Genomic DNA, 115,343 nt, shown 5'->3' on the forward strand with positions numbered 1-115,343 from the left:
GAACTCGGCGGCCTGCCGGTTGCCGAGGGTGATGGTGCCGGTCTTGTCCAGCAGCAGCGTCGTCACGTCGCCTGCCGCCTCCACCGCCCGGCCGGACATGGCCAGCACGTTGCGCTGCACCAGCCGGTCCATGCCGGCGATGCCGATCGCCGACAGCAGAGCCCCGATGGTCGTCGGGATCAGCGCCACCACCAGCGCGGCCAGCACCACGATGGACTGCTCGGCGCCGGCGTAGATCGCGAACGGCTGGAGGGTGACCACCGCCAGCAGGAACACGATGGTCAGCGAGGCCAGCAGGATGTTCAGCGCGATCTCGTTCGGCGTGCGCTGCCGGGACGCGCCCTCCACCAGGGCGATCATCCGGTCGATGAACGTCTCGCCGGGCTTCGAGGTGATCTTGACGACGATCCGGTCGGAGAGCACCTTCGTGCCGCCGGTGACCGCGGACCGGTCGCCGCCGGACTCGCGGATGACCGGGGCCGACTCGCCGGTGATCGCCGACTCGTCGACGCTCGCCACGCCCTCCACCACGTCGCCGTCACCGGGGATGACCTGCCCGGCCTCCACGACGACGTGGTCGCCCAGCCGCAGCTCCGCGGCCGGCGCCTCCTCCTCACGCGGCGCCACGGCGCCGTGCCGCCAGTCGACCAGCCGCCGCGCCACCGTGTCGGTGCGGGTCCGGCGCAGCGTCTCGGCCTGCGCCTTGCCGCGGCCCTCGGCGACGGCCTCGGACAGGTTGGCGAAGACCACGGTCAGCCACAGCCAGGCGGTGATCACCCAGGCGAAGACGCTGGGGTCGCGTATCGCCTCCAGGGTGGTGAGCACCGACCCGACCTCGACCACGAACATCACCGGGTTGCGGACCATGATCCGCGGGTCCAGCTTCCGGCACGCGTCGGGCAGCGAGACGAGCATCTGCTTCGGGTCGAGCAGGCCGCCGGCGACCCGGTTCTGCCGCTCCTGCGGTGGGGTGTCCCCCGGCTGTACCGGGGGTTCGAGGGTGGTCAGGGACGACATCAGTGCAGACCTTCCGCGAGCGGACCCAGCGCGAGCGCCGGGAAGTAGGTGAGCCCGACCACGATGACGATCACCGCGGTCAGCAGGCCGACGAACTGCGGCCGGTGGGTGGGCAGGGTGCCGGCCGTGGCGGGCACCGGCTGCTGGCGGGCCAGCGAGCCGGCCAGCGCCAGCACGAAGACCATCGGCAGGAAGCGGCCCAGGATCATGGCCAGGCCCAGCGCGGTGTTGTACCAGTTCGTGTTCACCGACAGGCCGCCGAAGGCCGAGCCGTTGTTGTTGGCCGCGGAGGTGAAGGCGTACAGCACCTCGGAGAAGCCGTGCGGGCCGGAGTTGAGCATCCCGGCGCGCTCCCCGGGCAGCGCCATGGCCAGGCCGGCGCCGACCAGCACCACCGTCGGGGTGGTGAGGATGTACAGGGAGGCGAACTTCATCTCCCGGCCGCCGAGCTTCTTGCCCAGGTACTCGGGGGTCCGGCCGACCATCAGACCGGCCACGAAGACCGCGATGATCGCCAGCACGAGGATGCCGTACAGGCCCGAACCGGTGCCGCCGGGCGCGATCTCACCCAGCATCATGTTGAAGATCGTCATACCGCCGCCGATGGGCGAGTACGAGTCGTGGAAGGAGTTGACCGCGCCCGTCGAGGTCAGCGTGGTGGAGGTGGCGAAGAGCGCCGACCCCCAGACGCCGATCCGCTGCTCCTTGCCCTCCAGCATGCCGCCGGCCGCGTGTCCGGCCTGGCTGCTGACGCTGTGCAGCTCGTTGACGGTGATCACCGCGACCGAGGCCGCCCAGATCAGGCCCATGACGGCCAGGATCGCGTAGCCCTGGCGCTTGTCGCCGACCATGCTGCCGAAGGTGCGCGGCAGGCAGACCGCCACCACCAGCAGCAGGTAGACCTCCAGCACGTTGGTGAACGCGTTGGGGTTCTCGAACGGGTGCGCGGAGTTGGCGTTGTAGAAGCCGCCGCCGTTGGTGCCCAGGAGCTTGATGACCTCCTGCGAGGCCACCGGGCCGCCCGTCATGCTCTGGCTGCCGCCGGTGATGCTGTGGATCGCCTCCACACCGTGGAAGTTCTGCACCGTGCCGGCCGCGATCAGGACGATCGCGAAGACCACCGAGATCGGCAGCAGCACCCGCAGCGTGATCCGGGTCAGGTCCACCCAGAAGTTGCCCACGCGGTCGGTGCGCTTGCGGGTGAAGCCGCGGATCAGCGCGGCCACCACGGCGACGCCGACGGCCGCGGAGACGAAGTTCTGCACCGCCAGGCCGGCCATCTGCACCAGGTGGCCCATCGTCGTCTCACCCGAGTACGACTGCCAGTTGGTGTTGGCGACGAAGGAGGCGGCGGTGTTGAACGCCACCCCCGCCGGCACGTTCTTCATGCCCACGGACAGCAGCAGGTGGCTCTGGAACCGCTGGAGGGCGTAGAGGAACAGCATCGACAGCAGCGAGAACGCCAGCACGCTGCGCAGGTAGACCGGCCAGCGCTGGTCGGCGTCGCCGTCCACGCCGCCGATCCGGTACAGCACGCGCTCCACCCGCAGGTGCTTGGCGGAGGTCAGCACGCGGGCCATGTAGTCGCCCAGCGGCCGGTAGGACAGGGCCAGCACGGCCAGCAGAGCGAGGATCTGCAGCCAGCCGGCGAGGGTCTCGTTCACTAGAACTTCTCCGGGTGGATCAGCGCCAGCACCAGGTAACCGATCAGGGCCACGGCACAGACGAGTCCGACGATGTTCTGGGCGCTCACAGCCGCTCCACCCCCTTGGCCACCAGGCCGATGACGGCGAAGACGGCGAGTGTGAGAAGGACGAAGATCAGGTCAGCCATGCGGGGTACCCCGGGCACTCGTTCGGTGGACGGAACCGCCTGCCGTGCCGTCGACGCACTCCGTTCCGGCAAGGCGGTGCCGGCCTCTGGGGGCCGGCCCACCCACTACATCTCGGCCACGGCCCGGCAGCCCTCGGCGTTAGCGCCTTCCTGACGCGCCCCGAACGCCCTTGACACGGCCTTGACGCGCCCGTCCGCGCGGCCTGGGGCGGCTACGGTGCGTAGGCTGGCCGGCGAAGGACCCGCCACGCCCCCGCGCGGCGGCCGGAAACCGCTCTCGGAACCGTCCCTCCGCCGTCCCCCGGCAGCCGCCGGAGGCGTGTGGTAGTGGTTCGGCCCGGGACGGGTAGGCGCCCCCGCCGGAGCCGGAACGGGAGCGATCTTGACGCGACGGTGACCGAGTGCGCCTGAGTACAACCGACAGTGACCAAGACTGCGACCGACCGAGACCGACTCAGACCGTGAGGAGAAGGCGCCGATGACCGCCGACGCCGCCGAACCCCACCGCCTGCGCGCCTGGCTGCTGGAGGGGCTGACCGACATGGGCCGCCAGCCCGTCGGCCCGCCCCCGGCCAAGGCCGAGGTACCCGCCCACGAGGGCCAGCGCTGGTGGCGGGTGATGTGCCTCACCGGCGTCGACTACTTCTCCACCCTCGGCTACCAGCCCGGCATCGCCGCCCTGGCCGCCGGGCTGCTGTCGCCCATCGCCACCCTGGTGCTGGTCCTCGTCACCCTGGCCGGGGCGCTGCCGGTCTACCGGCGGGTGGCCGTGGAGAGCCCGCACGGCGAGGGCTCCATCGCCATGCTGGAGCGGCTGCTGTCCTTCTGGAAGGGCAAGCTCTTCGTGCTGGCGCTGCTCGGCTTCGCCGCCACCGACTTCCTCATCACCATGACCCTGTCGGCCGCCGACGCCTCCACCCACCTGGTGGAGAACCCGCACTTCAACGCCGCCCTGCACAGCCACCAGATGCTCATCACGCTGCTGCTGCTGGCGCTGCTCGGCGCGGTCTTCCTCAAGGGCTTCCTGGAGGCCATCGGGGTGGCCTTCGTCCTCGTCGGCATCTACCTGGTGCTCAACGTGGTCGTCGTCGTGGACGGCCTCTACCACGTGGTCTCCGCGCCGCAGCTGGTCACCGACTGGCGGCACGGCCTGACCACCGAACGGGGCAGCGTCGCCACCATGATCGGCGTGTCCCTGCTGATCTTCCCCAAGCTGGCCCTGGGCATGTCCGGCTTCGAGACCGGCGTCGCGGTGATGCCGCACGTCAAGGGCGACCTCGGGGACACCGAGGCGCACCCGAAGGGCCGCATCCGCGACACCCGCAAGCTGCTCACCACCGCCGCGCTCATCATGAGCTGCTTCCTCATCACCACCAGCTTCATCACCACGGTGCTGATCCCGAAGCCCGAGTTCCAGGCCGGCGGCAAGGCCAACGGCCGCGCCCTGGCCTACCTCGCGCACACCTACCTCGGCTCCGCCTTCGGCACCGTCTACGACTTCTCCACCATCGCCATCCTGTGGTTCGCCGGCGCCTCCGCGATGGCCGGCCTGCTCAGCCTCATGCCGCGCTACCTGCCCCGCTACGGCATGGCCCCGCACTGGGCGCGCGCGGTGCGGCCCATGGTGCTGGTCTTCATCCTGGTCGCGTTCCTGGTCACCTGGATCTTCGACGCCAGCGTGGACAAGCAGGGCGGCGCCTACGCCACCGGCGTCCTGGTCCTGATGAGCTCCGCCGCCATCGCGGTGACGATCTCCTCCCGGCGGTCCGGCCGGCGCCGCTGGGCGATCGGCTTCGGCGTCATCGCGGTGGTCTTCGTCTACACCACCGTGGACAACATCGTGGAGCGGCCCGACGGCGTCAAGATCGGCGCCTGCTTCATCGCCGGCATCGTCCTGGTGTCGCTGCTGTCCCGGCTGGCCCGCAGCTTCGAGCTGCGCGTCACCAGCGTGGAGCTCGACCCGATGGCGGAACGGTTCGTCCGCGACGTGGCCAGCCGCCGGGTGCGGCTCATCGCCAACGAGCCGGACCGCCGCGACGAGGCCGAGTACCGCGACAAGGCCCGCCAGATGCGTGCCGACAACGACATCCCGGCCGAGGACGACCTGGTCTTCGTCGAGGTGACGGTCGGCGACCCGTCCGAGTTCGAGTCCGCGCTGACCGTCCGCGGCGAGGTGCTGCACGGGCGCTTCCGGGTGCTGGTGCTGGAGAGCGCCACGGTGCCCAACGCGCTGGCCGCGCTGCTGCTGCACATCCGCGACACCACCGGCAGCTCGCCGCACATCTACTTCGAGTGGACCGAGGGCAACCCGCTGGCCAACCTGACCCGGTTCTTCCTCTTCGGGCACGGCGAGGTCGCCCCCGTCACCCGCGAGGTGCTGCGCGAGGCCGAGCCGGACCGGTCCCGCCGCCCGCACGTGCACGCGGGCTGAGGCGGTGCGGGCGGGCCGGGATCGGGTCCGGGATCGGGACCAGGTCGCGGATCGGAATCGGGTCCCGGATCGGGATCGGGATCGCCGTCACGGCAGGAAGCGGTAGCCCAGGCCCGGCTCGGTGACCAGGTGGCGCGGCGCCGACGGTTCCGGCTCCAGCTTCCGGCGCAGGCCCGCCATGTAGATCCGCAGGTAGTTGGTGCGCTTGACGTACTGCCCGCCCCACACCTCCGTCAGCAGGTCCCGCCCGGTGACCAGCCGTTCCGGGTTGCGCAGCAGCATCGCCAGCAGCCGCCACTCGGTCGGTGTCAGGTGCACCGCCGGCTCCTGCGGGTCACCGCCCGCCCGGGTCACCCGGTAGGCCCGCAGGTCCACCGTGAAGGCGCCGACGTCCACCCGGTCCGGCGTGTCCGTGCCGGCCGGCCGGCGCAGCACCGCGCGCAGCCGGGCGGCCAGCTCCTCCACCGCGAACGGCTTGACGAGGTAGTCGTCGGCGCCCGCGTCCAGCGCCGCCACCCGGGAGTCCACGCCCGTCCGGCCGGACATCACCAGCACCGGCACGCTGCTCCACGCCCGCAGCGACTGGAGCACCTCCAGGCCGTCCAGGTCCGGCAGGCCCAGGTCGAGCAGCACCGCGTCCGGACGGCGGCCGGCCGCCAGCCGCAGGGCGGTGCCGGCGTCCGAGGCGGTCACCACCGCGAAGGAGCGGCGTGCCAGGGTCGTACGCAGCACCCGCAGCATGGTGGCGTCGTCGTCGACGACCAGGACGGACGTCATCAGGACTCCTCGGCGGCGGGCCCCGTCCCGGGCCGCTCCGGCGCATCCGGCGGCGGAACGGCGGCGGGGCGCTCGGCCGCGGCGGGCGAGGCAGGGGCGGTGGACGTGGCCGGCACGGCGCCGGGGCGCCCAGGCCGGGGAGCGCGGCCTCCGGGCAGTCCGGGTCGTCCGGGTCGTCCGGGTCGTCCGGGCGGACGTCTCCGGGGTCGGTGTGCCGGGCGGCACGCTGTAGCGCGCCCTGGCCCTGCGCGGGGAGCGGCGGCGGGGGCGCGGCCGGCAGCGAGAGCACCATCGTCAGGCCCCCGCCGGGCGTGTCCTCGGGCGTCAGCGTGCCGTGCATCGCCTCCGTCAGCCCGCGCGACAACGCCAGGCCCAGCCCCAGGCCGGTGCTGTTGTCGTTGTCGCCCATCCGCTGGAACGGCTCGAAGGCCCGCTCCCGGCCGGCCGCCGGCAGCCCCGGCCCCCGGTCCACCACCCGCAGTTCCACCCGGTCGCCCAGCGCGCTGGCGGTGAGCACCACCGGCCGGCCGGGCGGGGCGTGCCGGACGGCGTTGCTCAGCAGGTTCGCGATCACCCGCTCCAGCAGCGGCGGGTCGGCCAGCACCGCGGGCGCCTCCTCCAGCCCGTGCGTGTCGACCTCCTCCGCGTCCGAGGGCAGCGCCTCCAGCGCGGCCGGCAGCACCTCCTCCAGCGCCGTGGCCCGCAGCCGCAGTTGGAGCGCCCCCGCCTGGAGCCGGCTCATGTCCAGCAGGTTGTCCACCAGCCGGCTCAGCCGGGCCAGCGACTCCTCGGCCGTGGCCAGCAGCTCCTCGCGGTCCTCGGCGGAGAAGTCCACGTCCTGGCTGCGCAGCGAGCTGACCGCCGCCCAGCCCACCGCGAGCGGCGTCCGCAGGTCATGGCTGACCGCGGCCAGCAGCGCGGTGCGCATCCGGTCGGCCGCCTTCACCGGCTCGACCTCGGCGACCGCCTCCGCCAGCCGGGCCCGCTCGGCCGCCGCCGCCACGTGCGCGGCGAACGCGGCCAGCACCCGCTGGTCCGAGGAGGACAGGGTGCGGCCGCGCAGCACCAGCTCCAGGCCGGAGCCGGCGGCCACCCGCACCACCGCGGCGCCGTCCGCCTCCGGGAGGTCGCCGCCGGGCTCCACCAGTTCGGCGCTCTCCATGCCGAACGCCTCCCGGGCCCGCTCCAGCAGCGAGGGCAGCACGTCGCCGCCGCGGACGATGCTGCCGGCCAGCGAGGAGAGCGTCTCGGCCTCCGCGGTGGCCCGCGCGGCCCGCCGCGACAGCCGCAGCGAACGGTCCACCACCGCCGCGACCGTCCCCGCCACCACCGCGAACACCACCAGGGCCAGGATGTTGTTGGGCTCGGCGATGGTGAACCGGCCCACCGGCGTGATGAAGTAGTAGTTGAGCAGCAGCGACGCCGTCACCGACGCCACCACCGCCGACACCACCCCGCCGAAGCACGCCACGCCCACCACGGCCAGCAGGTAGAGCAGCGCCTCGCTCGTCAGGTTGAGGCTGCCGCGGTCGCTGGCCAGCGCCATGGTGAGCACCACCGGCAGCACCAGCCCGGTCGCGGGACCGGCGAACAGCCGCCACGAGGTCAGCGTGCGGCGCCGCGAGGGCAGCAGTCTCCCGTGGTTGGCCCGCTCGTGGGTCACCATGTGCACGTCGATCTCGGCGGAGCGGCCGACGGTCGTCTCGCCGATGCCGCGGCCGACCAGCCGCTCCCACCGGCGGCGGCTCGACGTGCCCAGTACCAGCTGGGTGGCGCCGGCCGCCTTGGCGAACTCCAGCAGCGCGGAGGGCACGTCGTCCCCGACCACCGAGTGGTAGCTGCCGCCCAGGCTCTCCACCAGCTGCCGCTGCCGGGCCAGCGCGGCGGGGGAGGAGCCGACGGCCAGGCCGTCGCTGCGGGCCACGTGCACGGCCAGCAGGTCGCCGCCGGCCGAGCGGTCGGCGATCCGGGCCGCCCGGCGGATCAGCGTGCCGCCCTCGGGGCCGCCGGTCAGCGCGACCACCACCCGTTCCTTGGTCTCCCACACCCGCCCTATGCCGTGCTCGCTGCGGTACCGGTGCAGCGCCTCGTCCACCCGTCCGGCCACCCACAGCAGCGCCAGCTCCCGCAGGGCGGTCAGGTTGCCGATCCGGAAGTAGTTGGCGAGGGCCGCGTCGACCTTCTCGGCGGAGTAGACGTTGCCGTGCGCCAGCCGCCGGCGCAGCGCCTCGGCCGGCATGTCCACCAGCTCGATCTGCTCCGCCCGCCGCACCACCTCGTCCGGCACGGTCTCCCGCTGCGGCACCTCGGTGATCTTCTCGACGACGTCGTTGACCGACTCCAGGTGCTGGATGTTGACCGTCGTCACCACGTCGATGCCGGCCGCCAGCAGCGTCTCCACGTCCTGCCAGCGCTTGGCGTTGCGGCCGCCCGGCGGGTTGGAGTGCGGCAGCTCGTCCACCAGCGCGATCTCCGGCCGGCGTTCGAGCACCGCGTCGAGGTCCATCTCGGTGACGGTGGTGCCGCGGTACTCGCGGACCGCCCGCGGGACCACCTCAAGGCCCTCCAGCATCGCCAGGGTGCGCTCGCGCTTGTGGCACTCCACGAACGCCACCACCACGTCGGTGCCGCGGGCGATCCGGCGGTGTCCCTCGTCCAGCATCCGGTACGTCTTGCCGACGCCCGGCGCCGCGCCCAGGAACACCTTCAGCCGGCCGCGCCGGGACCGCTGCGGGACGGGCGTGAGCAGCTCGGACACCCTCCGGGCCTGCTCCAGCGCCTGTTCGTGCGCCTGCTCGTACGACTGGCCGGCCGACCGGTTCAGCGGCTGTGCCGGAGCGGCTCCGGCCGTGCGGGGCGTGCCCGTGCCGGGGGCCGACTCGTCGGGGCGGTCAGGGCCCGAGGGGCCCGAGGGGCCCGAGGGGCCCGAGGGAGCGGAGGAGGCGGAAGCGGCGGCCATGGAGGGGCCTCCCGGGGCGGGGCCTGTGCGGACGATCATCACGTCCAAGCAACCCCGCGCCGGCCCCGCGCGACCAGAGTGTTGACGCTTTCCTGCCGCCTCGCCCCGGCACCTTGACGCTCTCTTGACGTGGCGTCGGCTCGCGTGCCCGGAGGGCCTTGCCCCGGCGGTCCTGCGGGGCGGTCGCGGGTGGCCGAGGGGTACGCCGCCCGGCCGTCGTCCCGGCGGGGCAGCCGGACCGGGCGGACCCACGCGCGGACGTACGGGAAGCGTGCGGGACGGCGTACAGGGCCGGCGAACGGGCCGGCGAACGGGGTGGCGGACGGGTGGCGCGGGCGGCCGCGAAAAGGAGCGGAGCCACCAACCGTGATGATCATAGGATCGGCGGATGGACGTCGTCTCGCTCGGGTACCGGACGGATCTGATGCTGCGGCGGATGGCCGGCGCCGCCGTCACCGACCAGGGCTCGTACCTGGCCGTGCGCACACCGGCCAACCCGGGCTTCTGGTGGGGGAACTTCCTCCTCCACCCCGAGCCGCCGCTCCCGGGCGACGCGCGCCGGTGGGCGGAGCGGTTCGCCGCCGAGTTCCCCGGCGCCGCCCACCTCGCCATCGGCGTGGACGGCACACGGGGCGCGACGGGCGACCCCGCCGAGCTCGAACGGCTCGGCGTGACGGTCGAGACGCTGACCGTCCTGACGGCGGACCGGCTGGCGCCGCCGGCCCGCCCGGCCCCCGGCGCCGTCCTCCGCCCACTGGCCGGCGACGACGACTGGGCGCAGGCCGTTGAGCTGAACCTCGCCTGTGCCGAGGGCCCGACGGGACCCTCGGCACAGGCGAACCACCGGCTCTTCGCCGAACGGCGGACGGCCGAGGCCCGCGCGCTGTGCGAGGCCGGGCACGGAGCCTGGTTCGGCGCCTTCGCCGACGGCCGGCTGCTCGCCGGGGCGGGGCTGTTCGGCGACGGCGGCGGGCTCGCGCGCTTCCAGAACGTCGAGACCCACCCGGACGTCCGGCGCCGCGGGCTGGCCACGCACCTCGTGCACCATGCCGGCGGCTGGGGGCTCGGGGCGTTCGGCGCCCGCGCCACCCTGGTGATCGTCGCCGACCCCGACCCCGACCACCACGCCATCGGCGTCTACCGCGCCCTCGGCTTCGCCGACGCCGAGCAGCAGGTGCAGCTGACCCGCCCACCCGCGCCCGCCGTCTCCACCGAGCCTGCCGTCTCCGCCGCGTCCGAGCGGCCCTGAGCGCGGCGGCCGGCCGGCGTCGTCAACCTCCCATCCCGGCCGCGCCCTCTCCTCCGCGTAACCGACTTGCGCCGAGGCCGGGTTACGTGGTCAATAGCCTCACCAAACCCATCGGAAACCGCCCGCGAACCGCTCGACCTCAGGGGGATTCATGGCAACGACGGAACCTCCGGGGCACTTCGACGTGCCTCCGCCGCCGACCGCGCCGCCGGCCGCACCGCCCGTGTTCGCGCCCAGCGTCGACCTGATGGTCAGCAAGCGGCTGCTCTGGGTCGGGGGTGCCTGCTACCCGCTGGAGAACGTCGCGCGAGTGCACACCCTCACCATCCATCCCCGGCGCAAGGAGGCGGTGGTCCTCTTCCTCAGGAGAAGCGTGATCATCGCGGCCGTGACCATCGCCCTCACCATCATCGGCGGCCTGACCTTCCTGGGGAGCCGGGACGCGGGCAGCGGACTGCTCACCCTCGTCTACCTCGGGGCGGCGGCCGCCGGGGTCTACTCCCTCGTGGAGATGATCCAGGTCCTCACCGCCCAGCCGCACTTCGTGCTGGCCGTCGAGACCGCCGGTCCGTCCCAGGCGGTGGTGACCAGCCGGAACCCGCAGCTGCTGAACCAGCTCGTCCGGCAGATCGCCGACGCCATCGAGAACCCCGAGGCCCAGTTCCAGGTGACGGTGGAGAGCATCTCGTTCAGCCCGAAGCACTACTACTTCGGGGACAACGTCAACATGTACGGGGGCAGCGGCAACGTGGGAATGGCGGGGGCATGAGCACCAACCACTACTACGGCGACAACGTGAACATGTACGGCGGGCAGAACAACGTCGGCATGATCAAGAACCAGACGGTGCCCGCGGCGCCCGAGTCGGCCGAACTCCGGGCGGTGGTCCAGGAGCTGCTGCACCTGGTCCGGGAACTGCGCGCCCAGGTACCGCCGTTCAGTGTGCGGACCATCGACGAGGCGCTTCCGGTCATCACCGCCGACGCCACCGTGCCGGCCCAGGAGCGGCACCGCGCCCTGATGGCCGTAGCGGGCATCGCCGCGACGGTCGGGGCGGTGGGCCTGCCGGTCGTCGACGCCGTCAACAGGATCCTGGAACTGCTGTAGCCGAGGGGGCGGGACGCGGCCGGCCGGCGAGCGCTCCCGCCCCCTCCGAGGGCGGTACATGAGATGGCCTCCGTACGGCCATGCCGACGCGGGTGGGTGGGCCGGGGGCCCGTCGCGCGGTCCGGCCCGGGGCGGCGAAGCCAACCGCGTCCGGAACGTCGTGCGTTGGTGATCATCCGGGCCGAGGGCCGGTCACACGACGCGATGAGGCTGAAGCGCATGCGCCCCGGAGGACCGGGGCGGGACGGCGGGACCGCACTCGGTCCCGCCATGGTCTGGTGGAGAGCGACGACGGCGACTCCGGCGACTTCGCCGCGGCGGAGAACACCGCGGCCGGGCTCGGCGCGACCGAGATCTCCAACAGCTACGGCGGGCCGGAATCGGGCTCCCCGGCGACGTACGCCTCGGCCGGCTCCCGCCCGGGCGTGGCGATCACCGTCGCCGGCGGGGACTACGGCTACGGCCTGCCGAGCTTCCCCGCCGACCTGACCTCCGCGGTCTCCGTCGGCGGCACGAAGCCGACCCCGGCCGACGACGCGCGCGGCTGGGGTGAGACGGTGCGGAACCCCTGGAAGGGGGCCGCGAGCAGCGGGTGTTCGGCGCGGGTCGACAAGCCGGCCGGGCAGCAGGACACCAACTGCCCCGGCCGCGTGGTCGCGGACGTGGCCGCGGTCGCCGCCCGGACACCCCTGTCGCCGTCTACGACAGCCAGGACGGTTGGAGGCGGCCACCAGTGCGCCGGCCAGCCGGGCTATGACGGACCTACGGGGCCGGCACGCCTGCCGGCCTCGCGGCGTTCCGACCGGGCCGACACGGTGTGCGACGTGTGCGGCGGGCCACCGGCCCGCCGCACACGGACAGCTCGACGCGGGTCCACCGCGGCACGGCCGTGCCGCCCGCGGTGGCCGGCTCAGGCCAGCGCGGTGATCGTGGACCAGTCCAGGCCGGTGCCGGAGATCGGCTGCGCCTCGCCGAAGCGGCCGTCCGCCTCGCCGGGTATGAAGTTCAGGGTCCCTTGGGCCGTCACGCCGTACATGTCGGGGAAACCGTCGCCGTCGGCATCGCCGGCCACCGTCAGCATCGGGTACGCGGCCTTGGTGAAGCCCGTTCCGACCGTCGTCCAGTCGGACTCCGGCAGCACGGTGCCGTCGGCGGCCCGCGGTGCGATCCGCAGCCCGCCCGTGCTGTCGTCGCGGATCAGCAGGTCGGACACCCCGTCACCGGTGACGTCTCCCGGGGTGAGCACGGTCAGATCGGCGTATCCCGCGCCGAGGTCGGTGGGGCCACCGAAGATGTGGGCCATGTTCGTGGGCCACAGCAGCAGGTGGCCGTTCTCCACCGACATCAGGCCGCCCCACGAGGTGCCGTCGCCCGCCCCCGGCTGCACCAGCTGGGTGGTCTCCGACCAGTCGGAGCCGTCCGGCCGTGTCACGAGGACCACCCGGCCGAAGTCGCCGAGACCGTTGTTGGTGGCCTCCTCCAGCCCGTGGTTCGGCGTGATCCACAGCAGGTCCTGGTAGCCGTCGCCGTTCCCGTCTCCGTTCTGCGCGATCAGCCCGGTACCGAAGGTGGTCGGGGAGTCGGCGTGGGTGACCGCCGGCCGGAGCGTGCCGTCCCCGTTGCCGAGCAGGGTGTACAGCGTGCCGTCCGCGCCGGTGGCGATCAGGTCCGCCGAGCCGTCGCCGTCGAGGTCGCCGTGCGCGTCCGACGCGGGGTCGGACACGACGTAGAAGGAGTAGTTCACCTCCTGCGACCTGTTCCCAGCGCGGTCCACGGTCTGGACCGTCAGCGTGTGGTAGCCCCAGGACGTCGGCGTGATCGTGATGTCCGCGGTGCTGTCGGCGCCGACCGGCACCGAGGGACCGCCCAGGACGGAGATGGCCGTGTCGAGCGCGTAGCGCGCCGCGACGACGTCCGATGCGCCCGGACCGCTCACGGCGAGGTGCACCGTGCCGGTCGTGCGGGCCACCGGTGCCGGCAGCCCCGAGGCGGACGACGGGAAGTCGGTCGAGGTGAGGACCGGCACCGGCGGAGGAGTGTGGTCGGTGACGAAGTGGCAGGGCGCGGACCAGTCGGAGGCGGCGCCGCTGTCCGTGAGTGCCCGGGCCTGCCAGGTGTACGTCACGCCGTCCGTGAAGTCGTCGCTCGGCAGGGTGACACCGGTCTGGGTGCCGCTGGCCAGGTCGCCGCTGGTGTAGTCGTACCCCGGAGAACCGTCGCCCGGCGTCACGGAGAACTCGGTCCGCACCAGCGAGCCGCCCGTCGTCGTGGAGGTCGCGTCGAAGGTGACGCTGCCCAGGCCGATGGAGCCGTAGGGCTCGTCGGCACCGCAGCCGTCATCCGACGCGCCGCCTGTCGGTGCGGGACTGGTGCGCAGCGAGGTCGGCACGGGCGGCGCGGAGTCAGCGTGTGCGGCCGTCTGGACGGCACCCGCTCCCACGACCGCGCACACCGCGGCCAGCACCAGCCCGCGGCCGGTCAACCGCCTTGTGAACATGAGCAATCGAACCCCCCAAGGTGATGGGACCGCCGCACGTCCGGGACGTGCGGCCGTGTCCACCACGAACTTAGGGCCTGGCACCGACAACCCGGCCCTCCAGGCGCACCAGGAGCCGGAACCTCACCGCCAGCGGGTGCACGACGGCCGCCCGCGCCGGGTTGGCCACGAAGCCCCAACTCAACGCGATCCGGCCGGGCCCGCTGTCGCGGTCGCCTGCCGCGGCGCCGGGCGCGGCCGACCGGCCGCGGACGTCCCGGCCGGTCGGCGGGACGTCCGGGCCGTGACGGCGCCCGCCACCGTCACAGGGTGTGGTAAATGCCGTCGTGGTAGAGCAGGGGGCTCTGCGGCGCTCCGGCGTGCACGTGGGTGACGCGGCAGACGGCGATGTGGTGGTCGCCCGCCGGGACGAGGGACTCGATGGCGACGAGGAGCCAGGTCGCGACGCCGTCCAGCACGGGTTCACCGCCCGGCAGGGTGGCGAACCGGGTGGGCGGCGCGAAGCGGTCGATGCCGCTGGTGGCGAAGCGCCGGGCGATGTCCTCCTGGCCGGCGCCCAGGAAGTGCACCACCGCCGTGGCGCTGTCGCGCAGGTGCGGCCAGCTGGAGGCGGTGCCGGAGATGCCGAAGGAGACCAGCGGCGGGTCGAGGGAGAGCGAGGCCACCGAGGTCGCGGTGAACCCCGCCGGCCGGGACGCGCCCGGCACGGTGATGACGGCGACACCCGCGGGGTGCCGCCGGAAGGCCGTCCGGAACAGTCCGGGTATCGCGGCCCGTGAGGCGGCCTCGGCGGCCTCGGTGCCGGGGGCCTCGGGCGTGCCGTGCGGCGGGTGCGGGCCGTCCGGGACGGCAGGGCCGTCCGTCCGTTCGGGGCGCGGCGGTGGGTCACGGCGGTCATGCTGGTCCTCCCAGGTCGCGGCTGGTCCGGGCCGCCCACGTCGTGGGTCCGGCGGGGTCGGGGGTCGGGCAGGCGGGTCACAGCGTGGTGGCGGGGTTGACGACCGACTTGGTGACGGCGGTGTCGGGCACGCCCCACTTGGCGAAGATCCGCGCGTAGTCGCCGCTCGCGATGAGCTTGTTGACGGCGTCGCTGAGCGCCTTGGCCAGTGCCGAGCCCTTGGCGGTGACGAACCCGACGGGCGTGCTGCTGATCTGGCCCAGGTACTTCGTGCCGGCGAGGTGCTCCGCCTCGTACTTCAGGCTGAGCGTGGGGCCGAAGAAGACGTCCACCTTGCCGTTGGCCAGCCCCAGGAAGATCGGGCCCGTGTCGGAGAAGTACTGCACCTTGTACGGCTTCTTCCCGGCCGCGGCGCACTTGGCGGCGCCGTCGGTGAGGATCTGCTGGAAGGTCGAGCCGGGGCTGGTGGCGATCGTGTAGCCGCACAGGTCGTCCAGGGTGGAGACGTGGTCGGTCGGGATGTCCTTCGCGCCGAGGAAGGACTGCCCGTCGTTGAGGTAGGTCGAGAAGTCGACGACCTTCTCCCGGGCGGCCGTGGCGCCGAAGTTCCCGAACCCGACGTCGTACTTCGCGTTCTGGACGCCCGGGATGAGGGTCGGGAACGTGCCGTACTCGACGTCGAGGCGGACGCCGAGCACCTTGGCCACCGCGTCGCGCAGGTCGGCGTCGAGGCCGACCTCCTTGCCGCTCGCGTCCTGGCCGGCGTGCGGCAGCCCGGACGTGCCGACCGCCTTGGTCGTGCCCAGGACGAGGGTGCCCCGGCCGCGGACGGCGGCGGGCAGCTCCGCCTTCAGCGCCGGGTCGGTCCGCACGGCCGAGACGACGTCCTCCGTGGGGATGGCCGAGGAGGAGCTCGCGGCGGGCGCGCCGCCGGCCGCCTTCCCCGCCCCGGACGACGCGGTGGAACCGGAGCCGGAGCCGCAGGCGGCGAGCAGGGCGAGGGCCGCTGCGGCGGCCAGCGCCAGAGCCGTCCTCGGGGCGCGGCGGGCGGGGCGTGCGGTGGTCATCGGAATTCCCTTCGAGGGGCCTGGATCGAACGGGGCTCGGGTGGAACGCGTCTGACGGTTCGTCAGCACATGTCTGGGCGCGTCGGGTGCGTCGAGGTGCCCACTGCGCCGGCCGGCGGCCGTCGTGGGGCGCGGGGACCGGAGAGGAGGAGGCCGGGGGAGCGGCAGTGGTCCCCGGTGGCGTCAGGAGGTCGCGTCAGGAAGTCGCGTCAGAGGGTCGCGTCAGAGGGTCGCGTCGGAATCGGGCCCGGAGGGCCGGAGGACGGGCTCGGGGGTCGGGTCGCAAGGCCGGGGCGCGCAAGGCCGCGGCAGGGGCCGGGGTCAGAGGACCGCGGCGAGGAAGGCCCGGGTCCGCTCGTGGGACGGGCGGGTGAGGACGGCCTCGGGCGTCCCGGACTCGACGATCCGGCCGCCGTCGAGGAAGACCACCTTGTCGGCGACCTCCCGGGCGAAGCCGATCTCGTGGGTGACCACGATCATCGTCATCCCGCTGTCGGCGAGGTCCTTGATCACCGCGAGCACCTCGCCGACCAGCTCGGGGTCCAGCGCACTGGTGGGCTCGTCGAACAGCAGCAGCTCCGGGTCCATCGCCAGCGCCCGGGCGATCGCCACGCGCTGCTGCTGGCCGCCGGAGAGCTGTACCGGGTAGGAGCCCTCCCGCCCGGCCAGGCCGACCCGGTCCAGCAGCTCCCGGGCCCGCTCCGCGGCCTGCCGACGCGGTACGCGGCGGACGGCGGCCGGCGCCTCCACGAGGTTCTCCAGCACGGTCAGGTGCGGGAAGAGGTTGAACTGCTGGAAGACCATGCCGATCCGGGCCCGCTGCCGGGCGACCGTCCGGCGGCCGACCTCGTGCAGCCGGGCGTCGCGGTAGCGGTACCCCATGACCTCGCCGCCGACCTCGACGAAACCGGCGTCGGGCCGCTCCAGGTGGTTCACGCAGCGCAGCAGGGTGGACTTGCCGCCGCCCGAGGGCCCGAGCAGCACCGCGACCTCGCCGCGGCGCACGTCCAGGTCGACGCCGTCCAGGACCGGGCGCCCGCCGAAGCTGCGGCGCAGCCCCCGCACCCGCACCAGCGGCTCGGCAGCGGCGCTCATGACAGCCCCGCCAGGGCCGAAGTCCGCCCGAAGAGCGGGATGTTGCCGCGGACGATCCGCCAGAAGCCGCCGCCTCCGCCTCCGCCGCGTTCGCTGCCGCGGGCGTAGTAGCGCTCCACCGCGTACTGGCCGATCGCCAGCACGGTGGTGAGGGCCACGTACCAGAGGGTGGCGACCAGCAGCAGCGGGATCACCAGGTAGTTCTGGTTGTAGATCAACTGCGCCGAGTACAGCACGTCCTGAACGGCGATCACGCTCACGATCGAGGTCGCCTTGAGCGTGCCGATCAGCAGGTTGCCGGAGGCCGGCACGATCGCCGGCATCGCCTGCGGGAGGACGATCCGGCGGAAGATCCGCGGACCGCCCAGGCCCAGGGCCTGTGCCGCCTCGGTCTGACCGTGGTCGACGGACAGGATGCCGCCCCGGACGATCTCCGAGGCGAAGGCCGCCACGTCCAGGCTCAGGGCCACGTACGCGGCCAGCACGCCGCTGAACAGGTGGGCGGTGCGCACCGTCGCGAACTCGTGGCCGAACGGCACTCCGAACGACAACCGCGGGTAGAGGGAGGCGAGTTCGTACCAGAAGAGCAGCTGGACCAGTGGCGGCACCGAGCGGACCAGCCAGACGAAGCCGAAGCTCAGCGAGGTCAGCACCCGGTTGCGGGACAGGCGCATCGCGGCCACCCCGATGCCCAGCGCGTAACCGGTGGCCACCACCGCCCCGGTGAGCCAGAGGGTCAGCTCCAGGCCGCGCGTGATCGAGCCGTCGAAGAGGAAGTCGCCCACGGCGCCCCACTGGAAGCGGGGGTTGCGGACCAGGGTGTGCGCGAGCATCGCGAGGAGCACCAGCAGCACCAGCGCGGAGACCCACTGGCCGGGGCGGCGCAGCGGGACGATCCTGGCGTCGAGCAACTGCTGGTCGGTGGGCTGGAGTCGGGCGGTGGCGCCGCTACCGCCGGTTTGCCGCTGCGCCGTTCCTGGCGACGGTGCCGCGGTCGGTGCGGAGGCGGGCGGGGGCGAGGGGTCCGGCGCGGTGAACGGGCGCGCCGTGGTGTCGGATTCGCTCATGGCCGTGGAGGTCCATCCCGTCGAGCACGCCACGCGGACGCCCCGGGCGGGGCGGCGGCGCGGCGCGCGGGGTACGAGGGTGCGCCCGGAAACGGGCGGGGGAGGTGTACGGCGCCAACGGGGCGCGGGGCACGGTCGGGCAGGCGCCCGAGGGCGCGGGGCGCGGTCAGCGGACCGCGGCGGCTCCCGGACACTGCGCGCTGCTCACCCTGAGCAGGTCGACATGGCGCCGGGCGACCCGGAGCCGGGAGAACCCGTAGGGACGGGAGGCGACCGCCAGGGCGGAGCGTCGTGCCCGCAGGGGAATCACCTCGCCGTCCTCCGTTCCGGGTTCGCGCGCCGGCGGTCGGGACCGCCGCGCGGTGGTGTTCGGTCGGCCGGGCACCCCCGTGGAGGGGGCCCCTCGGGTGGGCCGGACGCAACGCGCCGCAGGTCCACCGCACTTCACGCTAGACGCTCGACCCGGTCCTGACAATGGCCGAGGTGTGTGGCGCACGCCGCCTCCGCCGGCGCCGCACCGCCCGGCGGCCCCCGCGCGGGCTGCGGGCCGGACCTCGTGCGGGCCGTACCCGGGAGGCGGGCCGGACCTCGTGCGGGCCGCGCGCCGGACCTCGTGCGGGCCGGGTGTGACCTGCGGCCGGGAACGGCTCCCGGCAGAGCGGGGATTGTGTTCGGCGCTCGACCGGAGCTAGCGTGTCGGGGAGTGCGGGGGGCGGCGGCGACGCCCCGGCCGAGCGCGGCCGGCAATCCCCCGACCACCGCGGGCCCCGGTGACGGCCCGCGACGCTGTGCCGGTGGACGCCGGCACACGAGACGCGGCTGGAGGGGACTGACGTGCGCGGAGCCATCGGTACCTACTCGCGACGCCACATCGATCTGCAGCGGATCTCCAGCGCGCTCTGTCCGGCGGCCCCGCTGTCCTGACCCGCGGCGTGCCGGCCTCGAAGAGGCCCCCGGCCCCCTGGCGACCGGCCACGGCCGTACCCGCGACATCCCGTAGAGGTCCGCCCGCCCGTTCCGCGGGCGGCGGGACCCTCGCCGTCAGTCCTCACCCGTCCTCACCCGTGCCGCCGTGCCGCCCCCCCCGGGCGCGGACGATCCGGCACGCCCGGCCGCGCCCGCCCCCAGCCGTACCGCCGGCGCCCACCCGCGTCCGGCGACACCCCGTCCGACCCCCGTCCGACCCCCGGTTGGCCTCCCGTCCGGCCCCGGCCGCGCCGGTCCGCCCGGGTGCGGCCGGCCCGCGCCTTCGCCCGCAGCAGGAAGAGAGTCCCGTGTCCCAACCGCCCCCCGCCCTGCACCTGTCCGTCGCCCTGGACGGCGCCGGCTGGCACCCCGCCGCCTGGCGCGAGCCGGACGCCGAACCCCGCGAGCTGTTCTCCGCCGGGTACTGGGCCGGCCTCGTCGCCGAAGCCGAGCGCGGCCTGCTCGACTTCGTCACCATCGAGGACTCCCTCGGCCTCCAGTCCGACGCCCCCCTCCGCCCCGACCAGCGCACCGACCAGGTCCGGGGACGGCTCGACGCGGTGCAGATCGCGGCCCGCGTCGCGCCGCTGACCAGGAACATCGGCCTCGTCCCCACCGCGGTGACCACCCACACCGAGCCCTTCCACCTCTCCAAGGCGATCGCCACCCTCGACTACGTCAGCAGTGGCCGCAGCGGCGTCCGGGTGCGGGTCTCCGGAACGCCCGACGAGGCCGCCCTGTTCGGCCGGCGCGTCATCCCGGACATCCTGCCGGCCGATCTCGACCGTCCCGAGGTCCAGCGGCTCGTGGCCGACCTCTTCGACGAGGCCGCGGACTACGTCGAGGTGCTGCGCCGGCTGTGGGACAGCTGGGAGGACGACGCGGTGATCCGCGACGTGGCGACCGGCCGGTTCGTCGACCGCGCCAAGCTGCACTACATCGACTTCGAGGGGCGCCGGTTCAGCGTCAAGGGGCCGTCCATCACGCCCCGGCCGCCGCAGGGCCAGCCGGTCGTCGTCGCGCTGGGCCACGGCACCGTGCCGTACCAGCTGATCGGCGGCTCCGCCGACGTCGGCTTCGTCACCCCGGGCAGCGCCGCCGCGGCGGAGGCGACCATCGCCGAGATCCGGGCCGCCCAGGCCGCCGCGGGCCGGGCCGAGGAGACGGTGCACGTCTTCGCCGACCTCGTCGTCGTCCTGGACGAGGACGGCGGGAGGGCCGTGGAGCGGCTGGCCCGGCTGGACGAGCGGGCCGGGGCCGCGTTCACCAGCGACGCGCACGTCTTCGCCGGCACCCCCGCCGCGCTGGCCGACCTGCTGGCGGAGTGGCAGGCGGCGGGCCTGGCCGGATACCGGCTGCGGCCGGCCGCGATCCCGCACGACCTGCGGCAGGTCACCCGGCACCTGGTGCCCGAACTCCAGCGGCGCGGCCTGTTCCGCACCGCCTACGAGGCCGAAACCCTGCGCGGCCTGCTGGGACTTCCCCGGCCCGCCAACCGCTACGCCGCCCCCGCGGGCGTCTGACCCCCGCCCGCGTCCGCCCCTGCCGCTCCGCCCTGCCGCCCGCCCCGCCGAGACCACGAGGACACCGCCCACATGAGCAAGCCCGTCAAACAGATCCACCTGGCCGCCCACTTCCCCGGCGTCAACAACACCACCGTGTGGAGCGACCCCGCCTCCGGCTCCCAGATCGACTTCAGCTCCTTCACCCGCCTCGCCCAGACCGCGGAACGGGCCAAGTTCGACTTCCTCTTCCTCGCCGAGGGCCTGCGGCTGCGCGAGCAGGGCGGCGAGATCTACGACCTGGACGTGGTCGGCCGGCCCGACACGTTCACCGTGCTGGCCGCGCTCGCCGCCGTCACCGACCGGCTCGGGCTGGCCGGCACGATCAACTCCACCTTCAACGAGCCCTACGAGGTGGCGCGGCAGTTCGCCACCCTGGACCACCTGTCCGCCGGCCGCGCCGCCTGGAACGTCGTCACCTCATGGGACGCCTTCACCGGCGAGAACTTCCGGCGCGGCGGCTACCTCCCGCAGTCCGCCCGCTACGAGCGGGCCCGGCAGTTCCTCGACACCGCCAAGGTGCTCTTCGACACCTGGCGGGGCGACGAGATCGCCGCCGACAAGGAGGCCGGCGTCTTCCTGAGCGACCCCGACGCCGGCCGGTTCGACCACCACACCGACCAGTTCGACATCACCGGCCGGTTCAACGTCCCGCGCAGCCCGCAGGGCGGACCGGTGATCTTCCAGGCCGGCGACTCCGAGGAGGGCCGGGAGTTCGCGGCGGCCGGAGCCGACGCCATCTTCACCCGGCACGGCACCCTCGACGCCGGCCGGGAGTTCTACGCCGACGTCAAACGGCGCCTGGCCGCCTACGGCCGCTCCCCCGACGACCTGAAGATTCTGCCCGGCGTCACCTACGTCCTCGGCGACACCCACGCCGAAGCCGAGGAGCGGTCCCGGGTGATCCGCCGCCAGCAGGTCAGCGGGCAGACCGCGATCAAGTTCCTGGAGCAGCTCTGGAACCGCGACCTCAGCGACCACGACCCCGACGGCCCGCTGCCCGAGATCGACCCGCTGCCGGGCGAGAACACGGTGTCCCGCGGCCGGGCGAGCGTCCGCATGAACCGCGACCCGCTCGCCGTCGCCGCCGAGTGGCGCGCCCTCGCCGAGGAGAAGAAGCTCTCCACCCGGGAGGTCGTCATCGAGGTGACCGGCCGCCAGTCCTTCATCGGCACCCCTGCCGAAGTGGCCGACGCGCTCGACGAGTTCGTGCAGACCGACGCCGCCGACGGCTTCATCCTGGTGCCCCACATCACCCCCGGCGGCCTCGACGAGTTCGTCGACACCGTCGTCCCGATCCTCCAGGAGCGCGGCGTCTTCCGCACCGAGTACGAGGGCACCACCCTGCGCGAGCACCTCGGACTGCGCACCCCCGCCGCCCGCACCGCCGGGGCGGCGTCGTGAGGTTCATCGCCGTCACCCTGGTCGTCCAGGGCCCCGACCCGGTCACCGGGCGGCAGCCGTCCACCCACGAGCGCCTCCGCCAGGTGGTCGACAGCGCCGTGCTGGCCGAGGAGCTCGGCTTCGACGGCTGGGGCGTCGGAGAGCGGCACGAACGGCCCTTCCTGTCCTCCGCGCCGACCGTGCTCCTCGCCCACGCCGCCGCCCGCACCCGGCGCATCCGGCTCTTCACCGCCGTCACCACCCTCAGCCTGCTCGACCCGGTGCGCGCGTACGAGGACTACGCCACCCTCGACCACCTCAGCGAGGGCCGGCTCGACCTCATCATCGGCAAGGGCAACGGTTCGGCCCAGCGCGAGCTCTTCCACGTCACCCCCGAGGACCAGTGGGAGCGCAACGCCGAGTCGTACGAGATCTTCCGCACCCTGTGGCGGCAGGGCGCCGTCACCGCCACCCCGAAGTTCCGGCCCGCCCTGGCCGACGCCGAGGTGTGGCCGCGCCCCTACCAGCGGCCGGTCCGGGTCTGGCACGGCAGCGCCACCAGCCGCGCCTCGGCGGACCTCGCGGCCCGCTACGGCGACCCGCTCTTCTCCGCCAACGTCACCAACCCCGTCGAGCCCTACGCCGAGCTGGTCGCGCACTACCGCGAACGCTGGGCCCACTACGGCCACGACCCGGCCCTGGCGGCCGTCGGCGCCGGCACCGCCGCGCTCTACGCAGCCCCCACCTCGCAGCAGGCGCTGGCGGACTACCGGCCGGTCTTCGAGGCCCGCCTCGCCACCCAGCGCGCGGCCGGGTTCGACATCGTCTTCCCGACGCTGGAGGACTTCGTCGAGCGCAGTTCGGCGCTGATCGGCAGCCCGCAGCAGATCACCGACAAGATCCACCGCTACCACAAGCAGTTGGGCCACTCCGTCCTCCACGTCCAGGCCGAGCCCAACGGGCTCAGCCCCGCGCGGCACCGTGCGTCCCTGGAGCTCTTCCAGGAGCGGGTGGCCCCCGAACTGCGCGACGCCCTCCCGGACCCGCCGTGGCCGTGGGCCCCGGTGAACCCCGACGAGCAGCCGTCCGCCGTTCCGGCCCAGGGAGCCTGACATGACCGCAACCCCTCTCGCCGTCCTCGACCTGGTGCCCGTCAGCTCCGGCTCGACCGCCCCGCAGGCGCTGCGCAACAGCATCGACCTCGCCCAGCAGACCGAACGGTTCGGGTACGCCCGCTACTGGTTCGCCGAGCACCACCTCAACCCGGGCGTGGCCGGCACCTCGCCCGCCGTCGTCCTCGCGCTGACCGCCGCGGCCACCTCCACGATCCGGCTCGGCGCCGGCGCGGTGCAGCTCGGCCACCGCACCGCGCTGGCCACCGTGGAGGAGTTCGGGCTGCTCGACGCCCTCCACCCCGGCCGCTTCGACCTCGGCCTCGGCCGCTCCGGCGGCAAGCCCTCCGGCCTGAGCCGGGCGGCGCACGCGCCGCTCCCGGACAGCACCCCGATCGTCGACGGCCGCACGCCGAACGGGCTGCGCATACCCGCCCGGTTCGACGTCTCCACGCTGCTGAAGTCGCCCCGGGTGGTACTGCACCAGCGGCTGCTGCGGCAGCCGAACGCCGAACCGCAGGAGTACGGCGAGCAGGTCGACGACATCCTCGCGCTGCTCGCGGGCACGTACAGCGCCGACGGTGTCGAGGCGCACGTGGTGCCCGGCGAGGGGGCCGACCTCCAGGTGTGGATCCTCGGCAGCAGCGGCGGCGTCAGCGCCGAGGTGGCAGGCGCCAACGGGCTGCGGTTCGCGGCGAACTACCACGTCAGCCCGGCCACCGTGGTCGAGGCCGCCGAGGGCTACCGGGCCGCCTTCGTCCCCTCCGCCGAACTGGACCGGCCGCACCTGTGCGTCTCCGCCGACGTCGTCGTCGCCGAGGACGAGGAGGCCGCGCGGGAACTCGCCACCGGCTACGGCCTGTGGGTGCGCAGCATCCGCAGCGGGGAGGGCGCGATCGCCTTCCCCACCCCGGACGAGGCGCGCGCCCACGTCTGGACGGACGAGGACCGGGCGCTGGTCGAGGACCGGGTGGAGACGCAATTCGTGGGCACACCGGCGCAGGTCGCGGACCAGCTGGAGGTGCTCCGGGACGCCACCGGCGCCGACGAGATCGCCGTGACCACCATCACCCACGGCCACGCCGACCGGGTCGCCTCCTACCGGCTGCTGGCCGAGGAGTGGTTCCGCCGGGGCTGAACACCGGTGCGGAGGCCCCTGGTCTCCGGCCGCCGCACCCGGCCGGCTCCGCGCCGCCGTCTCGTACGGCCGGCCTCCGCCCGCGGGCCTCGTACCGCGGGCCTGCGCGCCGCCGGCCCACCGCCGCCGGGCGGGCATCCGGGTTCCCCCCGATGCCTGCCCGGCAGCGTGCCCGGGGCCCGGACGGGCGCCGGACGGGCGTGCTGAGGGAGGGGGCGGGCGCGTCCTCCCGGGCCGGCTCCTGGTGCCGTGACCGGCAGGGTGTGCCCCGCTTGCCGCCCTGGCATGGCCGTCCGCCGCGTTGCCGTACCGGCCGAGCAGGCCCAGTACGAGGCCGGTTCGGCGCCTTGCGGCTGACCGCACCAGGACACCTCGCTACCGGGCGAACCGTGCCGGTCGCGGCACTAGCGGGCGGCGGCGAACGCCGGCTCCGCGCCCAGCCGTTCCCACCACGCCGCCAGGTGCGGCCGGCCGGCCAGCGGGTCGCCGTCGCCGCCCCGGTGGGCCGGGGGCCGGGCCAGCGCGGCCCACACGTCGACGTCCGCGGCCGTCAGCGCCGCCCCCAGCACGTGGCGCCGGTTCGCCAGCCGGCAGTCCAGCAGGTCCAGCAGCAGCGGCTCCACGGTGCCGTCCTCGACGAGTTCGCGCAGCGCGTCGATGTCCGCGGCCAGGGCGGCGGGCCGCAGCTGGGGCCTGGCCGGGTCGGCGGGGTCGCTGAAGCGCAGGGCCAGGTCGTCCAGGATGTGCGGGGTGTGGTTGCTGACCACCCGCCCGCTCCACCGGTCGCACAGCGCCGGGACCGTCAACGGGCTGTCGTAGTGGTGCCGGGCGGCCTCGTAGGCGGCGCGCAGCCCGGGCGAGGCGGACGGGTCGGCGGCGCCGCCCAGCAGCGTGGTGCCCACGCAGTCGTCCAGGCCGAGCAGGCCGAGGGTCACGGCCACCCGCAGCGAACGGGGACAACACGGCGCGAGGTACAGGTGGTAGCGGCCCGGCGCCGGGTAGAAGCCGCGGTCGGGATCGGCGCTGATCCGGCCCTGGAAGACGGCGGCGGGCGCTGGGGGAGTGCGGTGCTCGGTGGGGGTCGTCGGCAGGGAAGTTCGGGCGAGGGTGTCGGCCATGGTGTTCTCCACGCGGGTGACGAAGCCCCGAACGGTGCCGTGGGCGCCGTGGGCCGTGAGCAGGGGAAGCGCCGGGGCGTCGCGAGGAGGCGCGGTCCGCGTCCACGAGGGGAGCGGCGGCGCACGTCGACGCCCGGGCCGGGAGACCTGGGTGCGGGACCGGGGTGCGGGACCGGGGTGCGAACCCTTCCGGGTCAGCCGCCCGGGGCGCAGGCGCGGCGCAGCCGCAGCAGGTCGATGTGGCGTCGTCTGGTCAGGAGCACCACGGCCGCCCGGGAGGTCCGCGGGGCCGTCCGGCCGCCGCTCCACGCCGCCGCTGTGCTCATTCGCGCAGATCCCTCCGCCGGGTCCCGCGGGGTCGCGGGACCGCACTTGTCCCGCCGTACGGCAGGACCGGGTCGTCACCCGGGGCACCCCGTCGCGGTGGAAGGGTTGCCTGTCAGCGAGCCGGGGCCGATGACCCACCCGGCGGAACCCGCCCGGTGAGCGCTGACCATCGTGACCGTCCTCCAGCAGTCTGAACCGGGGGTGGCGGCCCGTCAAGAAGCTGTCCACGGCTTGGTTGCGGGCCCGAGGGCGGCGCCCGCCGGGGCCCGTCACGGGACCCCGGCGGGCGGTTCGACCACGGTGGCCGACGCGGCTGCCGCCGTCTTCGGTCGGGCCCGACCCGGGTGCGGCCACGGCCGGAGCGCACCCGGGCGGCGGGGCTCACGCCCCGACGAGGTCGCCCGGCTCGGCGGTGGCGGCGGCGGTCGCGGCGGTGTTCGCGTGCGCGGCGGCGCGGCGGCGGGCGAGCCGCCCCGATATCAGGTAGCCGGCGACCATCACGGCGATGACGGCGACCGTCTCGGCGGTGCCCCACACCCAGGTGGACGCGCTGACCTCCTTCGCGGCCAGCCTCGGGAGGTTGTCGGGGTCCAGGGCCGAGTGCTCGGCGAGGTGGGCCTGGTAGGCCTGGTTGCGGGCCGAACCGTGCAGGAACGGCGCGACGAACAGCAGCGCGAGCCCGAGCACGCTCTCGGCCGCGACGACGCCGGGGAAGGTCCGGACGAGGAGCACGCGCAGGGGGCGCCGGTCGCCGGCGGCGCGCAGCGCGTCCACCCGCGGGTGCAGCCAGAACTGGTTGAAGGCGCCGAGCAGCATCAGGGTGCCGAAGATGAGGATCTTCACGCCCAGCACCCGCCCGTACATCGTGGAGACCAGCTGCGAGAGGCCGTCGACGTGCTCCCAGTACAGGAACAGCCCCGACAGCGCGATGACGGCGACGCACGCCATGGCGGCGGCGGAGAAGCGGCGGATCGCCGGAGCCCAGAACGCGCCCCGGTCGGCGGGCGCGACCGCGCCGGGCAGGGCGAGCAGGAGCAGGCCCACCAGGCCGCCGAGCCACACGGCCCCGCCGACCAGGTGCAGCATCCACATGAGCGTCTCGAAGACGGTCCGGCCCCAGTCGTCGGGGGCCGCGTCCGGGAACTTGGTGGTGCCGAGCGCCACGGTCCCCGCGCCCAGCCCCGCGGCCAGCAGCCAACGCCCCGCCGGGCCGGCCGCGACCGTGCGGACGGTGAGCGGGGCGAGCAGCACCGCTCCGGCGAGCACGAGGGTCACCTCCAGCCCGGACAGCCGGCCGGCGTTGCTCCCGTCGTAGAGCGCGTTCCAGGCGGCCGTGTAGTCGTAGCCGCCGCTCGGCGAGGCCCCGTGGGCGAGGTCGGTCAGCACCGCCGGCACGGCCAGCACCCCCAGGACGACCGCCGCCCGGGAGAGCCGCGCGGTGACGGCGGCGAGCGCGGCCGGGCCGATCCGCCGCGCCGCCGGTCCGGCGGCCACCGACGCCAGGGCGGCCAGGCCGACGAAGCCCATCAGCGTCGTCCAGGCGGCCCACGCCACGGCGCTGTCCTCGAACGGGCCCAGTGGTGTGGACGGCGCGGCTGCCGCGGCGTACGGCAGCGCGTCGGACAGCGGGACGGAAACGGGCATGGCGAATGACCCCTTGGTCGCAACGGAAGGAAGAGTTGACTTAGGTTAGGCTTCCCTAAGCCGCCTGGTCAATGTGGTCGATCCGGCCCGCCCGCGACGGACGGAACCCCTCTGAGCTGCGTATACGTTCCGTGCCAGGGGGAGACGCGGCGACCCGCCGGGTCCGCCCGCGCCGGGCTCGCCGGTGGCCGCTGCCGGTGCCGGGTGCGGGCTGAAGGGGGTTCAGGAGCGGTTCGCCCGGGGCTCCGCCGCGCGACTCACCCGCTCGGGTTACGTACCCGCCACCGCGCCCTGATCCAGGGCAGGATGGGCACGCCGACGCCCGAACCGGCGGCACACCGACGGCCCGAGGAGCCTCCATGACGATCTACCCCGGCGAGCTGCGCTACACCAGGGAGCACGAGTGGGTGCGGGTGGACGGCGACACCGCCCGGGTCGGTATCACCGAGTTCGCCCAGAAGGAGTTGGGCGACGTCGTCTACGTGGAGCTGCCCAAGGTGGGCGACCGCCTCGACCACGGCCAGGAGTTCGGCACCGTCGAGTCCGTCAAGGCGGTCTCGGAGCTGTACACGCCGCTGTCCGGAGAGGTCGTCACGATCAACGAGTCGCTGAACGACGACCCGGAGCAGCTCAACGACGACCCGCACGGGGACGGGTGGATGGTCGAGATCAGGTTCTCCGCCAAGGCCGAGCTGGACGGCCTCATGACCGCCGACGCGTACGAGGCGTACATCGCGAGCGGGGAGGAGTGACCGGGGGCGCCGGCCCCCGGTCCTGGGCCCCGCTCGTCGGCGATCGGCCCGCCGCCCCCGGTTCGCGGCCCCCGCTCCGCGCTCCTCAGCTCGTGGCCTTCCGGTGGCAGGGGTCGCCGGAGGGCGGGGCGCCGGTCGCCGAGGACAGCCCGGAGAACGTGGGCTTGCCCTGCGCGTCCATCCGGACGATCGGGATCACCTTGTCGATCGGGTCGTGGGCGCTGTCGAAGCACAGGTAGCCGCTGGCGCCGTTCACCGACAGCCCGTAGAGCTGGTTGGCCACCGCCCCCGGTTCCGGCACGCGGCCGTTCCACTGGGACACCACCGACTGCACCGCGGTCTCGAACGCGTCGTGGTACATGATCGCCCAGGCGTCGTCGAGGGCGTTGGACGGCTCGTCGGGGAAGACCTTGGCGAACCCCGGGTAGTCGGTGAAGTCCGCCACGGCCGGCGCGGCGCCCTGCGGGTGCGGTCCGCTCCACATGCCCGGGTGGGCCAGGGCGGTGTAGTAGACCTCCATGTCGGTGCCCTTGGCGGCCCACAGGTTCTGCTGGTTGACCAGCTGCGTGGCGTCGCTGCCGGTGATCACCAGCAGCTTGCGCTGTGCCGCGCAGTAACGGTTCGCCACCCCGCGCAGCAGCCCGGGCAGGTCCACCCCGCGGCCGGCGAAGTACACCACGTCGGTGCCCGCGTCGCAGACCGACGAGCCGACCTGCCCGAGCGCCGACTGCGGGTCGCCGAGCGCCGAGTCGTAGACGGTGCCCCGGCCCACGAAGCGCAGCCGCTTGGAGGTGCGCATCGCCCGCTGGAAGGAGGTGGCCAGCGAACGGGCGTAGTCGTCCTTGCTGTTCTGGTCCTGCACCAGCCAGACGTTCACCTTCCCCTTGGAGCCCGCGCCGCCCTCGGCATGGGAGTCGAGGAACCCGACCGCCGCGGCGGCCTGGTCGGAGTTGGTCGGCGCGACCCGCACGAATCCGGGGGCGCCGTCCAACTTGTCGCCGCTGACGACGGCGCCGACCATCCCGATCCCGGCCCTGCCGAGGTCGGCGACGGCCTTGTCCGTGGCGGCGACGCTGATGCCGAGCCCGGTCACCGCCACCAGGTGGTCGGGCGCGCCCGTCATCTTCTCCAGCTTCGCCACCGCCTGCGGCGCTGTCTTCTCCAGACTGCCCTCGTCGGCCAGCACCAGCTTGACCAGCGGGGTGCCGAGCCGCCCGGTCGGGCCGTTGGGGTGGTTGGTGCGGTACTGGTCGAGGTAGGCGCCCTCCAGCGCGTGCCGGGTGCGGTTGGGGTCGAGCGGTTCGGCCTTCGGGTCGGGCGTCATCGTCTCCATCACCGCGATGGTCACGTACTTCCCGCCCGACGCCGTGACGAGGGCGTTCTCCGCGCGGATCTTCTTCTCGACCCCGGCGATGTTGCTGTTGAAGACGTGCGAGCCGTCCGTGACGTAGACGGGCGCGTGCTGGCGGGTGACGTACACCGCGGCGGCGGCGACCACCCCGAGGACCACCGCGAGCGCGGTCCAGAAGACCGCCGGATACGCGACGCGGAACGGCTCCCGGGGCCGGATGGGCACGGGACGGGACATCTCTCTCCTTCGGATCGACGCGTGGCTCGCTCAGTAGTCCCGCAAGTGCCGGTAGTACTCGCCCTCCTGGGAGTAGCGGGTGCTGTCGCGTGTCGCAAGGCGGTGCAACTCCGTGAAGCCGTCCGCGAGTTGCACGTTCAGCTTCTGGTGCGGGTCGAGCAGCGGATCGCTGCGTATCCACCGCGCCGCCACCAGGTGGGTGAGCACCGTGCGCAGCGGGTCCGGTGCGGCGTCCGGATCGGCCGGTCCCGCGACGGGGGCCGGGTCCGCGAGCGCCGCCGACTCCAGCAGCGCGTCCAGGTGGAGGTAGGCGGTGGGCGCGGACCGCTCCGGCTCGCCGTCCCGGTCCCGGACGGCGGGCCGCAGGGCGAGCCGGTTGGGCGCCGAGGTGATGTCGTCGAACGCCCGTATCCACCGCTCGGCACCGTCGGTGCGGAACCGCGACACGAGGTGGTCCACCGCCGGACGCAGGTTCCCGTTGGCGAGCGCGTGATAGCAGGCCCGCTCCCCCTCCCCGCGGCCGAGGAACCACTCCTCGAACCGGCGGTGCACCGCAGCCCAGTTGAGCGGGTGGCTGTCCGGTCTGGCCGCCAGCGAACGCAGCAGCAGCCGCCGCAGCAGCGGGTGCAGCTCCGGTTCGGTGGAGAACGGCGAGCCGGACGGCACCTGCCACAGCCACTGGGAGACCGCGTCGGCGATGTCCCGGCGGGCCGGCTGGCCCGGCCGCAGCCCGATCCGCGCGCCCAGCGCCGACTTGGGGTCGCGCACCGCCGACCAGGTCACCAACTCGCTCCGCCATGGGGCGAGTTCGTCGCTCAGCAGCCGTTCCAGCAGCTCGTCGCCCAGCGTGCCGGAACCGCTGACCCGGGCGTCCAGCACCGCTGTCAGCTCCGCCTCGCCCGGCGTGCTCGGCCGGGTGGCCAGGTACTCCAGTACCCGTGCGGTCCCCCCGGGATGGCCGAACGTCGACCGGTGGACGAACGAGGTGAGCCGGCTCAGCTCCCTCGGCCGGGCACGGGACGCCATGGTCCGCACCCGGTCCTCGTCGAAGTCGTCCAGCGCCACCGCGTAGTACCAGTGGTCCGTCCCGGTCGGCGGGCGCCGCCGCTCCCAGTCGCGGTAGCCGGCGCTGCCGGCGTCGCCGATCAGCCGGTGCCGGCCGGTGGCGTCCGCGTCCCCCTCGGGCCGCCACGACCACAGCGCGTCCAGCCGCCGGCCGCTGGTGCTGAAGACGACCAGCGGGTCGCAGCTCCCGCTGGCCGCCTTCGCGGTGTGCCGGGCGCCGGCCAGCGCCTCCAGGAAGGCGGTGCCGGCGCTCTCGTCGACGTTGTCGATCAGCGCCAGCGTGTTGCGCGGGTCGCGCTGCGAGCCGTAGGCGGCGGCGATGTCGGCCAGGAACGCCTGGCACAGCAGCCGGTCCACCTCGTCGTGGCCGGCGTCGCCCTGCCGGTGCTCCAGGGTGCTGAGGTCGGCCAGCGCGCCGAACCCGTCGCCGGGCTGGCCGTGGCCGCGGTTGCCATACCAGTCGGTGCCCGTCTGGAAGAGCAGCCGCACCGCCCGCCGCGAGGTGAACGCCGCCGACACCAGCGGATCGGCCACCGAGGCCAGCGGCGGCAGCACGAACGTCAGCAACTGCCGCAGCAGGTCGGTCACCACCTGCTGCGCCCCGTCCAACGACCTCTGGCCGCGCAGCAGTTGCTCCACATCCGCCCTGGCGCGGCTGGGGTCGTTGAGGCCGATGGCGTCCTGCTGGATCACCAGCGCGCCCAGGGTGAGGCGGGGGAACCCCATCGACCCGAACCGCTTCCACCGCGTGGCGCCCAGCGACCCCGCCAGATGGGCCGCCACCTGCCACGCCCGGGTGTAGGGCTTGCCCGCCAGGTCCAGCCAGGCGTACGGCGCCGCCACCGAATCGGTGAAGCGGTCCCGCACGTCCTCCAACAACCGTGTCTTGCCGCTGCCGCGCGGCCCGGAGAAGACCACGAGCGGCACGTCCCGCCCCACTTTGCCGCCCGACCGGTCGAGGCACTCGTCGACCAGGTCGGAGGTGATCTCCCGGCGCAGATCTCCGCTGTTCGCCACCGCCCCCGCCATTCCTACCGACCTACCGTCATGCGAGAACGATGCGCCGTCCGCGCGGCTTTGCGGCGGTGGTTGGCGGGATCGTTACGTGACTCCTCGCGATCCGGGGTCCGGCCGCGGCCCGAAGCCGCCGTCGACGCCGGGGCCGCCGGCCCGCGGCGAACGCGCCGCGGGCCGGGGCGGGCGAGGCCGACAGCCTTCGGCACCGGGCCGACCCCGCCGGTCGCGGCGCCGGACGACGGTCAGTGGCCGGTCAGCCGTCGGTCAGGTGCCGGTCGTGCCGTCGAGCATCTCGCGCAGGATGTCCAAGTGGCCGTTGTGGCGGGCCGTCTCCTCGATGAGGTGGTGCAGGATCCAGCGCAGGTCGACGTGCAGGCCGTTGCGGACGGCTCGGCGGGCCCGCGTGTCGAGGTCGTGCCCGGCGACCAGCTCGCGGTAGCGGGCGCTCTGGCCGGCGTACTCGTCGAGCAACCGCGCGAGCGGGAAGTCGACGGCGACACGCATCTCACGGTCGGGGTCCTCCTCGGTCCAGGGACCCCGGTCCTCCCCGCCGAGGAAGACCACGTGGAACCAGTGGTACTCGACCCAGCGGAGGTGGTTGACCACTCCGCTCATGGTCATCAGAGGCGAGCCGGGCAGGAGCGCCTTGCGTGCGTTCTCCTCGGAGACTCCGTCGCACTTGGCGCGCGCGGCGTCGCGTGTGTAGTCGAGAAACGTGGTGAGCTGGGTGCGCTCGTCCCACGCGGGCGGCGTGTCGTCGATTCTGGTCATCGCGCCGAGTCTCCCCGAACATCGCGACCGATGGCGAGGCGATTATCGACGGACCGGTCTGCCCGGCGCGGCGCCGGTACCGCGGTGGCGCCGCCGCCCCAGGCCGTGTGACGGTCCGAACGGGCCGCAACGATGCGGGGGCGGGTGCCCGCGGCCTGCGCCGGGACCTCCGCCCCTCAGCCCCCGCCTCTCAGGGCCCGCCACTCAGCGCCTGTTCGGACCGGCCGTGCGCGGTCCGCCGGCTGCTACTCCTCGCGCTCGAACTCCGCGATGGCCCGCTGGGCGTCCAGGTCCTTCTGGGCCGTCTCGTACACCTCGTGCACCAGTTCCCGGACCTCGGTCTCCCCGGAGTCGTCGTCGAGCTTCTTGATGCGCTCTACCCAGATCTCGGTGGTTTCCGCCATGACAGCTCCCAATCACGGACAGTGAGGCCGTCGACGGGATGGTCCCGCGCCGTAGCGGCCGCCCGTACCGGCACCCCCGCTCCTTCCAGGCTACGCCGCGGCGGCCCGGGGCACCGGCCGAGCCGAACGCGCACGGGTGCGCGGGGCCGGGGTGGGGCGGCTCGACAGGCCGGGGTGCGGGGCCCGGGGCCGGTACGGCGTGTCTCCGGGGCGCGGGGTACCCGTCCGGCAGGGTCCGACAGGCGTACCCGGAGGAGGCGGACATGGCACGCGCGGAGCACCGGGGGCAGGTGGACGGCCGGCGCGGCGACAGCACGGAAGACGGGCGCGCCGACAGAGCGGGGGACGGGCGCGCCGGCAGAGCGGGGGACGGGCTCGGCGAGTACCGGCGGCGCCGGGACTTCGGCCGGACCCGCGAGCCGCGCGGGGCCGGCCGCGGCGGCGGTCCGGAGTTCGGCTTCGTGGTGCAGATCCACGACGCGAGTACCACGCACTTCGACTTCCGCCTGGAGGTGGACGGCGTGCTGAAGTCCTGGGCGGTGCCCAAAGGCCCGTCCACCGACCCGCACGACAAGCGGCTCGCGATGCCCACCGAGGACCACCCGCTGGAGTACCGCGACTTCGAGGGCGTGATCGCGGAGGGCGAGTACGGCGCCGGAGCCGTGATCGTCTGGGACGAGGGCCGATACCGCAGCCTGGCCACCGACCGGCACGGACACGAGGTGCCCTTCGCCCAGGCGCTCCGCGACGGCCACGCCTCCTTCCGGCTCGACGGCGGCAAGCTGCGCGGCGGCTACGCCCTGACCCGCTTCCGGAGCGGAGGCGACGACGGCCGGGGCGAGGCGTGGCTGCTCGTCAAGCACCACGACGGCCAGGCCGCCCCCCACAGTCGCGGCACCCCCGACCCGCACCGCGCCCGGTCGGTCCGCTCCGGCCGCACGCTGCACCAGGTGGCCGCGGGCGTCCGTCGGTAGGACGCCCTCCCGGCGGACGCGGTGCCGGAACGTCCTTCCGCACCCGTGGCGCGGCCCGGTTCTCCGACGCCCTGGACGGTCAGGCCGTGTACCACTGCTGGTTCGCGCTGCCGTCGCAGTCCCGCAGCTCCACCCGCGTGCCGTCGGTGCTGTCTGTGCTGTCGGTGCTCTCGGTGCTGTCGGTGGCGGACGGGTCCGGGGCGGCCGCCAGGCAGCGGCCGGAGGCGGGGTTGCGGAGGCCGCCGTCGTAGGGCCGCCACTGCTGGCCGGGGCCGCCGTCGCACTCCTGGACCGCCACCCTCGTGCCGTCGGCGGGCGCCGGCGCGGCGGCGTCCAGGCACCTTCCGGCGGTCCGCAGGGTGCCGGCGGCCGAGGAGGTCCACTGCTGGGCGGTGGTGCCGTCGCAGTCCCGGAGCCGCGCGCCGGCGCCTTCGTCCGCCGGACTTCCGTCGAGAGCAAGGCACTTGCCCGCGACCCCGGAGCGCACCGGGCCGGTCACCGCGGTCGGCGGCCTCAGCCAGCCCGCGGCAGCGGCGGCCTGGACGCCCCCGTTCCAGGCGTCGGCCATCTTCCGGTAGCCGCCGTCGTTCGGGTGCAGCGAGTCGGAGAGGTCGGCGCTGGTCAGCGCGCCCATGTCGACGTAGCCGACGTGCCTGCCCGCGTCCCGCTCCTGGCGCGCGATGTCGGACACGGCCGCGTTGTAGGCCGGTTCGGCCTGCACGACGGGTGCCGAGGTGGAGGTGATCAGGTCCGCCAGCAGAACCGTCGCGGCGGGGTCGGCGGCGGTGATCCGGTCGACCAGCGCGTGCAGCCGGTCCGGCGCGGTGGGCACCTGGTCGTTCTTGGCCAGGTCGTTGGTGCCGATCATCAGGGTGACGACGTTCGGCTGGTACGTCGCGAGCGAGGCGTCGGCGATGCCGGCGATCTGGTCGATCCGCCACCCGGAGTGGCCCTCGTTGTCCGGGTCCGGCATGGTGCCGCCCCGGCCCGATCCGACGAAGTCCAGGGTGTAGCCCTCGCCCGTCAACTCCTCGCCCAGCGGGCCCCGGTAGCCGTTGCCGTTGCTGCTGCCGACGCCCCAGGTGATGGAGTCGCCCAGCGGCTCGACGCGCAGGGCCACGCGGCGGGTCGCGGCCTGCGCGGGCCGGGGGCGCGACAGCGCGGAGGGGGCGGGCGCCGCCGCCTGGTGGCCGTGGAAGGAGTGCGGGCCGTCCCTCTCCGCCCGTTGCGGCGACGCGGCCCCGGTCTGCCGCGCGGAGGCGGGGGAGGCGCCGGCCAGCGCGAGCGAGCCCAGGGTCAGGGGCAGTACCGCTGCGAGCGCCGGGGCGATCAGGCCGGCGAACGGCCTGCGGGCGGCGGCGGCGCGGGTGGGGGGCATCTGCGACTCCTTCGGAAGAGGGGCGGGCCGTGCGAAGTCGGTGCGGAGCGCGGGGAAGCCCGTGAAGGCGGGATCGGCGTCGCCGTCGCGGTGCGGCGGCCGCCGCTCGGCGTCGCCGCCGCTCGGCGGCGGTCGGCCCGGCGGGACGGGGAGGCGGCGGGACGGGGGAGGTGGCGCGGCGCCGGCCGGGGAGGTGCGCCGGGCCCGGCCCGCAGGGGCGCGGTGAGCCGTCTCGCGTGGTTGTCTCATACGGCTTTGCGATGGTCTGTACCGTGGTGAGTTTCTCCGTGCCGATGGCCGGCGTCAAGGATCACCGAGGGTGTTTCGAGTGCGTGTTGACGTATCGTCAATCTGACGAGTGATCAACTACGGCGGTGGTGCGGCAGGAATGACCCCCGCGCCTACCGGTGGCACGGACCCGGCCGCGCGGCGACGCGGCCGAAGCGGCGCTCACCGGGGGCGCCCGCGCCTACCGTGGCAGGGTGAGTGCTTACCTCTACGCGGCGACCCGCACCCCCTTCGGCAGGTTCGGCGGCGCGCTGGCCGGCGTGCGCCCCGACGACCTGGCCGCCACCGCGATCACCGGACTGCTCGCCCGGACCCCCGGCCTCGAACCGGCGGCGGTCGACGAGGTGGTCTGGGGCAACGCCAACGGCGCGGGGGAGGAGAACCGCAACGTCGGCCGGATGGCCGCCCTGCTGGCAGGGCTTCCCGCCGGCGTCCCGGGCACCACCGTCAACCGGCTGTGCGGCTCCTCGCTCGACGCGGCGATCACCGGCTCGCGCGCGATCGAGACCGGCGACGCCGACATCGTCCTCGTCGGCGGCGTCGAGTCGATGACCCGGGCGCCCTGGGTGCTCCCGAAGCCGGACAGGGGCTTCCCGGCGGGCGACGCCGCCGCCGTGTCGACCACCCTCGGCTGGCGGCTGGTGAACCCGCGGATGCCGAAGGAGTGGACGATCCCGCTGGGGGAGTGCAACGAACTGCTCCAGCAGCGGTACGGAGTGAGCCGCGAGCGCCAGGACGCGTTCGCCGCGCGCTCGCACCGGCTCGCCCACCAGGCATGGGAGAGCGGCTTCTACGACGACCTCGTCACGCCCGTGGAGACCGGCGCAGCGGTGGCCGGCGGCGGGCTGACCGGCGGTGGGGCGCGGGCCGGCGGGGCACTGACCCGGGACGAGGGCATCCGGCCCGCGTCGACGGTCGAGGTGCTCGCCGGGCTCAAGCCGTCCTTCCGCCCCGACGGCACGATCACCGCGGGGAACGCTTCGCCGCTGTCGGACGGCGCCTCGGCGGTGCTGCTCGGCGGCGAGGGTGCCGCCACCGCGATCGGCGGCGACCCGCTCGCCCGGATCGCCGGCCGGGGCGTGACGGCACTGGACCCGCGCGACTTCGGCTACGCACCGGTCGAGGCCGCCGCCCGGGCGCTGCGCCGGGCGGGGGTCGGCTGGGACCGGGTCGGCGCGGTGGAACTCAACGAGGCGTTCGCCGTGCAGTCGCTGGTCTGCGTCGACGCCTGGCTCGGGGAGGGGCTGCGCGACCCGGAGCTGGTCAACCAGAAGGGCGGCGCGATCGCCCTCGGGCACCCGCTGGGCGCCTCGGGCGGGCGGGTCCTCGGCACGCTGGCCGCGGTCCTGCGGGAGCGGAGGGAGCGGTACGGCGTCGCGGCGGTCTGCGTCGGCGTGGGCCAGGGGCTGGCGGTCGTCCTGGAGAACCTGGACGCCGGCGCGTGAGCGGTACCGGCGGCCGGCCGCCGCCGGTCCCCGGGCCCGGTGCCGGTGCCGGTCAGGCGGGCGGCCGGATGAGGCCGGTGCGGTAGGCGAGGGCGACGAGCTGGGCGCGGTCGCGGGAGCCGGTCTTGGTGAGGGCGCGCTGGACGTGGGTGCGGACGGTGAGCGGGCTGAGGGTGAGGCGGGTGGCGATCTCGTCGTTGGTGAGCCCCTCGGCCACCAGCGTCGTGATCTCGCTCTCGCGGGGCGTGAGGTCGGCGACGGCCCGCCCGGCGGCCGCCGAGGGCAGGACCGGGCCTTCGAGGAAGGTGGCGATGAGGTGGCGGGTGGCGGTGGGCGACAGGAGGGCGTCGCCGGCGGCGACGGTGCGGATGCCGTCGAGGAGGGTGTCCGGGCCGGCGTCCTTGCCGAGGAAGCCGCTGGCCCCGGCGCGCAGGGCGCGGGCCACGTACTCGTCGGTCTCGAAGGTGGTGAGGATCAGCACCCTCGTCCGGGCGAGGTCGGGGTCGGAGCAGATCGCCTCGGTGGCGGCCAGGCCGTCGGTACCGGGCATCCGGATGTCCATGAGCACGACGTCGGGGCGGTGGACGCGCGCCTCGGTGGCGGCCTCGGCACCGTTGGCGGCCTCGGCGACCACGGTGAGGTCGGCGGCGGAGTCGATGAGCAGCCGGAAGGTGGCGCGCAGGAGTGCCTGGTCGTCGGCGAGCAGCACAGTGGTGGTCACGTGGGGGACTCCGGTCCGTGGGGCGGGATGGGGTCTGCGGAGAGCAGCGGGAGTTCCGCCGTGACGGAGAAGCCTCCCGTGCCGCGGGGGCCCGCGGAGACGTGGCCGCCGACCAGTTGGGCGCGTTCGGCCATGCCGATGAGGCCGTAGCCGGACGGTCCGGTGGAGCCGCGGCGGCCGGGGCGCGGCGGCGGGCCGTCGTTGGTGACGGTGAGGGTGAGGCGGTCGGCGCCGAAGGCGAGGGCGACGTGGGCGGTGCCGGTGTCGGCGTGCTTCGCGACGTTGGTGAGGGCCTCCTGCGCGATGCGGTAGGCGGTCAGACCGACGGCGGAGGAGACCGGGACCGGGGTGCCGGTGGTGGAGAGCGACACCGTCAGGCCGATGCTGGCGAACGAGCCGGCGAGGTCGTCCAGCTGGTCCAGCCCGGGTGCGGGGTGCAGGGGCGACTCGTCGTCGTCGCGCAGGACGCCGACGGTGGCCTTCAGCTCGCGCAGCGCCTCGGAGGTCGTGCCCGCGAGCTCTTCGAGGATCGTGCGGACGCGGTCGTCGGGGTGCGCGCGGGCGAGGTAGGCGGCGGTGCCGGCCTGGGCGTTGGCCAGGGCGAGGTGGTGGGCGACGACGTCGTGGAGCTCGCGGGCGATGCGGATGCGCTCCTCCGCGACGCGGTGCCGGGCCTCCTCCTCCCGAGTGCGTTCGGCGTACACGGCGCGGGCCTCCGCCGCGTCGACGTACGCGCGCCGCAGCTGGAGGTTGCCGCCGACCAGGGGCATGAGCAGCAGCCACGCGCCCGGGTTGAGCGTCTTCAGGACGACGGACTCGTTGCCGGGGCTGGTCAGCAGCGCCAGGGGCACCAGGACGACGGTGATGCCGACCGCCCAGCGGAAGGCCGCCCGCCGGTCGTGGTCGAGCGCCATCCAGTACAGGGCGAGCATCAGCGGCCCGAGGGTCAGGGGGGTGAGCAGCAGCCCGAGCGGGGCGGCGGCCGCACCGCAGAGGGCCGTGACGACGACCACGGCGGTGGGGTGGTGCCGGCGGCCCGGCAGGGCCAGGCAGCCGGCCGCCGCCAGGAGCGTGCCCCACAGCCACTGGGGGCCGCTCTGCACCCGGGAGCTGATCCAGGCGCCGCTCGGTCCGATGACGACGAACAGCGCGGTGGCGAGGATCGCGTCGGAGGCGAGCGGCCGGCGCCGGGCGTACTGACGCCAGCGCACGGTCACCGGCCCGGTGGTGTGCATCGTGCCCTCCGCTCGGACTTCCCAGGGGTACATCGTGGTCGCCGGCCGGGAGCACGGACGCCGGGCCCGCCCGTGTCGGATGACACGGGCGGGCCCGATGCCCCGGTCGGCGCAGCGCTCAGACGCGGCCGGCGGCGGCGCGCTCCCGCTCCGGCGGGGGAGCGGGCAGCGGTTCGAGGTGCTCGCTGAGGGCCTCGCCCTCGACGTCGACCCTCGGCAGGACGCGGGCCAGCGGGCGGGGCAGCCACCAGGCCCACCTCCCCAGCAGGGCGAGAACGGCCGGCACGAACGCCATCCTGACCACGATCGCGTCGAAGAGTACCGCGGCGGCGAGGCCGAACCCGATGGTCTTGATCATGGAGTCCTGGGCGGTGACGAAGCCCGCGAAGACCGAGATCATGATCAGCGCGGCGGCCACGACCACCCGGGCGCTGGCACGGAACCCGCTGACCACGGCCGTCCGCGCGTCCTCGCCGTGGACGTGCGCCTCCCGGATGCGGGAGACCAGGAAGACCTCGTAGTCCATGGCCAGCCCGAAGACGATGCCCACCAGGAAGATCGGCATCATGCTCATGATCGGGCCGGACTGCTGGACGCCGATCAGGCTCGCACCCCAGCCCCACTGGAAGACCGCGACGACCACGCCGAGGGCGGCGAGGACCGAGAGCAGGAACCCGAGGGCCGCCTTGAGCGGTACCAGGACGGAGCGGAAGACGATCGCCAGCAGGACGACCGCGAGCCCGACGACCAGGACCAGGTACGGCACCAGGGCGTTCTGGACCTTCTGCGCGACGTCGATGTTCAGCGCGGTGGTGCCGGTGACCTCGAAGGTCGCGCCGGTGCCGGCCTCGGTCTCCGCGCGGTGGTCGCGGATGGAGTGCACCAGGTCGACGGTGGCGTCGTCGGTCGGGCTGGTGGAGGGGACCACCGACAGGACGGCGGTGTCGCCCGCGGTGTTGAAGCGGGCCGGGGAGACGGACACCACACCCTTCGTGGACTCCAGCCGGTCCGAGACCTGTGTGACGGCGCGGTGCGGGTCCCCGGCGCCGTGGGCGTCCACGACGACGGTCAGCGGGCCGTTGAAGCCGGGGCCGAAGCCCTTGGCGAGGTCGTCGTAGGCCCGGCGCTCGGTGGACGAGGTCGGCTTCGACTCCGCGCCCGGCATGCCGAGGTGGAGTCCGAGCACCGGCACCGCGAGGACGCCGAGGCCCACCACGGACAGCAGCAGCACCGGCAGCGGACGGCGGGTGACGAACCCGGCCCAGCGGCTGCCGCCGTTGGACGGCTTCGCCGCGCCGACGCCGCTCACCGCCGCGTGGGCGACGGCCCGGTCGGACGCCTCCCGGCCGGCCCGGCGGCGCGCACGGCGCCCGCCCGTCGCGGCCGTGGCGTCCTTCGCGCCCGTCACGGCCTGACGCCTCGCCCGCCTGGCGACGCGCCGCAGCTTCTTCGGCAGCACCGCGTCGGGCCAGAAGCCGAGCATCGCGGGCACCAGGGTGAGCGCGACGAGGACGCTGACGCCGACCGCGCCGGCGGCCGCGAAGCCCATCTTCGTCAGCGTCGGGATGTCGACGACGAACAGCCCGGCCAGGGCGATCACCACGGTCAGGCCGGCGAAGACCACGGCCGAACCCGCGGTGCCGACGGCCGTGCCGGTCGCCTCACGCGCGGTGCGGCCCTTGCCGCGCTCCTCGCGGTAGCGGGAGACGATGAACAGGGCGTAGTCGATACCGACCGCGAGGCCCAGCATCGAGGCCAGCGCGCTGGTCGAGGAGGAGAACCCGAAGGTGCTCGCCAGCGCCCCGACGGCGAGCACGGAGGTGCCGACGCCCATCAGCGCGGACAGCAGCGGCAGCCCGGCGGCGACCATCGACCCGAAGGTGACGACCAGCACGACGGCCGCGACGGCGATGCCGATCCCCTCGGCCGGACCGCCCGCCGACACCGGGTCGGCGAGCGCGTCGCCGCCGACCTCCACGGTCAGCCCGGCGGTGCGGGCCTGGTCGATCGCGTTCTCGACCGGCGTCTTGTCCGCGTCCGTCAGGTCCGCGGACGCCTCCTTGAAGGAGACGGTGCTGTAGGCCGTGGTGCCGTCCTTGCTGACGGCGCCGGAGCTGAACGGATCGGCCGCGGAGGCGACGGCGGGCGCGTGGCCGGCCTGGTCGACGGTCTTCTCGACCGCGGCCTTGTTGCCGGCCGCGGTGACCTTCCCGCCATCCGGGGCGACGAACACGATCCGCGCCGTGGCGCCGTCGGAGGCGACGTGGGGGAACCGCTGGTCCATGAGGTCGTACGCACGCTGGGACTCGATACCCGGCATGGTCGTCGTCTCGTTCTGGGCCTTGGGCGCGGCCTGCGAGCCCACTGCCACGCCGACGAGGACCACCCCCCACAGGAGGGTGACCAGCCATCGGGCGCGGAACGCGTTCCGGCCCAGACGGTATAGGAGAGTAGCCACAGTGCTCGTACCCTCAGCTTCCTGTTCTCGGGGACCCCTCAACCCTCCCCTGAACAGGCCGTTCGCCGCGTCGTGCGGTTGCTGTCACTTCGGTGTACTGCACAGGCAGTACCCGCGGCGGCCGTGGCCGTCCGCACGGCGTACCCGGCCTGGGGCCGCGGGGTGGAGCGGGTGGACCCCTGCCGCCCCCACCCTCACCGCCGCCTCCCAGGGCGAGGACCGTCCGGGCCGGTGCGGCCCCGCGCACCGCAGCGTGTGCGACGGCGAACGGCTACGGTTCGGCAACCGTCGGTAGCCGTGAGGCAGGAGGGGAGCGGGCGTGCGGGAGCTCGGTGCGGCTGAGGTGAGGCCGCTCCGCGTGTGGGCGCGGGGCGTGGCGGGCGACCGGCGCGCGAGGTCGGTGACCGAGGTCATGGAGCGGTGCCCGCCGGTGCGGGCTCCGGACGTGCGGGAGGCGGCGCTGGGGCTCAGGGCGCGCGGCTCAGGACTGGCCGAGGCGGACCTGCGGCTGGCGCTCGGCGCCGTGCGGAGGGTGGCTGGCTTCGCGCGGGCCACGCGGTACCTGGTCCCGGCCCCGGACGCGGGCCGGCGCCGTGAACTGCTCGCCCCGCGGCTGCTGCGCCGCGGCGAGCGCCCGTACCGCGAGCTGGGGCTCAGGCCGGACGAGCTGGCGCTGGGGGAGCGGGTGGTCGCCGAGGCCCTCGCGGACGGGCGGGCCTGAACGCCTCCGGACAGGTCCCGTTCCACCTCGTCCGCTCGTCCGCGCTGCTCGGTAGGGCCTGCTTCGGCCCGGTCCGGGAGGACGGCTCCGCCACCTACGTGCTCGCGAGGGTCTGGGCGGGCGGCGGGCGGATCAGCCCCACCGTGGTGGTGGACGGGCTGGTCGGAGGGGTGTGGCGCCGCGACCGGAGACGTGCTCTCGCCCTGGAGCTGTTCGCCGGTGCTCCGGACGGCGCAGGCGCTCCGGACGGCGCCGACGATGCGGCCCTGGCGGCTGCCGCCGCGCACGCTTACGTCGCGGGGAACCTCGATGCCGAGGTCCGCGACGTCGTCCGCTTCAGCGCCGGACGGCCTCCGGAGAGGAAGCGGACGGCCTCAGGAGGTCTTGCCGGCCCCGACCGGCCGCCCCTTCGGGGCCGACCCGGTCGCGACACCGGACGCGGGGGCCTTCTCCTGGGCCGCCGAGGGAACCGACTCCGTCCCCCGCGCGGCGGCGGGGGACGGCACGCTCACCGTGGGTCCGTCGTCGACCAGCTGCGCGGCCACCACCTCGGCGGTCACTTCGGCGGCGAGGTCGTGCAGCCCCTCATTGGCCTCGTGTGCGACCCGCTTCACCTCCAGGGCCAGCCCGACCGAGGTCTTGAGCAGCCCCTTCGCCAGAGGACGGACGAGCCTCTTGGCGAGCGGGCCGACGATGAGGCCGATGAGAAACGGCGGGACGACAGGGGGCATGGTTTCCCTTTCTCGGGTTCTGGGCTGCCGCGTGGCGCGCGCGGAGATCGCGTGCGGCCGAGGCGGCAGCGGGAAGCGCGTGAACCGCCGGGGCACGGGCGGCCCGCGCCGAGCCGCACGCCCGGTTTCCCGGACCGCCGACAGCCGAGGTCGAACGATGGAGGAGGCCGGCTGAGCAGAGGCCGCCTGAGTTCTGGAATCCCCTCGGGCGCCCCACGGAAAGGAGATCGCGGGGGCAAAGCGAGCAGGGCGGTGAAGCAAAGGGAGGGAGCGGAGGAAGCGGAGGGAGGGGAGAGATCGGATACGGAGCGGGCGGTGTGATCGGCGCGGAGTTCTGAGCGGATTCCTGAGCGCTGTTCTGAAAGGACGGGGTGGTGGTCTGCGGCGGTGATTCCGGCTCCCGTTGCCGGGCGGCGGCCTCGGGGTCGATTCCAGCACCGGAAAAAGCCTAGCCGAGGTGATCCGGGCGCGGCCAAGCCGCTTGGCGACCGTTCACTCGGACGAGTAAAGGGCAGCCGTACCGAGGGCGTGATTCCAGCCCGCGGCGGTGGGTTCGGTGCCGCGCCCGTCGGGCAGGAACGGCCCGGACACCGCCTCCGGCCTACCTTCCCCAGGAATTGACCGAACGGGTCGGCCTATTCCGGTCATTCACCGCCGTCCTCCCGATCGACCTCCTGTTCGGTCACCCGGGAGGGCGACTTTCGGGATCGGTTCCCGCCGTACCGGGAAGGCGGTTTCCGGAGGGCGAACGCGTGGTCCGCGGCGCCGGTGCTGGGCAGAGCGCCCCCGAACCCGGCCCGGCGGTCCGCCCGGCCACACGTTCCGGACCGGTTCGACTCCGCTCGCACCCGCGAACGTCGCGGCATCATGGGCCGGTGCTCCGCAGACGCCTGACCGTCCTTCAGCGCACCGCCGCCGCCGTGACCGCCGCCGCCTGCGCCCTCTCCGGATGCGCGGCCGTGCCCGGCGCCGGCCGGGCCGCGCCCGGAACCGTCCGCGTGGCCGTGCCGTCGGACATCACGAGCTTCCACCCGTACTCCACGTCGGGCACCGCGGCCGCGCCGTACGCCTACGACTCCCTCGTCCACCTCTCCCGGGCCGGGCAGGTGGAGTCCGGGCTCGCGACCCGCTGGCGGGCAGATGCCACCTCGGCCACGTTCACCCTGCGCGCGGGCGTGACGTGTTCCGACGGAACGGAGCTCAAGGCGTCGCACGTGGCGCGCTCCCTGAGGTACGCCGCCGACCCGGGGAACCACCTCGCCGCCGCTCAGCAGGCGCTGCCGGGCACGCCGCTGGCCGTCCGGGCCGACGACCGGCGCCGGGAGGTGACGGTGTCGACGACGTCCCCTTACGGCTTCCTCGTCCGCACCGTCGGCCTGCTCCCCGTCATCTGCCCCGCCGGACTGGACGATCCGCGCTCTCTGGACCGGGCGACACACGGAACCGGCCCCTACGTCCTGCGCGCCTCCAGGGCGGGCGGCCCCTACGTCTTCGCGCGGCGCCGCGGGTACGCCTGGGGCCGGGCGGCACCCGCCCGGACGCCGCCCGCACGCCGACCCGGATCGTGCTCTCGGTGGTTCCCGAGGAGTCGACGGCGGCGAACCTGCTGCTCACCGGCGGCCTCGACATCGCCGAGGTCGCCGGCCCCGACCGGGCCCGGCTGTCCGGACGGGGGCTGTACGAGGCCGCGGTCCCCACGGTGGTGGGGCTCAGCTTCTTCAACGAGGCGCCCGGGCGTCCGCTCGGCGACCAGGTGGTGCGCGAGGCGCTGGTGGGCGTCCTGGACCGGGCCGGCCTGGCCGACGTCGCCGTCGGCGGCGACGGCACACCGGCCGGGCACCTCACGGCACGCGGCACCGTCTGCCACTCGGACCTGAGGCTCCCCCGCCTGACCCGCGCCGCGGCCCTGGCCCGGCTGCGGAAGGCCGGCTGGCGGCGGGCGGCGGACGGCCGTCTCCGGCGGGCCGGCGACGGCCGCCAACTGCGGCTGCGCGTCCTGAGCAGCCCCGCGAGCGGATCGACCCTGCCGGCCGTGGCCGAGCTCATGGCCGTCACCTGGCAGGCACTCGGCGTGCGGACCGACCTCGTCAGCGAGAGCCTCCCGGCCCTGGTGCGGGCCATGTACGAGGACGGCGACTTCGACGTCGTCATGGGAAGCGCGCCGGGCCCCCCGGTTCCGGCCCAGCTGGTCCCCTTCTTCTCCGGCCCGCCGCCGCCGGCCGGGCTGAACTTCGCCCACATCCGCGACCCCCGCTACGCCGACCTGGCCCGGCAGGCGGTGCGCCGCCCCGACACCGCCGGCTGCCCGCTGTGGAACCGGGCGGCCCAGGCAGTGCTGCGCCACGCCGACGCCCTGCCCGTCGCGGACGGCAGCGAGGTCCTGTACGGACACGCGGTGCGGTTCGACGTGGGGGACGGGGGCCGCCTCATGCCCGCCAGCATCCGGACGACAGCCCGCCGGAGCGCGGCACGGTGAGTCACGGGCGCACCGCACGCTCCAGGAGGAACCGCGTATGACCGACGTGCCCGCGGGCCGCGGGCGGTGCCGTCGGTGGACGGCCTTCCTCGCGCGCCGCCTGACCCGATGCGCCCTGTCGCTCCTGCTGGTGGCGGCCGGGGCGTTCGCGATGGTCCGCCTCGTCCCCGGCGACCCGGTGCGGGCCGCCCTGGGCGTGGACGCGCCCCCCGCCCTGGTCGCGGCCCGGCGCCACGAACTCGGCCTCGACCAGCCCTTCGCCGCGCAGTGCCGGCAGTACCTCCGCGCTGTCCTCCACGGCGACCTGGGCACCTCCCTGGTGACGGGCCAACCGGTGACCGAACTGGTCGTCACACGGCTGCCCGCCACGCTGGGGCTCGCCGGGCTGGCGTTCGCCGTGGTGCTGGCGGTCGCGGTGCCCGCGGGGCTGCTCGCGGCCGTCCGGACGCGCGACGGCCGCCGGCCGCGCGCCGACCTGGCGTTCACCACCACGGCCTCGGTCCTGGCCGGCGTGCCCGACTTCGTCCTGGCGGCCGGGCTGACGGCCGCGCTGGCGGTCGGCCTGCCGCTGTTCCCCGTCGCGGGCGGCACGGGCGCCACGGCGTACGTGCTGCCGGTGACCGCGCTCGCGCTCACGCCGTGCGCGATGCTGACCCGGGTCGTGCGCGTGGAGGCGCTCAAGGTCCTGTCCGAGGACTACATGCGCACCGCACGGGCGAAGCGGCTCCCCGCCCTCACCCTGTACACCCGCCACGCGCTGCCGAACATGCTCACCGCCTCCCTCGCCGTGGCGGGGAACCTGCTGCCGGCGCTCATCGCCGGAACGGCCCTGGTGGAGAAGGTCTTCGCGTGGCCGGGGCTGGGCTCGGCGATCGCCCAGTCCGTGGTCGCGCAGGACTACCCGGTGGTGCAGGCGACGGTCCTCGTCCTGGGCACGGCCGTGCTCGCGGCCAACCTCCTGGTGGACGTCGCCCTGGCCGCGCTCGATCCGCGCTCGACGCTCGGGGAGGGCTGAACCGTGTCCGTGCCGTCGTCCGCACCATCCCGCCGGCCGGGGACGCCCGGCCGGCTCCGCGCCCGGTGGGCCCGCGCCGCGACACCGACGGACCTCGTCGCCGCGGCCATGGTCGGCGTGCTCGTCGCCCTCGCGGTCCTCGGCCCCGTCCTCTGGGGCACGGAGGCGGCGCGCCCGCACCCCGCGCAGGTGCTGCGCGGACCCTCCGCCGCCCATCCGTTCGGCACCGACCACCTCGGGCGCGACCTGCTCGCCCGGGTCCTGGCCGGTACGCGGATCTCGCTCCTGCTGGCACTGGCGGCCACCGCCCTGGGCGGCACGGCCGGAGTGGCGCTCGGCGCGGCCACCGCGGTCGTGGGCGCCCGTGCGCGCCGGGCCCTGGCCTTCGTGATCCAGCTCCTGCTGGCCTTTCCGGCGATCCTGGTCTCGGTCTTCTGCTCCGTCGTCCTGGGGGCGGGAGCACGCGGCGCGACGCTCGCGCTCGCCGTGGCCATGGTCCCGGGGTTCGCGCGGGTCGCGCAGACCCTCGCCGCGGGCGTCGCGGAGAGGGACTTCCTGCACGCCGCCCGCCTCCTCGGCCTGCGGCGCCACCGGCTGCTGCTGCGGCACGTGCTGCCCAACACCGCCGAACCCCTCGTCCTCCAGACCACCGTGTCGGCGGGGGCCGCGCTGGTGGCGCTCTCCGGGCTCAGCTTCCTCGGGCTGGGCGTGCAGCCACCGTCCTACGACTGGGGCGTGCTGCTCAGCCAGGGCCTCGACCGCGTCTACACCGATCCGCTGCCCGCCCTGGCCCCGGCGCTGGCGATCCTGTGGGCGGGACTCGCGTTCCAGCTTCTCGGAGAGTCGGTGGCCGGCCGGCTCGCCCGGCGGCACGGGCCACGTCCTGCACCGCCGTCGGTACCGCGCCCGGCACCGGTACCGCGTCCCGCACCGTCTTCGGTACCGCACCCGGTACCGCACCCGGTACCGCGCCCGGCAGCGCCGTCGGCTCGGCGTTCCGACGGCACGCGCGCCTCGACCGGCACGGGGGCGGCGGAGGAACCCGTGCTGTCCGTGACGGACCTCACCGTTCGCGTCCCCGGGGCGCACGGCACGGCGGCCTGCCCGGTCCAGGCGGTCACCCTCTCGGTCCGGGTGGGAGAACTCGTCGGACTCGTCGGCGAGTCCGGCTCCGGCAAGTCCCTCACCGCCCTCGCCCTGGCGGACCTCCTGCCGCCGCGCCTCCAGGTGAGCAGCGGCGGCCACCGCTTCCTCGGCCACGACCTGGACGCCCTCACCGCCAGGGAGCGCGACCGGCTCCTCGCGACCGGCATGGCGACGGTCTTCCAGAACCCCGCCTCCGCGCTCAACCCGGCCCTGTCCGTGGGCACCCAGCTGACCGAGGCGGCCCGTGCGCACCTGGGCCTGAGCCGCGCGGAGGCCACGGCCCGCGCGCTGGCCGCCATGCGGCAGGTGGCGCTGCCCGACCCCGTCCGCCTGCTGCGGGTCCGTCCCCACCAGCTCTCCGGCGGCCAGCGGCAGCGCGTCCTGATCGCCGCGGCGCTGATGACCGGTCCGCGGCTCCTCGTCGCCGACGAGCCGACCACCGCGCTCGACACCACCGTCCAGCGCCAGGTCGTCGACCTGCTGGCCGGGCTGCGCCGGGACACCGGCATGGCCGTCCTGTTCATCAGCCACGACCTGGCCCTGGTGGCCCAGCTCTGCGACCGGGTGCTGGTCATGTACGCGGGCACGGTGATCGAGAGCGTGCCCGCGGCCCGCCTCGCCTCGGACGCCCGCCATCCGTACACCCGGGAACTGGTCACGGCGCTCACCGCTCCGCTGCCGCCGCACCCGGCGCCGGTCCCGGTCCCGGTCCTGGCACTGACCGGGGCGGGGTGTCCGTACCAGGCACGCTGCGCGCACCGCGGCGAGCGGTGCGCCAGCGAGAGGCCGCCGCTCGAACCGGCCGCAACCGGCCACGAGGTCGCCTGCTGGCACCCCCTGGAAGCCCCGCTCCCGCGCGACCCGAGAGAGGTGTCCTACCCATGACAGCGCCGGCGCTCCATGCCCAGGACCTGACCGTCCGCCACCACGGGCCGCGCGGCCCGGTCACCGCGGTGCGCCGCGTCAGCCTGGAGCTGCCCGCGGGCCGCACCACCGGCCTGGTGGGGGAGTCCGGCTCGGGCAAGTCGACGCTGGCCCGCGCGCTGGTCGGCCTGTGCCCGCCGCACGGCGGCCGGGTCCTGGTCGACGGACGGCCGGTACGCGTGCGGACGGTCGGCGAGCGCAGATGGCTGGCCGGGCGCGTGCAGATGGTGTTCCAGGACCCGGACACGTCGCTCGACCCGCGGATGACGGTGCGGCACCAGCTGACCGAGGCGGTGACCGCCGTGCGGCGGCCGGACCGGGACGCGCGGCAGCTCCGGGTCGCGGAGCTGCTGGAACTCGTCGGCCTCGACGCGGACGTCGCCCCCGGCTGCCGCGGGAGCTCTCCGGCGGCCAGCGCCAGCGGGTGGCCCTCGCCCGCGCGCTCGCCGTGGAGCCCCGGGTGCTGATCGCGGACGAGATGACCTCGGCCCTGGACGCCCCGACGCAGGCGGCCGTGCTGGGCACCCTGCGCGGCCTCCAGCGCCGTCTCGGCCTGACCGTCCTGTTCATCAGCCACAGCCTCAGCGCGGTCCGGAGGATGTCGGACCTGGTCGCCGTCATGTACCTCGGCCGGATCGTGGAGCACGCCGAGGCCGAGGAGCTGTTCCGCTCACCCCGGCACCCGTACACGCGGATGCTCCTGGACGCGGAGCCGACCCTGGCCGTACGGACGCTGCCCTCCCCCCGGTTGCCCGGCCCGCCGCGCCTGGACGACGAGGCACCCGACCCGGCGGCGCCCCGCGGGGCTGCCCCTTCCACCCTCGGTGCCCGGCCGGTCCGCGCCACCGTCCGGACCGCGTGAGCTGCGGTGAACGGGACCCGCAGCCGCAGGCGCCCGGCCGCCCGCACCGCGCGGCGTGCCACTTCCCGCTGACCCTGGGCCGCGACCTGTGAGGCGAGGGCGGTGCCCGCCCGGCCCCGGAGGCCGGCCGAACACCGCCCTCCGGGCGGGAACGGACCCCGCCGGCCGGGCGGGGTGCCGGGAACGCCTCCCGGCACCCCGCTCCTGTCAGGACGGCTCGGTGCCGTAGACGAGGGTGCCGTTGACGTACACGGTGATCTTGGGCGCGTCCGCGTACGAGGTGTTGGTGCCGTAGCTGTAGTCGTTGGCCTCGTTGAAGTTCGACCAGTCCGTCTTGTTCAGCCGGGTCTGGATGTCGCCGGTGTTCTTGCCGGCGGCGAGGCTTCCGGCGCCGCTGGTGAAGCCGACCTCCAGGTAGTGGTCCGCGCCCGTCCTGGCCGTGGTGGAGGCGACCTTCGTGGTGACGTTCGAGGAGCCGAGCGCGGCGTAGTCGATGTAGGTGCTGTAGGTGGAGGCTCCGGTGTCCCCGGTGAACCAGTACCTGACGGTCACGGTGGACAGGCTCACGGCGGAGGTGCCGGTGTTGGCCAGTTGCAGGCCGGGCTTGATCTGGTTGTCGCCGGGCGCCGTGTCGTTGTTCTTGTACTGCACCTTCAGCGTCCCGGTGCTGCCGGTGCCGCTGCCGGCCTGGGTGGTGGCGGTGGCCGCGGTGGAGGCGGCGGAGACGTTCCCGGCGGCGTCCTTGGCCTTGACGGTGTAGGTGTAGGCGGTGGCGGCGGTCAGGCCGGAGTCGGTGAACGAGGTCGAGGTCGAGCTGCCCGCGAGCGTGGAGCCCCGGTAGACGTCGTACCCGGTCACGCCCACGTTGTCGGTGGCCGCGGTCCAGGTCAGGGACACGCTGCTGCTCGTCGTCCCCGACACCGCGAGGTTCGTCGGAGCCGAGGGAGGCGTGGTGTCGCCGGTGCCGCTGCCGGCCTGGGTGGTGGCGGTGGCCGCGGTGGAGGCGGCGGAGACGTTCCCGGCGGCGTCCTTGGCCTTGACGGTGTAGGTGTAGGCGGTGGAGGGGGTGAGACCGGAGTCGGTGAAGGTCGTGGTGGTGGTGCTGCCCGCCAGTGTCGAGCCGCGGTAGACGTCGTACCCGGTCACGCCGACGGCGTCCGTGGCGGGAGACCACGACAGGGACACGCTGCTGCTCGTCGTCCCCGACACCGTCAGACCGCTCGGCGCGGACGGAGGAGTCGTGTCCCCGCTCTGGCCGGCCGCGAGGTCGTTGTAGACGGCGGTGTAGTCGGGCTTGGTCTGCAGGTTGTCGTCGTACAGGCAGGCGGCGCCCTCGCCGGAGAAGGTGTCCGGCACCCAGGAGTACTTGTCGGTGGGCTCCCAGGTGGTGATGCCGACGCACCGCGAGACCGCCAGGCAGGCGTTGGTGACGTTGCTGTAGTACGTCGCCTGCGTGGCGTCCTTGGAGGAGTCGCGCGGCAGCGTCAGGCGGACGTCCAGCTCGGTGACCGCGACGTCCAGCCCCAGGTTGGCGAACCGCTGCATGTTCTGCTGCATGCTGGTCGGGAAGCCGTACTGGATGTCGAGGTGGGTTTCGAACCCGACGCCGTCGATCGGCACGCCCTGCGACTTGAGCGAGCTGACCAGGTTGTACATGGCGTCGGCCTTGGCGCCGGTGCCCTCGATGTTGTAGTCGTTCAGGTACAGCTTGGCGTTGGGGTCGGCCGCGTGGGCGGTCTTCAGCGCGTCGGCGATGTAGCCGCTGCCCATGGCGTTGTAGAAGGCGTCGGTGCGGTAGGTGCCGTCGTCGTTGAAGGGCTCGTTGACGACGTCCCAGGCGTAGACCTCGCCCTTGTAGTGGGTGGCTTCCTTGGTGATGTGGTTCTCCATCGCCGCCTGCACCTGCGAGGTCGGCAGGTTGGACACCCAGCTCGGCAACTGGCTGTGCCAGACGAGGTTGTGGCCGCGGACGATCTCGTTGTGCTGCTGGGCGAAGCTGACGATCGCGTCGCCCGAGGAGAAGTTGAACTGGCCCTGCGACGGTTCGATCGTGTCCCACTTCATCGAGTTCTCGGGGGTGATCGCGTTGAACTCGCTGCCGACGAGCGACGTGTAGGAGCTGTCGGACAGGTGGTTGTTGTCGAGTGCCGTGCCGAAGTACCTGCCGTGGCCGGCGGCGAGCTGGCCCAGGGTGGAGGTCGCCGCGGAGGCGGTGGGGGCCGCCACGAACGCGGCCAGCCCCACGGCACCTGCCGTGAGGGCGGCGAGCACGCCGCCGAGCCGCTTTCCGCGCGAGGGGTGTGTCGGCCGCGACGTGCGGAGGCGGGAGAGCCCGTGGGGGGAGAAGGGCACGACTGACTCCTTCGAGGAGGTCGGGTTGGTGGTGGGCGGTGGGTCGTGTGGGGGGCGGGGCCACCGCCCCCCACACGCGAGGGGCGAGCCGGATCTCTACGGCTCGGTGCCGTAGGCGAGGGTGCCGTTGACGTACACGGTGATCTTGGGCGCGTCCGCGTACGAGGTGTTGGTGCCGTAGCTGTAGTCGTTGGCCTCGTTGAAGTTCGACCAGTCCGTCTTGTTCAGCCGGGTCTGGATGTCGCCGGTGTTCTTGCCGGCGGCGAGGCTTCCGGCGCCGCTGGTGAAGCCGATCTCCAGGTAGTGGTCCGCGCCGGTCCTGGCCGTGGTGGACACCACCTTCGTGGTGACGTTCGACGACCCGAGCGCCGCGTAGTCGATGTAGGTGCTGTAGGTGGAGGCCCCCGACTCGCCGGTGAACCAGTACCTGACGGTCACCGTCGACAGGGTCAGCGCGCTGGTGCCGGTGTTGACCAGCTGCAGGCCCGGCTTGATCTGGTTGTCGCTCGGGGAGCTGTCGTTGTTCTTGTACTGCACCTTCACCGAGCCGCCGCCGGTCGAGCCGGACAGCGTGGTCGCCGTCACCGCGCCGGAGGCCGCCGAGACGTTCCCGGCCGCGTCCTTCGCCTTGACCGTGTAGGAGTACTGCGTGGCCGCGGTCAGGCCGGAGTCGGTGAACGAGGTCGTGGTCGAGCTGCCCGCGAGGGTGGAGCCGCGGTAGACGTCGTAGCCGGTCACGCCCACGTTGTCGGTGGCGGCGGTCCACGTCAGCGACACGCCGGTGGCCGTGGTGCCCGACACCGCGAGGTTCGTCGGAGCCGAGGGAGGCGTGGTGTCCCCGCTGCCGGCCGTCGTGGTGGCCGTCACGGCGCTGGAGGCCGCCGACAGGTTCCCGGCCGCGTCGAACGCCTTGACCGTGTACGAGTACTGCGCGGACCCCGCCAGCCCCGTGTCGGTGAACGAGGTCGTCGTCGAGCTGCCGGCGAGCGTGCTGCCCCGGTACACGTTGTAGCCGGTGACGGCCACGTTGTCGGTGGCGGCGGTCCACGTCAGCGACACCGTGCTGCTCGTCGTCCCCGACACCTTCAGGCCGGTCGGCGCGCTGGGAGCGGTCGTGTCCCCGCTGCTGGTGCCGCCGACGATGAGCTCGCCGTACACGGCGAAGGCCATCGCGATGTCGGCCTGGGCCCAGAAGCGGTGGTAGGTGAACGAGGGCACCGCGCCGCCGTTGAGGTACGCCTGGACCTTCGGGAAGTCCGGGTCGCTCTTGTACCAGGACCGGATGTCCAGGAACGTGACGCCGGGCTTGATCGCGTCCCCGTTGGGCATCTTGCCCGACCAGCCGGACGGCACGTACACCGTGTCGCCGAACCGGTTGTAGTCCTTGCGGGTCTCCGGCACCGAGATGCCCTTGGAGTCGGCCATCGTCGCCATCGCGTCGAGCAGGCTCTTGGCGAGGCCCGCGGACGCGGTGTCGCCGGACTTGGCGGCGTAGTACGTCAGCGTCTTGACGTACGCGGCGCAGACGCCGACGTCGTTGCCGTAGTCGGTCACCGAGACGTGCAGCCCGGCGTTGCTTCCGGGGCTGGTCGAGCTCCAGGTGTCGGGCTGCCCGGTCCAGCTCAGGTCGGACGGGATCTGGAAACCGGTGGCCGTGACCGTGGTGACGGAGGAGGCCCACTTCACCCACTTGTCCAGCAGGGTCTTGGCGGTGGCGTCGCCGGTCACGTAGTAGTACTCCGCGACGCGCTCCATCGACCAGGCCTGCATGCCGAACCAGTTGTTGCTCGGCGGGTCGTGGTAGACCGGCTCCCAGTCGTAGGCCATGCCGTAGAAGGTGGGGGTGCCCGCCGGCGGGGTGCCGTAGGCGCCGTTCCAGCTGTTGGTGCAGCCGCCCGCGATGGCGCCCTCGGCGGACTGCAGCCACCGGTAGAACTCCAGCTGCCGGGTCAGGCTCTTGGACCAGTCGCTCTGCGCGGTGGGCGAGGTGGGCGTCAGCGAGGCCACGGTGGACATGGCGTAGGCGGCCAGCGGGTTCTGGTACCCCTGGTGCGAGGCGCCGTCGCCGATCCGCCAGGCCCAGCCGCCGCCGGGCTCCGCCCCGCCCCAGGCGTAGTACCAGGCCAGCAGGTAGTGCTCGGAGCTGCGGCCGGAGCCGGGGGAGCACCCGGTGGGGCTGGTGCAGCTGCCGATCTGCTTGAAGTACTTGTCGAACAGCGCGTACCGCAGGAAGTCGCCCATCTTGGCCGCCTTCTGCACCGAGGGGGCGACCTGGCCCTGCGCGCCCTGCGCGGTGGCCCAGCGCAGTGCCCAGTACGCGGCCTGGACGGCGCGGGAGTCGGCGTCCGGGGCGTTGGTGTACTTCCACTGCTTCGCGTAGGCGTCGCTCTGCTTGACGAACAGGTCGAGATACCCGTTCGTCCCGCCGTACTTCATCAGGTCGGTGCACGGCTGCGGGATCGTCTCCCACACCGACTCCTGGGCGCCCCGCTGGTAGCTGTTGATGTACGACGGGCCGGCTCCGGGGCCGTTCTCCGCGCCGGTGCCCGGCGTGTTGCCGTAGCCGTACACGTTGTCGACGTCCATCAGCCAGTGCATGCCGTAGATGTCCGACGTGCCGTACGTCGACGTCAGCTCGCCGGCCAGCGGGTCCTGCCCGACCGAGACGGACGAGTCGAGCGGGCTGGGGTAGGAGCTGGGGTCGGGCCACTCCGGGGCGTAGGTCGCCGGCGAGGAGGCGTTGTACGAGCTGTTGGACGGCTGGTCGACGTGCTGCGGGATGATGTAGTGCTCGGCCGTGGTCCAGGCGTTGTTGAACGCCGTCCAGTCGCCGCTCACCCGGCCGTAGGTGGCCTCCAGCCAGAACCAGAAGCTGAACGCCTCGGACGTCGTCTGGTGCCCGTGGTCCGGCGCCTCGACGATCAGCGTCTCCACGCAGTGGTACGGAATCCCGTCCTTGCTGAAGTAGCCGTTCGCCGGGTCCTTGATCTTGTTGTACTGGGTCAGGAACTGCTGCGTGTACGCGTCCGTCGCGGCGGCGGCCGGTGCGGCGTTGCCGTCGGTGGGGGCGGAGGCGGATCTCGCCACGGTGGGCGCGGCGGCAGCGGCTATCAGCGCGCCGCCGACGGCGGTGGCGAACCGCCTCCGGGATACGGGTTTGGCCATGACGCCTTGTTCTCCTTGCCGCTGTGGGGGGATGACCGGTCCCTGGTCCTGCCGTGGGGGCGTGGGCCAGGGTCCGTGCTTGCTGCGAGGTGGCGCTGCTGCTGACCGGGCGTCGGCTGCGACCGGGCGTCGGCTGCGACCGGGGTTCGGCTGCGGCCGGGTTCGGCTGCGACCGGTGACGGCCGGCGCCCGAGCCGGATGCGGCTCAGGACCGGTGCCGGGTCGGGTGTTCAGCTGTTCAGCTGTTCAGCTGTTCAGGTGATCGGGTGTCACGTGCCCGCTGCCGGATCTGGGGTGGGGGCGGGCGACGCGCCCCGTCGAGCTTTTCTGGAAGCCGGTGCACTTCGGTTCGGTGCTGTCCTGCGCGGAGCGGTCGGGCGACCCGCTGCCCGTCGTGATCAGGCGTCAACTGACCCTGTGTACACGGCAGTCGGGCAGCCCGGGATGCCGTCCACCACTGCTTCCGGTGAGCGTCGGCAGTCGGGGACGGCAGGTGTGGGAGCGCTCCCACAACGCGAAGCTAACAGGCCGTCAACGCCTTGGGAAGTGGTCCGCCGCAACCTTTGGGTGCGGGACTCCCGCCCCCGCGGCCCGCCGAGGGCGGATTCCGGACAGTTCCCCGGGACCCCGCGCCCTCACCGCGGGTGCCCACCCCGCCGGGTGCGCCCGCACCGACCGGACGCCGAGCGCCGGTCCTGCCCGGTCGCCGGTCGCCGGTCGGCCGCGGGCTTCCGCGGGCAACCGGGCAACCGGGCAACCGGGCGGCCGGGCAGGAGAGGGGGAGCGGGCGGTCAGCGGAGCAGGGCGAGGACCTCGTCGCGCAGGGCTTCCATGGCCTGCTGGTCCGGGGCTTCGACGTTGAGCCGCAGCAGCGGTTCGGTGTTGGAGGGACGGAGGTTGAACCAGCGTCCGCCGCCGAGGCCGACGGTCAGACCGTCGAGCCGGTCGAGGGTCGCCCCGTCGCGCCCCAGGTAGGCGGCCTCCACCCGGTCCAGCGTCGCGGGCACGTCGGCGACCTCGGAGTTGATCTCGCCGGAGGCGGTGTAGCGGGAGTAGTCGGCGACCAGTCGCGACAGCGGCCGGTCCGCTTCGCCGAGGGCGGCCAGGACGTGCAGGGCGGTGAGCATGCCGGTGTCGGCGCGCCAGAACTCGCGGAAGTAGTAGTGCCCGGAGTGCTCGCCGCCGAAGGCCGCGTTGTGCTCGGCCATCAGGGCCTTCATGAAGGAGTGGCCCACGCGCGAGCGGACGGGGGTGCCGCCGTGCTCGCGGATGATCTCGACGGCGGCGGCCGAGGTGATGACGTTGTGGACGATCGCCGATCCCGGGTCCTTGGCCAGTTCGCGGGCGGCGACCAGCCCGACGATCGCCGACGGCGGGACGGCCCGGCCGGTCTCGTCGACGAAGAAGCACCGGTCGGCGTCCCCGTCGAAGGCGAGCCCGATGTCGGCGCCGGTGCGGCGGACCTCGGCCTGGAGGTCGACCAGGTTCTTCGGCTCCAGCGGGTTGGCCTCGTGGTGGGGGAAGGTGCCGTCCAGGTCGAAGTACATCGGCACCAGGTCGATCGGCAGGTTGGCGAAGACCGCGGGGACGGTGTGTCCGGCCATGCCGTTGGCGGCGTCCGCGACGACCTTGAGGCGGCGGATGCCGCGCAGGTCGACCAGCGAGTTCAGGTGGGCCGTGTACTGCGGCAGCAGGTCCTGACGGCTGACGGAACCGCGCGCCGCCGCCGGTTCGGGGACGTCGCCGGTCTCCAGCCAGGTGCGGACCAGGGCGAGGCCGGTGTCCTCACCGATGGGGGCGGCCCCGGCCCGGCAGAGCTTGATGCCGTTGTACTGGGCGGGGTTGTGGCTGGCGGTGATCATCGCGCCGGGCAGGTCCAGGCTGCCGGAGGCGAAGTACAGGTAGTCGGTCGAGCCGAGTCCGGCGTCGACGACGTCGGCCCCGGCGCCGGTGGCCCCCTCGATGAACGCCTCGGCCAGGGCGGGGGAGGTGGCGCGCATGTCCCGGGCGATGACGATCCGGTCCGCGCCGGTGAGGCGGATGAACAGCGCGCCGAGATCGGCGGCGATGCCGGTGTTCAACTGCGACGGCACTTCACCGCGGATGTCGTAGGCCTTCACGAGGCGGGAGTAGTCGGGCATGGCCTGCCTTACGGGTTGCTGGTGCGGGGAGTCGGCGGGAGGCGGCCGGCGGTGGCCGGTCGGCCACCCGCGTGGTCGTGTGAGGTCCGGGCTGCGCGGCCGCTTCGGGGTCCGGACGTCGCGGCCGGCTCGGCCGGTGGCCGGCCGTCCGGCCGCGCCGTCCGACGGAGGCCGTCGGGTGGCGTCCGGCACGGAGGCGCCGTGCGGCCACCGGCCGAGCCTGCCGCGGGCCGGCGGCGTCGGGCCGCGCTGGTGGTGTGCGCGCGGGTCCTTCATGGCGCGTTCGCGCCGGAGGGAGGGTGGGCGGGTGCGGGTCCCCGGGCGGTGGCCGGGATCCCACGGGTGAGGTGGGGCGCCGTGAGGGGTCCTGTCGCCGTCATGCTGCCAGAGGGACGGTGGCGCGGAAGACGGCGGCCCCGTCTCCGGTGGTCACCGTACCCCTGGCGGTCGCGAGGGCAAGCGGACGGTCCGCGCGGGAGGGGCGTCCGGGCGGGCGCCCGTCCGCGGTCCGGCCTGCGGCTCGCCCGCGGGTCCGGTCCGAGCGGGGCGGGCGCGGCGGTGGCCGGCCCCCTGCCGTGGCGGCGGGCGGTGCTGGCGAGGAGGTCCATGCGGATGGTGCTCCTTTCGGTGTCGCGCCGGGCGGGTGACGTGGGGGCCGGCCGCCTCTGATCGGGGAAGTCGGGGCGGGCCGGCGGTCGGTGGGCGCGGAGCGGGTGCTGTCCAGGTGCTGTCGTCCGGGGCCGTCCGGAGGCTGTCCGGGGGACCGGTCGCCTCGCGGGCTCGGGGCCGGCTCGGGGCCGTCTCGGCCGAGACGGCTGCCGGTGGCGCGCCACCCACTCCGGCGTGGTGGCGGCCGTGCCTGCCGGCCCCGCGTCGACGCGGAGTTCGGCTGCCCTGACCTGGGCAGACCGAACTCGGCCCAGGAGGCGTGGGGATCGGTCCGCCGACTGGGGACCTGGCTCCGCGCACATGCTGAAGCGGGGGCAAGGAGGACTATAGATAACGTTGTTGCTTTGTCCAACACCGCCCGGCAGGGTGCCTCGCCGCCCCGCGCCGACAGGTCGCGCGCGGCTGCCCGCCCAAGTCGGAACGGGGGCAACGGGCCCTGCGCGGCGAGCCGCTGAGCCGCACCCCGGATCGGCCTGGACACCGGCCCCGCCGCGGGTTCCGAGGGTGCCGCCGGAGGGCTGGGGCCCGGGTCCTGAGGCCCCGGAAGGGCGCCGCCGCCGTCCTGCCCACGCACCCTACGCGGACGTGTGTTCGACTCCTTTGTTGCCGATACGTTACCGAGATTGATCTTGACCCCGCGCCGTGGAGCAGGTTGAAATTGCCGAACCGTAGCAACTAAACCGCTTTAAATAGCCGTTGAGGAGGCAGGTCGGAGTGATCAAGCGCGTCGTCACCATCGCGGATGTCGCGTCCCGTGCGGGCGTGTCGAAGAGCGCCGTCTCCTTCGCGCTCAACGGGCGGCCCGGTCTCGCGGAGGCGACGCGGCAGCATGTCCTCGACGTGGCGCGGGAGATGGGATGGACGCCCAACCAGCGGGCACGCTCGCTGGCGGTGTCACGGGCCTTCGCGTTCGGCCTGATCCTCGCCCGGGCGCCGGAACTGCTGAGCTCCGACCCGTTCTACCCCTCGTTCATCGCCGGTGCCGAGTCCGTGCTGTCGAAGTCGGGCTACGCGCTCCTCCTGCAGGTGCTCGAACACCCCGCGGAGGACGCCGCCGCCTACCGCCGACTCGCCACGGAAGGGCGGGTGGACGGCGTCTTCCTGACCGACCTCCGCCACGGCGACCCGCGCGTCGCGCTGCTGAGCGAACTCGAACTGCCCGCCGTGACGTTGAACCGCTCGGACGTCCCGTCGCCGTTCCCCGCCGTGTGCCTCGACGACAGCGCTCCCGGCATCACCGCGGCGACGGAGCACCTGCTGGCGCTGGGCCACACCCGCATCGCACACGTCACCGGGCCCGTCGAGTTCATGCACTCGGTGCGCCGCCGCGACGCCTGGCGCGCCGCGCTGGCGGCGGCCGGAGTGCCCGAAGGGCCGGTCGTGGTCTCCGACTTCACCGCGTCCGGCGGCGCCGCCGCGACCAGGGAGCTGCTCGGCCTCGACGAACCGCCGACCGCCATCGTCTACGGCAACGACCTGATGGCCATGGCCGGCATGGCCGTCGCCCAGGAGCTCGGCCTCCTCGTGCCCGAGCGGCTCTCGGTGACCGGGTTCGACGACACGGAACTCGCCGCCTACGTGCATCCGACCCTGACCACCGTACGCACCAGCCCGTTCGCCTGGGGCCAGGAGGCCGCGCGGACCCTGCTCCGCCTGGTGGACTCGGGATCGGCGCCCGACGTCGAGCTGGAGTCGCCCGAGTTGATCGTCCGCTCGTCGACGGCCCGCCCGTACGGGTCGCCCATGACGTGACGCCCCCGCGCGCGTCACGTCCTCACGCATTCCCCCTCACCCCGCCAGGACTTCCACCCAGTAGGAGCTTCGATGAAGCGTGTCTGCATGTCCGCCGTCGCCATAGGCATGGGTCTCGCGACCCTCACAGGATGCGGCTCCTCCGGGTCCTCCGGTGACGCCGCCGGCGCGCACGGACCCATCCAGATCTGGTACTCGAACAACGCCCAGGAGATCGGCTGGGGCAACCAGATGGTCGCCGCCTGGAACAAGGCGCATCCCACGGAGAAGATCACCGCCCGGCAGGTCCCCACCGGCACCTCGTCCGAGGAGGTCATCGGCGCGGCGATCACCGCCGGCACCGAGCCGTGCCTGATCTTCAACACCTCGCCGGCGTCGGTTCCGCAGTTCCAGCAGATGGGCGGCCTGGTGCCGCTCAACAAGTTCCCCGGCGCCGCCTCCTACATCCAGGCGCGCACCGGCGCCACGGCGGACCAGTACAAGTCGTCGGACGGCAACTTCTACCAGATGCCGTGGAAGTCGAACCCGGTGATGATCTTCTACAACAAGAAGATCTTCCAGAAGGCGGGCATCGACCCGAAGAACCCGCCGCTGAGCACCTACACGCAGTTCCTCTCGACGGCGAAGAAGGTCGTCTCCTCCGGCGCCGCCAAGTACGCCATCTACCCGTCGCCCACCAGCGAGTTCTACCAGCCGTGGTACGACTTCTACCCGATGTTCGCGGCCGAGACCGGCGGCAAGGAGCTGGTGGAGAACGGCAAGGCGCAGTTCGACTCCGCCGCCGGCGAGCAGGTGGCCGACTTCTGGCACACGCTGTACGCGGACAACCTGGCCGGCAAGGAGTCCTACAACGGCGACGCCTTCGCCGACGGCACCTCCGCCATGGCCATCGTCGGCCCGTGGGCCATCTCGACCTACCAGAACAAGGTCGACTGGGGTGAGGTGCCGGTGCCCACCGCGCAGGCCACGCCGGCGGCCCAGGCCCACACCTTCAGCGACGCGAAGAACGCGGCGATGTACGCGTCCTGCAAGAACCAGGGGACGGCCTGGGACGTGCTGAAGTTCGCCACCAGCCAGGAGCAGGACGGCAAGCTGCTCGACATGACCGGGCAGATGCCCATGCGGACCGACCTGCAGAAGACCTACGCGAGCTACTTCGCGAAGAACCCGTCCTACAACGACTTCGCCTCGGCCGCCGCGCGCACCGTCGAGGTCCCGCAGCTCTCGCAGTCGGTCACGATCTGGCAGGACTTCCGCAACGGCTGGGAGAAGTCGGTGATCAGCGGCCAGAACAGCACCCAGCAGTTCCTCTCCCAGACCGCCGCCCAGGCGAACAAGCTCGCAGCTCAGAAGTAGTGAGCTGAGGAACGTACGATGAGTCAGCTCACTACACCCAAAGCACAGGGCCGGGTCCGCCGGCTGACGGCCCTGGTGGGCCGCCAGCCGATCGGCATCCTCTTCTCCGCGCCCTACGCCGTCTTCCTCGCGGTGGTCTTCGCCTACCCGCTCGGGCTGGCCGTGTGGATCTCCTTCCACCGGTACTTCTTCGCGGCCCCCGGCGCGACCGTCGACCGGCCGTTCGTCGGACTGTCGAACTACACCGACGTCCTCAGCGACCCGGCGGTGCGCCAGGCGTTCGGCAACATCCTCGTCTTCCTCGTCGTCAACGTGCCGCTGACGGTCCTGCTGTCCCTGGTGCTCGCCGTCGCGCTGAACGCGGCCATCCCGTTCCGCAAGTTCTTCCGCGTCAGCTACTACGTCCCCTACGTCACGGCGAGCGTCGCGGTGGTCGGCGTGTGGCTGTTCCTCTTCAACTCCACGGGACTGGTCAACCACACGCTGGGCTCCCTGGCGCCCAACCCGTCGTGGCTGGTCAACGCGCATCTCGCCATGCCGTCCATCGCGCTGTTCGTGACCTGGAAGCAGCTCGGCTTCTACATCCTGCTCTACCTGGCCGCGCTGCAGAACGTGCCGAAGGAGCTGTACGAGTCCGCCTCCGTCGACGGCGCGACGAAGTGGCGGTCGTTCTGGTCGGTCACGGTCCCGGGGGTGCGTTCGGCGACGACGCTCGTGACGCTGCTCTCCCTGGTCACCGGCGCCAACCTCTTCACCGAGCCGTACCTGCTGACCGGTGGCGGCGGGCCCGCGGGGGCCTCCGACTCCCCGGTGCTGCTCATGTACCAGAAGGGGATCGAGCAGAACCATCCCGACTTCGCCTCGGCACTCGGGGTCCTGCTGATCATCGGAGTGCTCATCGTGGCCCTGGTCAGCCGTCGATTCCTGGAGCGTGACTGATGGTGGACCTCGAAACCCGGGCGACGGGCGAGCGGCAGCGGCCCCGCGCGGCAGCCGACCGGACACCGGCCGGCGCGGACGAACCGCGTTCTCCCCGTGTACGCGGGCGGAGCTGGCGGCTGCTGCTCCTCCTCGCGGGCGCGCTGGCGTTCCTCTTCCCCTTCTACTACATGGTCGTGGGCTCGCTGCAGACCCACACCGACTCCGGCCTCTCCGGCGTGCTGCCCCACCCGGGCAACCTGACGTTCGCCAACTACCGGAACATCAACCAGGCGATCGACCTGGGCCGGTCGCTGCTGAACTCCGGCATCTTCACCGGCGGCGTCATCCTCGGCACCCTCGTGTTCGGCTCGATGGCCGGCTACGCGCTGGCGCAGCTGCAGTTCAGGGGCAAGAACCTGCTGTTCAACACCATGCTGCTGGTGCAGATCGTGCCCTTCCAGCTGCTGACCATCCCGCTGTACGTGCTGATCGCGCGCGACTACGGCCTCTCCGACTCCTACCTCGCATGATCCTGCCGTTCACGATCAACTCCACCGCGGTGTTCGTGTTCCGGCAGTACTTCCTGCAACTCCCGCGCGAGCTCTTCGAAGCCGCCAGGATCGACGGCGCGACCGAACTCCGCATCCTCCTGCGCGTCGCGCTCCCGCTGATCCGGCCCGCTCTGCTCACCGCCGCGCTGCTGACCTTCGTCGGCCCGTGGAACGAGTTCCTGTGGCCGTTCCTGGTGACCAAGCAGCAGAGCATGGAGCCGCTCGCGGTCTCCCTGTCGAACTACATCACCACCGTGTCGTCGTCCGCCTCGAACCCGTTCGGCGCGATCCTGGCCGGCGCCTGCGCGCTGGCCGCTCCGGTCGTCGGACTGTTCCTGGTGTTCCAGCGTCACTTCGTCTCCACCAATCTCGGCTCCGGCGTAAAGGGCTAAACCATGACCACCACCGTCCCCTCCTCCGCTCCCTCCACCCACGTTCCGTACACCCTGACCAGGGTCGGCGTCGTGATGTCGCCGCTCGCCGGCGAGCCGCTGGAGGTGGAGGGGGTCCTCAACCCGGCCGCCGGCCGCACTCCGGACGGACGGCTGCACCTGCTGCCGCGCCTGGTGTCCGAGGGCAACGTCTCCCGGGTCGGCCTCGCCGAGGTCGTCCTCGCGGACGGCGTGCCCACGGGCGTCGAGCGCCGCGGTGTCGTCCTCGCGCCCGACGCGGGCTGGGAGCGCGGCAAGAACAACGCCGGCGTCGAGGACCCCCGCGTCACCTGGATCCCGAGCCTGGGCCAGTACGTGATGTCCTACGTCGCCTACGGGCCGATGGGTCCGAAGCCCGCTCTCGCGGTGTCGCGGAACCTCACCGACTGGCACCGCCTCGGCCCGATCCAGTTCACCTACCAGCACGACCTCGACACGGACCTGAACCTCTTCCCCAACAAGGACGTGGTGCACTTCCCCGAGCCCGTCCCGGGCCCCGACGGGACGCCGTGCTACGCCATGCTGCACCGCCCGATGTGGGACCTGGGGTGGATGCGGCCCGGCGAGGGCGTGCACCTGCCGGCCGGCGTCACGGACGAGCGTCCCGGCATCTGGATCTCCTACGTTCCGGTGACCGAGGTCGAGCAGGACATCACCGCGCTGACCCGTCCCCGCGACCACAGGCTCGTGGCGCTGAGCGCCCACGAGTGGGAGGCGCTGAAGATCGGTGCCGGCCCGGCGCCGATCCGCGTCGAGGAGGGCTGGCTGCTCATCCACCACGGCGTCTCCGGTTCCATCGACGACCCGTTCCAGCAGAACCAGCGCGTCAGCTACGCCGCGGGCGCCATGATCCTCGACCCGGCCGACCCGTCCCGCGTCCTGGCCCGCTCGGCCGTGCCGCTGATGGCCCCCGAGACCGAGGAGGAGCGCTCGGGAACGGTCCCGAACGTGGTGTTCCCGACGGCCATCGAGGAGATCGACGGCGTGACGTACGTCTTCTACGGCATGGCCGACGCCCACATCGGTGTCGCCCGCCTCGACCGCGACGGGGAGCAGGCACCGCGGGCATGACCGACCCACGAGCAGAAGCGGTGCCGGTGCGGCTGGGCCTGGTCGGCTGCGGAGCGTTCGGCGGATACGTCCTCGACGCCGTCCGGGACCTCCCCGGGGTCGCGGTCGTGGCCGTCGCCGACCCCGACCCGGCCCGCCGGGACCGGCTCGCCGGCGCCCACGGCACCGCCGCGTGCGACAGCTTCGAGGCCTTGCTGGCCAGGCCGGACGTCGACGCGGTGGCCATCACCACCCCGCCGGCGACGCACGCGGCGATGGCCGTCGCGGCGCTCCGCGCCGGCAAGCACGTCTTCTGCGAGAAGCCGCTCGCCGTGTCGGCGGCCGAAGCGGCGGAGGTGCGGGACGCGGCCGACACCTCGCCGGGCGTTCTCGTCGTGGACCACGTCCTGCGCTACAACCCCGTGCTGCGGATGCTGGAACGGCTGCGCGAGGAGGGCCTTCTGGACGCCCCGCGCCGCTTCGCCTTCGAGAACGACGCCTCGGACGAGGACCTCGACCCCGGCCACTGGTTCTGGGACCCGTCGCACAGCGGCGGCATCCTCGTCGAACACGGCGTCCACTTCTTCGACGCGGCGCGCTCGCTGCTCGGCAGCGAGCCGACCTCGGTCCAGGCCGCGGCGGTGGCCAGGGACCCCGCCGGGCCGGTGGACATCGTCGTGGCCACCGCCGTCCACCCCGGTGGGGCGGTCGCCACGCACACCCACTCGTTCACCCACGCGCACCGCTGCGAGAGGCAGTTGACGCGCCTCGACTACGGCTTCGCCGAGGCCCGGGTGACCGGCTGGATTCCGACGTACGCCACCGTCACGGCGTGGACCGACGACGAGGGTGCCGGCCGCTGGCAGGAGCTGCCCGCCCGCGCCGCCGAGCTGCTGCACGTCCCCGGCCTGACCCCGCACGGCGAGGACCGGGTGTCCGTCACCGTGCACCGGGACGCGGGCGCACCGGGGCCGTGCCGCGGTCGCGGTGTGGAGCGCACCGCTCCGCACCGCGTGGAAGCCGTGGTCGATCTGGGCGGGGAAGCGCGCAAGCAGTACGTCTACGCGGGCAGCGTGCGCGCGGCCTTCGCCGACCTGCTCCGCTGCGCCCGCGACGGCGGCACCCCCGTCGCCGACGCCTACGCGGGGCTCACGGCGGTGGCCGTCGCCGAGACGGCGACGCGGGCGGCGGAGAGCGGCGCCACGCTGCCCGTCGTCCTGCCGTCGGCCGCCGCGCGGGCGGGGAGCGGTTCGGGAAGGGTGCGGGTGGGCGATGTCTGAGCCGGAGTGGTGGCGCGGCGCGGTCTGCTACGAGCTCTACGTGCGGGCGTTCGCCGACGGCGACGGCGACGGGGTGGGCGACCTCCCCGGCGCGACCGCCCGCCTCGGGCACCTGCGCGACCTCGGGGTCGACGCGGTCTGGCTGACCCCGTTCTACCCCTCGCCCATGGCGGACGGCGGCTACGACATCGAGGACCACACCGCCGTCGCCCCGGACCTGGGCACCCTGGAGGACCTGGACCGCTTCGTGGCCCAGGCGCACGCGTACGGGCTGCGCGTGCTGATCGACCTGGTGCCCAACCACACCGCCGACACCCACCCCTGGTTCCGTGCCGCCCTGGCCGCCGGCCCGGGCGGCACGGAACGGGAACGGTACGTCTTCCGCGACGGCCGCGGGCCCGACGGCGGGCTGCCGCCGAACGACTGGCAGTCCGCCTTCGGCGGCCCGGCCTGGACGCGCACCACCGGCGCGGACGGGCGGCCGGGCCAGTGGTACCTGCACCTGCACGCGCCCGAGCAGCCCGACCTCAACTGGCGCGACCCGCGGGTGCCGGCCGAGTTCGAGCGCGTCCTGCGGTTCTGGCTGGAGCGCGGCATCGACGGCTTCCGCATCGACGTGGCGCACGCGCTGTTCAAGGACGCGCGGCTCGCCGACGCGGGGCCGGGGCAGCACCTGGACATCGACCGCAACCACCTGATGCCGTACTACGACCGGGAGGAGCTCCATCCGCTCTACCGGGCGTGGCGGGCGCTCGTCGACCAGTACCCCGGCGACCGCCTCCTGGTCGCCGAGGCCGCGGTGTTCGACCCGGAGCGGCTGGCGCGCTACGTCCGGCGCGACGAGATGCACCAGGCCTTCAACTTCGCCTTCCTGGAGGCGCGGTGGGGAGAGCCGGAACTGCGGCGGGTGATCGACGACTCGCTCGACGCGATGGCGCCGGTGGGCGCCCCGGTCACCTGGGTCCTGGCCAGCCACGACGCCGTCCGCACCGCGACCCGGTTCGGCGGCGGGCCCCGCGGCCTCGCCCGGGCCCGGGCCGCGGCGCTGCTGATGCTCGCGCTGCCCGGCGCCGCCTACCTCTACCAGGGCGAGGAACTGGGGCTCGACCAGGTCGAGGTGGCCGACGACGAGATCCGCGACCCGGTCTGGGAACGCTCCGGGCACACCGAACGCGGCCGCGACGGCTGCCGCGTACCGCTGCCCTGGTCCGGATCGCGGCCCCCGTACGGGTTCTCCCCGGCCGGGCCGGACGTTCCGACCTGGTTCACCCAGCCCGCGCACTGGGGGCCGCTCACCGCCGGGGCGCAGTCGGCCGACGCCCGCTCCACCCTGGCGCTGTACCGCGAGGCGCTGCGGATCAGGCGCGAGCACCCGGCGTCCGGCGAGGGGCCCCTGCCCTGGGCCGACTCGCCGGCCGGCGTCCTCACCTTCACCCGAGGGGACTCCCTGACCTGCCAGGCCAACCTCGGCGACCGCCCCGTCCCCCTGGCCGACGGCACGGTGCTGCTGTCCAGCGGGCCGCTGGCGGACGGCGCGCTGCCGCCGGACACGGCCGTCTGGCTGGAGCGGCCACGGCACTGACGAGCAACCGACCGGGCGACCCGGGAAGGCGCCGGTGCCCTCCCGGGTCGCCCAGCCCGACCCCGACACCCGCGTCAGCGCCGGGGGACCCGCTTCTGGCCGCCGCGCCGTAGGCCGCGGTCCGGCGGGTCGGCGGTCCGGCGGGTCGGCGGTCGCGGCGGACCGGCGGGTCGTCCGGGCAACGGTCTTCACGACGGGTGCGCCACGCCACGGCCCGGCGCGCCCGTCCAGCCGGCTGCCGCCGGCACCCCGCGGCGAGCAGCTGGAAGAGCAGTGCAGAAAACCCGACCGCGGAGCGCGCCCGCACCATGGCCGCGCGCGCTCCGGTCGGTGGGAATTCACTACATCAGGAGGATGTTTTGAGACACCGCAAACTCTCGCTGGCCGCCGTCGCCACGGCAGCCGCCCTGATCGCCCCGCTGAGCGCCGTCAGCGCGGCGGCGTCCCCGCGCCCCGCCGCGGCGTCACAGCCGGCGCCGTTGACCAACCTGGACCACCTCGACGCCCTGACCACGACGGTGGCACCGCCCTCCCAGCCGGGGCACACCACCTACCAGCTGGCCGACCACCCCGACCTCGGCGTGCTGTGGGTCTACGCCAACCACCAGTCGGACGGCGGCTACCAGCCCGTCGGCGGCGGCACGTACGACGCCTCCACCGACACCTACGGCCAGGGCGCCTACGACGCCGACGACATCGCCCGGGCGGCCGTCGTCTACCTGCGCCACTGGCAGCAGTGGGGCGACACGCACAGCCGCGACCAGGCGGAGGCGCTGCTGCGAGGGCTCACCTACCTCCAGACGGACACCGGTCCCGACGCCGGCGACGTCGTGCTGTGGATGCAGCCCGACGGCCGTCTCAACCCCACCCCGACGCCGGCGGACAGCCCCAACCCCTCCGACACCGGATCGTCCTACTGGCTGGCCCGCACCCTGTGGGCCCTGGGCGAGGGGTACGCGGACTTCCGCACGAGCGACCCCGGCTTCGCGGGCTTCCTGGAGCAGCGGCTCAACCTGGCCGTCGGGGCACTGGACCGGCAGAACCTCACGAAGCACGGCCAGTACAAGACCGTCAACGGCGTCCAGCTGCCGACGTGGCTGATCTCCGACGGCGCCGACGCCTCGTCCGAGGCCGTGCTCGGGCTGACGGCCTACGTGGCCGCCGGCGGCACCTCGACCGCCCGCACCGCCCTGTCGCAGCTGGCCGACGGCATCGCCGCGATGGGTTCGGGCTCCGCGCGGAACTGGCCCTACGGCGCGCTCCTCCCCTCGACCACGTCGCCCTCGCAGTGGGAAGGCTGGGGCGACGAGATGGCGACCGCCCTCGCGCAGGCCGCCACCGCGCTGCACGATCCGGCACTGCTGCGGCCCGCCCTCGCCGACGCCGCCGTCTTCGTCCCGCACCTGCTCACCGCGACGGGACCCGACAACGGCTGGATGCCCACCCCGGTCGACGGCAGCCAGATCGCCTACGGCGCCGACGCGGTGGCCCGCTCGGTGCTGGCCGTCGCCGACGCCACCGGCAGCACCGGCCTGCGCCAGGTCGCGGGGGTGGCGGCCGGCTGGTTCTTCGGGCAGAACCCGGCCGGAGTCCCGACGTACGACCCGGCGACCGGCGTCACCTTCGACGGCGTGGCGGCCAACGGCACCGTGAACCTCAACTCGGGTGCCGAGTCCACCATCCACGGCCTGCTCACCATGGAGACCCTGGACGCCAACCCCGATGTCGCGGACACCGCCCGTGCCGCGGGCCACGTCGTGAAGCGCGACGGGCAGCAGGTGGTCGAGGCGAACACGGCGGCCCTCTCCGGCGGCGCGCAGACGGTCCAGCCCGCGTCGGCGTGGACCGGTGAGGCCCAGTGGAGCGCGACCTCCTACGTGAGTTCGCCGGCCGGCAGCCGGCTCACCTGGCAGGTGTCCGCGTCCGGCCAGCCCAGGATGGTGCAGCCGGTGGCCTACCTCACCGACGGCGGCGCCGCGCGGACGACGTTCACCTCGGGCAGGACCTCTCTCGGCACCGTGCGCTACGGAGCCGGCGGCGCCCAGGGCGTCGCGGCAACCCCCGGCGCCCTGCTGCCCGTCACGCTGCCGGGATCGCTGCCCGCCGGTGCCACCTCGATCACCGGCACGACGACCGGCGGCACGGGGCAGCTCGACTCGCTGCTGCTGACGCCGCTGGTCTCGCAGCTGGTGACCAGCGGAAACGGACACGCCGTCGCGTTGCTCAACAGCGTCGCCACGACGAGCCGCACCGTCCGCGTCGCCGTGCCGGGCACCGGCCGGGGCGTCGTCGTCAGCTACGACCAGTACGGCATCGCCCGCGCCAGGATCGCCACCTCCACCGGCGGCGTCGTCACCGCCGAGGTGCTCCCCGGCGGCTTCACCCTGGTCACGCGCTGACCCGAGGCCCGTCGCACCGGCGGCGGCACGGCGCAACGGGGCAGCAGAAGAGCGCGCCGTCCTCGTTCGCCGCGACCGCTCCGCGGGCCGAACTCCGTACTCCGTGCGGCGCGCTCCACGGTCCGTGCTCGGCGCCTCGTGCTCCGCGAGCCGTGCTCCGTTCTCCGTTCTCCGTGCTCCGCGATCCGCTCGCGGAGCACGGAGGCGACGGGTCAGCCTCTGATGCCAGGCGGACGGGTCATCCCCTGATGCCAGGTGGCGGGGCGGTGGTTCCGGGGCATCCCGACGACCACCGCTCGACCGCGGAGCCGGACGCGCTCCGCGCTCGGCCACGCCGCCGACGCGTCACCGAGGGGACGCGGCAGGCCCCGTGGGACCCATCAGACGCCCGTCGGTCGAAAGCGGCGGATCGGCGAGGCCCGCAGGGCCGGCCGCTACCGGCACCCTCCCCCCGGGGGGTGCCGGAAGCCGCCGCCTCTCCCGCTCGGGCCCGCTCGTGCCGAGGGAAGCCGGCCCTGCGCCGCCTCGTCGGCCGGTTGGCGCTTTTTCGCAGCCGCGTCGCCGCATCAGGACGAAGGGGCGCGGTGTGCGCCATCGGAGTGGCTGCGGTCGCGGCGACGGCACACGACCTGGGCTACGACGCCGCCCTCTCGCACTCCGAGCCGTATAGCATCGGTGCTATGGGCAGTGGGTGGTACTCGGTCGAGATCGAGCCGGAGGTGCGGCTGTGGCTGGAGGACCTTCCCGCCCATCACTACACGCAGGCCGAACGTGTCGCCGACCTGCTCGCCGAGCAGCCCACCACGCTTGACGAACCGCACTCCCGCCACCTGGGGGGCAAGCTCCGCGAGCTGCGCTTCCGCCTCGGCGATGCTCACCAGCGCGTCACCTACTGGCTCGCGCCCGATCGTCGCGTCGTGCTGCTCACCGTGTTCCGCAAGACCAAGATGCGCGAGCAGGCCGAAGTGGACCGCGCGCACGCCGCTCAACGGCTCTGCGAAGCCGAACACCAGGCAGCCGCTGAACACGACCTCTACAGCCGCGACCTCAAGGAGAACCGATGAATCACAGCGAATGGAGGACCCGCCGCCACCGCCGGCTGGCCGGTGAACACCTCGACGCCGACACCGAGTACGACCGCGTCTACGAAGAAGCCAGCCTGGCCATGACACTGGGCAAGGCCGTCCACGACCGGCGCAGGCAACTCGGGCTGAGCGAGGCCGACCTGGCCGAGCGCCTGCACACCACCACCGATGAGATCGAAGGCATCGAGACCGCCACCGAACTGCCGCCTATCGCTGTCATCATGCGCCTGGCCCGAGCCCTGGACCTCACCGTCGACATGCACCTCGCCCCCGGGGACGAGCCGACCGTCACCATCGCCACCCCGGCCGCCTGAGCCCGGGAGAAGTCATGCGTGACGCCTCCACAGCACTCGCCCGTGAGCTGGGCCGACTCATCCACGACCGGCGCACTGTGCTCGGGCTGTCCCAGGCCGAGCTGGCCGAGCGGTGCGGGATGAAACAGCCGCAGGTCTCCCGCTTCGAAGCCGGCGGAACGATGCCCACCCTTCCGATGCTGCGCCGCCTGGCCGGTGCCCTCGGAGCCGACTTGAGCATAAGCCTCATTGCGCACGACCAGTCCGCTTGACGTGGATCTCCTGTCCCGCGCCGATCCTGGCGGTGTGGCGTGGGAAAACCGGTGGCGGGGGACCGCTGGGGGCGTTAGCGTGCGGGGTGTTGGTGACGGGGCCCTGTGGGGTCCTGGTCCGAGTCGTGTGTGTGACCTGGAGGTGTTGACCGATGGCTGTCGTTGCGACGGGTGTTGCTGCCCGCATTCAGACGGTTGGTTCGTTCACCTCTGTGGTCTCCGGCTGATTCCCTCTTCGTTGCCGCGCTGTCGTGCGCGGGTGCCGGGGCCGCCCTGTGGTTGAAGGGTTTCCCCTTGTCTTTCTCTTTTTGTGACGCTTCTTCGCATGTTCTCGTGCCCTTTGGGTGGGATGACGTGTGGGAGGCGGAGTTCCGTTCGTTCGCCGAGCGCGGGTTGGTGCCCGGGCGGGTGGTGCGGGTGGATCGCGGGCTGTGCGATGTGGTGACGGCCGGCGGGTTCGTCCGGGCGGACACCGAGTTCGTGGTGCCGCGTGATCCGATGAAGGTGGTGTGTACCGGGGACTGGGCCGCCGTCGATGCCGAGGGTGACCCGCGGTTCGTGCGGGAGTTGCTGCCGCGGCGTTCCGCGGTGGTGCGGTCCACGTCGTCGAAGCGGTCGGAGGGCCAGGTGCTGGCCGCGAACCTCGACCATGTGGTGGTGTGCGTGTCACTGGCCGCCGAGCTGGACCTGGGCCGGCTGGAGCGGTTCACCTCCCTGGCCTGGGAGAGCGGAGCGCAGCCGCTGGTCGCCCTGACCAAGGCCGACCTGGTGTACGACACCACCCACCTTCTCGCCGACGCCCGGGCCGCCGCACCAGGGGTCCAGGTGGTGGCCGTCAGCGGGGAGAGCGGCGAGGGCGTGGACGTGCTCGCCGCCGTGCTGTCGGGCGGCAGTTCCGTCCTGCTCGGGCAGTCCGGCGCGGGCAAGTCGACCCTCGCCAACGCCCTCACCGGCACGACGGCCCAGGAGGTCCAGGCCATCCGTGACGCCGACGGCAAGGGCCGGCACACCACCACCACGCGCGACATGCTGCCGATGCCCGGCGGCGGCGTCCTCATCGACACCCCGGGGCTGCGCGGCGTCGGCCTGTGGGACGCGGAGGACGGACTCGCGCAGGTCTTCGCCGACATCGAGGGGATCGCCGGGAGGTGCCGGTTCCAGGACTGCGCCCACGATTCCGAGCCGGGCTGCGCGGTGGCCGCCGCGGTGGAGGACGGGGCGCTGACGGTGCGGCGCCTGGAGAGCTACCGCAAGCTGCTCCGGGAGAACGCCTGGATCGCCTCGCGCACCGACCAGCGGCTGCGCGCGGAGATGCGCCGCGAGTGGAAGCGGCGTTCGGCGGCGGGCCGTGAGATGTACGAGCGCAAGCGCGGTGGAGGCGGCGGCCACCGCGACGGCCGAGCCGGCTGAGCACCGGTCGTCCGAACTCCGCGCGGGCGCGACGCGGCCGGGCCGCAGGGCCGCCGCGCGTCCGTGCGGGTGCTCAGGTGCCGTTCGGGGCTGTCTCGTTCAGCGAGCCGCCGGCCGTACCCCTCGCGGGACGGCCGGCGGGCTTCGGTCCGAGGCGGCGGTGCTCCGGGGCCTACCCGGCGCCGCCGCCGCGGCCGTGGCGGCGCCGCACCGCCAGGGGGCTCCCCGAACTCCAGAACGAGCCGATCACGCACGCGACGACCAGTGCCACGATCACGATTCCGAGAACCACGCTGTACGCCATTCCGGGACCTCCTCGTATATGCACGGTCTTCACCGCGCCGTCACCGCTGCCGCTCAACCGTGGCCTTCCCGTTATCCGGACCACCCAACCCCCGTACACGAGGGCAGAGTTGAAAAACTGCCGGTGAGATGGGCTAATTGGCCCTTGATCGGCTGGTATGGCGAGCGCCACGCGGGCGGCTCCGCGGGTGACGGGCAACCGTACGGCTGCGTGCGCCCGTTCGCGCCGAGGGACCCCGTCCAGCCGGGTGCCCGCCGCGCACGGCCGGCCCGAAACGCCTTACGCGGAGGCCCGGACGACCACCTGGGTCGGCGTGACGATCGGCTTCAGGGGCGCGTCGTCCGCCGGGCCGCCGCCGGCCGCCGCGTCGAGCCGCCGCAGCAGCAGCCGGGCCATCATCTGGCCCATCTCCTCGATGTCCTGGCGGATCGTGGTGAGCGGCGGGTCGGTCCACTCGGCCACCGACACGATGTCGTCGAACCCGACCACCGCCACGTCCTCCGGCACCCGCCGGCCGCGCTGCCGCAGCGTGCGCAGCGCGCCCGAGGCCATCACGTCGGAGGCGGCGAAGACGCCGTCCAGGTCCGGGTAGCGGTCCAGTAGTTCGGCCATGGCGCGGGCGCCGCCGTCGGGCGTGAAGTCGCCCTCGACGATGAGGCCGGGGTCGGCGTCGGGGGCCACGTCGCGGAAGCCGTCGAGCCGGTCCACGGAGGCTGTCTGGTCCTGGCGGCCGGCGATGTGGCCGATCCGGCGCCGCCCCAGCCCGAGCAGGTGGTGGACGGCGTCGCGCGCGCCGCCGCGGTTGTCGCAGTCGACGTAGAGCGTGTCGCCGTCCGACCAGTCGGGGCGGCCCCCTATCACCGTGGGTACCCCGGCGCGTTCGGCCAGCGCAGGCAGCGTGTCGTCGGCGTGCAGCGAGAAGATCAGCGCACCGTCCACGTGGCCGCCCGCGAGGTAGCGGCCCACCCGCTCGTAGTCGTCCGCGCCCTCCGTGAGCAGCAGCACCAACTGGTTGTCGCGAGCCGTCAGTTCGCGGCTGATACCGCGGACCTGCTGGGCGAAGAACGGGTCGGAGAAGAACCGGGTCTCCGGCTCGGCGACGACCACGGCCACGGCGTCCTTGCGCCGGGTCACCAGGGCGCGGGCCGCCTGGTTGGGGACGTAGCCCAGCTCGTCCACGGCCTGCCGGACCCGCTCGGCCAGCGGGGCGCGGACGCCCTCACTGCCGTTGACCACGCGCGACGCGGTGGCGCGCGACACCCCCGCCCGTGCCGCGATGTCCTCCAGCGTGGGACGGGGCGCGTAGCTGGAGTCGGACACGGGAGGGCTCCTTAGCGAGCGGATAACACAAATTCCCTACAGATCTTCGAAGTCAGCGTATCGGTCGGGCAGGCTCCGTGAGAGCGCTCTCCGAGTTTGCCGCCAGCGTCCGTCCGGCCGCCTCACGAGCGGTCCGGCCGGGCCGAGGACGCCGGAACCCCGACGGCGGGCTCCGTCGGCGGGCCCCGTCGGCAGGACTCGCCTCCGACGCGGTCGCGGCGGGACACTGCGACGCTGGGCGGCACGACGACCGGCAGCTCACGCACTGTGCTGAACCCGGACGAGACCGCCTGTCCCGGCCGGCCCCGCCTGTCCCGGCCGGCCCCGCCCAGGCCGGCCGGCCACGGCGGACGCCGAAGGGCGCCCCCCGACCAACCCGTCGGCTGCTTCCTGCGCGAGGACGGCACGGTGGACGTCGGCGGCTTCGCGACGGGCACCGCCGGCAAGCGGCGGAACGTGGCCGCGAACCCCAGCGTCTCCCTCGTGGTCGACGACATGGCCCGCCTCGGCGACCCCTCCACCGCGCGCGGAGTGGAGATCCGGGGGCGGCCGAGCAGGTCGTCGGACCGCACGACCGCCGAGCGCGGCTGAGCGAGGAGCTGATCCGCATCCACCCCTACCGGAACGTCAGCTGGAACCTGGAGCAGCCCGGAGAGGAGTGAGCCCGGGCACGAGCGACACGGGTGGACGAGGCACGGAGCCACGGCCACCCGCGCGGGCGTACGAGGTGACGCGCCCCGCCGGTCAGCCGGCGAGGACGGCCCAGATCCAGGTCGCCACCACCACGAGGCACGCCATCAGCTCCACCAGCACCGACGTGCCCACCGCCCGCATGGCCCGACGGGTCGCCCCCCACGCGGCGCGGTGGCCGCCGAGCCGGATGCGCTCCTGGACGTAGATCGTGCCGGCGAAGCCCAGCGGCGCGCCGACCACGGGCAGGAGGAAGAAGCCGGCCGACGCCACCCCGCCCGCCGTCAGCACGGTGCGCCAGGTGACGCCGGAGTCGCGGATGCGCCGGTTCGGCATCAGCCAGACCACCACCTGCGCCACCGCCAGCAGCCCGGTCGCGCCCGCGAGGACGCCCCAGGTGAGCGCGGTGTGCTCCTGGGTGGCCCACCACAGCACGGCGGCCCAGCACAGCAGCGTCCCCGGGACACCGGGTACGAGCACGCCCGCGAGCCCGAGCAGCATCACCGCGCCGATCAGGCACAACTGTGCGGTCCCCATGGAAGCCACCCTGCCCGAAGCCGGGCCGGTTCGCTGTCCGACGGCGCGCTTCGCCCCCCGCCGTTACCTGATCGCCGCTGAGGAGGCCCCGGCGGACGCGGTGCGTCCACAGGCGGTGGCGCGGATTCCGCTTCGGGCGGGCGCGGCGGTCGGCCGGACGGGTGAGGCGCGGCCCTCTCGGACCGGGACGGACCGGGACGGACCGGTCAGAGGCGGAGGCGGCGGAGGCGGCGGGGGGAGACAGGAGAGGCGGGCGACGCGCGCGGGACCCGGGCCGGGACAGGGACCCGGACCGGGATGGGGATCGGAGTTCAGAAGCGGTCGCGGGCTATCCAGCCGCGCTCGTAGGCGTGCCAGCCCAGCTGGAGCCGGGTGCTGACGTCGGCGATCTCCATGAGCCGTTTGATCCGGCGCTGCACCGTGCGCAACCCGAGGTCGAGCTGCCGGGCCGTGGAGGTGTCGGTGAGCCCGGCGAGCAGCAGTGACAGGATGCGCAGGTCGATCGCGTCCGGGCCTTCCCGGGGGAGCTCGGCGACGGCGCCGCGCTCGTCGATCCGCAGCGGCATGGCGGCGGCCCACACCGCCTCGAAGAGGCCCGTCAGCGCCTCCAGCAGCCCGCTGGCGTGGACCACGAGCGCGGCCGGCTCGGTGCGGCCGGCCAGCGGCAGCATCGCCAGGGCCCCGTCGACGACGATCAGCTTCGTCGGCACCCGCTCCGCCATCCGCACCTGCTCGTCGCGGCTGAGCGCCGCCGCCAGCTCCGTGAGCCCGCTGGGACGGGCCAGAGCGGCCCGTTCCACGACGGCGCGGTACGCGACGCCGCGGCCCGCCGCCTCCTCCTCCGCGTCGTTCTCCAGACCGGATATGGCCATCGGCTGGTCGGTGACCAGCACGCAGACCTCACGCTCGGCGCCGAACTGGAGTTGCAGGAAGCGCCGGGCGACCGCCTTAGCGCCGGTGAGGACCTCCACCAGGTCGTGCACGGGGGGTTCGGCCGCCTCGGCGCGGAACTCCGCCGCCAGTACGGCCGCCGCGTGCTCGGCGCGCTCCAACTCGTGGCGGCGGCTGGCCAACAGCGCGGTCAACGCGGCCTTCGGCGGTGCGACGACCCAGCGGCCCGGGCGCGCCGAGGAGCGGGCCACCAGGCCGTGGTCCGCGAGCCGGCGCAGCACCCGGCCGGCCTCCTCCTCGGACTGCCCCAGCCGGTGGGCGAGTTCGCCGAGATCCGCGGCGCCGAGCGCGACAAGCGCGCGGTACGCCGCTTCCTGTGCGTCGTCGAGACCTATCGCGCTGAGCAAGTGCGTTCCCTCCCGGGCGGCGGAACGAGCCGCCGCGGCCGCGCTTCACGCGCCATCCTGCCGTCCTGGCCGGGTCTCGGCCACCAGACGGCTGTCCGGCTCCGGAGTGATCTGCGTCGCACAGCGGAGCATATCCCCCCGGCGTGAACGGAGACGGGTACCCGGCCCTTCTCCCCGCGGGGTTCGGCCCGGGGGACGCGGAGTCGGGGCGTCCGCCGCGGGACGGGGTGGGAGGGGGCGCGCGTGGCGTTTCGCGTTTCCCTGTCACCCCGGCGGTGGACAATAACGGCATGAGCCAGGTGGGTGACGAGCGGCGCGGCCAAGAGGACGACTGGTGGCGGCAGTTGTACGACGATGACGCCAAGCGGCCGGCGCCGCCGGCCGCCGCGTCCGACTCGATCGACGCGCACTTCGACACGGCGGTCGACGCGATGACCCCGCCGCCGGCGCCGCGCGCGGAGACGATGCGGCTGCGCCGGCCCACGCCTCCGCCGCCCCCGCCCTCCTGGCCGCGCCCCACCCGGCCGCCGGCCGCCGCGCCCGGACGGGGTGAACCGGGTGAACAGGCCGCGCCCCGCCCGACGCCGACCGGGCGCGCGGCCGCGGGCCGGCCGCGGCATGGGACCCGTGGGCGGCCGCGCCCACGTTCGGCGTTCCGGTCGAGGAACCCTCGGAGGGGCAGGAGCCCGGTGTGCCGGGCGCATTCGGTGCGCCGGGGGGCGGGCCGGGGCGTCGGGGGTGCCAGGCGTGTCCGGCGGGCCGGGGGCGTCGGGGGTGCCGGGCGCGGCTGCGACCGGCACGGAAGAGGACGTCCGCGACGTGCCCCCCTCCACGCGGGACGCCCCTGACACACCCCCGCCCGTGCCGGAAGCCCCGGTCGGACCGCCGCCGCCCCACCCGTGGGAGGTCTGGGACAGTGCGCCGACCTTCCCCGGCCCGACACGGACTCCTGAACCTCCCGCCGAGGAGGGCGCGTCGGTCCAGGACGCAGCTGGTGGCACGGCCGGGTCCGACCCGGCGGGGCAGGTGAGGGACGGGTCGGAGCCGCCGGTCGGGGAGTTCGGCCCGGCGCGCGCTGGGGTGTGGCCGCGTCCGCGGGGGTCGGCCCCGAGGAACGACCGCCCGGCGGGGCCGGGTTCGGAGGGCGGCGCGCCGGACGGGCCGCGCGTGCGGGACGTGCCGCGCGTGCCGGACGTGCCGCGCGTGCCGGACCAGGGCCCGTGGGATGCCGTCCCGGACGCTGACCAGGACCCGTTGGACGCGCGCCCGGAGGACGGTGGGCCGCGGGAGGCCCGTCCGGACGCGCGGGGCGGGGCCGGTACCGACGACGCTCCGCTCGGGACGGGGGACCGTGAGCGTCCGGCGCCTGAGCCCTGGGCAGGCGGCCCGGGTGCGGGTGGTCCGGGTGCGGGTGGTCCGGGTGCGGGAGGTCCGGTCGAGTGGGCCGGGCGCGGAAGGGGCGGAGGGCGCGGCGAATGGGCCGACGCCGTCCCGGACCCGGTCGCTCCGGGCCCGGCCGTCCCGGGCCCGGCCGTACCTGGCCCGGCCGTCCCGGACCCGATCGCTCCGGACCCGATCGCTCCGGACTCGGCCGTCCCGGACCCGGCCGTTCCGGCCCCGAACGGTCCCGAGCCGGCCTCGGAACCCGACCCGCGTCGCCCCGGTCCGCCTCCGGCGCGGCCCTGGGAAGCCTGGGTGACACCGCGCCCCACCGCGCCGCTGCCGTCCGGCTCGTCCGCGCCGACCGCCCCGCCGTCCGCCGAGGGCTGGAGCAGCCCGCCGCAGGACGCGCCGCCCTCGCCCAGCGCCCCGCCCCGGCCTGTCGATCCGCCCGCATACCCGCCTACTCCGGAACGTCCGGACGGCGAGCGCGGGCCGGACGCGCCTGCCGGGTTCGGCGGTGCGGAGCCGGCCGAGCGGCCCGACGCCCTGCCGACCCCCGGTGACGCCGGTGGCGTTCCGCGCGCTGCGGACCTCGCGGCCCCTGAACCACCCGGCCGGGACGCTCCGTCCGACCCGGACCCGACCGCTACCGCCGTACGGGAGGCCACCCCGCCGCCCGCGCCGCCGCTGCCGCCGCTCCCCGTGCGGCGCCCCGGCACGAGAACCCCGCAGCGTACCGACCTCGCGTGGCCGAGGAGCCGGCGTGCCGAGCCGGACCGCCCCGGTCCGGGCGAAACCGTCGCGCCCCCGGAACCGGACGGCGCGGCGTCCGCGCCGGAGCCCGGCGCGGTGAGGCACCCTGCCGGTGCGGTGCCCGGTGCGGTGCCGGTCGAGGTGGCGGAGGCCGCGGAGGACGGCCGCGTCCCTGGCGTGCGGGAGGCCGGGCCCGAGCCGGCCGACCCGGCGGCGGGTCCGTCGTACGGCATCGACCCGGCAGTCCGACTGCCGCGCCAGACGGCGTCGTTCGACCCGGAGCTGCCCGAACCGACGGGTGGCGAAGACGGCGACGCGACCTCGTACGCCGAACCGCAGTCGCCGAGGGCCCCGTTCACGGCAGCGGAAGAGGTCATTCCGAGGCCCGGCTTCGAGGCGGGTCCCGCCGCGCCGCTGACGGGTGAACCCGTGGAGACCGTCGAGGCGGCCGAACCTCCCGCGCCGGTGGCGGCTCCGCCTGGCATCCCCCGGCAGGGGCAGCCGACCGCGCGTGGTCCTCAACTTCCGTATCTGCCAGACATGGTGGGAAAGGCTGAGGGCGACGGTGACGGGCCCGCGCCCCCATCCGGCTACGGGCCGCCGGTGTTCGAGGTGGAAGCGGCCGCCGCCGAACCGGAACCCTTCCAAGAGGCTCCCGAGTCCGTACCGTTCACCGGAGAGGCCGTCCCCGGACGGCCCGAGCCGGGGCAGGCGTGGGGCGAGACCGCGTTCGGCGAGGGGGAGGTGCGCTGGGCACCGGAGCTGCCCCCCGGCTGGGTGGCCGCGGGCGGCGGCGCAGAGGTACGGGAGGAGCCGCCGGGTGCGGTCGGCGTCGTCGGGGACGGTCCGCCGACGTACGCGGCCGAGCCGACGGCGTGGCCCGAGGCGGACCCCGACATGCTGGACGCGCAGGTGCCCGACACCGTGCTGGACGGCGCCCAGTACGGCCCGCTCACCGTGCGCAGCGCGGCGGTGCGCGGCGACTCCGCCCGGTACCGGGGGCAGCCGCGCCGGGACGCGCTGCTGACCGCCAGGTTCGGGACGGGGAACGAGGCGCTGCTCCTGGTGGCGATGGCCAGTGGCGCGCGCGGCTCGGACGACGCGCACCGGGCCGCGCAGGACGCGGTGCGGTGGATCGCCGGGGCGGTCGGCCGCAGCCGGGCGCGGCTCAGCGACGACCTGCGGGCGGCCCGCCGCGGCTCGTTGAAGTCCGGGCTGCACCGGCTCACCGACCGCTGCTACGGACGGCTGCGCGCCCGCGGCGAGGACCTCGGCCTGGCCGCCGGCGCGTACACCGCCGCGGTGCGCTGCCTGCTGCTGCCCGCCGACCCGGACTGCCGCATCCGGCTCTTCTTCGGCGTCGGCGACGGCGGGCTCTTCCGGCTCCGCGACGGCGGCTGGCAGGACCTCGACCCGCTCGGCGGCGAACCCGCCTCCCCGGAGCCCGGCCCCAGCCGCCTCGTACGGCCGCCCGGCGCGTCCGGCGAACCCCACGCCGGTCCGCCGCGGGGCGCCGTACCGGAGCGGGGCGAGCCGGAGGGGTGGAGCGAGCGGCCGGGCGGGCCCGAGGAGTACGGAGGGCCGGGGGCGTCGTTCCGGTTCCGTGCCACCGAGGCCCGTCCGGGTGACGTGCTGCTGATGTGCGGCGCCGGTATGGCGGAGCCGCTGCGGGGCGAGCCGGAGCTGCCGGAGCTGCTGGCCGGGCGGTGGGGCACTGGGCAGGTGCCGGGCCTGGCCGCGTACCTGGCCGACGTGCAGACCCGGGTGAAGGGCTACGCCGACGACCGGACGGCGGTCACGGTCTGGGACGCCTGAGGGCCCGGCCGCGAGGCGTCCCCGCGGACGGGGGCGGGGGCGGACGGCCCGGCCTCCCGTACCGGGGACGCCTGAACGCCCGCCCGGGGATGCGGGTGCCGCCCATCCGTGGGGAGATGGGCTCCATGGCGAAACAGACCGTTGCCGAGCAGTTCGTGGACATTCTGGTGCGCGCCGGGGTGCGGCGGCTCTACGGCGTGGTGGGCGACAGCCTGAACCCGGTGGTGGACGCCGTGCGCCGCAACCGGGCCCTCGACTGGGTGCACGTCCGGCACGAGGAGACCGCCGCGTTCGCCGCGGGCGCGGAGGCGCAGCTCACCGGGCGGCTCGCGGCCTGCGCCGGCTCCTGCGGCCCCGGCAACCTCCACCTGATCAACGGCCTGTTCGACGCACACCGCTCGATGGCGCCGGTGCTGGCCCTCGCCTCGCACATCCCCAGTGCCGAGATCGGCACCACGTACTTCCAGGAGACCCACCCGGACCGCCTCTTCCAGGAGTGCAGCCACTACAGCGAGCTGGTCGCGAACCCGGCGCAGATGCCGCGGGTGCTGCACACCGCGATCCAGCACGCCGTGGGCCGGGGCGGCGTGTCGGTGGTGACCCTGCCGGGCGACGTCGCCGGACAGCCCGCCCCCTCCCCGGGCAGCACCGAGCACGCACTGGTCAGCAGCCGGCCCTCCGTGCGGCCGGGCGACGCGGAGATCGACGAGCTGGCCCGGATGGTCGACGCGGCCCGCCGGGTCACCCTCTTCTGCGGCAGCGGCACCGCGGGCGCGCACGACGAGGTGATGGCGTTCGCCGAGAGGATCAAGGCCCCGGTCGGGCACGCCCTGCGCGGCAAGGAGCACATTCAGTACGACAATCCCTATGACGTCGGCATGAGCGGCCTGCTCGGCTACGGCGCCGCCTACGAGGCGATGCACGAGTGCGACCTGCTGGTGCTGCTGGGCACCGACTTCCCGTACAACGCGTTCCTCCCCGACGACGTGGCGATCGTCCAGGTCGACGTCCGGCCCGAGCACCTGGGGCGGCGCTCCCGGCTGGACCTGGCGGTGTGGGGCGACGTGGGGGAGACGCTGCGGGCGCTGACCCCGAGGGTGCGGGAGAAGAACGACCGCGCGTTCCTGGACCGGATGCTGCGCAAGCACACCGCGGCGCTCGAAGGGGTCGTGCGGGCCTACACCCGCAAGGTCGAGAAGCACGTGCCGATCCATCCCGAGTACGTGGCCTCCGTGCTGGACGACATGGCCGACGACGACGCCGTGTTCACCGTCGACACCGGGATGTGCAACGTGTGGGCGGCCCGCTACCTGACGCCCAACGGGCGCCGCAGGGTGATCGGTTCGTTCTCCCACGGCTCGATGGCCAACGCGCTGCCGCAGGCGATCGGCGCGCAGTTCCTGGACCGGCGCCGCCAGGTGGTGTCGATGTCGGGCGACGGCGGGTTCACCATGCTGATGGGGGACTTCCTCACCCTGGTCCAGTACGACCTGCCGGTGAAGGTGGTGCTGTTCAACAACTCCTCGCTCGGCATGGTCGAGTTGGAGATGATGGTCGAGGGGCTGCCCGCCTACGGCACCACCAACCGCAACCCGGACTTCGCCGCGCTGGCCCAGGCCGCCGGCGCCTACGCGGTACGGGTGGAGAAGCCCAAGCACCTGCGGGCCGCGCTCAAGGACGCGTTCCGGCACAAGGGCCCCGCGCTGGTGGACGTGGTCACCGACCCGCACGCGCTGTCCATCCCGCCGAGGATCACCGGGGAGCAGATCAGCGGCTTCGCCCTGTCGATGGGCCGCACGGTGCTCGACGGCGGCGTCGGCAAGATGGTGCAGCTGGCCCGCTCCAACCTGCGCAACGTCCCCCGTCCCTGACCGTCTCCGCGCGCAGGTGCCCGGCACGCTCCCACCGCTGAAGGAGCTTTCGGCCGCACGGCCACGGAAGGGGAGGATTCACCCGGGAGTTGCGCAACCGTCCTGGAGTGGTACGCGTGGAAACACCTCGGCTGGGCATGCCTATCGGCAGGGGGCCCGGGGGCCCGGGGCCACCCGGGACGGGCCGTGGGACGGATGACGGGGGAGACCGACGGACACCACGGGGCACCGGATGCGGCACACGGTCGGGCGGGCGGACCTGCCGGCCGTCGCCGAGACCCGCAGGCTGCTGCGCGACCGCCTGCGGCAGTGGGGCGTGCCGGCGCTGGTGGACACGACCGAACTGCTCGCCACCGAACTGCTCACCAACGCGCTGCGGCACACCCACGGCGGTGCCGTGGTCACCGCCACCCTCTCCACGGGCCCGCAGCAGCGGCTGCGGGTCGAGGTGCACGACTCCACCTCGCGCCGGCCCCGCCCGCGCGACCCGCGCCCGGACGAGGCCACCTCCGGCCGCGGGCTGATGCTGGTGGAGGCGTTGGCCGACGAGTGGGGCGTACGGCAGGACGCGGCCGGGAAGGCGGTCTGGTTCGAGCTCGACGGCGGCGCGGACGGGCCCGAGGCGCGGGCCGCGTGAGGTCCCTTGCCGACGAGGGTCCCTCGGCGGCGTAGGCGGTCGCGCGCGAGGGCGGCCGGACGGCGGGTGAGCGGACGGCCGGACGGCGGGTGAGCTGACGGCGTGACGGGGCGGAGGGCGTGAGCGCGCGTACCGGGGTCGTGCGCGCGGTGCGAGGGCACGGACGGTGTGACGGCGACGTGCCGTCGGCGCCGGCCGGAGCGGAGGTTCCGCCGGCCGGTCGGGAGCAGGGACCGCCCCGGCTCGGAACCTCGGCTGAGTACCGGAGTCGGCCGACGGCCGCACGACCGACGGCGCGGCCCCCGAAGGGACCGCGCCGCCCGTACTCCCGCGCTCCGTGCTCCCGTGTCGCGGACGGCGGTCGTTCGCCCGACCGCTGCCCGCCTGCCGGCGTGTCAGCCGAACTGCCGCTCCAGATCCTGGAGCTTGCGCTCCAGGGAGTCCAGGCGAGGCAGCGTGAGGGTGTCGTCCTCCGCGGTGAGGTCGATCGTCGAGGACGCGGTGGAGGACGCCGGAACGGCCTCCTCGCGGACCGGCTGCAGCGCCGGACGCGACCTCACCGGCAGCTCACCGACGGGCAGTTCCGCCGCTATGACAGGCTCCGACGCGGGCTGGCCGCCGCCGGCGCCACCCGTCGAGGGCAGCTCCACCTGGCGTCCGCCTCCGCCGCCGCGCGGCCAGGAACGGCCCTGCCGGCTGAGCGCCTTGATCTTCGCCCGCTCCAACCGGTCGTGGTCGCGCCGCGCCTGCGAGTTCTCCGTGCGCTGGCGCTTGTCCTCGCGGACCTCCTCCACCGCCTCGTCCAGCGAGCGCACGCCCTCAAGGAGCATCAGCGACCAGGCCGCGAACGTCTCCCGGGGCGCCCGGAGCCAGCGGACCATGCGGATCTGCGGCAGCGGGCGCGGCACCAGGCCCTGCTCGCGCAGCGCCGCCCGGCGGGTCTGCTTCAGCGCGCGGTCGAAGAGCACCGCGGCGGACAGCGACATGCCGGCGAAGAACTGGGGAGCGCCCGCGTGGTCCACACCGCGCGGCGCGTGCACCCAGTTGAACCAGGCCGCCGCACCGGCGAAGAGCCACACCAGCATGCGCGAGCCGAGCGCCGCGTCGCCGTGGCTGGCCTCGCGGACCGCCAGCACCGAGCAGAACATCGCGGCGCCGTCGAGCCCGAACGGCACCAGGTACTCCCAGCCGTTGGACAGGCCGAGGTTCTGCTGCCCGAAGCCCACCAGCCCGTGGAAGGACAGGGCCGCGGCGACCGCGGCACAGCAGAAGAGCAGGACGTACGAGGCGCTGCCGTAGAGCGCCTCCTTGCGCCGGCGCCGCTCCTCGCTGCGCTCCCACGAGTCGGTGGTCGCGTTGTCCGTGTCGGGGCGGCGGTTGCGGAACACGACGACGCAAGCCACCAGGACGATCAGGCCGATGGCGCCCGAGATCATCCAGTTCAGCGATATTCCGTCAAGTCTCATATGTGCGATTCCTCGTGTCGCTTCCGTCGCGCTCGGGCCGAGGGACGGCCTACGAGCGACATCATTGCGAAGAGCGCGGGTAAGTGTGGACGTTATGGCCCGAAAGTCCGCCGGCGGTGCGCGCGGGTTCGAACTCTCGTCCCAGAACTGTCGAGTTGAGCGAGATCGTAGCGCGGTCGCTCAGGCGGCGTCGGCCCGGTGTCCGATACGGCCCGCACCGCCCGCCCGCGGGCAGCCCGCGCAGGCGCCGGCAGGGCTGAGAGTGTAGTAGAGGCAGCAGGCGAGCCGGGTCCGCGCGGTTCCGCCGGTGGTGCTGCCGCAGGACGGTCCGTCACCCCTCTGGTGGAATCCGGCGGCACCGGACAGCGGCGGCGTGTCGCCCGGTAGCAGCGCCTGGAGTTCGGCCACCGCCCGCTCCTCCTCGCCCAGCAGCCGGGCGGCGAACCACAGCCCCTCGGCGACCTCGTCGGCCACCAGCCCCCACAGGGCCCGCGGGCCGCGCCGCACCAGCGGGCGGAACGCGGCCAGCACCGGACCCGCGTGCTCGGCGACCGCCGAGCGCAACTCCGCGCGCAGCGCGGCGGCGGAGGCGACCGGGCGGGCGTCGGGCAGCGCGGCCGCCGGATCGTCGGGCAGGCAGCCGAAGGCGCGGGGGAGCGCGGTGACCCGCCCGCTGTCGGGGTGGAACGACACGTCCTCCACCGGCAGCCGCGGCACCCGCCGCTGGAGGAACCAGGGAACCGTGAAGAGCAGGCACACCGGCCACAGGTACCGGTGCAGCGCCAGCGTCGCCGCGACGTCCGGGCGGGGCGCGCGGCCGTGCTCCAGGGCGAGCCGCTCGGTGTCGCGCGCCACGAACGCGGCCAGCGCCCGCCCGCCGGCCGCGATCTCGGCGGCGCGCGTCCAGCCGGCTCCCGAACGCGGTGGCGCCGCGGCGACCCGCAGGGCGGGCAGCACCGCGGCCAGGCGGTCGTACGATGCGCTGATCACTGGCATGGTAAGGCTTACCTTAGCCATCAAAATCGGGGTTTACGCTAACCGCAGTACTCCGTTCGGGTGCGGCCGTCGCACGGGCGCGTCCGCCGGAGAGGGCGGGGCGCACGGCGCCGAGGGCGCGCACGGCGCCGAAGCCGGCGCAGCCGGCCGGCGGCCGCCGACGGTCGGCGGTGGCGGGCCCTGATGGACCTGGATGGACCTGGACGGACCTGGACGGCCTTCGACCGGCCCGAAGCGGAACGTGACGGAACACGTCAGAGCCCGATGGACCCGATGGAACCCAAGGAGAGGGGCGCGACCGGTGGAGTCAGCCGAGCCTGCCGCCGCGTACGGACGGCTGCCGGAGCAGGCGGGCCGTCCTGCTGACCGTCGCGCGCCGGACGCCGGACCGGGGCCGGAGGCAGCTGCCGGGCCGGGCGCCCCGTCGGAGCGTCCGCCGGCCCGGCTGCCCGAGCGGCTGTCCGTGCGCGACCAGGTGGTGGACGCGCTGCGGTCCGCGCTGGTGCGCGGTGAACTGGCACCCGGCAACGTCTACTCCGCGCCGGAGCTGGCCGGACGCTACGGGGTGTCGGCGACGCCGGTGCGCGAGGCGATGCAGCTGCTGGCCCGCGAGGGCGCGGTGGAGGTGCTGCCCAACCGCGGCTTCCGCGTCGCCGAGTACACCGCTCGCGACGTCGCCGAGCTGGCCGAGGTGCGGGCACTGCTGGAGGTGCCGGTACTGGTGCGGCTGGCCGGCAGCCGGCCGTTCGACCACTGGGCGCCGCTGGGTCCGCTGGCCGCCGCCGCGGCCGACGCCGCCGCCCGCGGCGACCGGGGCGTGTACGGCGAGGCCGACCGGGCCTTCCACCAGGCCCTGCTCGGCGGCTGCGGCAACCAGCGGCTGCTGGCCGTGGCGGACGAGATGCACCGCAGGGCGCAGTGGCCGGCGCTGCTCGCCGCCGCGCCGCCCCGGGCCGGCGGCCTCGCCGCGGCGGCGGCCGAGCACTTCGCCCTGCTGGGAGCGCTGTCCTGCGGCGACCTGGAGCGGGTGGAACGCCTGGCCCGAGCCCACCTCGGCTGCTGACCCGGCCGAGGGCGCCCGGCCGGTAGCGGTGTCCGGACCGGGGCGCCGTGGCGCACACGGCCGGTGGGCGGGGTTCGGGCCATGGGACGGGGCCGCTGGTTCCGGCCGCGGCCACGTCATCGACGGGCCGTCAGCCGCGGGCCATGCGGGGAGCCGACCCGCGCCTGCCCCCCGGTTCCACGGGGGAGCCGACCCGCGCCACCCCCCGTGGAAACCGGCGCCGCCCGGACCCGCCGGCCCAAGTTCCACAGGACACGGGACACGGGACACGGGACACGGGACACGGGACACGGGACACGGGACACGGGACACGGGACACGGGACACGGGACACGGGACACGGGACACGGGACACGGGACACGGGACACGGGACACGGGACACGGGACACGGGACACGGGACACGGGACACGGGACACGGGACACGGCTACGCCGACAGTGCCGACGCCAGCCAGGTCGGGACGCCGCCCAGGAGCTCGTGGAGGCGGGCTGCCTCGGACCGCAGCCGTTCGCTCTCGGCCGCGTCGGCGGTGACCTCGGCCAGGGCGAGCAGGGCCGGGGCCGTACCGACGACGTGGCCGAGCGAGACGCGGATGCGCAGGGACTCCGCGAAGCCGTGGCGGGCCTCGGCGAGGTCGCCCTCGGCGGCGGCCAGCCCGGCCAGGTGCCGCCAGGTGGAGGAGGTCAGGAGGACGTCGCCGTGGGCGACCGCGCCCGCGTGCGCCTTGCGGTAGGCGGCCCGGGCGGCGGCCGGGTTGGCCGCCAGGTTCTCGGCGACCAGCCCCCGCCGGAAGTCCAGCAGCGGGCGTCCGGCGGCCCCGGGACCCAGCAGCGCGGCGCCCCGTCCGAACGCCGAACGGGCCTCGTCGGAGCGGTCCCGCACCGAGAAGAGCGTCGCCGCGTAGGCCAGGTAGCCGCGTTCGGAGGCCGCCGCGCCGCGCTGCTGGTCGGTGTGGGCCATGGCCTCCGCCGTCCGCAGCGCGTCCTCGGCCTCCGCCCAGCCCTCGACCAGGTACAGGCACGCCTCCACCAGCAGTGACGCCCGGGTCAGCGCCGCCCCGGCGTCCTCCGTGCTGCGGGGGGCCAGCAGCGCCGCCGCCTCCGTCCAGCAGCCGCGTGCCCGCAGCCGCCATACGTCCGGTACATCCGGTACGTCCGGTGCCCCGGCCGCCGAATCCGACAGGACGGTGTCCGCCACAGCATCTCCCCCAAGCGCGTCGTCGGGCCAAAGCGAGCGTGCGAGTGCAGTGCCTGCCACGTGCGCGGGTGCCGCCGCGTGCGGGCACGGCCGCCGGCGCTCCCTCGCGCTGTGTCCACGCCGTGTCCACGTCGGGTGCGCGTGCGGTTGGCGGAAAGTCCAGCACGCCCACCGGGTCCGCGCCAAGGGGTAGGCGAGGGTTCTTGTGAAAGAGATCACTTTCACGAGGTCGGTCGACGGGCCCCGTCCGGCGCCCCGCCGCGGGCCGGGACCGGGTGTGGTCAGCTCATTCGCAGCGCGAGGAAGAAGTCCAGCTTGTCCTCCAGCCGGGAAAGGTCGCGGCCGGTGAGCTGCTCGATCCGGCCGACGCGATAGCGCAGCGTGTTGACGTGCAGGTGCAGCCGGGTGGCGCAGCGGGTCCAGGAGCCGTCGCAGTCGAGGAACGCCTCCAGCGTCGGGATCAGCTCCGCCCGGTGCCGCCGGTCGTACTCCCGCAGCGGGTCCAGCAGGCGGGCGGTGAAGGCCAGTCGGACGTCGTCGGGCACGAACGGCAGCAGCAGCACGTGCGAGGCCAGCTCGTCGTGCCCGGCCGCGCTGACCGGGCCGGGCCGGGCCGCCGCCACCCGCCGGGCGTGCCGCGCCTCCTCCAGCGCGCCGCGCAGGCCCTCGGGGGAGTGCACCGGGGCGCTCACGCCGATGGTCAGCCGGCCGTCCTCACCCAGGCCGCGCGCCAGCGGCCCGCGAACGGCCGCCAGCAGCCGCTCGGCACGCAGCCGTTCGGGCCCTGCCTCCGCCCCGGCCTCGGGCGCTGCCGCCGGCCCGCCTTCCGTGCCCGCCGCCGGTCCTGCTTCCGTGCCGCCGGACGCGGCGCCGCCCAGGACATCTCCTGGGACGTCCCCCGCGCCGGCCTCCGTACCAGCCTCCGTGCCCGTCCCCGCCTCGGCTTCCGGTCCTTCCGGCCCTTCCGGCTCTTCCGGGCGCGGGTCTCCGGGGGCGGACGCCGGACGCGGAAGCAGGGGCACCAGGGCCATCGCCCGACCCTCCGCGGTGGTGACCGCCACCCGGTCCGACGGCTGCGGTCCCGCGTCGGACGGTTCGGCCAGCAACTCCTCCAGCAGCGCCCGCGCGGACGGCCCCGACGGCACCGCGCCGTCGGCCCAGTCCACCCGGGCCACCACGACCTGCCAGCACGGCACCCGGTCCGTGCCCGGCACCAGTATCGGCTGGGCGGCTCGCAGCCGAGCCCCGGTCTCGGCGGCCGGGGCGCCGCTCGCGACCAGGTCGAAGACCTCCGCGGCCAGCCGCCGCCGCACCGTGCGGGCGGCGTCCCGGCGCTCCCGCTCCACCGCGATCAGCCGGCACACCCCGTCCAGCAGGTCGAGGCGCTCGGCGGGCCACTCGCCCGCGTCCGCCTCCACCGCCAGGAACCAGTCCGACAGCACCGTCTCGCGCACATCCGCGTCCGGGTCGCCCGCGCGGACCGGGAAGAGGGAGTAGACGCGGCCCTGCACCGCCACCCGGTAGGGGCCCGGGCGGCCGGTGCGGCGCGCGGCCTGCTGGGCGCCGGCGAGTTCGGCGCGCACCGGCGCGGGGAGCTGCCGCTCGGCGCCGGCGACCCCGCGCCCGGTGGACGACAGCACCCACGCCCGCAGGTCGAGGTCCGTGCTGAGCAGGTCCAGGACCGCGCCGGGGCCGGAGCCGCCCGGGCCGGGCGCCATCAGCCGCCGGTGCCGGTCCACCAGCGCCGCCAGGTCGCCGGCCCGTTCGCCGGACACGCGCCGCAGGACGTACTCGGTGACGGTCGCGAACGCCACCCGCTCGTCGACGGCGAACAGCGGCAGGCCGTGCCGCGCGCAGGCGTCCACCAGGTCCTGCGGGATCGCCCCCACGCCGGCCTCCCCGGCGCCCAGCGCGGCCACCCCGGCCGCCGCCAGCACCCGCGCGAACGGCTCGGAGTCGGCAGGGGAGTGCCGCCAGGCCATACCGGTGAGGACCAGCTCGCCGCCGGAGAGGTAGCGGCTGGGGCCGTGCAGGTCGGTGGTCATCACACCCCGCACCGCGCGGTCCAGCTCCGCCTCGCCACCCAGCAGTCGCAGGCCGAGGACCTCGGCCTCCAGCAGTGCGCGCAGCCGCATGCGCCGGCCCTCCTCACCCGACGGCGCCGCCCGGCGGCGCCCGTCCTCGTCCTTCTTCTGCCCTGCCGCCCGGCTCCGCCCGGCTCCCACCCGTTCCGGCCGCCGGTCGCGGGGCCGTGGAGGGCCTGCCCGGGGCCGGGCGAGGCGTCCGCCCGGAGGTCCCCGGCGGGTTCCTCCGGGAGTGTGCGGTACCGGTGTTACCCGTGCGATGCGTCGGCGTTTCGCCCCCGCTCCCTTTCGGAGGAATGTACAAGACCGGGCCGCGGACCGCCCAAACGGTTCAGGTGTTCGGTGACTGCACCCGGACGGCCCAGCAGCCGTGTACTTGGGGCACGCCGCGTGAACAGGTCATGGGACAGCCCGGGCCCGGGCCACCCGCGGGCCGGTTCCGGCAGCACCCCGCCGTACCCGCCGTACCCGCCGTACCCGCCGTACCCGCAGCACCCGCAGCACCCGCCCGAGCCCGCCCGTACCCGCCGTACGGCGACCCGGCCCGCGACGGACACGGCCCCCGCCGTACCGAGAAGGGACGACGCCATGGAGTTCCTGCGCCCCGCCACCTGGCAGGAGGCGCTCGCCGCCAAGGCCGAGCACCCCGACGCGGTGCCGATCGCCGGCGGCACGGACGTCATGGTCGAGATCAACTTCGACCACCGCCGGCCCCGCCACCTGCTGGACCTCGGCCGGATCGGGGAGCTCGCGGAGTGGGAGGACGCCGGGGACGCCGTCCGGCTGGGCGCTGCCGTGCCGTACACGAGGATCATCGAGCGGCTGGGCGGGCGGCTGCCCGGGCTGGCACAGGCCGCCCGCACCGTCGCCTCGCCGCAGATCCGCAACCGGGGCGGCGTCGGCGGCAACCTCGGCACCGCCTCCCCGGCCGGCGACGCGCACCCGGCGCTGCTGGCCGCCGGGGCGGAGGTGGAGGCGGAGTCGGCGCACGGCACCCGGATGATCCCGATCGACGCGTTCTACACCGGCGTCAAGCGCAACGCGCTGCGGCCCGAGGAGCTGATCCGCGCCGTCCACGTCCGCCGGGCGACCGGGCCGCAGTCCTTCTCCAAGGTCGGCACCCGCAACGCGATGGTGATCGCCGTCTGCGCGTTCGCCGTCGCGCTGCACCCGGCGGCCCGGCGGGTGCGCACCGGCATCGGGTCGGCCGCGCCGACCCCGGTACGGGCGGTCGCCGCCGAGGAGTTCCTGGCCGCCGCGCTCGACGAGGCCGGCCTGTGGGAGAGCCGCGGACCGCTGCCGCCCTCGCTGGCCGGGCGGTACGCGGCGCTGGCGGCCGGCGCCGCCAACCCCATCGACGACGTGCGCGGCACCGCCGCGTACCGCCGCCACGCGCTGGGCGTGCTGGCCCGGCGCACCCTCGCGTGGAGCTGGCAGCAGTACCGGGACGGACGAGAGGGGAGCACGGCATGCGGGTGACGTTCACCGTCAACGGCCGCGGACAGACCGCCGACGACGTGTGGGAGGGCGAGAGCCTGCTGTTCGTGCTGCGCGAGCGGCTCGGCCTGCCGGGCTCCAAGAACGCCTGCGAACAGGGCGAGTGCGGGTCGTGCACGGTCCGCCTGGACGGTGTGCCGGTCTGCTCCTGCCTGGTCGCGGCCGGGCAGGCCGAGGGCCGGGAGGTGCTGACCGTGGAGGGGCTGGCCGGGCCGGACGGCACGCTGTCCGTCGTCCAGCAGGCGTTCCTGGACGCCGGCGCCGTCCAGTGCGGCTTCTGCACCCCCGGGCTGCTGGTCGCGGCCGACGAGCTGCTGGAGCGCGACCCCTCGCCCGGCGACGGCGACATCCGCGAGGCGCTGTCGGGCAACCTGTGCCGCTGCACCGGCTACGAGAAGATCCTCGACGCTGTCCGCCTCGCGGCCGCCCGCACGGAACAGGCGGTGTGACCATGGACGACGCCCCCGCCCGGCGGCCCGCAGCCGGCCCCGGCCGGACGCCCACCAGCCTCACCCAGGGGGTCGCCGGGGCCGGCACCGGCCGGATCGGCGAGTCCACGCCGCGGCCCGACGGCGTGCTGAAGACCACCGGCGAGTTCGCGTACGCCTCCGACCTGTGGCACGAGGACATGCTCTGGGGCCACACCCTGCGCAGCACCACCGCGCACGCCCGCATCGTCTCGATCGACACCTCGCGGGCCCTGGCCACCCCCGGGGTGTACGCGGTGCTCACCTACGACGACCTGCCGACCGAGGTCCGCCACTACGGCCTGGAGATCCCCGACACGCCCGTCCTGGCGCACGGCAAGGTACGCCACCACGGCGAACCCGTCGCGCTGGTGGCCGCAGACCACCCCGAGACGGCCCGCCGGGCCGCGGCGGGCATCCGCGTCGAGTACGAGGAGCTGCCGGTCGTCACCGGCGAGGAGAGCGCGCTCGCCCCGGACGCCGTGCTCGTCCACGAGGACCGCGACGACCCCCACAGCGCCCACGTCCCGCACCCCAACATCGTCCACCGGCAGCCCGTCGTGCGCGGCGACGCCGCCGCGGCCGCCGCCCGCGCCGACGTGGTGGTGCGCGGCAGCTACGTCTTCGGCATGCAGGACCAGGCGTTCCTCGGGCCGGAGTCGGGCCTCGCGGTGCCGGCCGAGGACGGCGGCGTGGACCTGTACGTGGCCACCCAGTGGCTCCACTCCGACCTGCGGCAGATCGCCCCGGTGCTGGGACTGCCGGAGCGGAAGGTCCGGATGGTGCTCTCCGGGGTCGGCGGCGCCTTCGGCGGGCGGGAGGACCTGTCGATGCAGATCCACGGCTGCCTGCTGGCGCTGCGCACGGGCAGGCCGGTGAAGATCGTCTACAACCGCTTCGAGTCGTTCTTCGGCCACGTGCACCGCCACCCCGCCCGGCTGGAATACGAGCACGGCGCCACCCGCGACGGCCGGCTCACCCACGTGCGGTGCAGGATCGTGCTGGACGGCGGCGCGTACGCCTCCTCCTCCCCGGCCGTGGTCGGCAACGCCGCCTCGCTGAGCGTCGGCCCCTACGTGGTGGAGGACGTGGACCTGGAGGCGCTGGCGCTCTACACCAACAACCCGCCCTGCGGCGCCATGCGCGGCTTCGGCGCGGTCCAGGCGTGCTTCGCCTACGAGGCCCAGATGGACAAGGTCGCCGCCGGACTCGGCATGGACCCGGTCGAGTTCCGCCAGATCAACGCCATGGAGCAGGGCGCGCGGATGCCGACCGGCCAGCTGGTGGACGCGCCCGCGCCCGTCGCCGAGCTGCTGCGCCGCGTCAAGGCCCGCCCGCTGCCGCCCGAACGGCAGTGGGAGACCACCGAGGGCCCCGACCTGCGCGCCCTGCCCGGCGGCCTGTCCAACACCACACACGGCGAGGGCGTGGTGCGGGGCGTCGGCTACGCGGTCGGCATCAAGAACGTCGGCTTCTCCGAGGGGTACGACGACTACTCCACCGCCCGGGTGCGGATGGAGGTCGTGGGCGGCGTCCCGGTGGCCACCGTGCACACCGCGATGGCCGAGGTCGGGCAGGGCGGCGTCACCGTGCACGCGCAGATCGCCCGCTCCGAACTCGGCGTCTCCCAGGTCACCATCCAGCCCGCCGACACCACCGTCGGGTCGGCCGGCGGCACCTCCGCCTCCCGGCAGACCTACATGACCGGCGGCGCGGTGAAGAACACCTGCGAGGCGGTACGGGAGCGGGTGCTGGAGATCGGCCGGCGCCGCTTCGGCGCCTACCACCCGGCCTGGGCCACCGCCGAACTCCTCCTGGAGAACGGCCAGGTGGTCACCGAGGACGGCGAGTCGCTGGCCGACATCGCCGCCGTCCTGGAGGACCAGGCGGTCGACCTGACGCTGGAGTTCCGGCACCGCCCCACCCAGCCGTTCGACCGCCGCACCGGGCAGGGCGACGGCCACGTCCAGTACAGCTTCGCCGCGCACCGGGCCGTCGTCGAGGTCGACACCGAACTCGGCCTGGTCAAGGTGGTGGAGCTGGCCTGCGCGCAGGACGTCGGCAAGGCCCTCAACCCGCTGTCGGTGACCGGGCAGATCCAGGGCGGCAGCACGCAGGGCCTCGGGATCGCCGTCATGGAGGAGATCACCGTCGACCCGGTGACCGCGCGGGTGCGCAACCCGTCCTTCACCGACTACCTGATCCCCACCATCCTCGACACCCCCGCGATCCCGGTGGACATCCTCGAACTCGCCGACATCCACGCCCCCTACGGACTGCGCGGTGTCGGCGAGGCGCCCACCCTCTCCGCCACGCCGGCCGTGCTCGCCGCCATCCGGCAGGCCACCGGCCTGGCACTCGACCGCACCCCGGTACGGCCGGAGCACCTCACCGTCGCACGCGTGAACCGAGAGTGACGGTCCGTCATGCCATCGCCGGACACTCCGTCCCTCCCAGGCCCGACGGCCATGACCCGCCGAGGAGTTGAGCGCCGTGCTTGACCTCGCCGCCGAGTTGGACCGCTGGTTCCGGCGGGGGCGCCCGTTCGCCGTCGCCACGGTGGCCGCCACCTCAGGCAGCGCCCCGCGGCAGGCCGGCGCGGCGCTCGCCGTCGACGCCGACGGCACCGTGGCCGGCAGCGTCTCCGGCGGGTGCGTCGAGGGGGCCGTCTACGAGCTGTGCCGCGCCGCCCTGGCCGGCCACGGGCCGCCGGCGGCCGTCGAGCACTTCGGCCGCACCGACGGCGCGGCCGCAGCAGGTCAGGACGGCGACCCGTTCGCCGTCGGACTGACCTGCGGCGGCGAACTCGACGTCCTCGTCCAGCGGATCGACCCCGCCGAGCGGCCCGAGACCGGCGCCGCGCTGGCCGCCGCCGCCGCGGGCGAGGCCGCCGCCCTCGCCCGGATCACCGCGGGACCGCCCGCACTGCTCGGCCGGGCCCTGCTGGTGCGGCCCGACGGCTGCCACGAGGGCATGCTCGGCGACCCCGTACGGGACGCCTCGGCCGCCGCCGAGGCCGCCGCGCTGCTCGCGGCCGGCCGCACCGGCACCGCCGTGCTCGGCGCGGACGGCGGGCGCTGCGGCGAACCGCTGACGCTGCTCGTGGAGTCCAGCGTGCCGCCGCCGCGCATGCTGGTGTTCGGCGCGGTCGACTTCGCCGCGGCCCTGGCGCGGGCCGGCGCCTTCCTCGGCTACCGGGTCACCGTCTGCGACGCCCGCGCCGTCTTCGCCACCCCGCGCCGCTTCCCCGGCGCCGAACGGGTCGTTGTCGACTGGCCGCACCGCTACCTCGACGCCGAGGCGCGGGCCGGCCGCACCGACGGCCGCACCGCCGTCTGCGTGCTCACCCACGACGCGAAGTTCGACGTGCCGCTGCTGGCCCGGGCGCTGCGGCTGCCGCTCGGGTACGTCGGCGCGATGGGCTCGCGCCGCACCCACCTGCGGCGGCTGGAACAGCTCCGCGAGGCCGGGCTGCCCGAGGCCGCGCTGGCCCGGCTGCGCTCGCCCATCGGCCTCGACCTGGGCGCGCGCACCCCCGAGGAGACGGCGCTGTCCATCGCCGCCGAGATCGTCGCCGACCGCTACGGCGCCACCGGCGCCCCCCTCAGCGCAGCGCGCACCCCGATCCACCGCCCGCACCCGGCCCTGGCCGCCGCACCGGACGGGCCGTAGCCGCGCCGGACGCGCCGGGGCCCGCGGGGAGCCGTGGCGCTGCCGGACGCGCCGAGGCCCGTGAGCGCCGGGCACTGTCGGTGGTGGGGCCTACGGTTGCGGTATGCCCACCGGAGCCGTCTCCCGGCGCACCCTCAACCGCACCCTGCTCACCCGGCAGTTCCTGCTGGAGCGGGCACGCACCGGGCCGCGGGAGGTGGTGCGGCACCTCGTCGGCCTCCAGTCGCAGACGCCGGCCTCGCCGTACCCGGGGCTGTGGTCGCGGCTCGCCGGCTTCCGCTTCGACGCGCTCGGCGAGCTGCTGACCTCGCGCCGCGTCGTCCGGATCACCGCCATGCGCGCCACCGTGCACCTGATGGCCGCCGAGGACGTCCACTGGCTGCGGCCGCTGCTCCAGCCCGCGCTGGACCGGGCGGTGGAGTCCAGCCGCTGGGCGCGCGGCGCCGCCGGGGTGGACCGCGCCGAGCTGGCGGCAGCCGGCCGGGAGGCGCTGGCGGGCGGGCCGCTGGGCCCCGCGGAGCTGCGGGCGGCGCTCGGCCCGCGCTTCCCCGAGGCGGACCCGGAGTCGCTGGTGAACCTGCTGCGGATCAGGGCGCCCCTGGTCCAGGTGCCGCCGCGCGGCCTGTGGGGCGCCGCCGGCGGCCCCCGGTACGCCTTCGCCGACGACTGGCTCGGCGCCCCGCCCGCCCAGGACCCCGACCCGGCCGGCGCGGTCCGCCGCTACCTGGCCGCCTTCGGCCCCGCGTCCCCCGCCGACGCGCAGAAGTGGAGCGGCCTGACGGGGCTGCGCCGCACCTTCGCCGCCATGGACCTGCGCCCCGTCACCACCGAGGACGGCGCGGTCCTGTACGACCTGCCGGACGCGGAGCTCGCCGACCCGGACCTGGCCGCGCCGCCGCGGCTGGTCGCCGACTTCGACAACCTCCTGCTCTCCCACGCCGACCGCGCCCGCGTCCTCGGCGACGTCCCCAAGGAGCGGGTGATCACCGCGAACGGCCTGGTGCGCGGCACGCTGCTGCTCGACGGGTTCGTCGCCGGGACCTGGCGGTTCGCCCGCACCCCCGGCCGTGCCGCCGTCGTCCTCGCGCCCTTCGCGCCGCTGCGGCCGGCCGACCGCGACACCCTCACCGGCCAGGCCCTGGACCTGCTCGCCGCCTCCGACCCGCGGGCCGCGCCCGAGGTCCGGGTGGAGCCGCCGTGACGCGCCCCGGACGGCGCCGTGCTCCCGCGCCGCCCCCGGGCGTCAGCGCGCGGCCTCGAACGCCCGGCCCTCGGGGGTCTCCGCCGGCCCGCTGCGGAACAGTCCGGTGCTGGGGCCGTCGTCCTTGGCGGGCAGCCAGAACCAGGCGTACCGCTGGAGGTAGGGGAGCCCGTCGAGCATCCGGGTCGCGGCGCTGAGGAACGCCGCCTGCTGCTGGTCGGTCGGGTAGCGCGCGGTGCCCGTCGAGAAGTCGGTGAGCGCGAACTCGGTCAGCCAGACGGGCTTGTGGTAGCGGTCGTACACGGCCTGGAGGTAGGAGCGCAGCTGGTCGACGGCCTCAGCGGTGGTGAAGTCCCCGCCGTACCAGTGCAGGGCGACGAAGTCGACGCGGTAGCCCTTCTGCCGGGCGCCGGTCATGAAGCGGTCCAGCCAGCCGCCGGGGGTGTCGCCCCCGTACGCGACGGCCGGGCTGCCGAGCACCGTGCCGGCCGACTCCAGCGCCGGCCAGAGCGACAGCGCCTGGTCCACCGTCATGTTCGACTGCCCGGCCATGTCCGGCTCGTTGAAGCCGAGCAGGTACGGGCCCGCCTGCTTCGCCTGGGCGAGGGCGGCCGGGGTCGCGCTGTCCGCGCCCCAGACCATCGGGACGAAGCCCGGCCCGGAGACGCCCGCGTGCGTGGTGGACCAGGTGTAGTACCAGCCGGCGCCGGACCGGGCGAGCGCGGTGTCGACGCCGTCGAAGCCCCACACGCCCACGCCCTTGCGGGAGGAGGCCGCCGGCGGCGGTGCCGTCGCGGCCCGCACCGGGGCGTGGGTGGCGGGCCGGCCCGCCGCGGGGCGGTCGGGGCGGGCCTCGGCGTGCGGGCGGCCGGGACGCCGGAGGTGGCAGGGGTGGCAGGGGTGGCGGGGGTGGCGGGGGCGGTGGGGGCGGCGGTCCGCGCCGTTGCCGCGGGCCCGGGGCCGTCGTGGCCCGGGTCGGCGGCGCGGCGTGCGCGGCCGGCGCCGCCCGCTCGGCGGAGAGGTGCACGGCCAGCACCGCTGCCGCCGTCACCGCCGCGACGGCGGTGACGGCGGCAGCGGGCCCGGCGGCCGGGCCGTGGGCGAGGCGCAGCCGGTGGGCCCGGTGCGCACCGCTCCGCCGTGGGGGGTTGGCGGACGGAGTGGTGCGCGGTGCGGGGGGTCGGCGGCCCGGCCCGGCGGGAGCACCGGCGGAGGGGTGCGCCTGGCCGGATGGGTGGGGTGCGGGCTGAGGCGCGAGGTGGGGTGCGGGCCGCGGCGCGGGGTGGGCCGCGGGGTGGCCGGGCGCGGGGTGCGGGCTGGGGGCGGTCGGGCCGGGGCGCCAGCGCGCGAGCCGGACCGGTACCGGCAGCATCGGCAGCCCGCTGAGCAGCCGGTCCATCGGCAGCAGCATCCCGCCCGCCCGGCCGCACGCCGCACAGCTCCGGACGTGCCGCGCGAACCGCTTGCGCCACAGCGGGCCGGGCAGGCCGTCCCAGCCGGCGTTCAGCTCGGCCAGCTCCGGGCACTCCTCGACGGCGCCGAGCGCCCGTACCACCGCCCGCGAGGTCTCCAGCCGCTCCTTCATCCGCTGGACCCGCACCGCCGCGTGCCGGCGGCTCAGCCCGAGCGCCTCGGCCAGCTCGGTCCGGCCGATGTCGCCGGTCTCCTCCAGCCACCACAGCGCCAGCAGCGTGCGGTCCTCGTGGTCCAGCCAGCGGGTGGCCTCGGCGATCTCCCGGCGCTGGTCGGTCAGGCCCAGCCGCAGGATGGTGACGGAGGCGAAGTCGGAGGCCGGGTCGGGGATCAGCTCGGCCGCGTCCAGGGCCGTCTGCCGGTGCCAGGCCGAGGCACGGGCCTGCTCGCGGTCGCGGACCTGCCGGACGGCTATCGCCACCAGCCAGGACCGGAACGCGGCCGGATCGCGTAGCTCGGCCAGGCCGCGTACCACCCGCAGCAGCGTCTCCTGGACCACGTCGTCGACGTCGTCGCCGCCGTCCAGGGCCCGCCCGACGATGTTGTAGACCAGCGGCAGGCACTCGGTGACAAGCGCGTCCAGGGCCCGCTGGTCACCGGCCCGCGCCGCGGTCACCAACTGGGGGTCCGGCCCGACCCGGTCGCCTGCACGCATGGGCTCGCTCCGCTCCGCGTTCCGTTTCCGTCCGGGCCCGCCACGGGCCCTCGGACAGGAGACGGTGCCACCACGGGACCGATAACGGAAACCCCGGGAGCGGGGAAGAGGGGCGAGGCGGGGCCGGGGTCCGGCCGCAGGACCGAGCGGGGGCGCGCCCGGGCACCGGAGTCCGCATCGCCCGGTACCCCGACCGGCCGGCCCGGCCGGAGGCGCGACCGGGGTGTGACCGGGGCCGCGCCGGGCGATGGCCAGGGCCCGTGGCCGGACAGCGGTCAGGCGGTGGCGGAGGGGGTGCGGCGGCCCTGCCCGCGGCCCGGGCGGTGGGCGGCGGTCGCGGGCGGCACAGGCGTGATCGGGGAAACGGTGGACACGGCGGGCACGCCCGACACGTCCTGCGGTGCGTTCGCGGGCCCGATCTCGGCCACGACCTCGGCCTCGGCCGCGCGGCTGCCGGCGGGACGTGCGGTGAGCAGCGGGTCGACGGTGATGAGCCGGGCGCCGAGCGGCTCGGCCAGCCGCCGAAGGGCGGTCTCCGAGAGCCGTATCCACGGCTGGGTGGGCCCGAGCACCGAGCGCAGCCGCCGGTCTGTGGTGAAGGCCACAGCCGTTCTCGTACCGAAGGGGGTGCGCCACAGGCGGACCACGTCCCCCGCGGGTCCGCGCCGGACCGGCACGTAGAGGGAACGCCCCGCCGTCCCGCCCTGCTCCGAGGTTCCCCCGACCGACGGCTGGTGCTGGCTCAAGCGCATGTCCTCCACGGTAACCCCCCACGCCCCGGCGCTCCCCCCGGCGTCCAATCCTTGGCCAAAGCTTCCCCGCACTTTCCGGCCAGGTCGGAGCGGGTACGGAGGGCGTACGGGGGGCGTACGGCGGACGCATGGAGGGCGTCGGAGGATCGGTACGACGCCGGGGGAGGGAAGGCGGCCGGCCCGCGGACGTGGCGGCCGGGTTCTCCCGCCACCCCGCCGCGCGGCGGGGCGGCGGGGCGGCGGGAGAACCGGAGCCGTCCGGGGACGCTCCCGGTGTGCCTCCGGTGTTCCCGCCCGGCGCGAAGGGGGCGCGCCGGGCGGGGGCCAGGGTGCCGGGCCGGCCGGCCGTCGTCCTACGAGGCGCCGGGGAGCCGGACGGACTGGGCGTGGCGGAAGAAGTCCGTCGGGTCGAACGCGGCCTTGGCCTGCTGGAGCCGCGGGTAGTTCTCACCCCAGTACAGGGTGGTCCACGGCACCCCCGAGATGTTGTAGGCCGGGTCGGTGATGTCGGTGTCCGGGTTGTTGATGTAGGTGCCGTCGAAGCGGTCGCCGGGGACGGGGTAGCCGCCGGTGTCGGCGAAGGTCCGGCCGTAGATGTCGCGCAGCCAGGCGAGGTTGGCCGCGTCGTCGGCCGGTGAGACCCAGAACGTCTCGAACTCCGCGAAGAGCACCGCGTCGCGGTGCACGGAGGCCGTGGCGGTCCGGTCGACCTGGTTCATCCGGCCGCCCGCGCCCGCGAGTTGCAGCGTCGCGTTGGCGTTGTCGAAGTCCGTGCGCAGCAGCTGCTGGTAGATGGTGGCCAGTTGGGCGTCGGTGAAGTTCTGCTTCGTCCACGCCGTCTTGATCGCGCTGCGCATCGTGGGGTCGTACAGCAGCACCGGGTTGTTGAGGGCCACCAGCTTGGTGGAGGCCAGCCAGTTGACCGGGCGGCCGAGGAACGGCGTGGTGATGCCGGTGCCCGCGGTCACGGCCTGGCCGTACTCGGCCAGAACGTCGGCGGCGTCGGGGATCGAGGCGTCGATCTGGGTGAGCAGGCCGAGGCCGCCGCCCGAGCGGGCCTTGGCCAGCAGCACCCCGGACAGGCCGAGCAGGTCCGAGCCGGCGGCGCTGTTGGCCAGGTACCAGTTGGTGAAGTTGGTCACCAGCTGCGTGAACTGGTCCTGCGACACCGTCGCCCAGGGCGCGCCGACCGACGAGAGCAGGATGCTCTTCGGCGGCGCCGGCAGCTGGGCCGACGGGTTGCTTCCCGTGGCGTCGGCGGAGCGGAACCAGTAGCGGGTGATGACGCCGAAGCTGCCGCCGCCCCCGCCGGTGACCGCCCACCACAGGTCGTGGTTCGGGTCGGAGGGGTTGCGGGAGGCGACGATCCGGTGCGCCTTCCTCCGGCTGTCGACGACCACCGCCTCGACGGCCTCGATGTAGTCGGCGACCAGGCCGAACTGCCGTGTGAGAAGCCCGAATCCGCCGCCCGTGGCATGGCCGCCTATGCCGACCGACGGGCACACCCCGCCGGGCACGGTGACCCCCCACTCGCGGTACAGCACCTCGTAGACCTGACCGAGCTGGGCCCCGGCCTCGACGCTGAAGGCGCAGCGCTCCGTGTCGTAGGTGATCGCGTGCATCGCGGACAGGTCGATGATGATCTGTGTCTGCGCGTTGGAGACGAAGTCGCAGTAGCAGTGGCCGCCGCTGCGCACCGCCACCCGCTTCCCGGCGGTGGCGGCGTCCTGGACGATCTGGAGGACCTGGTCGGCGGTGGTCACCAGGCGGACCGCGTCCGGCGCCGCCACCCAGCGCTGGTTGACCCCGCGCACCAGCTCGGGGTAGCGGGCGTCCGACGCCGTCACACTGGGCGCGGGCGGCACCGAGCCGGTGGTCGGGCCGGTGCTCCGGGCGGTGGCGGCCGGTGCGGCGTTCCCGGCCGGCGCGGCCTCGGCCGTGGCGGCCGCCGCGCCGCTGACGGCGACGGCTCCGGCGGTGCCGACGGCACTCCTGAGGACGCTGCGCCTGTTCATCGATGACATGTCGTGATTCCTTTGCGAGGTGTCCCGTTTGATGGTTCGTCGAGGGGTGGTCGGGGGGTGGTCGATGAGCGGATGGGGTCGTGGTGAGGTCCCGGAGGCGAGTTCCCCCCGGGACCGGGTTCGGGACCGGTTCGGGACCCGGCGGCGCCGGTTCGAGCCGGATGTGAGGCGGCGTCAGCAGTCGGTGTAGGGCGTCAGCTCGATACGGCCCTGGGCGAGTTCGGCGCCGAACTGGTGCAGTCCGACCTGGACGTGGACTCGCGGCTCGCCCTCCTGGCGGGGCTGCACCTCCGCCGAGTAGTGCAGCGGCGCCTCGAACTCGCCGAAGTCCGCGAACGTGGTCTCCAGCCCGGTCATCGCCGCCACCGGCGAGGCCAGCGCGCCGTCGCGGCCGGCCGCCAGCAGCGCCGCCTGCCGGAACCCCTCCACGACGAAGGGGCCCGGCACGTGGTCGTAGTCGTGGTCGAAGTAGGAGGGGTGGGTGCGGTCGACGACGAGCGGGTAGCGCAGCAGCCCGGCCGGGAAGCGCAGCGGCTCCGGCTCGCCGACGACCACGTTGCGCACGTCGGCGCGGCCCACCAAGGCCGGCGGAAGCGGCTCCGCGGGCGACCGGTCGGCCTCCGCCGCGAGGGGCTTGCGGGAGCGCTGGAACTCCCGCAGCGCCCGGTAGTCGGCCCGGGAGAGGAAGACGACGTCGCCGCCCACCTCCATCACCACCGCGCCGCCGATCTCGACCTCGCCGTGGAGCGTCATGCTGCCGAGGTCGCCGCCGCGCGTCCGCCGGTCGGAGATCCGGTAGCGCAGCAGGCCCTGGAGCGGCCAGGACCGGTCGTCCCGGAAGGCGGCCAGGTCGTGCACCTGGAAGGCGAACCGCTGGAGGCTGAACGGCAGGTCCAGCGGGATGTCCAGGTGCCGGTGGACGACGACGAAGGAGCCCTGCCGGGCCGCCTCCGCCACCGCGAACGGGTCGTGGAACGGCGCCAGGCGGTCCCCCCACAGGGCGTGCGCCCGGGGGATCTGCCAGGCGAGCAGGAACTCGTCGTCGGAGACTGCGGCGGAGTCGGTGACGAACACCTCGCCGACGGCGCGGCGGTGGGCGATGGCCCGTGGCACCGTCTGCTCGTGGGTGAGCCGGATGCGCGGCGCTTCGGGAGCCGCGGCCTCGTACGCGGACATGGCGGACCTGCTTTCTCGGCGTGCTCGGGCGTGTTCGGGGGACGGGGAGGTGCTCCCCGGGCGCGCCGGGGTGGTTCGGTGCGCCTCGGGGGTGCGGTGGCCGGGCGCGGTGGCCGGGGCCGTGCGTGGGCTGTACGGCGGCGGGGCGGGGACGGTGTGTGGGCTGTACGGCGGCGGGGCGGGGACGGTGCTCGGGCGGTGCGTGAGGCGGGGCGGGGGTTCCGGGCCCGGAGCCGAGCCGGACGGCCGCTCCGGCCGTCCGGCCGTCATGGGCTCCGGAGCCGGTGGCCCCGTGCTCAGGCCGCCGGGGCGCCGGCCCGGCCGTGCTCCTTGCGGGCCTCCTCCGCCACGGCTGCCCGCAGTTCGTAGCGCGGGCGGTGAGCCGCTCGTAGACCGGCCGGCGGCTGAGCCAGCGGCGGCGGGCCTCGTCGCGGAGGGTCTCGCCGAGGTCGCGGGCGAACTCCCGCCGCCCGCCGCCCGGCCCCAGCAGCCGGCGGCCCGCCGCGCCCAGCAGCCGGCCCGGCGTGATCAGCTCGGAGGGCCCGGAGCGGTGGCTGAACAGCTCCAGGAACGACCCGATCCGGCCCGCGTCGTACATGCCCTCCGCCACCTCGGGCACCACCGAGGGCAGCGGCCCGACCCGGCCCAGGTCGGTGGCGAGCCAGTAGTACTCGGAGTACTGCCGGTCCCGCCAGCGCCAGAACGCGGCGGTGCCGCGGTCCAGCGCCGCGTCGGACTCGCGCAGGCCCTTGACGATCGCCCCGGTCAGCCGCTCGGCCTGGTGGAAGGCGTCGCCGATGCCGCGCCCGGCCGCCGGGTCCTTGAAGTGCCCGGAGTCGCCGAGCAGCACCCAGCCGGGGCCGGCCGCCTCGCGGAAGTAGCCCTCGAAGTGCAGGATGCCGTAGATCTTCTCGGCGACCTTCGCCTCCGACAGCACCTCGGCCACCGGCTCGCAGGAGCGCACGTGCTCCATCAGCGACTCGTGCCGGTCGGCCCGGAAACGTTCCTTCTCGTGCTCCTGCGGGGACACCCCGACGATGTACAGGCCGTTGTCGGCGGGGCCGCCGAAGATGTGGCGGTCGCCCCAGCGGTGGAAGACGAAGGTGGGCGCTCCGGACAGGTCGGCGCCCTCGAAGTACGTCCAGTAGTACCAGCGTTCGTTGCGGGTGACGTTGTAGCGGCGGGCGCCGCGGTTCCTCGCCACGGTGGACGTGCGGCCGTCGCAGCCGACCACCAGCCGGGCCCTGAGCACCGACTCCCGGCCGCCCCTCAGCACCCGCACGCCCGCCACCCGGCCGCGCTCCTCCACCAGGTCCACGACCTTCGCGCCCATCCGCAGGTCGGCGCCGGACTCGGCGGCGGCGTCGGCGAGGATCGGGTCCAGGACGTGGCGGCGGATGCTGGCCGCGCCGCCGGCGAAGCCGGGGAACTTCGGGAACTCCGCGACGAAGCGGAAGTCCTCCAGCCGCGTGTCGGTGTGCGTCATCAGCCGCGCGCCGGTGGCCTTCACCTTCTCCAGGACGCCGAAGCGGTCGAGGAAGGCCAGCGCGTCGGCCTGGATGCAGTGCGAGGACAGCGTGGGCTGCGGGAAGACGGTCTGCTCCAGCACCGCCACCTTCACCCCCCGCCGGGCCAGGAGGGCGGCCAGCGGAGCCCCGGCGACCCGGGACCCCACCACCACGACGTCGAACTGCTCGGCCACAACAACTCCCTCGGTAGGTTCGGTGCCGGAGACCCCGGCGCTCGCGGCTGTGCCTGCTGTGCCTGCCGTGCCGGCCGGGCCGACGGGGTCGTGCGGTCCGGCTCACGGCAGCCGGACCACCTGCGCCGCGTAGGCCAGCCCGGCGCCGAACCCCATCAGCAGGGCGAGGTCGCCGGAGCGGGCCGCGCCCTCGGTCCGCAGCCGGTCCAGGGCCAGCGGGACGGAGGCGGCGGAGGTGTTGCCGGTGTCCACCACGTCCCGCGCCACCACCGCGTCGCCGCGCAGCGCCAGCGCGCCGGCCAGGGTCTCCACGATCCGCAGGTTCGCCTGGTGCGGAACGAACACGTCGATGTCGGTGATGCTCAATCCGGCGTTCTTCACCGCGAGCTGGGCGACGTCCCCCATCTCGCTGATCGCCCAGCGGAACACCGCCGGGCCCTCCATCCGCAGCGCGCCCGGCGGTTGGGGCCGCCGCACGGTGCCGAAGGGGGCCGTCATGGTGATCACGCCGGCCCGGCCGCCGTCCGAGCCCCACACGACCGGGCCGATCCCGGGGGCGTCCGACGGGCCGATCACCGCGGCGCCGGCCCCGTCGCCGAAGAGGAACGCCGTCGAGCGGTCGGCCGGGTCGACCAGGTCCGACATGCGCTCCGCGCCGATCAGCAGCACGTTGCGGGCACCGCCGCAGCGGACCAGGCTGCTGGCCAGCTCGGTGCCGTAACAGAAGCCGGAGCAGGCCGCGTTGATGTCCAGCGCGGCCGGCGTACCCACGCCCAGCCGGTGCGCCACCCGGGTGGAGAGCGTGGGCGCGGCCAGTTGGGAGGACATGCTGGCCACCAGCACCGTGTCGATCTGCTCCGGGGCGACGCCGGCGTCCTCCAGCGCCCGGGCGCCCGCCGCCACGGCCATGTCCACCACCGGCTCCGCCTCGCCGGCGAACCGGCGGGTCCGGATGCCGGAGCGGCTGACGATCCAATCGTCGCTGGAGTGGATCGGCCCGGCCACCTCGTCGTTGCCGACCACCCGGGCGGGCCGGAAGGAGCCCGTGCCCAGGATCCGGCTGTGGCCCGCCGCCGGCCGCCGGTCGGCCGTGATCACCGCGCCCATGACAACCTCCTGCTGCTGTGCGCACCGGTCCGCGTGCGGCCCGGGCGTGCGGGTGGGGAGTTACGTGCGGCCGTGCCGGTGGTTCCGCGTGCGGCCGTACCGGTCGATCCCGCCGTGCCGGCGCGGGCGGCGGACGGCGGGGAGCCCCCGAGGGGCGGCCGGCGGCGGTCACGGCCGGCCCCGCAGCCTGCGGGCGATCGTCCGCAGCGCCCGGTCCTCGTGGTCGGTGAAGGCGAAGTGCCCGCCGGGGAGCCGGTACGCCTCGAAGCCGCCGCCCGCGTGGCGCCGCCAGGCGGCCAGGCCGTCGGCGGAGACGGTGCCGTCCCGGTCGCCGGCGAACGCGGTCACCGGGCACGGCAGTCCGGGGCCCGGCCGGTAGGTGTAGGAGGCGGCCAGTTCCAGGTCCGCCCGCAGGACGGGAAGGAAGTACGCGACGAGTTCGGGCACCGCCTTCACCGCCGCGGGGATGCCGGCGTAGTGGACGTCGACCTTGCGGATCAGCGCGTCGTCGTCCTCGGGGACGGTGAACACCGGGCGCACGTCGGGCGCCGCGCCGGCGGAGGAGACGAAGTGCAGCGGCGGCCGGCCGCGCCGGGTCAGCTCCCGGCCGACCTCGAAGGCCACGACCGAGCCCAGGCTCTGCCCGAACAGCGCGTACGGGCCGGGCACCAGGGCCTCCACCGCGTCCGCGAACTCGGCGGTGAGCCCTGCCCAGTCGGTGGCGAAGGGCTCGCCGGAGCGGGCGGCCCGGCCCGGCATCGTGGCGCTCCACACCTCGACCTCGCGGCCGAGCGGGTGCGCCCAGCGGTGGAAGACGGCCGGGCCGGCGCCGGAGTGCGGGAAGCACACCAGGCGCAGCCGGGCGTCGGGCCGGGTCATCGAGCAGGTCAGCACGGTGCCGGCGGTCGCGCCGGAGGGCAGCCGGTCCGGGGCCGGCGCGGTCGCGGTGGCGGCCGGGCCGCTCCGGGCCGAGGCCGGCGGGTTGTTGCCGAGGGTGTCCACGGGGTCCACGGGTACGTCACGCTCCGCTGTCATCGGTGGTGCCGGGTCCGGTCCGAGAGCCGTGCGGCGGTGCGGCGCCGGCGGTGAGACTGCCGGCGACGGCGCGGGCCAGGCCGCGCGGAGTACCGCCCTCCAGCAGCGCCTGGAGCGGCACCGCCACGGCGAAGTCCCGCTCGACGCGGTTCTTGAGTTCGACGATCATCAGCGAGCTCAGGCCCAGCGAGTCGAAGGTGCTGTCGGCCCGCACCCGGCCGGGGCCCTCCAGGTCGAGGGAGTCCGCGAGCTGGGCCCGCACGTAGCCGACCAGCGTCTCCTCCAGCTCGGCCGCCGGCAGCGCGGCCAGCGCCGGGGCGTCCGGCACCGGCGCCGCGTCCGGCGTGTCGTCCGCCGCGAGGTCCGCGCCGGGCGTGGGCGCGGCGGCCCGCAGCCGCAGCCAGTGGCGGCGGCGCTGCCACGGGTACAGCGGCAGCGCGGCCGGGCCGCGCGGCGGGCTGACCGCGGCCCAGTCCAGGTCGGTGCCGGCCCGGTACAGCTCGGCCAGCGACGCGTTGAGCGCCGTCCGCCCGGCCGTGTCCCGGCGCAGGCTGCCGACGGCGGTGTGCGGCACGCCGTCCAGGGTCGCCGCGATGTCCCGCAGCAGCACCGGGTGCGGGCCGACCTCCACCAGGACGGTGACGCCGTCCCGGGCCATCGCGGCGGCCGCGTCGGCGAAGAGCACCGCGTCGCGCAGGTTGCGGCCCCAGTGCTCGGGCGTCAGGTCGGCGGCCCGGACGCGGTCGCCGGTGACGGTGGAGTAGTGCGCGAGGCGGCCCGGGACGGGTGTGACGTGCTTGACGGCGGCGCTGAGTTCGGCGTCCCGGCCGTCCAGCAGCGGGCTGTGGAAGGCGTACTCCACGGCCAGCCGCCGGAACCTCGCGCCGCGCCGCGCGGCCAGCGCCTCGGCCCGCTCCACCAGCCGCGGGTCGCCGGCCACCACCGTGGAGTGCGGGCTGTTCACGGCGGCCACGCCGAGCCGCCCGCCGCCCTCGGCCAGCGCCCGCTCGACCACCTCGGCCGCCTCGGCCGCCGGCAGGGCGAGCCCGCTCATGGCGCCGCCCCGCGCGCCCTCCTCGATCACCCGGGCCCGGGTCAGGATGAGGTCGAACGCCTGCCGCCGGTCCAGCGCGCCGCTGTGGCACGCGGCCACGATCTCGCCCATGCTGTGCCCGGCCACCGCGGTGGGCCGCACCCCCCACGACGACCACAGCGCCGCCAGCCCCAACTGGAGCACGGCGATGCACACCTGGGCGACGTCGGTACGTCCCAGCCGGCCCGGACCGGTACTCCGCAGCTCCTCCAGCACCGACCAGCCGGCCAGTTCGCGGACCACCGCGTCGCACCGCTCGGCCTCGGCCCGCACCACCGGCTCGGCCAGCAGGTCCCGGCCCATGCCGGCCCACTGGGTGCCCTGCCCGCTGAACACGAAGCCGATCCGCCGGCCGGTCGCCACAGGACGCAGGAAGTCCGTCCACACCGAGCGGAGTTCGGCGGCGAGCGCGGCCGGGTCCGGCGCGGTCGCGCACAGCCGGAACCGGTGGTGGCTGCGGCCGGCGGCCGCGGCGGCGCACAGCCGGGCCGCCTCCCGCGGGCTGCTGCCGTTCAGCAACCCGGCGTACGCGCCGACCAGTTCGGCCAGCGCGCCGGCGCTCCGCGCCGAGAGCGGCAGCAGCAGCCCGCCCTCGGGAACGTTCTCGGCGGCCTCCTCCGCCCCCTCTCCCACAGGGAGTTCGGGGGCCTGGAGCACCACGTGCGCGTTGGCGCCGCCGAAGCCGAAGGAGCTGACGGCGGCCAGCGGCGGGCGCCCCTCGGGCGGCGCGGCGAGCGGGGTCAGCACCGTCGGGACCGACAGCCGCGACCCGCCGAGGTCCACCTCCGGGTTCAGCTCGTCCAGGTGCAGCCCGGGCGGGACCTCGCCCCGGTCGAGCACCAGCATCGCCTTCAGCAGCCCGACCACGCCCGCCGCGGCCTCCTGGTGGCCGAAGTTGGACTTCGCCGAGCCGATCGCGCACGGCACCGGACCCGCGCCGTACACCTCGCGGACCGCCTCGGCCTCGATCGGGTCGCCCAGGTGGGTGCCGGTGCCGTGCGCCTCGACGTACACCACGTCCGCCGGGTCCGCGGCGCCGTCGGCCAGCGCCCGGCGCAGCAGCTCGGCCTGGGCGCGCGGGCTGGGCGCGGTCAGGCCGTTGGTGCGGCCGTTGTGGTTGACGGCGGTGCCGCGGACCAGGGCGCGGACCCGTCGGCCGTCGGCCCGCGCGTCGGCGGCCCGCTGGAGCAGCAGCACCCCGCACCCCTCGGACCGTACGATCCCGTCCGCGCCGGCGTCGAAGCTGCGGCAGCGGCCGCCGGACGCCATCGGCAGCACCTTCTCCGTGGCCGCCATCGCGGCCTCGCCGAGGATGACGTTGACGCCGCCGACCAGGGCGAGGTCGCAGTCGCCGGCGCGCAGCGCGCGCGCCGCCAGGTGCAGGGCGACCAGCGAGGAGGAGCACGCGGTGTCCACCACCAGGCTGGGGCCGCGCAGGTCCAGCAGGTAGGAGACGCGGTTGGCGGCGATGCTGTGCGCGCCGCCGGGCGCGGTGAAGGCGTTGATACCGGCCTGCCCGGCGAATTGCATCGTCAGGTAGTCCGCGCCGTACATGCCGAGGAAGACCCCGGTGGGCCGCTCGCGCAGCCGCTCCAGCGGCAGCCCGGCGTCCTCGGCGGCCTCCCACGCGGTCTCCAGCACCAGCCGCTGCTGCGGGTCCATGTGGTCGGCCTCGTCGCCGCTGATGCCGAAGAAGTCCGCGTCGAAGCCGTCCACCTGGTCCAGTTGCCCGGCCCAGCGGCCGGTGGCGGAGCCGTCGCCGCCGGCGCGGCGGCCCGAGGGGTCGGCGTGCCACGGGGTGACGGCGTCGGTGCCCGCCCGCAGCCGCTCCCACAGGGTGTCCAGGTCGGCGACGCCGCCGGGGGCGCGGACGGCCGCCCCGATGACGGCCAGCGGCTCCGGTCGGCCGCGTTCGGCCGCCGCCAGCCGGGTGCGGGCCTCCCGTAACTGGCGCAGTGCCTGTTCCAGGAGGGTGCGCTGGTCGGGCGCGGTGGTCATGTCTGTGCCTCCCCGTCGCTGTCGTGGTGGGGTGCCGGTCCCCGGGGGCGGCACCCGTGTCGTCTCCCGGACCGTTGCCGAGAACGTCCTCGAGACCGCCGACGCCGTCGAACGCGTCGAGTTCGGCGGCCAGCAGCGCCGCCAACTCGTCGTCGGCCAGCTCCTCCAGGGCACCGAGCGCGTCCGGCGCGCCGGGCTCGGGCGGCGGGGCGGCCGGTACGGGCCGGGGCGCGGGCGCAGGGTCGGAGCCGGTTTCCGGGACGATCCTGGTGAGCAGCTGGTCGGCCAAAGCCCCGGCGGTGGGGTGGGCGTACACCAGCGTCGCCGACAGCCGTACGTCCAGCGCCGCCTCCAGCCGGCCGCGCAGCTCGATCGCCATCAGCGAGTCGAAGCCCAGCGACTGGAACGGCACGTCCGGGGGGACCGTGCCGGGGCGCGCGCCCAGCACCTGGCGCAGCTGCTCGGTGAGGAACTCCAGGACCGCCGCGAGCCGTTCGGGGCCGGGGTCCAGCGCCAGCACCCGCTCCCGGACGGCGCCCCGCCCGGCCGCAGCCGGGTCCGCGCCGCCGTCCCGGCCGTCGGGGACGGGCAGCAGCGGGGCCAGCAGCGCGCGGGCGGCCGGCCACACCCCGCTCCTGACCAGGTCGGCCGGGGCCAGCGCGGTCGCCGCGGTGTGGGGGCGGCCGGAGCGGACGGCCTCGTCGAGCAGCGCCACTCCGGTGTCCGGGTCGAGCGGGGGCACTCCCCGGGCGGCCAGCCGGTCCACGCCGCCGCCCGAGGCGGCGAGTGTGGCGCCGCCCCAGGGGCCCCAGTCGACGCTCTGCCCAGGCAGCCCCTCGGCGGCGCGCAGCCGGGCCAGGGCGTCCAGGAAGGTGTTGGCCGAGGCGTAGGCGGCCTGGCCGGGCGAGCCGATCAGGCCGGCCAGCGAGGAGAACACCACGAACAGTTCCAGCGGCTCGTCGCGGGTCAGCTCGTGCAGGTGCCACGCGCCGGCCGCCTTGCCGGACTGCGCCCGCGCCAGCGCCGCGGGGTCGAGGTCGGGCAGCAGCGCGTCCTCCAGCACCCCCGCCAGGTGCGCGACGCCCCCGACGGGCCGGCCGGCGGCGGCCAGTACGGCGCGCAGCGCCTCGCGGTCGGCGAGGTCGACGCTCGCGGTCGCCACCGAGCAGCCGGTGGCCGCCGTGAGGTCAGCCACCGCCTCGCGGGCCTCGGGCGAGGGCGCGCCGCGCCCCAGGAGGAGCAGGTGCCGGGCGCCGCGGCCGGCCAGCCAGGCCGCTGTCCGCAGGCCCAGCGCGCCCAGGCCGCCGGTCACGACGTGCACGCGGTCGCCGTCCAGCGGCGCGTCGGACGGCGCGGCCCGCGGCACCTCGGCCAGCACCGGCTCGGTCAGGACGCCGTCGCGCAGGGCGAGTTGGGCGGGAGGTTCGGCGGCGCGCAGCGCCGCGGCCAGCGGCGTGAGCGCGGCGGCGGCCGGCTCCGCCGGGAGGTCCACGAGGGTGCAGCCGATCTCGGGGTGCTCGTTGGCGAAGGCCCGGCCCAGGCCCCACAGGGCGGCGCCCGCGGGTATCCGCCGGCCCGGGCCGGCCGGGCCCTGGGTGTCCGCGGTGAACACCCACAGGCGGGGCGCCGCCTGGTCGACCTGATGGCGCGTCAGGCTCTGTATCAGGGTGAGCAGTCTCCCGGTGCCCGACGCCAACGCCGACGCGGCGTCCGCGGGTTGAGGTGCCCCGGCCGCTGGTATCGCGCGGGCGTCGAGGATGCCCCGCAGCGGGCCGCCCGCCTCGGCCTCGGCCCAGGCGAGCAGGGCGTCGGCGGCCTCGTCCGCCCGCGGCGGGGGAGTCAGGGCCCGGCCGCCGGAGCGCTCGGCCAGCGAGGCCAGCCGCTCCCGCAGCGCCGGGTCCTCGGCCAGCACCAGCCAGGCGCCCTCCGCCGACCCGCCCGGCCCGGCCTCGACGGGCAGCCACCGCACCTCGTACAGGCGGCCGTCCTCCGGACGGCGCGGCGCGGCCAGCCGGACCCGGAACCCGGTCGCCGACCACACGGCCGCGCCGTGCGCGTCCAGGACGGCGACGTCGGCGGTGATGTGCAGCCCGTCGGCCGAGACGACCCGGGCGTGGCACCAGCCCTCGGTGACCGCGGGCCCGTCGGTGCGGGTCCACACCTCGTCGGCGCCGACCGGCAGCGGCAGCGCGCCGCCCCGGCCGGCCTCCGTGGCGGCCGCGGCCACCGTGTGCAGGCAGGAGTCCAGCAGCGCCGGGTGCAGAGGCCACCCCCGCGCGGGCAGCCCGTCGGGCAGCGCGAAGCGCGCCAGCGCCTCGCCGCGCCCGACGGACAGCCCGGTCAGCGCCCGGAACCGGGGCCCGTAGCGCAGCCCCGCCGCGGCCAGCCGGTCGTAGTGGGCGTCGACCGCGACGGGCGTGGCACAGCGGGCCGCGACGGCCTCGGGGGTGTCCTCGGCGCCGGGGCGCCGTCCGCCGGGCAGCCCGCCGACGGTGCCGCGGGCGTGGACGACGGGGTGGCCGTCGGGCGGGCAGGAGGTGATGACGAAGGACTGCCCGGCCCCGTCCGGCCGCAGGCCCAGCTGGAGTTCGCCGCCGTCCTCGCGCAGCGGGCAGGGCTGTGAGAAGGCGACGTCGTGCAGCGCGAACGGCTTGCCGGCGCTCACCACGGCGGCGGCCTGTGCGGCGGCGGTCAGCCAGTAGGCGCCCGCCACGATCGGGGTGTCCTCCACGACGTGGTCGGCCAGCTCCGGGGTGGCCTGCTCGCCGACCGCCAACTGCCATACGGTCAGCGTGGGTTCGGCGCCCACCGGGACGCGGGCGCCGAGCAGCCGGTGGTCGTCGGGCCGGGTGGGGAGCTGGGCGGCCCGACGGGTCTCCGCGCCGGGGGCCGCGGGGCGCGGCACCAGCGGGAAGTGCCGGCGCCGCCAGCCGTGGCCGGGCAGCGGAAGGTGCGCGGCCGGGCCCGGGTGGCGGCGGCGCCAGTCCACCGGCACGCCGTGCGTCCACAGCTCGCCCAGCGCGGTGGTCAGGGTGCGCGGCTCGTCCTCGCCGCGGCGCAGCGAGGAGACCACGGGCAGCGCGCCCAGGCCGCGTCCGTCGAGGAGTTCGGCGACCGGCCGGGCCAGCACGGGGTGCGGCGCGATCTCCAGGAACGCGTCGTAGCCGTCGTCGGCGAGGCGTTCCAGCGCCGGGCCGAAGAGGACCGGGGCGCGCACGTTGCGCACCCAGTAGCCGGGGCCCAGTTCGCGGCCGCCGACCGGTGCGCCGGTGACGGTGGAGTACAGCGGCACCTCGGCGTCGCGCGGGGCGAGGCCGGCCAGGGCCCGCGCAAGCCGCGGCTGGACCGCCTCGACCTGCGGGCTGTGCGCGGCGAACTCCACCGCGATCCGCCGGGCGAACACGCCGCGCCGGTCCAGCTCCGCCTCGATCGCGTCCAGCGCCGCCGGGGTGCCCGACAGCACGGTGGCGCGCGGCCCGTTGAGGGCGGCCACCGACACCTCGCGCTCCCGGCCCTCGACGAGCGCCGCGGCCTCGGCCGCGGTGAGTTCGGCCAGCAGCAGGCCGCCGAGCCCGGAGAGCTCCGTCAGCAGCCGGCTGCGCTCGCACACCACGGCGGCGGCGTCGGCCAGCGACAGCGCGCCCGCCGCGTGCGCGGCGGCGATCTCGCCCATGCTGTGCCCGACGACGGCCGCCGGCCGCAGCCCCCACTCCCGCCAGGTCGCGGCCAGCGCGGTCTGCATCGCGAACAGCGCCGGCTGGATCTCGGCCGTACCCCGCACGACCAGCCCCTCCTCGTCGCTCCACAGGGAGCGGCCCAGGTGCCGGGCGACGGCCGCGTCGGCGTCCCGTACGGCCTCGCGGAAGGCCGGCTCGGCGGCGGCCAGCCGCCGCCCCATGCCGGCCCACTGCGAGCCCTGCCCGGGGAAGACCATCACCACCCGCGGCTCGGTCCGCGCGGCCGCGCGCGGCCCGGCGGCGAACGCGGCGGCCTGCCCGCCGGACAGCGCCGCCAGGGCGTCGGCGAGCTGCCCGGCGTCCGTGGCGCCGACCGCGATCCGGTGCCGGGCGTGGTCGGTGCGCAGGGCCGCGGCGGCCGCGGCCCGGGGCAGCCAGCCGGGCTCGTCCCGGTGGGCGCGGGCCTCGGCCGCCCAGGCGGCGGCCCGTGCCGCCAGCGCCTCGGGGGAGCGGGCGGAGACCGGGACGAGGACGGGGACGAGGACGGCGTCGCCGTCCGCGCCGTCCGCGTCCCCGTCCTCGGTCCGCCCCGCCGCGGGCGGCGCGCCGGCCGCGGCCGGCTGTCCGGACCCGGTCCGGTCGGCCGGCCGGTCGGCGCGCACGGGGGTGGGGCCCGCGGCGAGTACCAGGTGGGAGTTGGTGCCGCCGAAGCCGAAGGAGGACACGCCGGCCGGCGCCGGCGCGCCGGCGGCGTCGCACGGCCACGGCTCCTGCTCGGCGACCACGGTGACCGGCAGCCGCTCCAGGCCCAGCAGCGGGTTCGGCTCGCGGTAGTGCACGGTCGGCGGGATGGACCGGTGGTGCAGCGCCAGCGCGGTCTTGATCAGCCCGGTGACGCCCGCCGCGGCCTCCAGGTGGCCGACGTTGGACTTCACCGACCCGATCCGCAGGCTCCGCCCGGCCGGGCGGTCGCCGAGCACCCTGCCCAGCGCCGCGACCTCGATCGGGTCGCCGACGGCGGTGCCGGTGCCGTGCGCCTCCACGTAGCCGACCTCGCCGCCCGCCACCCCGGCCGCCGCGCACGCGGCGGCCAGCACCGCCTCCTGCGAGGGGCCGTTGGGCGCGGTCAGGCCGTTGGTGCGGCCGTCCTGGTTGACGGCGCCGCCCAGCACCACCGCGTACACCCGGTCGCCGTCGGCGAGGGCGGCCGGCAGCGGCTTGAGGACCACCACGCCGACGCCCTCGCTGCGTACGTAGCCGTCGGCGCGGCTGTCGAACGGCTTGCACCGTCCGTCGGGCGCCATCAGGCCGCTCTGGCTGAAGCTCAGCGCGATCCGGGGGCTGGCGATCACGTTCACCCCGCCGGCCAGCGCGAGGTCGGCCTCGCCCGCCCGCAGCGCCTGGCAGGCCAGGTGCACCGCGACCAGCGAGGACGAGCAGGCGGTGTCCACCACCATGCTGGGGCCGCGCAGGTTCAGCGTGTAGGAGAGGCGGTTGGCCACGATGCTCAGCGCGCCGCCGGTGCCGTCGTAGGGCTGGGTGCCCTCCAGGGAGCCGAAGACGGCGGTGCCGTGGTCGAAGGTGGACACGCCCATGAACACGCCGGTCGCCGAGCCGGCCAGCGAACCGGCGGGGATGCCGGCGTCCTCCAGCGCCTCCCAGGCGGTGTCCAGGGTGAGCCGCTGCTGCGGGTCCATGCGGGCCGCCTCGCGTGCGGAGACGCCGTGGAAGTCGGCGTCGAAGCCCTCCACGTCGGACAGGAAGCCACCCCAACGGGTGTTCATCCGCCCTGGTTTGGAGGTGTCCGGGTCGTAGAAGGCGTCCGCGTCCCACCGGTTGGCGGGCACCTCGCTGATCGCGTCCACCCCCTCGGTGAGCAGCCGCCAGAACTCCGCGGGCCCGGTGGCCCCCGGAACCCGGCAGCCGATCCCGACCACCGCGACGGGGACGGCGCCGCCGTCCGCGCGGGCGGTGCCCGCGGCCGCCGGCTCCGCCCCGGAGGAGCCGGTTCCGGGCTCCTCCTCCGGCGCGGAACGGGCGAGCAGGCCGGCCACGTGAGCGGCGATCTCGTCCACCGACGGGTAGTCGTAGGCCACCGTCGGGCTCAACTCCACTGCGGCCCACCGCTGGAGGGTGTCCGAGAGCTCGACGGCCTGGAGCGAGGAGACACCCAGGCCCGTGAAGGGCTCGTCGGTGGGCACCTCCCGCGCGGGCAGGCCGAGGAGTTCGGCCAGCCGCGCCACCAGCCAGTTGGCGACTTCCTGCTGACGGCTCATCAGGAGATTCCCTCCAGGGCGCGGCTCTCGGGTTCCGGGGCCGCGGTGAAGGTGCCCGCGAGGAACTCGGCCTTGGCGGCACGGCGCTGGATCTTGCCGCTGGAGGTCTTCGGCGCGGAGCCGGGCACCACCAGGTGGACGACGTCGAGCTGGATGCCGTGCTCGGCGCTGACGGCGGCCAGCACCGCCCGCCGGAT

At 74.9% G+C, this 115,343-nt stretch carries 82 protein-coding genes, 5 pseudogenes and 1 riboswitch (2 of these 88 only partly in view); of the genes and pseudogenes, 43 read left to right on the forward strand and 44 right to left on the reverse strand.

Going from position 1 to position 115,343, the window contains the following annotated elements; genetic code table 11:
* The 3 genes in view from kdpB to kdpF are tightly spaced (each overlapping or abutting the next) and all read right to left on the reverse strand, a layout consistent with a single transcriptional unit that may run on beyond the window.
* Positions 1 to 1,017, reverse strand: partial view of a potassium-transporting ATPase subunit KdpB gene (gene kdpB / locus BS72_RS08100; RefSeq protein ID WP_037908314.1) — the beginning only. It extends 1,137 nt beyond the left edge of the window; the window shows 1,017 of its 2,154 coding nt (coding positions 1-1,017); it begins with the start codon at positions 1,015 to 1,017; the stop codon falls past the left edge of the window.
* The gene (kdpA, locus tag BS72_RS08105; protein WP_037908315.1) at positions 1,017 to 2,681 is read right to left on the reverse strand and encodes a potassium-transporting ATPase subunit KdpA; all 1,665 of its coding nucleotides are present in this window, start codon (positions 2,679 to 2,681) and stop codon (positions 1,017 to 1,019) included. The genes kdpB and kdpA overlap by 1 nt, the downstream gene beginning before the upstream one ends.
* Positions 2,681 to 2,770, reverse strand: coding sequence for a K(+)-transporting ATPase subunit F (gene kdpF / locus BS72_RS33090; protein ID WP_037908317.1), 90 nt, complete (start codon positions 2,768 to 2,770; stop codon positions 2,681 to 2,683). Before kdpF ends, kdpA begins: the two co-directional genes overlap by 1 nt.
* A 558-nt stretch (positions 2,771 to 3,328) precedes the next feature.
* On the opposite strand from kdpF, the gene BS72_RS08115 reads away from it, so the two are divergent.
* Positions 3,329 to 5,281: an APC family permease gene (locus BS72_RS08115; RefSeq protein WP_037908319.1), complete on the forward strand. Its 1,953-nt coding sequence runs from the start codon at positions 3,329 to 3,331 to the stop codon at positions 5,279 to 5,281.
* A gap of 87 nt (positions 5,282 to 5,368) precedes the next feature.
* Here BS72_RS08115 and BS72_RS08120 read toward each other — a convergent pair whose 3' ends face one another.
* Complete coding sequence (locus tag BS72_RS08120) at positions 5,369 to 6,058, reverse strand: response regulator (RefSeq protein ID WP_037908321.1); 690 nt, start codon at positions 6,056 to 6,058, stop codon at positions 5,369 to 5,371.
* Positions 6,059 to 6,326: 268 nt separating this feature from the next.
* A pseudogene (locus BS72_RS08125) lies at positions 6,327 to 8,816 on the reverse strand (ATP-binding protein); the annotation flags it as partial.
* 589 nt (positions 8,817 to 9,405) lie between these two features.
* On the opposite strand from BS72_RS08125, the gene BS72_RS08130 reads away from it, so the two are divergent.
* The 3 genes from BS72_RS08130 (at position 9,406) to BS72_RS08140 (ending at position 11,373) form a co-directional block, all read left to right on the forward strand.
* The gene (locus tag BS72_RS08130) at positions 9,406 to 10,266 is read left to right on the forward strand and encodes a GNAT family N-acetyltransferase (RefSeq protein ID WP_051950807.1); all 861 of its coding nucleotides are present in this window, start codon (positions 9,406 to 9,408) and stop codon (positions 10,264 to 10,266) included.
* Positions 10,267 to 10,417: 151 nt separating this feature from the next.
* Positions 10,418 to 11,035, forward strand: coding sequence for a DUF6232 family protein (locus BS72_RS08135; RefSeq protein WP_037908323.1), 618 nt, complete (start codon positions 10,418 to 10,420; stop codon positions 11,033 to 11,035).
* The gene (locus BS72_RS08140) at positions 11,032 to 11,373 is read left to right on the forward strand and encodes a hypothetical protein (RefSeq protein WP_037908324.1); all 342 of its coding nucleotides are present in this window, start codon (positions 11,032 to 11,034) and stop codon (positions 11,371 to 11,373) included. The genes BS72_RS08135 and BS72_RS08140 overlap by 4 nt, the downstream gene beginning before the upstream one ends.
* 910 nt (positions 11,374 to 12,283) lie before the next feature.
* On the opposite strand, the gene BS72_RS08145 is transcribed toward BS72_RS08140, so the two are convergent.
* From BS72_RS08145 to BS72_RS08165, 5 genes are all read right to left on the reverse strand, one after another.
* Positions 12,284 to 13,855 (reverse strand): FG-GAP repeat domain-containing protein, encoded by a 1,572-nt coding sequence (locus tag BS72_RS08145; protein ID WP_037908325.1) that lies wholly within the window; start codon positions 13,853 to 13,855, stop codon positions 12,284 to 12,286.
* 317 nt (positions 13,856 to 14,172) lie between these two features.
* Entirely contained in the window at positions 14,173 to 14,637 is a 465-nt protein-coding gene (locus tag BS72_RS08150) for a flavin reductase family protein (RefSeq protein ID WP_037908328.1), read from the reverse strand.
* 208 nt (positions 14,638 to 14,845) lie between these two features.
* Complete coding sequence (locus BS72_RS08155; RefSeq protein ID WP_051950808.1) at positions 14,846 to 15,835, reverse strand: transporter substrate-binding domain-containing protein; 990 nt, start codon at positions 15,833 to 15,835, stop codon at positions 14,846 to 14,848.
* Between the two features lie 321 nt (positions 15,836 to 16,156).
* A complete protein-coding gene (locus tag BS72_RS08160; protein WP_037908329.1) occupies positions 16,157 to 16,930 on the reverse strand; it encodes an amino acid ABC transporter ATP-binding protein in 774 nt (257 codons plus the stop codon).
* Positions 16,927 to 17,997 (reverse strand): amino acid ABC transporter permease, encoded by a 1,071-nt coding sequence (locus tag BS72_RS08165; protein WP_078901148.1) that lies wholly within the window; start codon positions 17,995 to 17,997, stop codon positions 16,927 to 16,929. Before BS72_RS08165 ends, BS72_RS08160 begins: the two co-directional genes overlap by 4 nt.
* 834 nt (positions 17,998 to 18,831) lie before the next feature.
* Here BS72_RS08165 and BS72_RS39800 point away from each other — a divergent pair.
* The 5 genes from BS72_RS39800 (at position 18,832) to BS72_RS08185 (ending at position 24,158) form a co-directional block, all read left to right on the forward strand.
* Positions 18,832 to 18,921, forward strand: a complete 90-nt coding sequence (locus BS72_RS39800) for a putative leader peptide (RefSeq protein WP_407638945.1) — start codon at positions 18,832 to 18,834, stop codon at positions 18,919 to 18,921.
* Positions 18,922 to 19,271: 350 nt separating this feature from the next.
* Positions 19,272 to 20,486 (forward strand): LLM class flavin-dependent oxidoreductase, encoded by a 1,215-nt coding sequence (locus BS72_RS08170; protein ID WP_037908331.1) that lies wholly within the window; start codon positions 19,272 to 19,274, stop codon positions 20,484 to 20,486.
* 72 nt (positions 20,487 to 20,558) lie between these two features.
* The gene (locus BS72_RS08175; RefSeq protein WP_037908332.1) at positions 20,559 to 21,929 is read left to right on the forward strand and encodes an NtaA/DmoA family FMN-dependent monooxygenase; all 1,371 of its coding nucleotides are present in this window, start codon (positions 20,559 to 20,561) and stop codon (positions 21,927 to 21,929) included.
* Entirely contained in the window at positions 21,926 to 23,020 is a 1,095-nt protein-coding gene (locus tag BS72_RS08180) for an LLM class flavin-dependent oxidoreductase (protein WP_037908334.1), read from the forward strand. Before BS72_RS08175 ends, BS72_RS08180 begins: the two co-directional genes overlap by 4 nt.
* Before the next feature lies 1 nt (position 23,021).
* Positions 23,022 to 24,158 carry an LLM class flavin-dependent oxidoreductase gene (locus tag BS72_RS08185; RefSeq protein ID WP_037908337.1) on the forward strand — a complete coding sequence of 379 codons (1,137 nt, stop codon included), beginning with the start codon at positions 23,022 to 23,024 and terminating at the stop codon, positions 24,156 to 24,158.
* Between the two features lie 404 nt (positions 24,159 to 24,562).
* On the opposite strand, the gene BS72_RS08190 is transcribed toward BS72_RS08185, so the two are convergent.
* From BS72_RS08190 to BS72_RS08195, 3 genes are all read right to left on the reverse strand, one after another.
* Positions 24,563 to 25,276, reverse strand: a complete 714-nt coding sequence (locus BS72_RS08190) for a hypothetical protein (RefSeq protein ID WP_051950809.1) — start codon at positions 25,274 to 25,276, stop codon at positions 24,563 to 24,565.
* 194 nt (positions 25,277 to 25,470) lie between these two features.
* Positions 25,471 to 25,602: a hypothetical protein gene (locus tag BS72_RS39125; protein ID WP_265736784.1), complete on the reverse strand. Its 132-nt coding sequence runs from the start codon at positions 25,600 to 25,602 to the stop codon at positions 25,471 to 25,473.
* Between the two features lie 37 nt (positions 25,603 to 25,639).
* Positions 25,640 to 25,780, reverse strand: a riboswitch (SAM riboswitch).
* Between the two features lie 204 nt (positions 25,781 to 25,984).
* Positions 25,985 to 27,247, reverse strand: coding sequence for a CopD family protein (locus BS72_RS08195; protein WP_051950810.1), 1,263 nt, complete (start codon positions 27,245 to 27,247; stop codon positions 25,985 to 25,987).
* A gap of 359 nt (positions 27,248 to 27,606) precedes the next feature.
* On the opposite strand from BS72_RS08195, the gene gcvH reads away from it, so the two are divergent.
* Complete coding sequence (gene gcvH / locus BS72_RS08200) at positions 27,607 to 27,999, forward strand: glycine cleavage system protein GcvH (protein ID WP_037908339.1); 393 nt, start codon at positions 27,607 to 27,609, stop codon at positions 27,997 to 27,999.
* A gap of 85 nt (positions 28,000 to 28,084) precedes the next feature.
* Here the strand turns inward: gcvH and BS72_RS08205 are convergent, their stop codons facing one another.
* The 4 genes from BS72_RS08205 to BS72_RS36370 all read right to left on the reverse strand — a co-directional run bounded on the left by BS72_RS08205 (position 28,085) and on the right by BS72_RS36370 (position 32,844).
* Entirely contained in the window at positions 28,085 to 29,587 is a 1,503-nt protein-coding gene (locus tag BS72_RS08205; RefSeq protein WP_037908341.1) for a type 1 periplasmic-binding domain-containing protein, read from the reverse strand.
* A gap of 30 nt (positions 29,588 to 29,617) precedes the next feature.
* On the reverse strand, positions 29,618 to 31,669 hold the full coding sequence (locus BS72_RS08210; RefSeq protein ID WP_157856177.1) for a hypothetical protein: 2,052 nt from the start codon (positions 31,667 to 31,669) through the stop codon (positions 29,618 to 29,620).
* A gap of 264 nt (positions 31,670 to 31,933) precedes the next feature.
* A complete protein-coding gene (locus tag BS72_RS08215) occupies positions 31,934 to 32,440 on the reverse strand; it encodes a DinB family protein (protein WP_037908345.1) in 507 nt (168 codons plus the stop codon).
* Positions 32,441 to 32,685: 245 nt separating this feature from the next.
* Positions 32,686 to 32,844 (reverse strand): hypothetical protein, encoded by a 159-nt coding sequence (locus BS72_RS36370; protein ID WP_157856178.1) that lies wholly within the window; start codon positions 32,842 to 32,844, stop codon positions 32,686 to 32,688.
* A gap of 263 nt (positions 32,845 to 33,107) precedes the next feature.
* On the opposite strand from BS72_RS36370, the gene BS72_RS08220 reads away from it, so the two are divergent.
* The gene (locus BS72_RS08220; RefSeq protein WP_051950811.1) at positions 33,108 to 33,818 is read left to right on the forward strand and encodes a DNA polymerase ligase N-terminal domain-containing protein; all 711 of its coding nucleotides are present in this window, start codon (positions 33,108 to 33,110) and stop codon (positions 33,816 to 33,818) included.
* Positions 33,819 to 33,897: 79 nt separating this feature from the next.
* Here the strand turns inward: BS72_RS08220 and BS72_RS08225 are convergent, their stop codons facing one another.
* The gene (locus tag BS72_RS08225; RefSeq protein ID WP_078901149.1) at positions 33,898 to 35,196 is read right to left on the reverse strand and encodes a ricin-type beta-trefoil lectin domain protein; all 1,299 of its coding nucleotides are present in this window, start codon (positions 35,194 to 35,196) and stop codon (positions 33,898 to 33,900) included.
* 482 nt (positions 35,197 to 35,678) lie between these two features.
* Here BS72_RS08225 and BS72_RS08230 point away from each other — a divergent pair, with 482 nt between their 5' ends.
* Positions 35,679 to 36,929, forward strand: coding sequence for a thiolase family protein (locus BS72_RS08230; RefSeq protein WP_037909536.1), 1,251 nt, complete (start codon positions 35,679 to 35,681; stop codon positions 36,927 to 36,929).
* A 52-nt stretch (positions 36,930 to 36,981) separates the two neighbouring features.
* On the opposite strand, the gene BS72_RS08235 is transcribed toward BS72_RS08230, so the two are convergent.
* From BS72_RS08235 to BS72_RS08245, 3 genes are all read right to left on the reverse strand, one after another.
* Positions 36,982 to 37,650 carry a response regulator gene (locus BS72_RS08235; protein WP_037908347.1) on the reverse strand — a complete coding sequence of 223 codons (669 nt, stop codon included), beginning with the start codon at positions 37,648 to 37,650 and terminating at the stop codon, positions 36,982 to 36,984.
* Positions 37,647 to 38,885: a sensor histidine kinase gene (locus BS72_RS39130; protein WP_051950812.1), complete on the reverse strand. Its 1,239-nt coding sequence runs from the start codon at positions 38,883 to 38,885 to the stop codon at positions 37,647 to 37,649. Before BS72_RS39130 ends, BS72_RS08235 begins: the two co-directional genes overlap by 4 nt.
* Positions 38,886 to 39,003: 118 nt before the next feature.
* Complete coding sequence (locus BS72_RS08245) at positions 39,004 to 41,343, reverse strand: MMPL family transporter (RefSeq protein ID WP_037908349.1); 2,340 nt, start codon at positions 41,341 to 41,343, stop codon at positions 39,004 to 39,006.
* 319 nt (positions 41,344 to 41,662) lie between these two features.
* On the opposite strand from BS72_RS08245, the gene BS72_RS08250 reads away from it, so the two are divergent.
* Complete coding sequence (locus tag BS72_RS08250) at positions 41,663 to 42,064, forward strand: hypothetical protein (RefSeq protein WP_051950813.1); 402 nt, start codon at positions 41,663 to 41,665, stop codon at positions 42,062 to 42,064.
* A gap of 374 nt (positions 42,065 to 42,438) precedes the next feature.
* Here the strand turns inward: BS72_RS08250 and BS72_RS08255 are convergent, their stop codons facing one another.
* On the reverse strand, positions 42,439 to 42,795 hold the full coding sequence (locus BS72_RS08255; protein ID WP_037908351.1) for a DUF5132 domain-containing protein: 357 nt from the start codon (positions 42,793 to 42,795) through the stop codon (positions 42,439 to 42,441).
* Positions 42,796 to 43,901: 1,106 nt separating this feature from the next.
* Here BS72_RS08255 and BS72_RS39135 point away from each other — a divergent pair.
* The 6 genes and pseudogenes from BS72_RS39135 to BS72_RS37900 form a co-directional block, all read left to right on the forward strand.
* Positions 43,902 to 44,264, forward strand: a pseudogene (locus BS72_RS39135) (ABC transporter substrate-binding protein); the annotation flags it as partial.
* Positions 44,265 to 44,368: 104 nt separating this feature from the next.
* The gene (locus BS72_RS08260) at positions 44,369 to 45,271 is read left to right on the forward strand and encodes an ABC transporter substrate-binding protein (RefSeq protein ID WP_265736785.1); all 903 of its coding nucleotides are present in this window, start codon (positions 44,369 to 44,371) and stop codon (positions 45,269 to 45,271) included.
* Between the two features lie 37 nt (positions 45,272 to 45,308).
* Entirely contained in the window at positions 45,309 to 46,286 is a 978-nt protein-coding gene (locus BS72_RS08265; protein WP_037908353.1) for an ABC transporter permease, read from the forward strand.
* 3 nt (positions 46,287 to 46,289) lie between these two features.
* Positions 46,290 to 48,317: a dipeptide/oligopeptide/nickel ABC transporter permease/ATP-binding protein gene (locus BS72_RS08270; protein WP_232792276.1), complete on the forward strand. Its 2,028-nt coding sequence runs from the start codon at positions 46,290 to 46,292 to the stop codon at positions 48,315 to 48,317.
* Positions 48,314 to 48,823 (forward strand): ATP-binding cassette domain-containing protein, encoded by a 510-nt coding sequence (locus tag BS72_RS37895; protein WP_265736786.1) that lies wholly within the window; start codon positions 48,314 to 48,316, stop codon positions 48,821 to 48,823. The genes BS72_RS08270 and BS72_RS37895 overlap by 4 nt, the downstream gene beginning before the upstream one ends.
* On the forward strand, positions 48,781 to 49,218 hold the full coding sequence (locus tag BS72_RS37900; RefSeq protein ID WP_265736787.1) for an ABC transporter ATP-binding protein: 438 nt from the start codon (positions 48,781 to 48,783) through the stop codon (positions 49,216 to 49,218). The genes BS72_RS37895 and BS72_RS37900 overlap by 43 nt, the downstream gene beginning before the upstream one ends.
* 207 nt (positions 49,219 to 49,425) lie before the next feature.
* Here BS72_RS37900 and BS72_RS32080 read toward each other — a convergent pair whose 3' ends face one another.
* From BS72_RS32080 to BS72_RS08295, 3 genes are all read right to left on the reverse strand, one after another.
* Positions 49,426 to 51,570 carry an endo-1,4-beta-xylanase gene (locus BS72_RS32080; RefSeq protein WP_051950815.1) on the reverse strand — a complete coding sequence of 715 codons (2,145 nt, stop codon included), beginning with the start codon at positions 51,568 to 51,570 and terminating at the stop codon, positions 49,426 to 49,428.
* A 96-nt stretch (positions 51,571 to 51,666) separates the two neighbouring features.
* Entirely contained in the window at positions 51,667 to 54,735 is a 3,069-nt protein-coding gene (locus BS72_RS08290) for a glycoside hydrolase family 48 protein (RefSeq protein ID WP_078901150.1), read from the reverse strand.
* Positions 54,736 to 55,526: 791 nt separating this feature from the next.
* The gene (locus tag BS72_RS08295) at positions 55,527 to 56,876 is read right to left on the reverse strand and encodes a phosphomannomutase/phosphoglucomutase (RefSeq protein WP_037909548.1); all 1,350 of its coding nucleotides are present in this window, start codon (positions 56,874 to 56,876) and stop codon (positions 55,527 to 55,529) included.
* Between the two features lie 1,383 nt (positions 56,877 to 58,259).
* On the opposite strand from BS72_RS08295, the gene BS72_RS08300 reads away from it, so the two are divergent.
* The 13 genes from BS72_RS08300 (at position 58,260) to rsgA (ending at position 71,927) form a co-directional block, all read left to right on the forward strand.
* Positions 58,260 to 59,297 (forward strand): LacI family DNA-binding transcriptional regulator, encoded by a 1,038-nt coding sequence (locus BS72_RS08300; protein ID WP_107498712.1) that lies wholly within the window; start codon positions 58,260 to 58,262, stop codon positions 59,295 to 59,297.
* A 72-nt stretch (positions 59,298 to 59,369) separates the two neighbouring features.
* On the forward strand, positions 59,370 to 60,653 hold the full coding sequence (locus BS72_RS08305) for an extracellular solute-binding protein (protein ID WP_037908355.1): 1,284 nt from the start codon (positions 59,370 to 59,372) through the stop codon (positions 60,651 to 60,653).
* An 18-nt stretch (positions 60,654 to 60,671) separates the two neighbouring features.
* The gene (locus BS72_RS08310; RefSeq protein WP_037908358.1) at positions 60,672 to 61,592 is read left to right on the forward strand and encodes a carbohydrate ABC transporter permease; all 921 of its coding nucleotides are present in this window, start codon (positions 60,672 to 60,674) and stop codon (positions 61,590 to 61,592) included.
* Positions 61,592 to 62,104, forward strand: a complete 513-nt coding sequence (locus BS72_RS37905) for a carbohydrate ABC transporter permease (protein WP_232792277.1) — start codon at positions 61,592 to 61,594, stop codon at positions 62,102 to 62,104. Before BS72_RS08310 ends, BS72_RS37905 begins: the two co-directional genes overlap by 1 nt.
* Positions 62,101 to 62,517: a carbohydrate ABC transporter permease gene (locus BS72_RS37910; RefSeq protein WP_232792278.1), complete on the forward strand. Its 417-nt coding sequence runs from the start codon at positions 62,101 to 62,103 to the stop codon at positions 62,515 to 62,517. The genes BS72_RS37905 and BS72_RS37910 overlap by 4 nt, the downstream gene beginning before the upstream one ends.
* Before the next feature lie 3 nt (positions 62,518 to 62,520).
* Positions 62,521 to 63,627 carry a glycoside hydrolase family 130 protein gene (locus BS72_RS08320; protein WP_037908360.1) on the forward strand — a complete coding sequence of 369 codons (1,107 nt, stop codon included), beginning with the start codon at positions 62,521 to 62,523 and terminating at the stop codon, positions 63,625 to 63,627.
* The gene (locus BS72_RS08325; protein ID WP_037908363.1) at positions 63,624 to 64,886 is read left to right on the forward strand and encodes a Gfo/Idh/MocA family oxidoreductase; all 1,263 of its coding nucleotides are present in this window, start codon (positions 63,624 to 63,626) and stop codon (positions 64,884 to 64,886) included. Before BS72_RS08320 ends, BS72_RS08325 begins: the two co-directional genes overlap by 4 nt.
* Positions 64,879 to 66,468: a glycoside hydrolase family 13 protein gene (locus BS72_RS08330; RefSeq protein WP_037908366.1), complete on the forward strand. Its 1,590-nt coding sequence runs from the start codon at positions 64,879 to 64,881 to the stop codon at positions 66,466 to 66,468. The genes BS72_RS08325 and BS72_RS08330 overlap by 8 nt, the downstream gene beginning before the upstream one ends.
* A 359-nt stretch (positions 66,469 to 66,827) precedes the next feature.
* Positions 66,828 to 68,867: a hypothetical protein gene (locus BS72_RS08335; RefSeq protein WP_037908368.1), complete on the forward strand. Its 2,040-nt coding sequence runs from the start codon at positions 66,828 to 66,830 to the stop codon at positions 68,865 to 68,867.
* 680 nt (positions 68,868 to 69,547) lie between these two features.
* The gene (locus tag BS72_RS08340) at positions 69,548 to 69,931 is read left to right on the forward strand and encodes a type II toxin-antitoxin system RelE/ParE family toxin (protein ID WP_037909552.1); all 384 of its coding nucleotides are present in this window, start codon (positions 69,548 to 69,550) and stop codon (positions 69,929 to 69,931) included.
* The gene (locus BS72_RS08345; protein WP_037908370.1) at positions 69,928 to 70,266 is read left to right on the forward strand and encodes a helix-turn-helix domain-containing protein; all 339 of its coding nucleotides are present in this window, start codon (positions 69,928 to 69,930) and stop codon (positions 70,264 to 70,266) included. Before BS72_RS08340 ends, BS72_RS08345 begins: the two co-directional genes overlap by 4 nt.
* Before the next feature lie 14 nt (positions 70,267 to 70,280).
* Positions 70,281 to 70,517, forward strand: coding sequence for a helix-turn-helix domain-containing protein (locus BS72_RS08350; RefSeq protein WP_037908373.1), 237 nt, complete (start codon positions 70,281 to 70,283; stop codon positions 70,515 to 70,517).
* Positions 70,518 to 70,850: 333 nt separating this feature from the next.
* On the forward strand, positions 70,851 to 71,927 hold the full coding sequence (gene rsgA, locus BS72_RS08355; protein WP_232792279.1) for a ribosome small subunit-dependent GTPase A: 1,077 nt from the start codon (positions 70,851 to 70,853) through the stop codon (positions 71,925 to 71,927).
* A gap of 172 nt (positions 71,928 to 72,099) precedes the next feature.
* On the opposite strand, the gene BS72_RS39140 is transcribed toward rsgA, so the two are convergent.
* Positions 72,100 to 72,231: a hypothetical protein gene (locus BS72_RS39140; RefSeq protein WP_265736788.1), complete on the reverse strand. Its 132-nt coding sequence runs from the start codon at positions 72,229 to 72,231 to the stop codon at positions 72,100 to 72,102.
* 279 nt (positions 72,232 to 72,510) lie between these two features.
* Positions 72,511 to 73,551, reverse strand: coding sequence for a LacI family DNA-binding transcriptional regulator (locus BS72_RS08360; RefSeq protein ID WP_037908377.1), 1,041 nt, complete (start codon positions 73,549 to 73,551; stop codon positions 72,511 to 72,513).
* A gap of 408 nt (positions 73,552 to 73,959) precedes the next feature.
* Between BS72_RS08360 and BS72_RS37915 the strand changes: the two genes are divergently transcribed.
* Complete coding sequence (locus BS72_RS37915; RefSeq protein WP_232792280.1) at positions 73,960 to 74,142, forward strand: PNPOx family protein; 183 nt, start codon at positions 73,960 to 73,962, stop codon at positions 74,140 to 74,142.
* 153 nt (positions 74,143 to 74,295) lie between these two features.
* Here the strand turns inward: BS72_RS37915 and BS72_RS08370 are convergent, their stop codons facing one another.
* The gene (locus tag BS72_RS08370) at positions 74,296 to 74,778 is read right to left on the reverse strand and encodes a DUF456 domain-containing protein (protein WP_037908379.1); all 483 of its coding nucleotides are present in this window, start codon (positions 74,776 to 74,778) and stop codon (positions 74,296 to 74,298) included.
* Positions 74,779 to 75,089: 311 nt separating this feature from the next.
* Positions 75,090 to 76,076 carry a helix-turn-helix domain-containing protein gene (locus BS72_RS08375; RefSeq protein WP_037908381.1) on the reverse strand — a complete coding sequence of 329 codons (987 nt, stop codon included), beginning with the start codon at positions 76,074 to 76,076 and terminating at the stop codon, positions 75,090 to 75,092.
* Between the two features lie 2,676 nt (positions 76,077 to 78,752).
* Here BS72_RS08375 and BS72_RS33755 point away from each other — a divergent pair.
* The 3 genes from BS72_RS33755 to BS72_RS08390 all read left to right on the forward strand — a co-directional run bounded on the left by BS72_RS33755 (position 78,753) and on the right by BS72_RS08390 (position 82,535).
* Positions 78,753 to 80,027 carry a protein phosphatase 2C domain-containing protein gene (locus tag BS72_RS33755; protein WP_078901270.1) on the forward strand — a complete coding sequence of 425 codons (1,275 nt, stop codon included), beginning with the start codon at positions 78,753 to 78,755 and terminating at the stop codon, positions 80,025 to 80,027.
* A gap of 125 nt (positions 80,028 to 80,152) precedes the next feature.
* Complete coding sequence (locus BS72_RS08385; protein WP_037909556.1) at positions 80,153 to 81,898, forward strand: pyruvate dehydrogenase; 1,746 nt, start codon at positions 80,153 to 80,155, stop codon at positions 81,896 to 81,898.
* Between the two features lie 232 nt (positions 81,899 to 82,130).
* Positions 82,131 to 82,535 (forward strand): ATP-binding protein, encoded by a 405-nt coding sequence (locus BS72_RS08390; protein ID WP_051950818.1) that lies wholly within the window; start codon positions 82,131 to 82,133, stop codon positions 82,533 to 82,535.
* A 395-nt stretch (positions 82,536 to 82,930) separates the two neighbouring features.
* Here the strand turns inward: BS72_RS08390 and BS72_RS08395 are convergent, their stop codons facing one another.
* A complete protein-coding gene (locus BS72_RS08395) occupies positions 82,931 to 84,001 on the reverse strand; it encodes a DUF2637 domain-containing protein (RefSeq protein ID WP_037908383.1) in 1,071 nt (356 codons plus the stop codon).
* Positions 84,002 to 84,181: 180 nt separating this feature from the next.
* Positions 84,182 to 84,997: a (2Fe-2S)-binding protein gene (locus BS72_RS08400; protein ID WP_407638947.1), complete on the reverse strand. Its 816-nt coding sequence runs from the start codon at positions 84,995 to 84,997 to the stop codon at positions 84,182 to 84,184.
* Positions 84,998 to 85,298: 301 nt separating this feature from the next.
* Here BS72_RS08400 and BS72_RS08405 point away from each other — a divergent pair, with 301 nt between their 5' ends.
* A complete protein-coding gene (locus BS72_RS08405; protein WP_051950819.1) occupies positions 85,299 to 86,060 on the forward strand; it encodes a GntR family transcriptional regulator in 762 nt (253 codons plus the stop codon).
* A gap of 426 nt (positions 86,061 to 86,486) precedes the next feature.
* Here BS72_RS08405 and BS72_RS08410 read toward each other — a convergent pair whose 3' ends face one another.
* Both BS72_RS08410 and BS72_RS08415 read right to left on the reverse strand, forming a co-directional pair.
* The gene (locus BS72_RS08410; protein ID WP_037908389.1) at positions 86,487 to 87,257 is read right to left on the reverse strand and encodes a hypothetical protein; all 771 of its coding nucleotides are present in this window, start codon (positions 87,255 to 87,257) and stop codon (positions 86,487 to 86,489) included.
* A gap of 281 nt (positions 87,258 to 87,538) precedes the next feature.
* Positions 87,539 to 89,392, reverse strand: a complete 1,854-nt coding sequence (locus BS72_RS08415; RefSeq protein ID WP_037908391.1) for a PucR family transcriptional regulator — start codon at positions 89,390 to 89,392, stop codon at positions 87,539 to 87,541.
* 537 nt (positions 89,393 to 89,929) lie between these two features.
* Between BS72_RS08415 and BS72_RS08420 the strand changes: the two genes are divergently transcribed.
* The 5 genes from BS72_RS08420 to BS72_RS08440 all read left to right on the forward strand — a co-directional run bounded on the left by BS72_RS08420 (position 89,930) and on the right by BS72_RS08440 (position 96,178).
* Positions 89,930 to 90,820: an FAD binding domain-containing protein gene (locus BS72_RS08420; protein ID WP_037908393.1), complete on the forward strand. Its 891-nt coding sequence runs from the start codon at positions 89,930 to 89,932 to the stop codon at positions 90,818 to 90,820.
* The gene (locus tag BS72_RS08425; RefSeq protein ID WP_037908395.1) at positions 90,811 to 91,287 is read left to right on the forward strand and encodes a (2Fe-2S)-binding protein; all 477 of its coding nucleotides are present in this window, start codon (positions 90,811 to 90,813) and stop codon (positions 91,285 to 91,287) included. The genes BS72_RS08420 and BS72_RS08425 overlap by 10 nt, the downstream gene beginning before the upstream one ends.
* Positions 91,288 to 91,289: 2 nt before the next feature.
* Positions 91,290 to 93,722 (forward strand): xanthine dehydrogenase family protein molybdopterin-binding subunit, encoded by a 2,433-nt coding sequence (locus tag BS72_RS08430; RefSeq protein ID WP_037908398.1) that lies wholly within the window; start codon positions 91,290 to 91,292, stop codon positions 93,720 to 93,722.
* Positions 93,723 to 93,798: 76 nt separating this feature from the next.
* Positions 93,799 to 94,977: an XdhC family protein gene (locus BS72_RS08435; RefSeq protein ID WP_051950820.1), complete on the forward strand. Its 1,179-nt coding sequence runs from the start codon at positions 93,799 to 93,801 to the stop codon at positions 94,975 to 94,977.
* Between the two features lie 103 nt (positions 94,978 to 95,080).
* Entirely contained in the window at positions 95,081 to 96,178 is a 1,098-nt protein-coding gene (locus tag BS72_RS08440) for a winged helix DNA-binding domain-containing protein (protein ID WP_037908401.1), read from the forward strand.
* A gap of 42 nt (positions 96,179 to 96,220) precedes the next feature.
* On the opposite strand, the gene BS72_RS37920 is transcribed toward BS72_RS08440, so the two are convergent.
* The 5 genes and pseudogenes from BS72_RS37920 to BS72_RS32090 all read right to left on the reverse strand — a co-directional run bounded on the left by BS72_RS37920 (position 96,221) and on the right by BS72_RS32090 (position 102,258).
* Positions 96,221 to 96,982, reverse strand: a complete 762-nt coding sequence (locus BS72_RS37920; RefSeq protein ID WP_232792282.1) for a glycoside hydrolase family protein — start codon at positions 96,980 to 96,982, stop codon at positions 96,221 to 96,223.
* 823 nt (positions 96,983 to 97,805) lie between these two features.
* Positions 97,806 to 98,306, reverse strand: a pseudogene (locus tag BS72_RS37925) (RNA polymerase sigma factor); the annotation flags it as partial.
* 275 nt (positions 98,307 to 98,581) lie between these two features.
* Positions 98,582 to 99,058, reverse strand: a complete 477-nt coding sequence (locus BS72_RS37110) for an SAV_915 family protein (protein ID WP_198545822.1) — start codon at positions 99,056 to 99,058, stop codon at positions 98,582 to 98,584.
* A gap of 353 nt (positions 99,059 to 99,411) precedes the next feature.
* Complete coding sequence (locus BS72_RS08460; protein WP_037908403.1) at positions 99,412 to 101,082, reverse strand: FAD-dependent oxidoreductase; 1,671 nt, start codon at positions 101,080 to 101,082, stop codon at positions 99,412 to 99,414.
* A 174-nt stretch (positions 101,083 to 101,256) separates the two neighbouring features.
* On the reverse strand, positions 101,257 to 102,258 hold the full coding sequence (locus BS72_RS32090; protein WP_051950822.1) for an AfsA-related hotdog domain-containing protein: 1,002 nt from the start codon (positions 102,256 to 102,258) through the stop codon (positions 101,257 to 101,259).
* Between the two features lie 524 nt (positions 102,259 to 102,782).
* Here BS72_RS32090 and BS72_RS36375 point away from each other — a divergent pair.
* Positions 102,783 to 102,926 carry a hypothetical protein gene (locus BS72_RS36375; protein ID WP_157856179.1) on the forward strand — a complete coding sequence of 48 codons (144 nt, stop codon included), beginning with the start codon at positions 102,783 to 102,785 and terminating at the stop codon, positions 102,924 to 102,926.
* A gap of 131 nt (positions 102,927 to 103,057) precedes the next feature.
* Here the strand turns inward: BS72_RS36375 and BS72_RS39805 are convergent.
* The 6 genes and pseudogenes from BS72_RS39805 to BS72_RS08520 form a co-directional block, all read right to left on the reverse strand.
* A pseudogene (locus BS72_RS39805) lies at positions 103,058 to 103,960 on the reverse strand (NAD(P)/FAD-dependent oxidoreductase); the annotation flags it as partial.
* Positions 103,961 to 104,062: 102 nt separating this feature from the next.
* On the reverse strand, positions 104,063 to 105,055 hold the full coding sequence (locus tag BS72_RS08475) for a beta-ketoacyl-ACP synthase III (protein ID WP_037909573.1): 993 nt from the start codon (positions 105,053 to 105,055) through the stop codon (positions 104,063 to 104,065).
* A gap of 180 nt (positions 105,056 to 105,235) precedes the next feature.
* Complete coding sequence (locus BS72_RS08480; RefSeq protein ID WP_157856180.1) at positions 105,236 to 106,078, reverse strand: thioesterase II family protein; 843 nt, start codon at positions 106,076 to 106,078, stop codon at positions 105,236 to 105,238.
* Between the two features lie 7 nt (positions 106,079 to 106,085).
* Complete coding sequence (locus BS72_RS08485; RefSeq protein ID WP_051950824.1) at positions 106,086 to 109,193, reverse strand: type I polyketide synthase; 3,108 nt, start codon at positions 109,191 to 109,193, stop codon at positions 106,086 to 106,088.
* A 337-nt stretch (positions 109,194 to 109,530) separates the two neighbouring features.
* Positions 109,531 to 115,146, reverse strand: a pseudogene (locus BS72_RS39810) (SDR family NAD(P)-dependent oxidoreductase); the annotation flags it as partial.
* Positions 115,146 to 115,343, reverse strand: the final stretch of a protein-coding gene (locus tag BS72_RS08520) for a fatty acyl-AMP ligase (RefSeq protein ID WP_051950825.1). It continues 1,584 nt past the right edge of the window; only the last 198 of its 1,782 coding nucleotides appear in the window; its start codon lies beyond the right edge, outside the window — the gene reads right to left on this strand; its stop codon occupies positions 115,146 to 115,148. The pseudogene BS72_RS39810 and the gene BS72_RS08520, both read right to left, overlap by 1 nt.

The organism is Actinacidiphila yeochonensis CN732 (assembly GCF_000745345.1).
GTDB lineage: Bacteria > Actinomycetota > Actinomycetes > Streptomycetales > Streptomycetaceae > Actinacidiphila > Actinacidiphila yeochonensis.

What these genes read in the sequence shown, in the direction of transcription:
- BS72_RS08115 (WP_037908319.1), top strand. Translation starts at nt 3,329, where the DNA reads ATGACCGCCGACGCCGCCGAACCCCACCGCCTGCGCGCCTGGCTGCTG.
- BS72_RS08120 (WP_037908321.1), bottom strand. Translation starts at nt 6,058, where the DNA reads ATGACGTCCGTCCTGGTCGTCGACGACGACGCCACCATGCTGCGGGTG.
- BS72_RS08130 (WP_051950807.1), top strand. Translation starts at nt 9,406, where the DNA reads ATGGACGTCGTCTCGCTCGGGTACCGGACGGATCTGATGCTGCGGCGG.
- BS72_RS08135 (WP_037908323.1), top strand. Translation starts at nt 10,418, where the DNA reads ATGGCAACGACGGAACCTCCGGGGCACTTCGACGTGCCTCCGCCGCCG.
- BS72_RS08140 (WP_037908324.1), top strand. Translation starts at nt 11,032, where the DNA reads ATGAGCACCAACCACTACTACGGCGACAACGTGAACATGTACGGCGGG.
- BS72_RS08155 (WP_051950808.1), bottom strand. Translation starts at nt 15,835, where the DNA reads ATGACCACCGCACGCCCCGCCCGCCGCGCCCCGAGGACGGCTCTGGCG.
- BS72_RS08160 (WP_037908329.1), bottom strand. Translation starts at nt 16,930, where the DNA reads ATGAGCGCCGCTGCCGAGCCGCTGGTGCGGGTGCGGGGGCTGCGCCGC.
- BS72_RS08165 (WP_078901148.1), bottom strand. Translation starts at nt 17,997, where the DNA reads ATGAGCGAATCCGACACCACGGCGCGCCCGTTCACCGCGCCGGACCCC.
- BS72_RS08175 (WP_037908332.1), top strand. Translation starts at nt 20,559, where the DNA reads ATGAGCAAGCCCGTCAAACAGATCCACCTGGCCGCCCACTTCCCCGGC.
- BS72_RS08185 (WP_037908337.1), top strand. Translation starts at nt 23,022, where the DNA reads ATGACCGCAACCCCTCTCGCCGTCCTCGACCTGGTGCCCGTCAGCTCC.
- BS72_RS08190 (WP_051950809.1), bottom strand. Translation starts at nt 25,276, where the DNA reads ATGGCCGACACCCTCGCCCGAACTTCCCTGCCGACGACCCCCACCGAG.
- BS72_RS39125 (WP_265736784.1), bottom strand. Translation starts at nt 25,602, where the DNA reads ATGAGCACAGCGGCGGCGTGGAGCGGCGGCCGGACGGCCCCGCGGACC.
- BS72_RS08195 (WP_051950810.1), bottom strand. Translation starts at nt 27,247, where the DNA reads ATGCCCGTTTCCGTCCCGCTGTCCGACGCGCTGCCGTACGCCGCGGCA.
- gcvH (WP_037908339.1), top strand. Translation starts at nt 27,607, where the DNA reads ATGACGATCTACCCCGGCGAGCTGCGCTACACCAGGGAGCACGAGTGG.
- BS72_RS08205 (WP_037908341.1), bottom strand. Translation starts at nt 29,587, where the DNA reads ATGTCCCGTCCCGTGCCCATCCGGCCCCGGGAGCCGTTCCGCGTCGCG.
- BS72_RS08215 (WP_037908345.1), bottom strand. Translation starts at nt 32,440, where the DNA reads ATGACCAGAATCGACGACACGCCGCCCGCGTGGGACGAGCGCACCCAG.
- BS72_RS36370 (WP_157856178.1), bottom strand. Translation starts at nt 32,844, where the DNA reads ATGGCGGAAACCACCGAGATCTGGGTAGAGCGCATCAAGAAGCTCGAC.
- BS72_RS08220 (WP_051950811.1), top strand. Translation starts at nt 33,108, where the DNA reads ATGGCACGCGCGGAGCACCGGGGGCAGGTGGACGGCCGGCGCGGCGAC.
- BS72_RS08225 (WP_078901149.1), bottom strand. Translation starts at nt 35,196, where the DNA reads ATGCCCCCCACCCGCGCCGCCGCCGCCCGCAGGCCGTTCGCCGGCCTG.
- BS72_RS39130 (WP_051950812.1), bottom strand. Translation starts at nt 38,885, where the DNA reads ATGCACACCACCGGGCCGGTGACCGTGCGCTGGCGTCAGTACGCCCGG.
- BS72_RS08255 (WP_037908351.1), bottom strand. Translation starts at nt 42,795, where the DNA reads ATGCCCCCTGTCGTCCCGCCGTTTCTCATCGGCCTCATCGTCGGCCCG.
- BS72_RS08265 (WP_037908353.1), top strand. Translation starts at nt 45,309, where the DNA reads ATGACCGACGTGCCCGCGGGCCGCGGGCGGTGCCGTCGGTGGACGGCC.
- BS72_RS37895 (WP_265736786.1), top strand. Translation starts at nt 48,314, where the DNA reads ATGACAGCGCCGGCGCTCCATGCCCAGGACCTGACCGTCCGCCACCAC.
- BS72_RS08290 (WP_078901150.1), bottom strand. Translation starts at nt 54,735, where the DNA reads ATGGCCAAACCCGTATCCCGGAGGCGGTTCGCCACCGCCGTCGGCGGC.
- BS72_RS08295 (WP_037909548.1), bottom strand. Translation starts at nt 56,876, where the DNA reads ATGCCCGACTACTCCCGCCTCGTGAAGGCCTACGACATCCGCGGTGAA.
- BS72_RS08305 (WP_037908355.1), top strand. Translation starts at nt 59,370, where the DNA reads ATGAAGCGTGTCTGCATGTCCGCCGTCGCCATAGGCATGGGTCTCGCG.
- BS72_RS08310 (WP_037908358.1), top strand. Translation starts at nt 60,672, where the DNA reads ATGAGTCAGCTCACTACACCCAAAGCACAGGGCCGGGTCCGCCGGCTG.
- BS72_RS37905 (WP_232792277.1), top strand. Translation starts at nt 61,592, where the DNA reads ATGGTGGACCTCGAAACCCGGGCGACGGGCGAGCGGCAGCGGCCCCGC.
- BS72_RS37910 (WP_232792278.1), top strand. Translation starts at nt 62,101, where the DNA reads ATGATCCTGCCGTTCACGATCAACTCCACCGCGGTGTTCGTGTTCCGG.
- BS72_RS08320 (WP_037908360.1), top strand. Translation starts at nt 62,521, where the DNA reads ATGACCACCACCGTCCCCTCCTCCGCTCCCTCCACCCACGTTCCGTAC.
- BS72_RS08325 (WP_037908363.1), top strand. Translation starts at nt 63,624, where the DNA reads ATGACCGACCCACGAGCAGAAGCGGTGCCGGTGCGGCTGGGCCTGGTC.
- BS72_RS08330 (WP_037908366.1), top strand. Translation starts at nt 64,879, where the DNA reads ATGTCTGAGCCGGAGTGGTGGCGCGGCGCGGTCTGCTACGAGCTCTAC.
- BS72_RS08340 (WP_037909552.1), top strand. Translation starts at nt 69,548, where the DNA reads ATGGGCAGTGGGTGGTACTCGGTCGAGATCGAGCCGGAGGTGCGGCTG.
- BS72_RS08345 (WP_037908370.1), top strand. Translation starts at nt 69,928, where the DNA reads ATGAATCACAGCGAATGGAGGACCCGCCGCCACCGCCGGCTGGCCGGT.
- BS72_RS08350 (WP_037908373.1), top strand. Translation starts at nt 70,281, where the DNA reads ATGCGTGACGCCTCCACAGCACTCGCCCGTGAGCTGGGCCGACTCATC.
- BS72_RS39140 (WP_265736788.1), bottom strand. Translation starts at nt 72,231, where the DNA reads ATGGCGTACAGCGTGGTTCTCGGAATCGTGATCGTGGCACTGGTCGTC.
- BS72_RS08370 (WP_037908379.1), bottom strand. Translation starts at nt 74,778, where the DNA reads ATGGGGACCGCACAGTTGTGCCTGATCGGCGCGGTGATGCTGCTCGGG.
- BS72_RS33755 (WP_078901270.1), top strand. Translation starts at nt 78,753, where the DNA reads ATGGTGGGAAAGGCTGAGGGCGACGGTGACGGGCCCGCGCCCCCATCC.
- BS72_RS08385 (WP_037909556.1), top strand. Translation starts at nt 80,153, where the DNA reads ATGGCGAAACAGACCGTTGCCGAGCAGTTCGTGGACATTCTGGTGCGC.
- BS72_RS08390 (WP_051950818.1), top strand. Translation starts at nt 82,131, where the DNA reads ATGCGGCACACGGTCGGGCGGGCGGACCTGCCGGCCGTCGCCGAGACC.
- BS72_RS08395 (WP_037908383.1), bottom strand. Translation starts at nt 84,001, where the DNA reads ATGAGACTTGACGGAATATCGCTGAACTGGATGATCTCGGGCGCCATC.
- BS72_RS08400 (WP_407638947.1), bottom strand. Translation starts at nt 84,997, where the DNA reads ATGCCAGTGATCAGCGCATCGTACGACCGCCTGGCCGCGGTGCTGCCC.
- BS72_RS08415 (WP_037908391.1), bottom strand. Translation starts at nt 89,392, where the DNA reads ATGCGGCTGCGCGCACTGCTGGAGGCCGAGGTCCTCGGCCTGCGACTG.
- BS72_RS08420 (WP_037908393.1), top strand. Translation starts at nt 89,930, where the DNA reads ATGGAGTTCCTGCGCCCCGCCACCTGGCAGGAGGCGCTCGCCGCCAAG.
- BS72_RS08425 (WP_037908395.1), top strand. Translation starts at nt 90,811, where the DNA reads ATGCGGGTGACGTTCACCGTCAACGGCCGCGGACAGACCGCCGACGAC.
- BS72_RS08430 (WP_037908398.1), top strand. Translation starts at nt 91,290, where the DNA reads ATGGACGACGCCCCCGCCCGGCGGCCCGCAGCCGGCCCCGGCCGGACG.
- BS72_RS08440 (WP_037908401.1), top strand. Translation starts at nt 95,081, where the DNA reads ATGCCCACCGGAGCCGTCTCCCGGCGCACCCTCAACCGCACCCTGCTC.
- BS72_RS37110 (WP_198545822.1), bottom strand. Translation starts at nt 99,058, where the DNA reads ATGCGCTTGAGCCAGCACCAGCCGTCGGTCGGGGGAACCTCGGAGCAG.
- BS72_RS08460 (WP_037908403.1), bottom strand. Translation starts at nt 101,082, where the DNA reads ATGTCATCGATGAACAGGCGCAGCGTCCTCAGGAGTGCCGTCGGCACC.
- BS72_RS32090 (WP_051950822.1), bottom strand. Translation starts at nt 102,258, where the DNA reads ATGTCCGCGTACGAGGCCGCGGCTCCCGAAGCGCCGCGCATCCGGCTC.
- BS72_RS08485 (WP_051950824.1), bottom strand. Translation starts at nt 109,193, where the DNA reads ATGACCACCGCGCCCGACCAGCGCACCCTCCTGGAACAGGCACTGCGC.